This is a genomic window from Micromonospora sp. NPDC093277, assembly GCF_044765245.1.
Taxonomy (GTDB): domain Bacteria; phylum Actinomycetota; class Actinomycetes; order Mycobacteriales; family Micromonosporaceae; genus Micromonospora.
Genome location: NZ_JBIWJO010000007.1, coordinates 113,046 through 224,164, shown reverse-complemented (window position 1 = coordinate 224,164; position 111,119 = coordinate 113,046). Strand labels below are relative to the sequence as shown.

The following is a 111,119-nucleotide window of genomic DNA, read 5'->3' as shown; positions in this document are numbered from 1 at the left end:
GAGACCACCGCCGCCCGCAAGGCCGCGGCCCCCGCGGCACGTCCGGCTCCTTCCCGCGTACGCCCCGAGCCCGGCGCGGAGCAGGGCGGAGGCACGGCCTCATGACCGGTGCGGACGTGCTGCTGCTCGCCCTGGGCGCGGTGGCGGTGGGCGCCGGCGCGCTGGTGGTGGGCACCCGGCACCTGGTCCGGGCGGGCCTCTGGCTGGTGGTCTGCCTGGGCGCGCTGGCCGGCGACTATCTGGTGCTGACCGCCGAGCTGGTGGCCTGGGTGCAGGTGCTGATCTACGTCGGCGCGGTGGTGGTGCTGTTGCTGTTCGCGGTGATGCTGACCCGGGCCCCGATCGGTGCCTCGGACGACCTGGACCGGCCCGGCTGGCCGGCCGCGCTGATCGGTGGCGGCAGCGGGCTGGGCCTGGCCGTGCTGCTGGTCGACGCGTTCCGCTGGTCCCGGGTCGAGCTGCCCGCCGCCGGCACCGCCGAGCGCCTCGGAGAACAGGTGTTCCGCTCCTGGGTGTTGCCGTTCGAGCTGCTCTCGGTGCTGCTGCTCGCCGCGCTGGTCGGCGCGATCGTGCTCTCCCGTACCGACATCGGCCGGACCGCGCCGAGCCGGCCGGGCCCGTCCGGTGTGACGGTCCCGGCCGTCGACGAGGGCGGGCGCCCGTGAGGCCGGTCGTCCCGTACGTCACCGCCGCGCTGCTGTTCGGTCTCGGTGTCTACGGCGTGCTGCGGCGCCGCAACGCCGTCCTGGTGCTGATGGCCGTCGAGCTGATGCTGAACGCGGTCAACCTGATCCTGGTCACCGCGGACACCACGGTCCGAGCCCAGCTGCCGCACGCCGGCCAGGTGTTCGCGCTCTTCGTGATCGTGCTCGCCGCCGCCGAGATCGGCGTCGGGCTGGCCATCGTGCTCCAGCTCTACCGGCTGCGGGCCAGCGTCGTGGTGGACGACGTGCCGCTGACCGAGCCGTCGCCGCAGCCGGCCACGACGGAGACGGGTGACGAGGTGTCGCGGTGAGTGACGGGACGATGGTGACCGGCGCGACCACCTGGCTCGCGCCGCTGCTGCCGGCCGTGCCGCTGGCCGCCGGCCTGCTCGGTCTGCTGCTGCCGCCGTCCCCGCGCGACCACGCCCTCGGCGAGACCCGGGCCCGGCGGTCGGCGATCACCCTCGGTGTCACCGGTGCCGCCGCGACGCTGCTGATCGCGATCCTGCTGCTGGCCAGGACCGACCACCTGGTCGAGGCCGGGACGACCTGGGTCGACCTCGGCGGGCTCCGGGTCACCCTCGGCTACCGGCTGGACGGGGTGGCGGTGCTGGTCGCCACCGCGGTGGCCGTGGTGGCCCTGGCCGTGCAGGTCTACTCGATCGGCTACCTGAAGCGCGGCCCGCACGACGACGTCGACGTGGATCACCGCTACCCGCCGTACGCGGCGCAGATCAGCCTCTTCACCGCCGCGATGCTGACCGTGGTGGTCTCCGGCGACCTGATCCTGCTGCTGGTCGGCTGGGAGGTGATGGGCATCTGCTCGTATCTGCTCATCGCCCATGACCGGCGGCTGCCCGAGGCGCCGGGGGCCGCGGTGAAGGCGTTCCTGGTGACCCGGGTCGGTGACGTCGGCTTCCTGTTGGGCATCGCGCTGCTCGGCGCCGGCGCCGGCAGCTTCCGGATCGCGGACGTGCTGGCCCACGACTACTCGACCGGTACGCTCACCGCTGCCTGCCTGCTGCTGCTCGCCGGGGTGGCCGGCAAGAGCGCCCAGTTCCCGCTGCACACCTGGCTGCCGGACGCGATGGCCGGCCCCACGCCGATCTCCGCGCTGATCCACGCCGCCACCATGGTCGCCGCCGGGGTGTACGCGGTGGCCCGGCTCTACCCGCTCTTCGAGCGTGCCCCGGTCGCGCTGGCCGTGCTCGGGGTGATGGCCGCGATCACCCTGCTGCTCGGCGCGTTCGCGGCCACCGTGCAGGACGACATCAAGCGGGTGCTGGCCTGGTCGACGGTCTCCCAGATCGGCTACATGACCGGGGCGCTCGCCGTCGGCGCGCCCACGGCGGCGCTGTTCCACCTGCTCACCCACGCCGCGTTCAAGGCGCTGCTCTTCCTCGCGGCCGGTGCGGTGATCCACGCCGTCGGCACCACCCTGATGTCCCGGATGGGTGGCCTCCGGTCCGGCATGCCGGTCACCTTCTGGTGCATGGTCGTCGGCCTGGGCGCGCTTGCCGGGGTGCCGCCGTTGTCCGGTTTCTGGAGCAAGGACGGAGTGCTCGCCGCCGCCGAGGTCGCCGCGCTGGACGGCGCCGGCCCGGGCTATGCCTGGGTGGGTTGGCTGGTGTGGCTGGCCGGGCTGCTCGGCGTCGCGATCACCGCCTGGTACGCCACCCGACTGCTGCTGCGTACCTTCTTCGGCGCCGCGCGCAGCCCACTGGTCCGCCCGCACGATCCACCGGGGGTGATGCGCTGGCCGGTGCTGCTGCTGGCGGTGCCGGCCGCACTGCTCGGCCTGGCCGCCTTCTGGACGCCCTTCACCGATCGGATCTTCGCGCCGATCACCGAGGCGGAGCTGACCGACTTCGGCACCTCGCTGGTCCACGTCGGCACCGCGCTGGTGCTGGCGTTGGCGCTGCTGCTGGTCGGGATGGGCGTGGCGTGGTTCGGCTGGCGCCGTGACCCAGCCGCCGACCCGGCCCGCTTCCTGGGCCCGCTGCGGCCGGTCTTCGCCCGGGCGTTCCGGCTCGACGACGCCCAGCACACCCTCGTGGTACGCCCGACCACCGCGCTGGCCCGAGCCGTACGGGCGGGCGACGAGCGGGGGGTCGACGGCCTGGTGGAGGGGAGCGGTCACGCCGCCGTGGGGCTGGGCGGCGGGCTGGCCGCGCTGCACCGGGCGGCCCTGCCCCGCGCGGCGGCCGGCGTGCTGGCCGGCGCGCTGCTGATCGGCCTCGCCGTCGCCCTGATCGGAGTGGCCTCATGACGTTCGGGGAGTTCCTGCTGGTCGCGGTCCTGGCGGTGCCCGCCGTGGGCGCGGTCGCGGTGGCCGCCACCCCGGGCGACCGGGCCGGCCGCCTGGTCGGCACCGTCGCCGCGGCACTGACCCTGCTCGCCAGCCTGCCGCTGTTCGCCGGCGCCGACGGCTGGGTAGGCCACGGGCCGGCTCCCGCCGTGCGCCCCTGGTACGAGCTCGACCTGCCGTGGGTGCCCGGCCTGAACCTGCGTTTCCACCTCGGGGTGGACGGCATCTCCTGGCCGCTGGTGGTGCTCACCGCCCTGCTCACCCTGCTCTGCTGCGGGTACACGCTGTGGCGGGTGCCCGAAGGTGGCGGCAGCGGGCGGGCGCTGGTCGCGCTGCTGCTGGTGGTCGAGGTGGGCATCCTGGGCACCTTCCTCGCCCTCGACCTGGTGCTCTTCTTCCTGTTCTTCGAGGTCGTGCTGCTCCCGATGTACGCGGTGATTGCCGGTTGGGGTGGCGACGACCGGCGGCGGGCGGCCCGCAAGTTCGTTCTCTACACCCTGTTCGGCTCGGTGCTGCTGCTGGTCGGCGTCTATCTGGTGGTCGCCGCGGCGGGCACCGCCGATCTGGTCGCGTTGACCGGTGGGTCCGGGCTGTCCCGGGGCACCCAACTCGCCGCGTTCACCCTGCTGGCGCTCGCCTTCGCGGTGAAGAGCCCGCTCTGGCCGCTGCACTCCTGGCTGCCCGACGCGCACACCCAGGCGCCCACCGTGGGCAGTGTGATCCTCGCCGGGGTGCTGCTCAAGATGGGCACGTACGGCCTGATCCGGGTGGCGGTCGGGGTGGCTCCGGAGGGCGCCCGCTGGGCCGCCCCGGTGCTCGGGGTGCTGGCCGTCGCGGCGATCCTGGTCGGCGGCCTGGTCTGCCTCGCGCAGGACGAGCTGAAGCGGCTGATCGCATACTCCAGCGTCGGGCACATGGGCTTCGTGCTGCTGGGCATCGCCACGCTCACCACCACCGGGCTGCAGGCCGCGCTGATCGGCAACATCGCGCACGGTGTGATCACCGGCCTGCTCTTCTTCCTGGCCGGGGCGATCAAGGACCGGACCCGCACCGGAGCGCTCGCCGAACTGTCCGGGCTGCGGGAGAGCGCCCCCCGGCTGGCCGGGTTGCTCGGCTTCGCGGCAATCGCCTCGCTCGGGCTGCCCGGGCTGGCCGGCTTCTGGGGCGAGGCGTTCGCCGTGGTCGCCGCCGTACGGCGGGGCGGCCCGCTCTGGACCACGCTCGCGGTGCTGGCCGCGCTCGGCGGGGCGCTGGCCGCCGCGTACCTGCTGCGGCTGCTGCGCCAGGTGACTCACGGCCGGCCCAGCCCCGCGGTCGGGCGGGTCGCGCCGGGGTTGGCCGGGGCGGAGTTGACCGCCTGGGCGCCGCTGGTGCTGCTCGCCCTCGCTGTCGGTCTGGCCCCCGGGCTCGTCCTTTCGTACGCCTCCGGACCGGTCGCCGCCCTGGTGGGAGCCCTCAGATGAGCCCCGCGGTCGCGAACGAAGGTGAGCCCGGATGAGCCTGGTGCAGAGCGTGGACCATGTGGCGCTGCTGCCGGTGTACCTGGCCGCCGGCACCGCCGTACTCGTGCTCCTGGCCGACCTCCTGGTGGCCCGCGCCGCCGTCACCGTGGCGGTGGCCGCGACCGGCGCGGCGGCCACCGCGCTCGGCGCGGCCCTGGTCGGTACGGGCGGCGAGCGGCGCACCTTCTGCGTCGGCGCCGACTGCTCATACCTCTACGGCGGCCGGGCCGCCCTGGTCGGGGCGGTATTCGCCCTGCTCACCCTCGGTGTGCTGGCGCTCTCCGGCCCGCTGCTGCGGGCCGGTCGGGTCCCGGTGGGGGAATACTGCTTCCTGCTCGCCTGTGCGATGACCGGCGGCGTGGTGCTCGGCGCGGCCGGCGACCTGATCACCCTGGTCGTGGCACTGGAGACGCTCACCCTGCCGCTCTACGTGCTGGTCGGGCTGCGCCGGGGCAGCCTGGCCGGCGCCGAGGCGGCGGTCACCTTCTTCGTGGTCAGTGTGGTGGCCACCGCGCTGACCCTGCTCGGCGCGGCGCTGCTCTACGCGGTGACCGGCGCCCTGCACCTGGACCGGCTCGGCACCACCCTGGCCGCCGACGCGGGGCTGCGCGACCTGCCGCTCACCACGGTCGCCGTGGCGCTGGTGGTGGCCGGGCTGGCGTTCAAGGTCGCCGCCGTGCCGTTCCACGCCTGGGCCCCGGCGACGTACGACGGTGCGCCGCTGCCGGTGGCCGCGTACCTGTCGACGGCGTCGAAGCTGGGCGGGGTGGTGGCCCTGCTCGCGGTGGTGCAGCGGGCGCTGCCGGCCACCGTGACCGGGCCGGTGCTGGCCGGGCTGGCGGTGCTCACCATGACCGTCGGCAACCTGGTGGCGTTGCGCCAGCGCCGTACCGTCCGGCTGCTCGCCTGGTCCTCGGTGGCCCAGGCCGGCTACATTCTCGCCCCGCTGGGCGCGCTCGCGCTGGCCGCCGGCCGCACCGCCGACGCCCGTGCCGGGGCGTACGCGGCAGCCGTCGCGTACGCCGTCTTCTTCGTGCTGCTGGAGCTGGCCGCCTTCGCGGCGGTGGTGGCGCTGCGCCCGGCGGACGGCGACGGCGGCATTCTGGCCGACCTGCGCGGCGCGGCCCGGCGGCACCCATGGGTGGGTGGTGCGTTCGCGCTCGCGCTGGTCGGGCTGGCCGGCCTGCCGCCCGGCCTGGCCGGACTCTTCGCCAAGGTGACCGTGGTCCGCGCGCTGCTGGCCGGGCACGCGGGCTGGCTCGCCCTGGTGGTGGCGCTGAACGCGGTCATCGGCCTGGCCTACTACCTGCGCCTGGCCGCCACCCTGTACGAGGCGCCCGGCCCGGCCACGGCCCGCCCGGCGCGGATGGTGGTCGTGGCCCTCGGGGCCGCCACCGCCCTGGCCGTGGTGGTCGGTTTCGCCCCGCAACTCGTCCTGGACCTGGCCGCCCGCTGACCGCCGTTTTGTCCCTCTGCGCGCAGACGGCACAGCGGGCTCACAGAAATTCCCAGCCAACTTTCAGCCATGGGCAGGATGGTTGACGGGTACCGGTGTTGTTGAACCGGTCAGCGGCCCCCGCGGGTCCGCGCACCGAAGGAGCGATCGTGCATCACAACCGTCTGAAGACCGCAGCGCTGCTCGGCCTGTTGACCTCGCTGATCCTCGCGGTCGGCTACTGGTTCGGTGGGAGCGGCGGCCTCGTCATCGCCGTCGTCATCTCGTTGCTGATGAACGGCGTCACCTACTTCTACTCCGACAAGCTCGCGCTGCGCTCGATGGGGGCGCAACCGGTCAGCGAGGCAGAGTTCCCCGAGCTGTACCGGATGGTCCGTGAGCTGTCCACCCAGGCAGGCCAGCCGATGCCCCGCCTCTACGTCAGCCCCACGGCGCAGCCCAACGCGTTCGCCACCGGGCGTAACCCGCAGCACGCGGCGGTCTGCGTCACCCAGGGCATCGTGGAGATCCTCGACTACCGCGAGCTGCGCGGCGTGATCGGGCACGAGCTGTCCCACGTCTACAACCGGGACATCCTCATCTCCAGCGTGGCGGCCGGGCTGGCCGGCATCATCACCATGTTGGCGAACCTCGCCTGGTTCATCCCGCTGGGCTCCTCCGACGACGAGGACGGCCCGAACCCGGCGGTGCTGCTGCTCACCCTGATCCTCGGCCCGATCGCGGCCACCATGATCCAGCTGGCGATCAGCCGCAGCCGCGAGTACCAGGCCGACCAGTCCGGCGCCGAGCTGAGCCGGGACCCGCTGGCCCTGGCCAGTGCCCTGCGGAAGATCCACATGGGTACCCAGATGCGTCCGCTGCCCGCGCAGGGCCAGCTCACCAGCACCGCCCACCTGATGATCGACAACCCGTTCAAGCGGGGTGGTGGCATCGCGGCCATGTTCGCCACCCACCCGCCGATGGAGCAGCGGGTGGCCCGGCTGGAGCAGATGGCCCGCAACTCCGGCCCGGTGCAGTTCCAGCGCTGACCGACCCCATCTCCGCCCGCGTCCGACAGCACGGACGCGGGCGGAGCCGTCTTCGGCCCGCTGCCGCCCGGTGACCGGGTCAGTCCGCTGCCTCGGGCAACCGGTCGGGGCGGGCGAGCAGAACCACGCCGAGCAGCACCACCCCCGCCGCCAGGTACGCGGCCGCCGGGCCCAGCAGCGTGGCGGTGCCGCCGAGCAGGAAGATGCCGCAGCCGGAGACGGCGATGTTCGCGGCCACGATGGTCACCTCCACCTGCCCCATCCGCTCCTTCGGCGCCAGCCGGGCGAAGGTGGCCTGGGCCCCGATCAGCCAACCGCCTCCCGCGCCGATCAGCGCGTTCGCGCCCGCCAGCGCCCAGGCCGGTGCGTCGACGGCGACCAGCACCCCGGCCAGCAGCAGCGCTCCGGCGAGCGCCGCGGAGACCGCCACCTGCCCGGCCACCCGGGCCAGCCAGGCCCGCCGTCCGGCCAGCAGCACGAATACGGCGCCGCCGAGCGCCGACGCGGCCAGCACCACCGGACGCCACGCGCCCCGGGCCAGGTCCGGGGCGAGGGCCTCCGGCAGCGCGCCGGAGAGCACCGTGCCGAGGGTGAGCACGGCGACGCCGCGCAGCACCGGGTGCCCGGCGATGGTGCGTACGCCGGCGGTGGCCGGCGGCCGTGGCCCCCGACGTTCCTGCCGGTTGACCGGCAGGCCGGCCAGCACGACCGCGGCGAGCAGGAACGAAACGAGGTCGATCACGAGCGCCGTCCGGGGCCCGAGCGCCACGGTCACGCTGGCCCCGGCGAGCAGGCCGGTCACCTGGCCCGCCTGGTTGGCGAAGGCGGAGAGCCCGAACAGTGGCAGCCGCAGCGGGATGTCCACCGCCTCCGCGACGATCGCCACGTTGACGCTGGAGTATGCGGCCCGGACCCCGCCGAGCAGGCCGGCCGCGACGATCGCCGGCACCGGCTGGGGGACCGCGGCCGGTACGGCGATCAGCACCGCGCCGGCCACCGAGAGCCAGATCAGCATGGTGCGCCGGGCCGGCACGTCCAGCCAGCCGCTGAACACGGTCGCGACCAGCAGGGCGGGCAACATGCGAGCGGCGTACACGGCGGCTGGACCGAGCACCGAGCGCGTCTGGTCGTACGCCAGCAGCAGCAGGGCGGCCAGCCCGACGAAGTCGCCCAGTTCGGAGATGGCCCGCGCGGTGACCAGCCGTGAGGCGACCGGGTGGCGGAACAGGGCCCGGTAGCCGGGCGGCGGCGGTGCGAGACGTTCCTGCGCGTCCGTCATCAGCTCGGCTGGTCCGCTTCCTCAACCCCGACGGGCTGATGGTTGGCAGGATCGCGCAGCCGGCGGACCTGCTCCTGCCGGAGCCGTGGTTCGATGGCGGTGCCGGTCACCGGACCTCCGTGCGTCGTCGGGGCGGAGTCTGTGCGACAAATGGACATAGGTTGATCAGAAACTACCCGTTCGGTCCGCTGACGGCAGCCCCGCATCGGGCGCGAGGTGTGAGCGAGCCGACCATCCCCGCGACGAGCTGCGGCGTTAGGGTCAGAAGGGATTCCACTCGTTACCTGTCTCCTCGGAGGTGCACCCGTGGGCGCTCTGCGCCAGTATCTGGGCGTCTGGCGGATCCCCGGCGCGCCGATGCTGCTGATCCTCGGCATCATCGGCCGGCTCGGGATCGGCATGACCCCGCTGGCGCTGCTGCTCGTGGTGCAGTCGGTGACCAACCGGTACTCCCTCGCCGCGGTCGCCGGCGGCATCTACGCGCTCTCCGGCGCCGCGCTCAGCCCGATCGCCGGGCGGATCGCCGACCGGGTCGGCCCCACCCCGGTGCTGCTGGTCACCGCCGCCGCCCACCCGCTCGCCCTCTTCGGGCTGCTCTGGGCCAGCCAGTCCGGGGCCGGCAACCTCGCCCTGATCTACCTGGCCGCCGGGGTCGCCGGGGCCACCTACCCGCCGCTGACCGCCGCCATCCGGGGTGCCTGGAACGACCTGACCACCGCCGCCGCCGGCCGGGCCCACCTGCGCAACACCGCGCTCGCCGCGGAAACCTCGCTCTTCGAAGTCGTCTTCGTGCTCGGCCCGCTGCTGGTGGCCGGGTTCGTCCTGTTCGCCGACGCCGCCGCCGCGCTGGTCGGGTCGGCGGTGGTCACCCTGGTCGGGACCACCGCTGTCGCGCTCGGCCAGGTGATGCGGAGCTGGCGCCCGCACCCGCACGAGCACCACGCCAAGGGGCTCGGCCCGCTGCGGGTCGGCGGCTTCCCGGCCCTGCTGCTCTGCGTGGCCAGCCTCGGCATCGCGTTCGGGGCTGCCGGGGTGACCGTCCCGGCCTTCGCCGGGAAAGCCGCCGCCGACGACCCGGAGAGCCTCGCCGGCGTGCTGCTCGCCGTCTGGGGCATCGGCAGCGCCGTCGGCGGCTTCTGGTTCGGCGTACGCCGCCCGGCCGCCAACATGACCCGCCAGTTCGCCTGGCTGCTCGGCGCCGTCGCGGCCAGCTTCGCCGTGTACGCGGTGATGCCGACCCCGTCGGCGCTCGGCGTGGCGCTGATCCTCGGCGGGGCCACCATCGCCCCCGCGCTGACCCTGGAGAACACCCTGGTCGGCCGGATCGCCCCGGCCGGCATGCTGAACGAGGCGTACACCTGGGTGGTCACCATGTCGGTGGCGGCGAGCGCCGCCGGCGGCGCGGTGGCCGGGCTGATCGTCGACAACGCCGGCGGCGTGCCCTGGGCCTTCCTCTTCGCCGGGTCGGCCGTCGCCGTCGGTGCCGTGGTCGCCGCGCTGCCCGCCGGCCCCATCGCCCGCGCCGAGGCCACGGCGGTACTTGTCGAACAGCCGGTCACCGCCTGACCGCTGCGCCGCCCAGCGTCCGGGCATCCCGAGGATCAAAGGCGGTCGGGACGGGTACGCCGCCCGACATGTTCCTCTTCTTCTCGAACCGGATCGGCTGCGTCGGGTCTATCCTGGCCAGCGCCATCCTGACGGTGATCCTGCTGCTGATCTTCGCGCGCTGACTCGGGCCGCCGGAGGCTCCCTCTCCGGGCCTCCGCGCCTCGGCCGCACCTTGATCGACTCCATCTGCGGGATGTGGTGGTCTCGGCAAGTGCCGGTTACCGCCGTTTGCGCGGCACGGAGTGGATCAACCGAGTTACGTGATCAACCTCGCGCAGCTCACCCTTGCCGCGGGCCGTCGCATGGCCGTCGATCGTCAGACGGTGGTGACGAACGACGGCCATCAGCGACGATGCCCGCCCAGGCCGCAGGCGGATGACGATCTGCTGACCGGCGAGGCTTACCGGTAGTTGGTGAACTGAAGGGCGACGCCGAAGTCCTCGGCCTTCAGCAGCGCGATGACGGCCTGGAGATCGTCTTTCTTCTTGCCGGTGACCCGCAGCTGGTCGCCCTGGATCTGGGCCTGGACGCCCTTCGGGCCCTCCTCACGAATCTTCTTGCTGATCGCCTTGGCCTTGTCCGAGTCGATCCCCTGGACCACCTTGGCGTCGATCTTGAAGATCTTGCCCGAGGGGCGCGGCTCGCCGGCGTCCAGCGACTTGAGCGAGATGTTCCGCTTGATCAGCTTCTCCTTGAAGACCTCCAGAGCGGCGCGGACCCGCTCCTCGGTCTCGGCCTGGAGGCTGATCGCCTCCTCGCCCGACCAGGAGATCTCCGCGCCGGTTCCGCGGAAGTCGAACCGCGTCGCGAGCTCCTTCTCCGCCTGGCGGAGGGCGTTGTCGACCTCCTGCCGGTCGACCTTGCTCACGATGTCGAACGACGGGTTCGCTGCCATGCTCATGCTCCTGCTGTCCGGCGGTCTGTCCTGTTCCGTCCCCCACTGACCAGCGGTGGGACCCCCTGACGGTACCCGCTTGCGAAAGTCCCGGGGGCAACCGCTATCCTTGCTTCCGCTGCCGCGTTCCGCGCGGTGGCACGCCCTGGCGGGTTGCCCGAGCGGCCAATGGGAGCGGACTGTAAATCCGTCGCGAAAGCTACAGAGGTTCGAATCCTCTACCCGCCACCAGGCGAGAGAACGGCCCCTGACCAGCAGAGATGCTGATCGGGGGCCGTAGTCGTTGGTCTCGCTCAGAGCCCACCAAAAATCGCTTCGTCTCGCTGGCTGTGTCGCATACGTGTCGCCGATCCGATGGCCGCTCGGGTCGCCGCCGAACGCGTGTGAGCCGCGGCACGGCGACCTTGGGCCGCCGGGGGAGGCTGGCAGCCCCTGCGGTGCCCGGGCGAGGGAAATTCGCGGCCGACCTCTGAGAAGGGGCGGGGTTCGGGCGGAGCCGAGGTCCTCGGCGTCCTGGTCGCCTTCAGCGCGGCCGGCCGACCGACCCGCTTGCGAGCCCCCTTGATCCCGGAGGGCAATACGGCAACACAGAGCGTCCGGAGCCTGGGTTAAGGAGAGCACGGAGATGAAACGAGGCTTCGCGCGTTCGATGGCAGCTGGTCTCACCGGCGTGGCACTGTCGGCGTGCGGGCTCATCGGCGGAGCCGCAGCCGACTACCCCCACCTCTACGCTGGCGACGACGCCCGAGCCGGGGTGATCTATGACGATGTCGCCCCGAACCAGTCGACCACGGTGAGTGATCTTGTGGTATGCGTCGACCGGCCCGGGAAGGTGGAAGTAACTCGCGTCGAGTCGCGCGAGGCGTTCGGCGGCCTCGAGCTGGAGCAGTTCGCGGCCATGCCGACGCACGAGGCTCGCGCGTCCGGGTTTGGGGAGGGCCACAAGGCCATCACCGAATACGGCGCCCAAATCACCAAACCATTGGTTCTGAACGGGCGGTGCCCCGACCCGGACAAGCCCGACGATTCTCCGATCACGCGTTACTACTCACTCCTCCTGCAGTACGCCAGGCCCGGCACCCAGACGGCGGGCAACCACGGCATCGTGATCTGGTACACCTCGGCCGGCCGTGAACACTCACTCTTCGTGGAGTGGGAGGTCCTCCTGTGCGACAAGTCCGACACGACGACCGAGGATTGCCCGGCGTCCGGCGCGGCCGTCGCTGGCTAGCCCTGGTCGGTGGCGTAGGGCCGGACCGTAGCGAGCCACGGAGAGGCCAAGATCGAGGGCGCCCTGGTGCGATGGAGAAAGGGCGGCCGATCCGCTGATGTCTCTGTAACAGGCCGCCTTTTACCCGAAGGACACGATGCGGTGACGTATGCCAATGCCGTGACGCCGCGATTGCCGGGAACGGGCTACAACTGATCCGGATGTGCGCCTGCGTCGATCTCTGCGGGCCGACTCGATCGGGGGAGGTGGCGGTGGGGCGACAAGTCGAGCGGGTGTCTGTTTGGCCGGCGGTGTTGGTGGTGGTGCTGCTGGTCTGTGGTGCCGGTGCGCTCGCCGGGTGGCAGATGATGTGGTGGCAGTTCCGGAAGAACACTGAGGCTCGCGCGCTGGCGGAGGCGGCGGAGTTGGATCGACGGCTCCGGCTCTATGCCGACGCGGTGATCGCCGACGGGGAGATCGTGCCGAGCGACGAGCACCTCGTCGCCCTCGGGCAGTCAATGGGCGTGGCAGTGCGGGAGATCCACCGGGTTCCGTCGCTTACCGTGGTCGTCTACAGGGTTTGGTACGGCTCGTCCGCCAACCGGTGTGACCAGATCACCTTCCTGGATCTGGGGCGGCCGAGCGCCGCCGCGCGGATCGAGACGCTGCCGGCCTGCCCGGCCGCCACCGGGCTGCCGAACCCCGCGAGTACGGCTCCGGCCCGGCCGACGGTCCCGGCCATTCGAAATCTGGTTCGGCTGCCCTTGGGTGGCGGGTGGTCGAGGAAGGGTCTTCCCCGTAGCGGCGGTCTGCCTGATTGAGATGGAGCGCAGAGCGGGACAAGGTGGACGGATGTTGGACAACCCAGAGCCTGACTGCTGGCTGCACCCAGATGTTGAGGTGCGTCCCTCTTCGATCGCGGGCGAAGGGCTGTTCGCCCGAGCCCCGATCGCGGCGGGCATGGTGGTATCACGCCTCGGTGGCCACCTGGTCACCTGGCCGGTCTTGAAGGACCTGCTCGACAGCGCCGCGCGGCAGCCTGACCGTCCGTACATCGACACCATCGCGGTGACCGAGACGCTGCACCTTGTGCTGCCGCCTGGCCGCCCGAACGGCAAAGGCAACCACAGTTGCGAGCCGAATCTCTGGTGGGTCGACGCTTACATCCTGGCCGCGCGCCGTGACATCAAGCGGGGTGAAGAGCTGACGAACGACTACGGTACGAGTACCGCCGGCAGCGACTTCAGGATGCCTTGTCGATGTCGCTCAGCTTTGTGTCGTGGCGTGGTGACCGGCGGGGACTGGCAATTGGCCGAACTCCGCCGCCGCTACGGCATGCACTGGGTGCCCGCCCTCCTCGAACTGATCAGCAGGCACGAACCACCGTGCCAGACCGATCACCATCGGTGAGGCGTGGTCCACCTGCGCCGGGCCGACGTGGTGCGCACGCGACGGCACCCAGGTTCTCCGTACGCCGTTGCGGGCTTCGGAGATTCGGCATCTTGTCGATCAAAACTAGACTCACCGCATGAAGCGTCCACGCCTCCGGACGACGCAGCTCGTGGGGTTCCTGTTCGCGCTCGCGTCGGGCGTTGGGTTGTGGTTGGACTGATCCGACAAGGTCACATCGCGACTCCTCGCAGCCGGACTGTTCCTGTTTCATGGGCAAGGACCCCCGGAGGGCCTGATGATCGGTTTGCGGGTTAGGTCGGAATCCGCAGTGGACGAAGATCCTCGTCGGGCCATCACTGTCCTGATCTGGCCGGGCGGGCCGAGAATCGTGGGCCAAACGGCGGAACCTGCCCACCTTCCCGTCGTCGGCGCTGACTTGACGCCGGAGCAGGCAACTGCACGGCTTGACCAGCTGCATCGGACTCTTGAGCGCTACGTGAGCTGGGCGAACCCCGATACGAATGGGTTCAACCCCCACGCCGCAGGACCTGGTTCAATGCGGGGTGACGGATCGAAAGTGGCGCTTGGACGCCGTGGCGAGCCTTGACGCCGCGCTTGATATCCCGATAACCCCGGCCGGGAACTGGGGCCCGTCTGGACTGCTGTGCTCTCAGAGTGATGCCTCGCTGCGATCCACCGGGCGCGCGCTGACTCGTCAGAACGCTCCAGCCAGGCTGGCTCGCGCCGGACCTCACTGTCGGTGACGGCCATCGTCGGGATCTGGCGCGGCGCGGCTCAAGGGGGCATGCTGGTGTCGATGAAATCCTCGCATCCGTCTGGTGGAGCGGCATTCGCGCCTGGGTCGCCGCGAGGTTTCCGCACCGGGCGCCTCCGCATGTGTTCCGCGAGCCGCGCCAGCGCGCTCCGGTTGACCGGTCCGCGTGCAACGTCCCGTGTGGTGCGCCCTTTGGCAATGATCCCGCCTCGGGGCTAAGGTTGGAAATGCGGGTAAAGGCCGAACCCGCGGGATATGAACGTCGGGCGTGCCCCCTGCCGCCGCCGGCTGCTGAATTGCCGCAGCCGACCGCTCGGCCTGTGGGGCCGAGGCCCGATCAGCCGTCCGTCCGCTTTGCGGGTCCCCACTGTTGTGGCACGATCGTGGAACCTCCACCATCCTTGTGGCACTTCCCCGACAGGAGCAAACATGTCTGGTCGAAGGCTGGGCCGGCTGCTTGGCTCATTCCTGGCGCTCGCGGCCGCGCTGAGCGGCGTCGTTCTCGGCGGCAGCGCAGAGCTGGGTAGAACACATACCTCGGACATCATCTGGAACATGCCCGCCCCTCGCTGACGGATCACCGTTCGCTCTGAGGCAGTCGAGGGGTCGACGAAGGGGAACGGCCATGGCGGGACCGGGCACCAAGCGTTCCCGCTCGGACGACCATGCCTGGCTGATCACCGGCCCGCTGTTCCTGTTCGCTGTCGTCTGCTCCACGATCACGAGCCTGGTTGCTCGCCCCCCGTTCGGCGACTGGCTGCTGGGTGGGTTGTTACTGGTCGCGATGGTGGCCGCAGGGCTGCCGGTACTCAACTTCACCGTCCGGCGCCAGTCGGTCGGGGTGACTCTCACCGAGATTCCGCTCGTCCTCGCCTTCTACCTCATCCGACCGCTCACCGTCGTCGTCATCTACACGCTGGCCGCAGTCGTCACCCATCTCTGGCATCGGATGGACACCACCAAGCTGTGGTTCAACGTTGCCCGCGCGGCTGCAGGGTCGTCGCTCGCCGTCTTGATTCTGCAGGCGTTTCCCCCGATGGAGGGGATCGGGCCGCGAATCTGGCTCACGCTCCTCGTGGCCGCCATCGTGGTGAACGTGGTCAGTATCAGCTCGGTGGCGGCCGTGTACACGCTTCTGCAGGGCTGGCAGACAGGCCGGGATGCCTTCCGGAAGTCGCCGTCGTTGTTTCTCGCCCCCGGAATCAACGTCGTCGCTGGTCTGATCATCCTGATCCTGATCACCGCAACCTGGTGGTCGTTGCTCCTGCTGGCGGCGCTGACCACCGCGCTGACCCTCGTCTACCGTGCCTACGCGCAGTTCTTCCGGCAGCATCGCACCCTTTCCGACATGTACGAGTTGAGCCGGGCGATCAGCGCTAGTGGGCAGGACGGAACCCTCGCCGACGCCCTGCTCGTTCGGGTCCGGGCCCTGATGCAGGCGGAGTACGCCACCCTCTGGCTGCCCGCCCAGGGCCGGCACCCGGAGGTCCTGCTGACCTCCCGGATCGCGGACTCCGGGCTGCTCGACGTGGCGCCGACCTCGCCGGCGCTACGCGAACGGGCCCGGCGGGAGGGCCGTGCGGTCATCCTGACGCGTGGCTCGGTGCCCGACCCCATGCTGCGGGACGATCTGTCCGATCTGCGGGTCAAGGACGTGATCGCCGTTCCGCTGCGCTCGGGTCAGGCGGTGGTCGGCACGCTGGAGGTGGCCAACCGCCTCGGTGCCAGCAACTCGTTCGTCCGCACGGACGTGCCGCTGCTGGAGACGGTCGCCGCGCACGTTGCGGTTGCTCTGGAAAACTCCCGCCTGGTCGACCGGCTACGGCACGACGCGACCCACGACGCGCTGACCAAGCTGCCCAACCGGCGGCGGGTCACCGCTTCGGTGGCCGAGGCGGTGAAGATCGCCGCGCCGGGCGAGGTGGTGGCGCTGCTGCTGTTCGACGTCGACCGGCTGCGCCAGGTGAACGAGACGCTCGGCCACGCCGCCGGTGACAAGGTTCTCGTCGAGGTCGCCGAACGGCTGCGCGTCTGCGCACCCTCCTCGGCGCTGGTCGGCCGGGCCGGCGGCGACGAGTTCCTGGTGACGCTGCGGCTGGAGAGCGCCGAGGCGGCGCTGGAGTTGGCCGGGCGGCTCCGTGAGCAGATCCGCGACGTGATGGTCTTCGACGCGCTCACCCTGGACGTGGACACCGCCGTCGGGGTGGCCGTGCACCCGGAACACGGCAGCGATGCGGTGGCCCTCCTCCAGCGGGTGGACCTGGCCGCGACGGCCGCCAAATCGGTCCCGGGCAGCGTCCAGCTCTACAGCCCGGCGCTGGAGTCCCGCTCGCTGCGCCGGCTGGGCCTGGCCGGCGATCTTCGCCGCGCGCTCGACGACGGCGAGCTGGAGGTGTACTTCCAGCCCAAGGTGACGCTGCGCGACCGTTGTCTGGTCGGAGTGGAGTGCCTGGCTCGCTGGGAGCACCCGGCGCACGGCGCGGTTGCCCCGGACGACTTCGTCGCGGTGGCCGAGCACACCGGCCAGCTGGGGCGGCTCACCGAGTTCGTGCTTCGGGAGAGCCTGCGCCGCAGCCGGGACTGGAGCCATGGCGAGCAACCGCTGGCCGTGTCGGTCAACCTCGCCGCTCGTACCCTCACCGATCAGCACTTCCCCACCCTGGTGCGAGAGCTTCTCGACGAGTACGGTGTGGCGCCGCAGCGGCTCACCCTGGAGATCACCGAGTCCGGCGTGCTGGACGGCACCGAACGTCCGATACCCACCCTGCGGCGCCTGCGTGACCTCGGTGTCCGGCTCTCGGTGGACGACTTCGGCACCGGCAACTCGTCGCTGGCCCAGCTGCGCCGGCTGCCGGTGAACGAGGTGAAGGTCGACCGGTCGTTCGTGCAGGGGATGGCGACCGATCCGGGTGACCTGGCCATCGTGAACGCCGTGGTGACGCTCTCCCAGCAGTTCGGGCTGGCCGTGGTGGCCGAGGGTGTGGAGAGCGAGCTGACCCTGGAGCTGCTCCAGGACATCGGCTGCGAGATCGGCCAGGGCTTCCTGTTCAGCCGGCCGCTGCCGTATGAGCGGCTGGAGACCTGGTTCGGTGCCCAGGCCGACCCGGAGGCGATCCCCGCCGGCGAGCTGCCCCGCCTGCGCGTGGTGCCCTGAGCTGCCCGTACCCGGTATGGGGGATCCGATTTCACCTCGGCGGCGAGGTCGTGTACTGTTTCCCCTGCGCGACACCCCACGGGGTGATCGGGTAGGCCCCCTTAGCTCAGTCGGCAGAGCGTCTCCATGGTAAGGAGAAGGTCTACGGTTCGATTCCGTAAGGGGGCTCAGAGGGTCCGGCTGGGCCCGTCACGGCGGTGTAGCTCAGATGGCAGAGCAAGCGGCTCATAATCGCTGTGTCGCCGGTTCAAGTCCGGCCACCGCTACTCTCGTCCTCCGGGTTACCCGGTGGTCGGTGGGTTGGGCGCCGTAGGCGCCCACTTTGCATGTCTGCGCAGTAACGGCGTAGTCTCATGCGCTGTAGTTGTTACCCGTTAGCGAGGAAGGCACTCCGCCGTGGCGAAGGCGACCGATGTCCGGCCGAAGATCACTTTGGCGTGTGTGGAGTGCAAGGAGCGCAACTACATCACGCGCAAGAACCGTCGTAACGACCCGGACCGCATCGAGCTGAAGAAGTTCTGCCCGCGCGACGGTCGGCACACGGTCCACCGCGAGACCCGCTGACCCTCGGCCGGCCCCGCCGGCCCGGTTCCGCACACTTTCGAACGCCGATCCGCACGGACGGTGGCCCAGTGCCGCCAGCCCGTACGGGTCGGCGTTTGTGCGTTCCGTGTAGGTTCGCGGCATGTCCCTGGACCCGTCCTTCGTCGGCCGGACCTATCCGCCGACCGCCCCCTACCAGGTGGGCCGAGAAAAGATCCGCGAGTTCGCCACCGCCATCGGCGCCACCGACCCGGCCCACCACGACCCGGCGGCCGCCCGGGCGCTCGGTCACTCCGACGTGGTCGCCCCGCCGACCTTCCCGGTGATCGTGACCATGGCCGCCAGCCGGCAGATCGTCGAGGACCCGGCGCTCGGCGTCGACTACAGCCGGGTCGTCCACGGCGACCAGCGGTTCGCGTACACCCGGCCGGTGGTGGCCGGTGACGAGCTGGTCTGCGTCAACACCATCGAGGAGATCACCAACCGGGGCGGACACGGCTTCCTGACCACCCGCACGGACGTGATCACCGCCGCCGGCGAGCCGGTGGTGGCCGTCTGGTCCAAGATCGTCGTACGCGGGGAGGCCTGACCGTGGAACTGCCCACCCAGACGTTCCAGGTGACCCGTGCGGACCTGGTCCGCTACGCGGGTGCCTCGGGCGACTTCAACCCGATCCACTGGAGTGACCGCACCGCCACCAAGGTCGGCCTGCCCGGGGTCATCGCCCACGGCATGTTCACCATGGCGCTGGTCGGCCGGGCGGTCGCCGCCTGGGCCGGCGCGCCGGACGCGGTGGTCGACTTCGGCGTGCGGTTCACCCGCCCGGTGGTCGTGCCGGACACCGACGAGGGCACCGAGATCGAGGTCAACGCGGTGGTCAAGGAGGTCACCGAGGCGGGTCTGACCAGGCTCGATGTCACCGCGACGTGCCACGGGGAGAAGGTCCTGTCGCAGGCCCGGGCGACGGTCCGGATGCCCCGCTGACCGGTCGGTCGACGCGCGAGGGGTAGACCGGTTGGGAAAGTGGGCCGACTACCCGTACACTGGTCCGCCGTGGGGTAAGTGACCCCGCCCGGCACTGCGTGTTCGGGTTGGGGTGAGTTGCCGCACAGGGGTGTAGCTCAATTGGCAGAGCAGCGGTCTCCAAAACCGCAGGCTGCAGGTTCAAGTCCTGTCACCCCTGCGCCTCAGGCCTGACCGTTCCCGTGGGTCGCGCCGCCGTATGGCGGCGTCCGGCCCGTGGTGGTGGCACCGGCGGGGTGGTTCCGAGGCATTCGGGCCCTCCCGGTCGGTCCGCCGGCCGCGGCCCGTCGCGGGACGGTTGGTCCGGCCGGCGTGACCACACGCTGCGCACGCTCATCGGCGTGCGACCCCGAGATCCCGCACGGAGGGCGAAGTGGCCGAGAACAAGCGGCGCGGCGAGGACGCCGGCGACGAGCGTCTGCCTGAGGACGCGGTCGTCGACGACACGGCCGAAGACGACGCCACGAGCGAGGAGGAGCCGGTCTCGCGGGGCGGTACCGCCACCCGTAAGCGGGCCCGTGCCGAGTCGACCGAGGGCCGGAAGACCCGTAAGGACACCGATCGGATCGGGCTCTTCGCCCGTATCGTGCGGTTCTTCCGCGAGGTCGTAGCCGAACTGCGTAAGGTCATCTGGCCGACCCGCAAGGAGCTGCTGACCTACACGGGCGTGGTGGTCACCTTCGTCGCGGTGATGCTGGCGATCGTGGCCGGCCTGGACTACGGCTTCGCGAAGGCGGTGCTGTGGGTCTTCGGCAACCCCAGCTGACCGGCGACCAGCCATAGTTACGGAAGTGAGCGAGCGTGCCTGAGTACGACGAGACCGCCGAGACCCCGGACGAGCAGTCCACGGTGGCGACGGCGGCCAACAACGAGTCGGTCGAGGCCGCCAGCGAGCCGGAATTCCCGACCACTGAGCCCGCCCCGGACGAGGACTTCGACCCGGTCGCCGAGCTGCGCCAGAAGCTGCGCTACGCGCCCGGCGACTGGTACGTGGTGCACTCGTACGCCGGCTACGAGAACAAGGTCAAGACCAACCTCGAGACCCGGATCACCTCCCTCGACATGGAGGACTTCATCTACCAGGTCGAGGTGCCGACCCGGGAAGAGGTCGAGGTCAAGAACGGCAAGCGGTCGCAGGTCCAGGCGAAGGTCTTTCCGGGCTACATCCTGGTCCGGATGGAGCTGACCGCCGAGTCCTACTCCTGCGTCCGGAACACCCCCGGGGTGACCGGCTTCGTCGGGGCGACCGACCGGGCCGACCGCCCGGCGCCGCTGAGCCTCGACGAGGTGCTGAAGTGGCTGGCTCCGGCGGTCGAGACCGTGGAGAAGAAGGCCAAGCCCGAGGTCAAGGTCCTCGACTTCGAGGTCGGTGACTCGGTCACCGTCACCGACGGCGCCTTCGCCTCGCTGCCGGCGACGATCAGCGAGATCAACGCCGACCAGCAGAAGCTCAAGGTGCTGGTGTCGATCTTCGGCCGGGAGACGCCGGTCGAGCTCAACTTCAACCAGGTCGCCAAGATCTGACGTACGCCTCGCACCGGCGGTGGGCTTCCGGCCCGCCGCCGGTGTGTCGTTTCCCGTCCCGTGGACCTCGGCCGAGGGGCGGCGTGACGGTTGCGCTACCCTAGAACGTCGGCTGTCCGCAGCGCGCTGACCGTGTGCGCCCGCGGACCGGCGAAAATCCCAGTTCCAAGCCCCAGGAAGAGACATGCCTCCGAAGAAGAAGCTCGTCAAGACGTTCACGCTTCAGCTGCCGGCGGGCCAGGCCACCCCGGCGCCGCCGGTCGGCCCCGCGCTCGGCCAGCACGGCGTGAACATCATGGAGTTCTGCAAGTCCTACAACGCACAGACCGAGTCGCAGCGGGGCGACATCGTCCCCGCCGAGATCAGCGTCTACGAGGACCGCACCTTCACCTTCGTGTTGAAGACCCCGCCCGCCGCCCGGCTGCTGATCAAGGCCGCCGGTGTGCAGAAGGGCTCGGGCGTCCCGGACAAGGAGAAGGTCGGCTCGGTGACCCGCGCCCAGGTGCGTGAGATCGCCGAGAAGAAGATGGCGGACCTCAACGCCAACGACCTCGACCAGGCTGAGAAGATCATCGCCGGCACCGCCCGGTCGATGGGCCTGAACGTCGCCGACTGACCTCGGTCACCGCTTCACTCGATCAGTTCGTGGGAGGGCCGCGGACGTCGCGCGCCCGCCAAAGACCACAGGAGTAACAAGACATGCAGCGCAGCAAGAGCTACCGCAAGGCCGCCGAGGTCATCGACCGGTCGAAGCTCTACTCTCCCGCCGAGGCCGTCAAGCTGGCCAAGGAGACCACCAACGTCAAGTTCGACGCCACGGTCGAGGTCGCCATGCGCCTCGGCGTCGACCCCCGCAAGGCGGACCAGATGGTCCGCGGCACGGTCAACCTGCCGCACGGCACCGGTAAGACCGCCCGCGTGATCGTCTTCGCCGCCGGCGCGAAGGCCGAGGAGGCCGCCGCCGCGGGTGCGGACGAGGTGGGCACCGACGAGCTGGTCGCCCGCATCCAGGGTGGTTGGCTCGACTTCGACGCGGCGATCGCCACCCCGGACCAGATGGCCAAGATCGGCCGGATCGCGCGGATCCTGGGCCCGCGCGGCCTGATGCCGAACCCGAAGACCGGCACGGTGACCATGGACGTCGCCAAGGCCGTCTCGGACATCAAGGGCGGTAAGATCACCTTCCGGGTGGACAAGCACTCCAACCTCCACCTGATCATCGGCAAGGCCTCGTTCTCCGAGACCCAGCTGGTCGACAACTACGCGGCGGTGCTGGACGAGGTGCTGCGCTCGAAGCCGTCCGCGGCGAAGGGCAAGTACCTGAAGAAGGTCACCCTCACCACCACCATGGGCCCGGGTGTCCCGGTCGACCCGAACGCGGTGAAGAACCTGCAGGAGTCCTCGACCGAGGCCTGAGCACGACTGCCCTGACGGGGCCCCGCCACCCACGTGGCGGGGCCCCGTTCGTCTGCCCGCTGTGGCAGGCTCGTCGCATGCGGCTGGAGGACGTCTGGTTGCGCTACCACCGGCGCGGCCCGTGGGTGCTGCGGGAGACCGAGGTGCGGATCGGCCCGGGTGAGGCGGCGGTGGTGCTCGGGCGCAACGGCGCGGGCAAGTCGACGCTGCTCCAGCTCGCCGCGGGCGGGCTCCGGCCGACCCGCGGCCGGGTGGTCGACCGGCCCGCCGCCGTCGGCTGGGTGCCGGAGCGTTTCCCCGCCGACCAGCCGTTCACCGTGGCGGACTACCTCACCGCGATGGGCCGGGTCGCCGGCCTCTCCGGGCCGGAGGCCGACCGGGCGGTGCGGCACTGGGTCGACCGGCTCGGCCTGGCCCGGTTCCACGGGGTCCGGCTGCCACAGTTGTCGAAGGGCACCGCCCAGAAGGTCGGCCTGGCCCAGGCGTTGCTGCGGCCGCCCGGCCTGCTCGTCCTCGACGAGCCCTGGGAGGGGCTGGACGCCGCCGCCCGCGAGCTGGTGCCGGTGTTCATCGACGAGGTGCTGGCCGGCGGCGGCACGGTGCTGGTCAGCGACCACCGTGGTGAGACGGTCCGGCTGCCCGGCGCCCGGCAGTGGACGGTCGCCGACGGCACGGTCACCGAGCGGGCGTCGTCGGAGGAGCCGGCCATGGCCGTGGTCGAGCTGGCGGTCCCGGCCGCCCGGGTCGCCGCCACCGTCGCCCGGTTGCGCGCCGACGGCCATCACGTCCTCCGGGTACGCGACCACGCCGTACCGCCCGACGCTGGGGTGGTGGCGGGGCAGGACCTGACCGGTCCAGCCCGGGAGGTGGCCCGGTGACCGCGCTGGTGCGGCTGCGGCTGGCGGGCTTCCTGCGTACCGGACGCGCGCTGGCACCGGTGCTGGCCGGCCTGCTGGCGCTGGGCGTCCTCTACGGCGGTGGCCGGGCCCAGCCGGCGGAGGCATACGGCGTCTCGGCGGTGGTGCTGTTCCCGGTGCTGGCGTGGCAGACGAAGATCCTGCTGGACGTGGAGCCGGACGTGCAGCGCCGGCTGGCCCGGGTGGTGGTCGGCCCGGTCCGGGAGCAGGTCGCCGGTCTGGTCGCGGCGGCGGTTGCCGGGCTCGGCACGGTGGCCCTGGCGCTGGTCTTCCCGTGGCTGGTCGGCGGGGTGACCGGGCAGGTCCCGCCCGGCGGTCGGCCGGTGCCCGCCGGGATCGCCCTCGGCATCTGGGCCCATCTGCTGGCCCTGCCGGCGGCGGTGGCACTGGGCGCGCTGGCCAGCCGGGTGATCACCCGCAGCGCCGGCTACGGTGTCGCGGTGCTGACGGTCGGTGCGGTCGGCGCCCTGGTGCTGGGACTGAGCGGTTCGGTGGCGCCGTGGCTGGCGCCGCCGGTGATGCCGACCGCCCGGGCGCTGACCGGCGCGCTGGCGGCCCCCACCGGCCTGCTGCTGACCGGCTGGGCGCTCGCCTGGGCGGCGGTGGCGCTCGCCGGCTACGCCCGGGGCCGCCGCACCCGCGCCTGAGGCCGAGACGGCCGAAAAGGTGGCCTGGAGCACTCCGGCGGCGTCGATTTGCCGCTGACCGGACCCGTCACGTACCCTTGCCGGGTAGTTCCACCCAGAGACCGCTGGTCACCGTGCCCCGGCACGGTCGAAGGTCCCGCGATGACGGGCGACCCGCGCAGGGCGGCAAGCGAAAATCGGTGCTGTGCGTGGTCCGCCGACCGCGTCCGTGGTGCCGGCCCTCGCCCCGTGCGCCCTGCGCCGGGGCTTTTCTCGTTGTCGTGATGCCTCCGCGCCGTCGCGAGCGTCCGCTCGTCGCCGGCGTACCAGCTCCGAGCAACGAGAGAGGAGGGACATGGCGGACAAGCCGATCCGGGCCGACAAGGCCACGGCCGTCGCCGAGCTGACCGAGAGCTTCCGCAACGCGGGGGCCACCGTGCTGACCGAGTACCGCGGACTCACGGTTACCCAGCTCACCCAGCTGCGGCGCTCGCTCGGCAAGGAGACCAGCTACACGGTCGCGAAGAACACGCTGGCCAAGCGTGCCGCGACCGATGCGGGCATCTCCGGCCTCGACGAGCTGTTCACCGGTCCTACCGCGCTGACTTTCGTTTCGGGCGACGTCGTCGAGGCGGCGAAGGGGCTTCGCGACTTCGCGAAGGCCAACCCGAAGCTCGTCATCAAGGGCGGTGTCTTCGAGGGCAAGGCCATTTCCGCGGCCGAGGTCACGAAGCTCGCCGACCTGGAGTCCCGCGAGGTGCTGCTGGCGAAGCTGGCCGGCGCCATGAAGGGCAACCTGAGCAAGGCTGCGGCCCTGTTCCAGGCTCCGCTCGCCAAGACCGCGCGTCTGGCGGCCGCCCTGCAGGACAAGCGCGAGAAGGAGGGCGCCGAGGCGGCCTGAGGCCCCGCGGCGCACCCACGTTCTTAGTTAACCATTCAGGAAAGGACGCCAGACATGGCGAAGCTCAGCACCGACGAGCTGCTCGACGCGTTCAAGGAGATGACGCTGATCGAGCTCTCCGAGTTCGTGAAGCAGTTCGAGGAGACCTTCGAGGTCACCGCCGCCGCTCCGGTCGCCGTCGCCGGGGCCCCGGCCGCCGGCGGTGCCGCCGCCCCGGTCGAGGAGGAGAAGGACGAGTTCGACGTCATCCTCGACGCCGACGGTGGCAAGAAGATCCAGGTCATCAAGGTCGTGCGTGAGCTGACCGGCCTGGGCCTGAAGGAGGCCAAGGACCTGGTCGAGGCCGCGCCGAAGGCGGTCCTGGAGAAGGCCAACAAGGAGACCGCCGAGAAGGCCAAGGCCAAGCTCGAGGGCGAGGGCGCCAAGGTCACCCTCAAGTGACCTTGAGGTCGACCTGACGCGCGTCCGGCTCACGTGAGTCGGGGCACACCGCGTCGCGGCGGGCGGTGATCCGGGAACGGATCGCCGCCCGCCGCGGTTGGTGGTGCACCCGGCGGAAGCGGCGTGAGCAGGGCGTTCGGCGTGCGGCGCGGGGCCTGGGAGCGGCGCCTGTCGGTAGTCCGTCGGGGGGAAAGCCACTTCGACCTGTAACCGGCCCTTGACGCGACACCGGGCTGACAGGCACGCTGGCACCAGCAAGACCTTCCGCGCTTGCAACGGCCACCTCTCGGGTATGGCAACGGCAGCACCACCGCCGCGGCACCCGAGCGGCCCGGCAGGAACGTCGCGTTCCGAGCGGCCCGGTAGACCCCGGATTTCCAGGGTCCCGAGGCAAGTTCCGCGACGACCTGCGGGGTGGGCTGGACAGCGGTTAGCCTCTCGGCTACACTGCTAGTTTGCGCTGCCTTCCGAATCGACCCCTGCTCGGAAATGTCCGATTACGGCTATTTCTGGTGGGGTCATTGGAGTGCACGCGTACCAGCCGTTATGCAGCACCGGTCCTCGGAAGGACGCATCTTGGCAGCTTCCCGCCCTGCGAAGACCAGTCGTACGTCGAGCGCTTTCGCGCCCCGCCGAGTTTCTTTCGGCAGGATCACCGAACACCTCGAGGTCCCCAACCTCCTTGCCATCCAGAACGAGTCCTTCGACTGGCTCGTCGGCAACGAGGCTTGGCAGGGCCGGTCGGCGGACGACCCGCACGCACGCTCGGGTCTCGCGGAGATCCTCGACGAGATCAGTCCCATTGAGGACTTCTCCGGCACCATGTCGCTCTCCTTCTCGGCTCCGCGCTTCGACGAGGTCAAGGCCTCGATCGAGGAGTGCAAGGAGAAGGACCTGACCTACTGCGCCCCGCTGTTCGTGACGGCGGAGTTCACCAACAACACCACCGGCGAGATCAAGAGCCAGACGGTGTTCATGGGTGACTTCCCGATGATGACGCCGAAGGGCACCTTCATCATCAACGGCACCGAGCGCGTCGTGGTCAGCCAGCTCGTCCGCTCGCCGGGCGTCTACTTCGACAAGCAGCCGGACAAGACCTCCGACCGCGACCTCTCCAGCGTCAAGGTCATCCCGAGCCGGGGTGCCTGGCTGGAGTTCGACATCGACAAACGCGACACGGTCGGCGTCCGCATCGACCGCAAGCGCCGGCAGGCCGTCACCGTCCTGCTCAAGGCCATCGGGTGGTCGGCGGAGCAGATCCGCGAGAAGTTCGGCTGGTCCGAACTGATGATGACCACGCTCGAGAAGGACCACATCGCCGGGCAGGACGAGGCGCTGTTGGACATCTACCGCAAGCTCCGTCCGGGCGAGCCGCCGACCCGCGAGAACGCCCAGACCCTGCTGGACAACCTCTTCTTCAACCCGAAGAGGTACGACCTGGCCAAGGTCGGGCGGTACAAGTTCAACAAGAAGCTCGAGATCGACGTCCCGATCACCACCGGGACGCTGACCGAGGACGACATCGTCGCCACCGTGGAATACCTCTGCCGGCTGCACGCCGGTGAGGAGGGCTACGAGGCCGACGACATCGACCACTTCGGCAACCGTCGCCTGCGTACCGTGGGCGAGCTGATCCAGAACCAGGTCCGGGTCGGCCTGTCCCGGATGGAGCGCGTCGTCCGCGAGCGGATGACCACCCAGGACGTCGAGGCGATCACGCCGCAGACTCTGATCAACATCCGCCCGGTGGTGGCGGCGATCAAGGAGTTCTTCGGCACCTCGCAGCTGTCCCAGTTCATGGACCAGACCAACCCGCTGGCGGGCCTGACCCACCGGCGCCGGCTGAGCGCGCTCGGCCCGGGTGGTCTGTCCCGGGAGCGGGCCGGCTTCGAGGTCCGCGACGTGCACCCGTCCCACTACGGCCGGATGTGCCCGATCGAGACGCCGGAAGGCCCGAACATCGGTCTGATCGGCGCGCTCTCCACCTTCGCCCGGGTCAACCCGTTCGGCTTCATCGAGACGCCGTACCGGAAGGTCGTCAACGGCCGGGTCACCGACCAGATCGACTACCTGACCGCGGACGAGGAGGACCGCTTCGTCAAGGCGCAAGCCAACGCCCCGCTGAAGTCCGACGGGTCGTTCGCCGAGGATCGCGTCCTGGTCCGCCGTAAGGGCGGTGAGACCGAGGACGTACCGCCCGAGGCCGTGGACTACATGGACGTCTCGCCGCGGCAGATGACCTCCGTCGCGACCGCGATGATCCCGTTCCTCGAGCACGACGACGCCAACCGTGCGCTCATGGGCGCCAACATGCAGCGCCAGGCGGTGCCGCTGGTCAAGGCCGAGTCCCCGCTCGTCGGCACGGGCATGGAGTACCGGGCGGCGGTGGACGCCGGTGACGTCGTCGTCGCCGAGGTCGGCGGCGTGGTCGAGGACCTCTGCGCCGACTACATCACCGTCCACCAGGACGACGGCCACCGTCGGACGTACCTGCTGCACAAGTTCCGCCGCTCCAACGCGGGCTCCTGCGTCAACCAGAAGCCGGTCGTCTTCGAGGGCGACCGCGTCGAGGCCGGCCAGGTCGTCGCCGACGGTCCGTGCACCGACGAGGGCGAGATGGCGCTCGGGCGCAACCTGCTCGTGGCGTTCATGACCTGGGAGGGCCACAACTACGAGGACGCGATCATCCTGTCGCAGCGCCTCGTGCAGCAGGACGTGCTCACCTCGATCCACATCGAGGAGCACGAGGTCGACGCCCGGGACACCAAGCTCGGCCCGGAGGAGATCACCCGCGACATCCCGAACGTCAGCGAGGAGATGCTCGCCGACCTCGACGAGCGCGGCATCATCCGGATCGGCGCCGAGGTCGTCCCCGGCGACATCCTGGTCGGCAAGGTCACCCCGAAGGGTGAGACCGAGCTGACCCCCGAGGAGCGGCTGCTCCGCGCGATCTTCGGGGAGAAGGCGCGTGAGGTCCGGGACACCTCGCTGAAGGTGCCGCACGGTGAGACCGGCACGGTCATCGGCGTGCGTACCTTCTCCCGTGAGGACGGCGACGAGCTGCCCCCGGGTGTGAACGAGCTGGTCCGGGTCTACGTGGCCCAGAAGCGCAAGATCCAGGACGGTGACAAGCTCGCGGGCCGCCACGGCAACAAGGGCGTCATCTCCAAGATCCTGCCGATCGAGGACATGCCGTTCCTGGAGGACGGCACCCCGGTCGACATCGTGCTGAACCCGCTCGGTGTGCCGTCCCGGATGAACATCGGCCAGGTCCTGGAGACCCACCTCGGGTGGGTGGCCAAGACCGGTTGGAGCGTCGAGGGTGACGACACCGAGTGGAAGCGCCAGCTCCGCTCGATCGAGGCGCACGAGTCCGTGCCGGACACCAACGTGGCCACCCCGGTCTTCGACGGTGCCCGGGAGGAGGAGATCTCCGGTCTGCTCGCGTCGACCCTGCCCAACCGGGACGGCAAGCAGCTGATCGGCTCCTCGGGCAAGGCGCGGCTGTTCGACGGTCGCTCGGGTGAGCCGCTGCCCGACCCGATCGCGGTCGGCTACATCTACATCCTGAAGCTCAACCACCTGGTCGACGACAAGATCCACGCCCGGTCGACCGGCCCGTACTCGATGATCACGCAGCAGCCGCTGGGTGGTAAGGCGCAGTTCGGCGGCCAGCGCTTCGGCGAGATGGAGTGCTGGGCGATGCAGGCGTACGGCGCCGCGTACGCCCTGCAGGAGCTGCTGACCATCAAGTCCGACGACGTCCTGGGCCGGGTGAAGGTCTACGAGGCGATCGTCAAGGGCGAGAACATTCCCGAGCCGGGCATCCCGGAGTCGTTCAAGGTGCTGCTCAAGGAGCTGCAGTCGCTGTGCCTCAATGTCGAGGTGCTCTCCAGCGACGGCGTGGCCCTGGAGATGCGCGAGACCGACGACGAGGTGTTCCGGGCCGCGGAGGAGCTGGGCATCGACCTGTCCCGGCGCGAGCCGAGCTCGGTCGAAGAGGTCTGAGGTGAGCGGTCGGGGGCCGGTTCGCCGGCTCCCGACCCCACCGGTTAGCTAAGCAGTACAGACGACGACATAGGGGACATAGTGCTCGACGTCAACTTCTTCGACGAGCTGCGCATCGGCCTCGCCACCGCCGACGACATCCGTCAGTGGTCCCACGGCGAGGTCAAGAAGCCCGAGACCATCAACTACCGCACCCTGAAGCCGGAGAAGGACGGGCTCTTCTGCGAGAAGATCTTCGGTCCGCAGCGGGACTGGGAGTGCTACTGCGGTAAGTACAAGCGGGTCCGCTTCAAGGGCATCATCTGCGAGCGCTGCGGCGTCGAGGTGACCCGCTCCAAGGTTCGCCGGGAGCGGATGGGCCACATCGAGCTTGCCGCTCCGGTGACCCACATCTGGTACTTCAAGGGCGTGCCGAGCCGGCTGGGCTACCTGCTGGACCTCGCCCCGAAGGACCTCGAAAAGATCATCTACTTCGCCTCGTACGTCGTGACGAGCGTGGACGCCGAAGCGCGTCACCGTGACCTCTCGACCATCGAGAACGAGATCCTGGCCGAGAAGCGGCAGGCCGAGAACAGCCGCGACTCGGAGATCGAGAAGCGGGCCGCCAAGCTCGAGGCCGACCTGGCCGAGCTGGAGGCCGAGGGCGCGAAGGCGGACGTCCGGCGCAAGGTCAAGGAGGGCGGAGAGCGCGAGATGCGCCAGATCCGCGACCGGGCCCAGCGCGAGATCGACCGCCTCGACGAGGTCCTCGACACCTTCCGCAAGCTGGACTCGAAGCAGCTGGTCACCGACGAGCTGCTCTACCGCGAGCTGCGGGACCGCTTCGGCGAGTACTTCACCGGTGGCATGGGCGCCGAGGCGATCAAGGCGCTGGTGCAGAACATGGACCTCGAGGCCGAGGCCGAGAACCTGCGCGAGACCATCCGCTCCGGCAAGGGCCAGCGGAAGATCCGGGCGCTCAAGCGGCTGAAGGTCGTCGCGGCGTTCCAGAACACCCGCAACTCGCCGCTCGGCATGGTGCTGGACTGCGTCCCGGTCATCCCGCCGGACCTGCGTCCGATGGTGCAGCTGGACGGTGGCCGCTTCGCGACCTCCGACCTGAACGACCTGTACCGCCGGGTGATCAACCGGAACAACCGCCTCAAGCGACTGATCGACCTCGGCGCGCCCGAGATCATCGTCAACAACGAGAAGCGGATGCTCCAGGAGGCCGTCGACGCGCTGTTCGACAACGGCCGTCGTGGCCGGCCGGTCACCGGTCCGGGTAACCGCCCGCTGAAGTCGCTCTCCGACATGCTCAAGGGCAAGCAGGGCCGGTTCCGCCAGAACCTGCTGGGCAAGCGCGTCGACTACTCCGGCCGTTCGGTCATCGTGGTCGGGCCGAAGCTCAAGCTGCACCAGTGCGGCCTGCCCAAGCAGATGGCGCTGGAGCTGTTCAAGCCGTTCGTGATGAAGCGGCTGGTCGACCTCAACCACGCGCAGAACATCAAGTCCGCCAAGCGGATGGTCGAGCGGCAGCGGCCGGTCGTGTGGGACGTGCTGGAAGAGGTCATCGGCGAGCACCCGGTCCTGCTGAACCGCGCGCCGACCCTGCACCGGCTGGGCATCCAGGCCTTCGAGCCGCAGCTGGTCGAGGGCAAGGCCATCCAGATCCACCCGCTGGTCTGCACCGCGTTCAACGCCGACTTCGACGGTGACCAGATGGCGGTCCACGTGCCGCTGTCCGCCGAGGCCCAGGCCGAGGCGCGGATCCTGATGCTGTCGTCGAACAACATCCTCAAGCCGGCCGACGGCAAGCCGGTCACCATGCCCACCCAGGACATGGTCATCGGTCTCTACCACCTCACCCACCTCACCCCGGGTGGGACGGGCGAGGGCCGGGCGTTCAGCTCGGACGCCGAGGCGCGGATGGCGTACGACAACGGCGAGCTGCACCTGCAGACGCCGGTCAAGATCCGGCTGCGGGACATCGTCGGGGTCGACAACGGTGCCGGCGCCGAGCCGTGGGTCGCGCCCGAGGGCTGGGTCGAGGGCGAGACGGTGACGGTGGAGACCACCCTGGGCCGGGTCCTGTTCAACGAGACGCTGCCGCCGGGCTACCGCTTCGTGAACTACGAGATCCGCAAGGGGCAGCTCTCCGCGATCGTCAACGACCTCGCCGAGCGCTTCCCGAAGGTGGCCCTCGCGGCCACCCTGGACGGGCTCAAGGAGGCCGGTTTCCACTGGGCCACCTGGTCCGGCGTCACCATCGGCATGGAGGACGTCATCGCTCCGCCGCGCAAGCGGGAGATCCTGGAGCGGTACGAGAAGGAAGCCGACCGGATCGACAAGCAGTACCAGCGTGGTCTGATGACCGCCGAGGAGCGCCGCGGCGAGCTCATCGAGATCTGGACCAAGGCGACCAACGAGGTCGCCAAGGAGATGGACACCGCACTGCCGCAGGAGAACCCGCTGTGGAAGATGATCAACTCGGGTGCCCGCGGTAACCTGCTCCAGCTCCGGCAGATCGCGGCGATCCGTGGTCTGGTGGCCAACCCGAAGGGTGAGATCATCCCGCGGCCCATCAAGGCCTCGTACCGGGAGGGTCTGTCCGTGCTGGAGTACTTCATCTCCACGCACGGTGCCCGCAAGGGTCTCGCGGACACCGCCCTGCGTACCGCCGACTCGGGTTACCTGACCCGGCGTCTGGTGGACGTCTCGCAGGACGTCATCATCCGCGAGGTGGACTGCGGCACCGACCGGGCCATCCCGATGCAGATCGGCGAGCGGCTCGACGGCAAGCTGGTCGTGCACGAGCACGCCGAGACCAGCGTGCACGCCCGTACCCTGGCCGACGACATCAAGGGGCCGGACGGCAACCTGGTGGCCGAGCGGGGTCAGGACCTCAACTCGATCCTGGTCGACCGGATCGTCGCGGCCGGGGTGGAGAACGTCCGGGTGCGCAGCGTGCTCACCTGCGAGTCGAAGCTGGGCGTCTGCGGTGCGTGCTACGGCCGCTCGCTGCCGACCGGCAAGACCGTGGACGTCGGCGAGGCGGTCGGCATCATCGCCGCCCAGTCGATCGGTGAGCCGGGTACGCAGCTGACGATGCGTACCTTCCACACTGGTGGCGTCGCCGGTGAGGACATCACCCAGGGTCTGCCCCGTGTCCAGGAGATCTTCGAGGCCCGGATCCCGAAGGGTAAGGCGCCCATCGCCGATACCCCGGGCCGGATCCGGATCGAGGACGGCGAGCGGTCGCGGAAGATCATCGTGGTGCCGGACGACGGCAGCGACGAGATCGTCTACGACAAGATCTCCAAGCGGGTCCGGCTGCGGGCCCAGGACGGCGAGCACGTCGAGGTCGGCGAGAAGCTCACCGAGGGCACCATCGACCCGCACGAGCTGCTGCGCATCCTCGGCCCGCGCGCGGTCCAGGTCCACCTGACCCAGGAGGTCCAGGAGGTCTACCGCTCGCAGGGTGTGCTCATCCACGACAAGCACATCGAGATCATCATCCGCCAGATGCTGAAGCGGGTGACGGTCATCGACTCCGGCTCGACCGAGTTCCTGCCGGGCGTGCTGGTCGACCGGGCGCTCTTCGAGTCGGAGAACCGCCGACTCGTCTCCGAGGGCGGCGAGCCCGCCGCGGGTCGCCCGGTGCTGATGGGTATCACCAAGGCCTCGCTGGCCACGGACTCCTGGCTGTCGGCGGCCTCCTTCCAGGAGACCACCCGGGTGCTGACGGACGCGGCGATCCACGCCCGCAGCGACTCGCTGATCGGCCTCAAGGAGAACGTGATCATCGGTAAGCTCATCCCGGCCGGTACGGGCATCAGCAAGTACCGCAACATCCGGGTCGAGCCGACCGAGGAGGCGAAGGCCAAGGTCTACTCGATGACCGGCTACCCGGAGACCGACTACGGCTTCGGGCCGGCCAGCGGCCAGGCGGTGCCGCTGGACGACTTCGACTTCGGGTCGTACCGCTAAGCAACAGCAACGAGGAGGCCCCCGGCACCCGCCGGGGGCCTCGTCGTGTCACGGACGGCGGCCGGGACCGTCGGTGCCGGCCCTCCGGGGGCACCGCATGCCCGAGGACCCACTGCGCGCCGTCCGACACGTCCGTCAAGGTCGACGGTGCCGGGGCATGATGGACGGCATGACGACCGCGCCCGGGCAGGTGCCCGTCGCCCAGCAGGGGCCGCGCCATCCGTTCGACCCCGAGCCGGTGCGCTCGACGAAGGCCCGCGCGGTCTTCGCCCTGGGGTTGATCGGGGCGTTCACCGGGCTCTTCGTCGGCGGAGTGGTGCCGTCGACCATCGCCCTGTGGCTCGCCCGGCAGGCCCGCCGGGAGGCGTACGCCTCGGGCGGATTCCTGACCGGCGGGGACTGGCTGCGACGCGGGGAGCGACTGGCCTGGATCGGCCTGATCCTGGTCGCCGTCGCGGTGGTCGCGGCCGTGGTGATCGGGGTGGTCCGGCTCGCCGACGCTCCCTTCGGGCACGACTACGCTCCTAACGTCGACTGACCGCGCGGGGGAAGCCGCCCGCGCCCGGCCTCGCCGTCGAGACCCGCGACGGTAGCCTGGCCGGTGTCCGCCGTGCGGCGGGCGAGCCACGTCGAGGAGGCGCTCGTGACGGAACCGGCCCCGCCGCCGGGGGACGACCCGACCCGCTCCGTCACCGGCCCGGACCCCGCCGCGTCAACGCCGGGCAGCGAGTCCGGCGGCTCGTGGGCCGCGCCGGTGGCCGAGCCGGGCGAGAGGCCGAGCGCGCCGTCGGAGACCGTCGGCCCGGGGTACGCCCCGCCACCGGTCACCGCGCCGCCCGTGCCGTCCGGGCAGCCCTGGCCACCAGCCGGCCCGTACCCGCCCGCGCCAGGCTTTCCGGGCTTCTCGCCGGGCCAGCCGCCGCCCGGCGTCCCGGCCGGTTACCCGGGCCATCCCGGACCGGCCCAGCAGGGGCCGTTCCCCGGACCTCAGCCGGCGTCCGGGGCGTACCCGGGGGGTCCGCCCGCGCCCGGCGGTGGCTGGGCGGCTCCGGGGAGTGCGCCAACGGCTGGTGGCTGGGCGGCTCCGGGGAGTGCGCCAACGGCTGGTGGCTGGGTGCCGGCGGCCGGTGCCCGACCGGGGCCGGTACCACCGCCCCCGCGCGAGGCGTCGCGCCCGCCGCGGCGGGTCGACCCGGTGCCGGGCACCCCGTTCGGCGTGGTCCACCTCGACGTGCCCCCGGTGGCCTCGGGGCTCGCCGTCGGCTCGCTGGTGAGCGGGATCGCCTCGATCCTGGTGTCGGTGCTGGTCTTCTGCTTCGGCCTGTCGGGGCCGAGTCTCGGCGGCGCCTGGGCGGCCGGGGCGTTCACCGTGCTCGGCGGGCTCGCCGGCACCGCCGCGATCGTGGCTGGCCTGCTGGCCCGCCGGCAGATCCGGCGGCCGGCACCGCCGCCGGCGGTCCGGTTCACCGGGAACGGCCTGGCCGTCGCGGGGCTCAGTTGCGGGGGAGTCGGGCTGCTGCTCAGCCTGGTCGGGCTCGTGCTGGCGTTGGTGCTTCAGCTCGGGTGACCGAGATCACCCGAGCGGTTCGTGCGGCGTGAGATGTGCGACCCCGAACCCCTGGTTCGGCGACCGGGGCCGCCGGGCCGGCCGGTGGAGAACCCGGTATATTGGTAGCTGAGGTGCCCATCAGGGGCGGGTGGACATGATGCGATCGGCCGGTGGACCGCGAGGCGGTTTTCCCGGACCGCTCGGTTTTGACCTGCGCGGCTGTGGTAGGTACCCTTTCCCCTTGTGCCCGGGCGCGCCCGGGCAATGCGTGCGTGCGTTGGAGCCGGTTCGCCGGTGATCGCGCGGCGGCACGACCAAAGCCAAAGATCCGGCACTCGGAGCGTCGCGTGCCGGTGAACAAACCCGGTACGACGCGCCAGCGGCGGATCGGAACCGCGATCCGGGCGACACGCCCGACCGCGGGTGCTGGGACCGCCGTCAGGTGGTGCCGGTTGGAATGTAGGAGAGCCGTCCATCAGGCCGGCTAGGGAGCAGACGGCGCGGTCGCTTCGCGGCGGCCGAAGGGAGCAGGAAACCCGGTGCCCACGATTCAGCAGCTGGTCCGCAAGGGCCGACAGGCAAAGACGAGTAAGACCAAGACTCCGGCGCTGAAGGGTTCCCCTCAGCGGCGCGGCGTGTGCACCCGTGTGTACACCACCACCCCCAAGAAGCCGAACTCGGCGCTGCGCAAGGTCGCTCGCGTCAAGCTCAGCAGCCAGATCGAGGTGACCGCGTACATCCCGGGTGTCGGCCACAACCTGCAGGAGCACTCGATCGTGCTCGTCCGCGGCGGCCGGGTGAAGGACCTCCCCGGCGTGCGGTACAAGATCGTCCGCGGTTCGCTGGACACCCAGGGTGTCCGCAACCGCAAGCAGGCGCGCAGCCGCTACGGCGCCAAGAAGGAGAAGAGCTGACATGCCGCGTAAGGGACCCGCTCCGCGGAAGCCGCTGGTCGCTGACCCGGTGTACAACTCGCCGTTGGTCACCCAGTTGGTGAACAAGATCCTCCTGCGTGGCAAGCGTCAGCTCGCCGAGCGCATCGTCTACGCCGCGCTTGAGGGCTGCCGCGAGAAGTCCGGCACCGACCCGGTCGTCACCCTGAAGCGGGCGATGGACAACGTCAAGCCGACCCTCGAGGTGCGCAGCCGCCGCGTCGGTGGCGCCACCTACCAGGTCCCGGTCGAGGTCCGTCCGGCTCGCGCGACCACCCTGGGCCTGCGCTGGCTGGTCACCTACTCCCGCGCCCGGCGCGAGAAGACCATGGTCGAGCGGCTGATGAACGAGCTGCTGGACGCGAGCAACGGCCTCGGTGCCGCCGTCAAGCGGCGTGAGGACACCCACAAGATGGCCGAGTCCAACAAGGCCTTCGCGCACTACCGCTGGTAACACCCTGGTTCCGGCACCCACAAGGTGCCGGAACCACCACCAGTTGTGTCGATACGACGATAAGTAGGGAATGAAGTGGCCGCCGCAGACGCGCTCGCCAACGTACGCAACATCGGCATCATGGCGCACATCGATGCCGGTAAGACCACTACCACCGAGCGGATCCTGTTCTACACCGGCATCACGTACAAGATCGGTGAAGTCCACGAGGGCGCTGCCGTCATGGACTGGATGGAACAGGAGCAGGAGCGCGGTATCACGATCACTTCCGCCGCCACGAAGTGCGAGTGGAAGGGCCACACGATCCAGATCATCGACACGCCCGGCCACGTCGACTTCACGGTCGAGGTGGAGCGGTCGCTGCGGGTGCTGGACGGTGCGGTCGCGGTCTACGACGGTGTCGCCGGCGTGGAGCCGCAGACGGAGAACGTGTGGCGCCAGGCGGACAAGTACAACGTCCCCCGGATGTGCTTCGTCAACAAGCTCGACCGGACCGGTGCCGATTTCTTCCGCTGCGTGCAGATGATGATCGACCGGCTCAACGCCACCCCGCTGGTCCTCCAGATCCCGATCGGCGCCGAGGCCAACTTCATCGGTGTGGTCGACCTGGTCGAGATGCGGGCCCTCACCTGGCGTGGCGAGACCCAGAAGGGTGAGGACTACGCGGTCGAGGAGATCCCGGCCGACCTTGCCGACTCCGCCGCCGAGTGGCGCGAGAAGCTGATGGAGACCCTCGCCGATGTCGACGACGCGGTGATGGAGAAGTACCTGGAGGGCGAGGAGATCTCCGTCGAGGAGATCAGGGCCGCCATCCGCCGGGCCACCATCGCCGGTAAGGCCAACCCCGTCTTCACTGGCACCGCCTTCAAGAACAAGGGCATCCAGCCCATGCTCGACGCGGTCGTCGCCTACCTGCCGTCGCCGCTGGACATCCCGGCGATCGAGGGCACCGCGACCGACGGCGAGACCCCGATGCAGCGGAAGCCGTCAGTCTCGGAGCCGTTCTCGGCGCTGGCCTTCAAGATCCAGACCGACAAGCACCTGGGCAAGCTCACCTACGTCCGGGTCTACTCGGGCACGGTCGAGTCCGGCATGCAGGTGGTCAACTCCACCAAGGACCGCAAGGAACGGATCGGCAAGATCTACCAGATGCACGCCAACAAGCGGGAGGAGCGCGGCTCCGCCAAGGCTGGCGACATCATCGCGGTTCAGGGTCTGAAGCAGACCACCACCGGTGACACCCTGTGCGACACGGCGAACCCGGTCATCCTGGAGTCGATGACCTTCCCGGAGCCGGTCATCGAGGTGGCCATCGAGCCGAAGACCAAGGCCGACCAGGAGAAGCTCAGCACCGCCATCCAGCGGCTGGCCGAGGAGGACCCGACCTTCCGCGTCAAGCTGGACGAGGAGACCGGCCAGACGGTCATCTCCGGCATGGGCGAGCTCCACCTGGACATCCTGGTCGACCGGATGCGCCGCGAGTTCAACGTCGAGGCGAACATCGGTAAGCCGCAGGTGGCGTACCGCGAGACCATCCGCCGTACGGTGGAGAAGATCGAGTACACCCACAAGAAGCAGACCGGTGGTTCCGGCCAGTACGCCCGCGTGATCGTGAGCATCGCGCCGCTGCCGCTGGACAACGACTCGCCGACCTACGAGTTTGCGAACGCCGTCACCGGTGGCCGCATCCCCCGGGAGTTCATCCCCTCGGTGGACGCGGGCGCCCAGGACGCCATGCAGTACGGCATTCTCGCCGGGTTCCCGCTGGTTGGTGTCAAGCTGACGCTGCTGGACGGTCAGTACCACGAGGTCGACTCGTCCGAGATGGCGTTCAAGATCGCCGGCTCGATGGTGATGAAGGAGGCGGCCCGCAAGGCCGACCCCGCGCTGCTCGAGCCGATGATGGCTGTTGAGGTCACCACTCCTGAGGAGAACATGGGTGACGTCATCGGCGACCTCAACTCCCGGCGCGGCATCATCCAGGCGATGGAGGAGCGTCACGGCGCCCGCATCGTTCGGGCCCTGGTGCCGTTGTCGGAGATGTTCGGCTACGTCGGCGACCTGCGGTCGAAGACCCAGGGCCGGGCTAGCTACAGCATGCAGTTCGACTCCTACGCCGAGGTTCCGGCCTCGGTGGCCAAGGAGATCATCGCCAAGGCGACCGGTGAGTGACGCTCACCTGAGCTGATCCGATGAGCCGGGGTCGGCCGCGGGAGGAATCTCCCGCCCGCGGCCGCCTCGGTCGGGTTGTGTGAATCCGGGCCTGTAGGCTTCATCGCCGCAGAACCCACAAAGGCTCTCCGGCCGTCTGGCCGGAAAGGCTGTCGACAGAGTCCTAAGCGCCGACCTGGCGCGCCGGGGCGAACGAACCAAGAAAGTCCACAGGAGGACACCAGTGGCGAAGGCGAAGTTCGAGCGGACTAAGCCGCACGTCAACATCGGCACCATTGGTCACATCGACCACGGTAAGACGACGCTGACGGCGGCCATCACCAAGGTCCTGCACGACCAGTACCCGGAACTGAACCCGTACACGCCGTTCGACGAGATCGACAAGGCGCCGGAGGAGAAGGCTCGTGGTATCACGATCTCCATCTCCCACGTCGAGTACCAGACGCAGAACCGGCACTACGCGCACGTCGACTGCCCCGGTCACGCCGACTACATCAAGAACATGATCACCGGTGCCGCCCAGATGGACGGCGCGATCCTGGTGGTGGCGGCGACCGACGGCCCGATGCCGCAGACCCGCGAGCACGTGCTGCTGGCCCGTCAGGTCGGTGTGCCGTACATCGTCGTGGCGCTCAACAAGAGCGACATGGTCGACGACGAGGAGCTCCTGGAGCTCGTCGAGCTCGAGGTCCGCGAGCTGCTCTCCTCGCAGGAGTACCCGGGTGACGACCTGCCGGTCGTCCGGGTCTCGGCGCTGAAGGCCCTCGAGGGCGACCCGGAGTGGACCGGCAAGCTCCTCGACCTGATGAACGCCGTCGACTCCGCGATCCCGCAGCCGGAGCGCGAGACCGAGAAGCCGTTCCTCATGCCCATCGAGGACGTCTTCACGATCACCGGCCGCGGCACCGTGGTCACCGGCCGTGCCGAGCGTGGCATCCTCAAGCCGAACGAGGAGGTGGAGATCGTCGGCATCCGCGAGAAGTCGATGAAGACCACCTGCACCGGCATCGAGATGTTCCGCAAGCTGCTGGACGAGGCCCGGGCCGGTGAGAACGTCGGTCTGCTCCTGCGCGGTATCAAGCGCGAGGACGTCGAGCGCGGCATGGTCGTCGTCAAGCCGGGCACCACGACCCCGCACACGGAGTTCGAGGCGACGGTCTACATCCTCTCCAAGGAGGAGGGTGGCCGCCACACCCCGTTCTTCCAGAACTACCGTCCGCAGTTCTACTTCCGGACCACGGACGTCACCGGTGTCGTCACGCTGCCCGAGGGCACCGAGATGGTCATGCCGGGCGACAACACCACGATGACCGTGAAGCTGATCCAGCCCATCGCGATGGAGGACAACCTCAAGTTCGCGATCCGGGAGGGTGGCCGTACGGTCGGCGCGGGTCGCGTCACCAAGATCATCAAGTGAGTTGGGTAACCCCGATTAGCGTCGCCGCCGGTCGTGCGGCATACTAGTCAGGTTGCGTAACGACGGTTAGTCGTCCGTGTCCGGCGCATGCTGGACCTCCGGATGACCAACGGTCTCGCGTAGGGTGGTTGGCTGCCCCTGGCGGTCAACCACCCTCGCGCGGCGTTCAGGTCGCGGTGACGCGATCGGCGCCATGACCCACCGCGTGGTCTGAGAACCGCTTCGGAGTCCCGGGGCGGAGTCTGACCCGAGGGCGCGACACGCCCGACCGCGGGGGTCGGCGGAAGTGGGCCTGTGCCAGCCGGTGCAGGCGCCCGCAACACAGCGGCATCGAGAGAAGGAACAGAAGCCACCATGGCGGGACAGAAGATCCGCATCCGGCTCAAGGCCTATGACCACGAGGTCGTCGACTCCTCGGCTCGGAAGATCGTCGAGACGGTGACGCGTACCGGGGCGCAGGTCGCTGGCCCGGTGCCGCTGCCCACGGAGATCAACCGTTTCTGCGTTATCCGCTCGCCGCACAAGTACAAGGACTCGCGCGAGCACTTCGAGATGCGCACGCACAAGCGTCTGATCGACATCATCGACCCGACCCCGAAGACGGTCGACTCGCTCATGCGCCTCGACCTGCCGGCTGGCGTCGACATCGAGATCAAGCTGTAGGGACCGGACAAATGGACAGGCAAGTCAAGGGGATCCTGGGCGCAAAGCTCGGCATGACCCAGGTCTGGGACAACAACCGCGTTGTCCCGGTGACCGTGGTTCAGGCCGGCCCGTGCGTCGTGAGCCAGGTTCGTAGCGCCGACAAGGACGGTTACTCCGCGGTCCAGCTGGCGTACGGGGCCATCGACCCGCGCAAGGTCAAGAAGCCGATCGCCGGGCACTACGCCAAGGCGGAGGTCGCGCCGCGCCGGCACATCGTCGAGCTGCGCACCAGTGACGCCGCGGACTACTCGCCGGGCCAGGAGGTCACGGTCGAGGAGTTCCCCGCCGGCATCACCATCGACGTCACGGGCAAGACCAAGGGCAAGGGCTTCGCCGGCGGCATGAAGCGGCACGGCTTCCACGGTCTGCGCGCCAGCCACGGTGTCGAGCGCAAGCACCGCTCGCCGGGCTCCATCGGCGCGTGCGCGACCCCGGGCCGCGTCTTCAAGGGCACCCGGATGGCGGGTCGGATGGGTGGCGTTCGCTACACCGTCCAGAACCTGACCGTCCAGGCGGTCGACACCGAGAACAACCTCCTGCTCGTCCGTGGTGCCATTCCCGGCCCCAAGGGCGCGCTGGTTCTGGTCCGCACCGCGGCCAAGACCAAGGTGAAGAAGGGCGGTGTGGCCAAGTGACCACCGTTGACGTCCTCAGCGTCGAAGGCACCAAGAGCGGCTCCGTCGAGCTGCCGGCCGACATCTTCGACGCCCAGGCCAACATCGCGCTGATGCACCAGGTCGTCGTGGCTCAGCTCGCGGCGGCCCGGCAGGGCACGCACAAGGCCAAGACCCGCGGCGAGGTCTCCGGTGGAGGCAAGAAGCCGTACAAGCAGAAGGGCACCGGTCGTGCCCGCCAGGGCTCGACCCGCGCGCCGCAGTTCGCCGGCGGTGGCGTGGTCCACGGTCCGGTGCCGCGCGACTACAGCCAGCGGACCCCGAAGAAGATGAAGGCCGCCGCCCTGCGTGGGGCCCTCTCCGACCGGGCCCGCGCCGGCCAGGTGCACATCGTCGAGACGTTCGTCTCCGGCGAGAAGCCGTCGACCAAGGCCGCGCTGGCCACGCTGGCGAAGCTGACCGAGGTCCGTCGCGTCCTGGTCGTGCTGAGCAGCACCGACGAGCTGAACTGGGTGTCGCTGCGCAACGAGCCGCGGGTGCACCTGATCGAGGCCGGCCAGCTCAACACGTACGACGTGCTGGTGGCCGACGACGTGGTCTTCACCAAGGAGGCCCTGGACGAGTTCCTGGGCGTTCCCGCCGAGACCACCGAGGAGGGTGGCAAGTGAGCACGATCGCCGATCCGCGCGACATCATCGTCGCGCCGGTCGTCTCGGAGAAGAGCTACAGCGAGCTGAACCGCAACTGGTACACGTTCCTGGTGCACCCGGACGCGAACAAGACCGCGATCAAGATCGCCATCGAGCAGATCTTCAACGTCCGCGTCCTGACGGTGAACACGCTCAACCGCGAGGGCAAGCGCAAGCGGACCCGCACCGGGTTCGGGAAGCGTAAGGACACCAAGCGGGCGATGGTGAAGCTGGCTGACGGTGACCGTATCGAGGCCTTCGGCGGCCCGGTCAGCTGAGGGGTGTAGACAATGGCTATCCGTAAGTACAAGCCGACGACGCCAGGCCGGCGTGGCTCGAGCGTCGCTGACTTCGCCGAGATCACCCGGTCGACGCCTGAGAAGTCGCTGCTGGCTCCGCTGCCGAAGAAGGGCGGGCGCAACGCCCACGGCCGGATCACCACGCGGCACCACGGTGGCGGTCACAAGCGCCAGTACCGTCTGATCGACTTCAAGCGGGTCGACAAGGACGGCGTGCCGGCGAAGGTCGCCCACATCGAGTACGACCCGAACCGCACCGCGCGGATCGCGCTGCTGCACTACGCCGACGGCGAGAAGCGCTACATCATCGCGCCGAAGGACCTGAAGCAGGGCGACGCGGTGGAGTCGGGCCCGGGCGCCGACATCAAGCCGGGTAACAACCTGCCGCTGCGCAACATCCCGGTCGGTACCACGATCCACAACGTGGAGCTGCGTCCGGGCGGCGGCGCCAAGCTGGCCCGTTCGGCCGGCGTCGGCATCCAGCTGCTCGGCCGTGAGGGCGCGTACGCGACCCTCCGCATGCCGTCCGGTGAGATCCGGCGGGTCGACGTGCGCTGCCGCGCCAGCATCGGCGAGATCGGCAACGCCGACCAGTCGAACATCAACTGGGGTAAGGCCGGCCGGATGCGGTGGAAGGGCAAGCGCCCGACCGTCCGCGGTGTCGCGATGAACCCGGTCGACCACCCGCACGGTGGTGGTGAGGGTAAGACCTCCGGCGGTCGCCACCCGGTCAACCCGCAGGGTAAGCCCGAGGGCCGCACCCGTCGTAAGGGCCAGCCGAGCGACCGGCTGATCGTCCGCCGCCGCTACGCCACCCGCAAGCGCGGCTAACAGGAGAGCTGACAGATGCCTCGCAGCCTGAAGAAGGGCCCGTTCGTCGACGACCACCTGCTCAAGAAGGTGGAAACGCAGAACGACAAGGGCACGAAGAACGTCATCAAGACCTGGTCGCGGCGCTCGACGATCATTCCCGACATGCTCGGGCACACGATCGCCGTGCACGACGGACGCAAGCACGTCCCCGTGTTCGTGACCGAGGCCATGGTCGGGCACAAGCTCGGCGAGTTCGCGCTGACCCGCACGTTCAAGGGTCACGAGAAGGACGACCGGAAGAGCCGCCGGCGCTGACGCCGCGGGCATACGGATAGAGGAACAAGGGGTTACAGCGATGCCAGGAAAGGGCGACGCTCCGGTGCTTCCGGGCGCGCGGGCGGTTGCGCGGCACGTGCGCATCTCGCCGATGAAGGCGCGCCGGGTGGTCAACCTCGTCCGCGGCCTGCCCGCGAAGGAGGCGCTCACGGTGCTGCAGTTCGCGCCGCAGGCTGCGAGCGAGCAGGTGTACAAGGTGCTCGCGAGCGCGATCGCCAACGCGGAGAACAACGAGCGGCTGGACCCCGATGCGCTGCTCGTCAGCGAGGCGTTCGTCGACGAGGGCCCGACGATGAAGCGGTTCCAGCCGCGGGCGCAGGGCCGCGCGTACCGGATCCGCAAGCGGACCTGCCACATCACCGTGGCGGTCGAGGCGGTGGCGCCGGCCGCGCCGAAGAAGTCGGCGAAGAAGGCCGCCCCGGCCACGCAGGCCGAGGCCGCTGAGGGGCAGAGCACGACGGAGGGTGCCGAGTAATGGGTCAGAAGGTTCACCCCACTGGGTTCCGGCTCGGCATCTCGACCGACTGGAAGTCCCGCTGGTTCGCGGACAAGCTCTACAAGGACTACATCGGCGAGGACGTCAAGATCCGCCGGATGATGTCCAAGGGCCTGGAGCGTGCCGGCATCTCCAAGGTCGACATCGAGCGCACCCGGGACCGGGTCCGCGTCGACATCCACACCGCCCGGCCGGGCATCGTCATCGGCCGTAAGGGTGCGGAGGCCGACCGGATCCGGGGCGAGCTGGAGAAGCTCACCGGCAAGCAGGTCCAGCTGAACATCATCGAGGTGAAGAGCCCCGAGTCGGACGCGCAGCTGGTCGCCCAGGGCGTCGCCGAGCAGCTGTCCAGCCGGGTCAGCTTCCGTCGGGCCATGCGCAAGGCGATGCAGTCGGCGATGAAGAACCCGGTCTGCAAGGGCATCCGGGTGCAGGTCTCGGGCCGTCTCGGCGGTGCCGAGATGAGCCGGACCGAGTTCTACCGGGAAGGCCGGGTTCCGCTGCACACGCTGCGGGCCAACATCGAGTACGGCTTCTTCGAGGCTCGTACCACCTTCGGCCGGATCGGCGTGAAGGTCTGGATCTACAAGGGCGACGCCGTCCCGGGCCGGGAGGCCCCGGCCGAGGCCGGCCCGTCCCGCCCGCGCCGTGACCGTGGCGACCGCCCCGAGCGGCCGCGCCGTGGCCGGTCGGGCTCGTCCGGCACGACCGCCGGCGGCACCGAGGCCGGCCGGGCTGCCGCGACCACCATCGCGCAGCAGGCCGAGACGCCGAGCGGAGAGCCGGTCGACAGCGGTGCTGTCGCCGCGGCCGCCACTCAGCCGGCAGAAACGCAGCAGGAGGGCTGACAGATGCTGATGCCGCGCAAGCCCCCGAAGGGCTTCCGCAAGCCGCACCACCCGGACCGCCACGGCGCGTCCAAGGGTGGTAACCGGGTGGTGTTCGGCGAGTTCGGGATCCAGGCTCTCGAGCCGGCGTACGTGACCAACCGCCAGATCGAGTCGGCGCGTATCGCGATGACCCGCCACATCAAGCGTGGTGGCAAGGTCTGGATCACGATCTTCCCGGACCAGGCTCTCACCAAGAAGCCGGCGGAAACCCGGATGGGTTCCGGTAAGGGTTCGCCCGAGTGGTGGGTCGCCAACGTCAAGCCCGGGCGGGTTCTCTTCGAGATGTCCTTCCCGAACGAGCAGATCGCGCGAGAGGCGATGCGTCGCGCGATCCACAAGCTCCCGATGAAGTGCCGCATTGTTACGCGCGAAGTGGGTGAATCCTGATGGCAGCGGGCGTCAATGCCTCCGAGCTGCGTGAGCTCTCCGAGGAGGAGCTGGTCACGAAGCTGCGTGAGGCGAAGGCGGAGCTGTTCAACCTCCGCGTGCAGGCCGCAACCGGGCAGCTGGACAACAACCGGCGGCTGCAGGTCATCCGTCGGGAGATCGCCCGGATCTACACGATCATGCGTGAGCGTGAGCTGGGTCTCTCGGCCGCGCCGACTGAGGTGACTGCATCATGAGTGAGAACACCACCACCACCGCCACCGCGCGGGCCCGCCGCAAGGTGCGTGAGGGCCTCGTGGTCAGCGACAAGATGGAAAAGACCGTCGTGGTCGAGGTCGAGGACCGGGTCAAGCACGCGCTGTACGGCAAGATCATGCGCCGGACCAGCAAGCTGAAGGTGCACGACGAGCAGAACTCGGCCGGCATCGGCGACCGGGTCCTGATCATGGAGACCCGGCCGCTCTCCGCCACCAAGCGGTGGCGGCTCGTGGAGATCCTCGAGAAGGCCAAGTAGCGAAGGCTCGAGCTCGGCCGGTATCGGTCGGGCGCAGGTTCCGCCAGGCTCCGGCCGCCCGCGCGGCGGCCGGAGAACCGGCAGACATAGGAGATAGACGTGATTCAGCAGGAGTCGCGACTGCGCGTCGCCGACAACACGGGTGCCCGGGAGATCCTGTGCATCCGGGTTCTCGGTGGCTCCGGTCGGCGCTACGCGAGCATCGGCGACGTCATCGTGGCCACGGTCAAGGACGCGATCCCCGGTGCCGGTGTGAAGAAGGGCGACGTCGTCAAGGCCGTCGTTGTTCGCACCGCCAAGGAGAAGCGGCGGCCGGACGGCTCGTACATCCGCTTCGACGAGAACGCCGCCGTCATCATCAAGGACGGTGGGGACCCGCGCGGTACCCGTATCTTCGGCCCGGTCGGTCGGGAGCTGCGGGACAAGCGGTTCATGAAGATCATTTCCCTCGCGCCGGAGGTGTTGTGACCGTGAAGGTCAAGAAGGGCGACTCGGTCGTCGTCATCGCCGGCAAGGACAAGGGTGCCAAGGGCAAGGTCATCGCGGCCTACCCGCGGCAGGACAAGGTCCTGGTCGAGGGCGTGAACCGGGTCAAGAAGCACACCCGCATCAGCACCACCCAGCGTGGCGCCAAGACCGGTGGCATCGTCACCCAGGAGGCCCCGATCCACGTCTCGAACGTGATGGTCCTGGACTCCGACGGCAAGCCGACCCGCGTCGGTTACCGGATCGACGACAACGGCCAGAAGGTCCGCATCGCGCGTAGCACCGGTAAGGACCTGTGATGACCACGGCTACCGAAACCAAGACCATGCCGCGCCTCAAGGAGCGGTACCGCAGCGAGATCGCGGCCGAGCTGCAGAAGCAGTACAACTACGGCAACCCGATGCAGGTGCCGCGGCTGGTCAAGATTGTCGTCAACATGGGTGTCGGCGAGGCCGCCCGGGACGCCAAGCTGATCGACGGCGCGGTCCGCGACCTGGCCACCATCACCGGCCAGAAGCCGCAGGTGCGGCGGGCGACCAAGTCCATCGCGCAGTTCAAGCTCCGTGAGGGCATGCCGATCGGCGCGAAGGTCACCCTGCGGGGCGACCGGATGTGGGAGTTCCTGGACCGGCTGCTGTCCATCGCGCTGCCGCGTATCCGCGACTTCCGCGGCCTGGACGGGCGCAAGCTCGACGGGCACGGCAACTACACGTTCGGTCTGACCGAGCAGTCGGTGTTCCACGAGATCGATCAGGACAAGATCGATCGCCAGCGGGGCATGGACATCACGGTGGTCACGACCGCCACGACCGACGACGAGGGCCGGGCGCTGCTCAAGCTCCTGGGCTTCCCGTTCAAGGAGAACTGAGATGGCCAAGAAGGCGCTGATCATCAAGGCGGCCGCGAAGCCGAAGTTCTCGGTTCGCGCCTACACCCGCTGCCAGCGGTGCGGGCGTCCGAAGGCGGTCTACCGCAAGTTCGGTCTCTGCCGGGTGTGCATCCGGGAGATGGCCCACCGCGGTGAGCTGCCCGGCGTGTCCAAGGCTTCCTGGTAATAGCCCGGCGCGCTTCGCGCGTCAGCTGAACTGTCTCTTCGCCGTAGGCCCCGGGCCTGGCTCGGGGAACCGCGGCGAGAAAGGTTGACGAATTTCATGACGATGACCGACCCGATCGCAGACATGCTCACGCGTCTGCGTAACGCCAACCAGGCGTACCACGACCGGGTGACGATGCCCTACTCGAAGATCAAGGCGAACATCGCCGAGGTCCTCAAGGCCGAGGGTTACATCGCCACCTGGTTGGTCGAGGAGCCCGAGGAGGGCGCCGTCGGCAAGCGACTGGTCGTCGAGCTGAAGTACGGCCAGAACCGCGAGCGGAGCCTGGCCGGCATCAAGCGCGTGTCCAAGCCCGGTCTCCGGGTTTACGCCAAGTCGGACGGGCTCCCGCGGGTGCTCGGCGGGCTGGGCGTGGCGATCATTTCGACGTCCCAGGGGCTGCTCACCGACCGGCAGGCCCGCAAGCGGAGCGTTGGCGGGGAAGTCCTCGCCTTCGTCTGGTAACGGGAGACAGGTAGAAATGTCGCGTATTGGACGTAAGTCGATCCCGGTGCCAGCCGGCGTCGATGTCACGATCGACGGCCAGACCGTCAAGGTCAAGGGCCCGAAGGGCGAGCTGCGCCACGTGCTGGCTGAGCCGATCACGGCGGAGCGGGGCGAGGACGGTGCGGTGCACGTCAACCGGCCGAACGACGAGCGCAAGGCCAAGGAGCTGCACGGCCTGAGCCGTACGCTGGTGGCCAACATGATCGTCGGGGTGACCGAGGGCTACCGCAAGAGCCTGGAGATCGCCGGTACCGGTTACCGCGTGACCGCCAAGGGCAAGGACCTGGAGTTCGCTCTCGGGTTCTCGCACCCGGTGGTCGTCGTGGCGCCGGAGGGCATCACCTTCACGGTCGAGAGGCCGACGCTGTTCCACGTGGCCGGCATCGACAAGCAGCAGGTCGGCGAGATTGCCGCCAACATCCGGAAGATCCGCCCGCCGGAGCCCTACAAGGGCAAGGGCGTGAAGTACCAGGGCGAGGTCATCCGCCGCAAGGCTGGAAAGGCAGGTAAGAAGTGAGCGCCACGCTGCTCAAGCGCCGCCGCGGCGTCGCCGCCAAGCGTGCCGTCGGGCGTGCGCGTCGGCACTTCCGGGTCCGCAAGAACATCAGCGGCACCACCGAGCGTCCCCGCTTGGTCGTCACCCGCTCGCTGCGGCACATCGTCGCCCAGATCGTGGACGACACCAAGGGGCACACCCTGGCGTCGGCCTCGACCATGGACGCCTCGCTGCGCGGTGCCGAGGGCGACAAGAGCGCCCTGGCCGGCAAGGTCGGCGCCCTGCTCGCCGAGCGGGCCAAGGCCGCCGGCGTCTCGAAGGTCGTCTTCGACCGCGGTGGCAACCGGTACGCGGGGCGGGTCGCCGCGCTTGCCGACGCCGCCCGCGAAGCCGGGCTCGAGTTCTAGAAACCCCGTCACGAGAGAGAAGGAAGGCTGCTGATGCCAGGTCAACAGCGCCGTGGCGGCGGGTCCGGTGGCAACGAGGGTGGTCGCCGCGACAACCGCCGTGAGGGCGGCCGCGGAAACGCGCCCGTCGAGAAGACCCCGCACCTTGAGCGGGTCGTCGCGATCAACCGCGTCGCCAAGGTCGTGAAGGGTGGTCGTCGCTTCAGCTTCACCGCCCTGGTGATCGTGGGCGACGGCGACGGCACCGTCGGCGTGGGCTACGGAAAGGCCAAGGAGGTGCCCGCGGCGATCGCCAAGGGCGTCGAGGAGGCCAAGAAGCACTTCTTCAAGGTGCCGCGGATCGGCGCCTCGATCCCGCACCCGGTGCAGGGCGAGGACGCGGCCGGCGTGGTGCTGCTCAAGCCGGCCTCGGCCGGTACGGGCGTCATCGCCGGTGGTCCGGTGCGTGCCGTCCTGGAGTGCGCGGGCATCCACGACGTGCTCTCCAAGAGCCTCGGCTCGTCCAACCCGATCAACATCGTGCACGCCACGGTGGCGGCCCTGAAGGCGCTGGAGTCGCCGGAGGCGGTCGCGGCCCGTCGTGGCCTGCCGGTCGAGGACGTGGCGCCGGCCGCGATGCTGGCGTCCCGGGCGGGGGTGGCGTCCTGATGGCACGCCTGAAGGTCACCCAGATCCGTTCCGAGATCGGGGGCAAGAAGAACCAGCGTGACTCGCTGCGTTCGCTCGGTCTCAAGCGGATCAACGACGTGGTGGTCAAGGAGGACCGGCCGGAGATCCGTGGCATGATCTTCACGGTCAACCACCTCGTGAAGGTCGAGGAGGTCGAGTAATGACGATCAAGGTCCACCACCTGCGCCCGGCGCCGGGGGCCAAGACCGACAAGACCCGTGTGGGTCGCGGTGAGGGCTCCAAGGGCAAGACCGCCGGTCGCGGTACCAAGGGTTCGAAGGCCCGGAAGAACATCTCTCCGGCGTTCGAGGGTGGGCAGATGCCCATCCACATGCGCCTGCCGAAGATGAAGGGCTTCCGGAACAAGTTCAAGGTCGTCTTCCAGGTTGTCAACCTGGACCGGCTCGCCGAGCTCTTCCCGAACGGCGGCCAGGTCGGCCCGATCGAGCTGGTCGAGGCCGGCGCGGTCCGCAAGGGCCAGCCGATCAAGGTGCTCGGCACCGGCGACCTCGGCGGCGTGGCTCTCCAGGTGTCGGCGCACGCGTTCAGCGCGTCGGCCAAGGAGAAGATCACCGCTGCCGGTGGCTCCGTCACCGAGCTGTAGGGCACGGTCCGCGGCGCCCGCTCAGTCGTCAGAGGCTGGGCGGGCGCCGCGGTATCCCCGGCGGATGTGCGCCGGGTAACATCGGATTCGTTTTATGTAGCCGGGCACATCTGCCCGGACCGGGATCGGGCTGTTAGAGTCCCTTCCCAGCTATGGATATCGGGCATCCGGCCCGGCACCCACCCACCCCGCCAGGGATCATCACCGGCGGCCGCCTCGCGCAGGAGGAAGAAGTTGCTGTCCGCCTTTCTCAGTGCGTTCCGAACGCCTGACCTGCGCAAGAAGCTGCTGTTCACAGTAGGCATCATCGCGGTCTACCGACTGGGCGCCACGCTGCCCAGCCCGGGTGTGTCGTACGGCAACGTGCAGAAGTGTCTCGACGCCATCCAGGGCGGCGGGACCGGTGTGCTGAACCTGCTGGATCTCTTCTCCGGCGGTGCGCTGCTGCAGCTCTCGGTCTTCGCGCTGGGCATCATGCCCTACATCACCGCGTCGATCATCCTGCAGCTGCTGACGGTGGTCATCCCGCGGCTGGAGCAGCTCCGCAAGGAGGGCCAGGCCGGCCAGGCGAAGATCACCCAGTACACCCGGTACCTGACCCTGGGTCTCGGCATCCTGCAGTCCTCCGCGTTCGTGGCGCTGGCCCGCTCCGGGCAGCTCTTCCAGAACCGCTGCGACCAGTGGCCGATCGTCCCCCGGGGCACCGGCATCCCGGACTGGCTGACCCTGGGCATCCTGGTCATGACCATGACCGCCGGTACCGGTATGGTGATGTGGCTCGGTGAGCTGATCACCGACCGCGGCGTCGGCAACGGCATGTCCGTCCTGATCTTCACCTCCATCGCGGCTCGGCTCCCCAGCGAGGGCTGGAAGATCAAGACCACCAAGGGCTGGGGGATGTTCCTCCTCGTCATCGCCCTGGTCCTGCTGGTCATCACCGCGGTCACCTTCATCGAGCAGGCCCAGCGCCGGATTCCGGTGCAATACGCCAAGCGCATGATCGGCCGGCGGATGTACGGCGGCACCTCCACCTACATCCCGCTGAAGGTCAACCAGGCCGGTGTGATCCCGGTCATCTTCGCCTCGTCGCTGCTCTACCTGCCGCAGCTCGCGCTCCAGTTCTTCGACCAGAACAACCCGGGCAAGACCCAGGCCTGGATCCAGAACCACATCGTGAAGGCGAGCGCGCCGGAGCACATCGCGGTCTACTTCCTGCTGATCATCTTCTTCACGTACTTCTACGTGTCGATCACGTTCAACCCGACCGAGGTCGCGGACAACATGAAGAAGTACGGCGGCTTCGTGCCGGGCATCCGCCCCGGCAAGCCGACCGCCGAGTACCTCGACTTCATCCTCAGCCGGATCACCCTGCCGGGTGCGCTCTACCTGGGCATCATCGCGATCCTGCCGAACTTCTTCTTCATCTGGCTCGACAACCAGCAGTTCCAGAACTTCCCGTTCGGCGGCACCGCCGTGCTGATCATGGTCGGCGTCGGTCTGGAGACCGTGAAGCAGATCGAGAGCCAGCTCATGCAGCGGAACTACGAAGGGTTCCTGCGGTAGATGCGACTCGTTCTGGTTGGCCCGCCGGGCGCGGGCAAGGGCACACAGGCGGAGTTCATCGCGGCCCACCTGTCGGTGCCGAAGATCTCGACCGGAGACATCTTCCGGGCGAACGTCTCCCAGGGCACGCCGCTGGGGGTCGAGGCCAAGCGATACATGGACGCCGGCAAGCTGGTCCCGGACGAGGTCACCATCAACATGGTGCGGGACCGGCTCGCCGAGCCGGACGCCGGTGAGGGCTTCCTCCTCGACGGCTTCCCGCGTACCACGCCGCAGGCCGTCGCGCTGGACAAGCTCCTCGCCGACCTCGGCACCGCCCTGGACCTGGTGCTGGAGCTGGTCGTCGACGACGACGAGGTGATCCGGCGGCTCTCCGGCCGGCGGACCTGCCGGGGCTGCGGCAAGATCTGGCACGTCGAGTTCGACGCCACCACCCGGGACGGCGTCTGCGACCGCTGTGGTGGCGAGCTGTTCCAGCGGGACGACGACAAGCCGGAGACCATCGCGGCGCGGCTCCGGGAGTACGCCGAGAAGACCGCGCCGCTGGTCGACTACTACGGCGCCCAGGGCAAGCTCGTCGGCATCGACGCGACCGGGCCGGTGGAGGACGTCACCGTCCGCGCCATCGACGCCCTGCGGTCGTACGGCGGCTGACGTCGCGCCGGGCCTCCGGCGGATAGAGTGCGAACAGCGGGGTACGTCCGACGTGCCCCGCTGGTCCGTGCGACGAAAGGTAACGCCTCCATGCGTCGTCCCCAGCTGGACATCCAGCTGAAGACCCCCGACCAGATCGAGCTGATGCGAGCTGCCGGTCTGGTGGTCGCCCGTGCGCTGCGGCTGATGCGGGAGGCGGTCGCCCCCGGTGTGAGCACCGCTGACCTGGACGCGATCGCCGAGGCCACCATCCGCGAGGCGGGCGCGGTCCCGTCGTTCAAGGGCTACCACGGCTACCCGGCGTCGATCTGCTCCTCCGTGAACGAGCAGGTGGTGCACGCCATCCCGTCGCCGAAGCAGGTGCTCCAGGAGGGTGACCTGATCTCGATCGACTGCGGGGCGGTGCTGAACGGGTGGCACGGGGACGCCGCCATCACCGTCGGCGTCGGCGAGACCGACCCCGCCCTGCTCAAGATGGCCTCGGCCGCCGAGGACGCGATGTGGGCCGGGATCGCCGCCGCCGCCCGCGGTGGGGCCAGTCGGAAGGGCCGGCTCACCGACATCTCGCACGCGGTGGAGCACGCGGTCCGCAAGGCGGGCCGGTACGGCATCGTCGACGGGTACGGCGGGCACGGCATCGGCACCGAGATGCACCAGGACCCGCACGTGCTCAACCACGGCCGCCCGGGCAAGGGGCCCCGGCTGGTGCCGGGCATGGCGCTGGCCATCGAGCCGATGATCACGATGGGTTCGCCGCGTACCGTCGAGTTGGCCGACGGTTGGACGGTGGTGACCCGGGACGGGTCGATGGCGGTGCACGTCGAGCACTCGATGGCGCTGCTGGACGACGGCGTGTGGGTGCTGACCGCCGAGGACGGCGGCCGGGCGCGCCTCGGCGAGCTGGTCACCTCCCGGCAGCCGGCGGACTCTCCGGCGGTCTGACGGTGGGGAACCGGCCCCTTGGCGGCCGGTGGCGTGCCGGTGGCATGCTGGCCCCCATGGAAGGGCGGGACAGTATGCGGGCGGCCGACGTCGACCGGCAGGCGACGGCGGACCGGCTCCGGGTGGCCCTGGAGGAGGGCCGACTCGATCTGCACGAGTACGACGAGCGGCTGGGCCGGGCGTACGGCGCGAAGACGTACGCCGAGCTGGACGAGGTCGTGGCGGACCTGCCCGGAGTGGCGGCGGCCGAGCGCTCGGCCGTGGTGCCCGCACCGGCGGCGCCCGGCCCGGTCCGGGACGGCGAGGCGGATGTCGTCGAGCCCGAGCGCCGGTCCTCGCTGCTCGGGATCTGGTCGCCGTGGCTGCGGGTCGCCGGGATCCTCACCGCGATCTGGCTGATCTCGTCGATCGGCTACGGGCATGTCATCTACTACTGGCCGGCTTGGGCGATCGGGCCGTGGGGAGTGCTCCTGCTGCTGCGGACGGTGGGCGTGCACGACGGCGAGGAGCGGCGGCGCCGGGACCGGCGGGAGCGGCGGGAGCGGCGGCGCGGCCACTGATCGCCGCGCTGTGGCCAGCATCACAGCGCCTCGGCCGGGCGTGGCGGGTTTTCCCCCGGCCGGGGATCGCATGGGTGGTCGGTTTGGCGACCGCGTGCGGGCGGGCGTACACTTTCTGATCGGCGCACAGCGTCCACTCCTGCATGCCCACCCAGCGCTTCGGTGGGACTGGGAGCCGCGGCTGGCGCGGGTTTCCTGATCTTGATCAGTTCTCCCGTGTAAGGCGTTGTGGGCCGTCCGGAGCAACCGACGTCAGGACAGCGGAGGACATGCCGAAAAAAGACGGAGCCATCGAAATCGAGGGTCGGGTCATCGAGCCTCTGCCGAACGCCATGTTCCGGGTGGAACTCGCGAACGGCCACAAGGTGCTGGCTCACATCAGCGGCAAGATGCGGCAGCACTACATCCGCATCCTGCCGGAGGACCGGGTCGTCGTCGAACTCTCGCCGTACGACCTGACCCGCGGGCGCATCGTCTACCGCTACAAGTAAGCCTGACGGCGGCCGGGGCATCCCGTGTCCGTCTTCGACGTCCGGCGTCGCGCACCGTCGCGTCTCCGGGCCCAGATGGGAAAGTAAGGCAACCGTGAAGGTCAAGCCGAGCGTCAAGAGGATCTGCAACAAGTGCCGGGTGATCCGCCGGCACGGCCGGGTCATGGTTATCTGTTCGGACCCGCGCCACAAGCAGCGCCAGGGCTGAACCAGTCCCACCGGTCGTGACGGCCGGTCGGATCGGCCCGGGTCGCAGATCCCGACAGCACTGCATCAGCTCGTCCCAGCCGCGAACGGTACGCATCGCGTACTCCCTCGTGGTTGACCCCCGGTCGGAGGCCGGGGCCCGCTCGGGCAGCGACCGATCCCGGTCGCCGGCGCGGAACGCGTCGGAAGGACGGGACGGTCGGTAGCGGGGTGGGATGGGTCCACACCTCCGCCACAACATCACGAGGAGTACGCCCGCACATGGCACGTCTAGTCGGCGTGGATCTCCCCCGCGAGAAGCGGATGGAGATCGCGCTCACCTACATCTTCGGGCTCGGTCGCACCCGCGCCCTGGAGACGCTCGCCGCCACCGGCATCTCGCCGGACAAGCGCGCTCGGGACCTCACGGATGAGGAGCTGGTCCAGCTCCGTAATCACATCGAGGCCAACTACAAGGTTGAAGGCGACCTGCGCCGCGAGGTCGCCGCTGACATCCGCCGCAAGGTCGAGATCGGCTGCTACGCCGGCATCCGGCACCGCCGGGGCCTGCCCGTGCGTGGCCAGCGGACCAAGACCAACGCGCGGACCCGGAAGGGCCCGAAGCGGACCGTCGCCGGCAAGAAGAAGCCCGGCAAGAAGTAGTTCTTAAACCGGAATTCTGGTCGTTCTCCGCCCAGGTGGGCCGGGCTCCAGTCGGAGTCGGTGTCCACGGAGGCAGCGGGGTGACGGGCCGGAACCGATCGAGAACCGAAACAGGAGCGCGAAAGACTTATGCCACCGAAGGCTCGTGCCGGAGCCGCAGTCAAGAAGGTCCGGCGCAAGGAACGCAAGAACGTCGCCCACGGGCAGGCGCACATCAAGAGCACCTTCAACAACACCATCGTGTCCATCACGGACCCGACCGGTGCGGTCATCTCCTGGGCCTCCGCGGGCCAGGTCGGCTTCAAGGGCTCGCGCAAGTCGACCCCGTTCGCCGCGCAGCTGGCCGCCGAGGCCGCCGCGCGCCGGGCCATGGATCACGGCATGCGCAAGGTCGACGTGTTCGTCAAGGGCCCCGGCTCCGGCCGGGAGACCGCCATCCGTTCGCTGCAGGCCGTCGGGCTGGAGGTCGGGCAGATCTCCGACGTCACCCCGCAGCCGCACAACGGATGCCGTCCGCCGAAGCGTCGCCGGGTCTGAGAGGTTAGAGAGAGATGGCTCGTTACACCGGTGCTGACTGCCGCCGTTGCCGGCGGGAGAAGATGAAGCTGTTCCTCAAGGGCAGCAAGTGCGATGGCCCGAAGTGCCCGTTCGAGTCCCGGCCGTTCCCGCCCGGACAGCACGGCCGCGGCCGCACCAAGGAGACGGAGTACCTGCTCCAGCTCCGTGAGAAGCAGAAGGCTCGCCGGGTCTACGGCGTGCTGGAGAAGCAGTTCCGCGGTTACTACGAGGAGGCCGTGGGCAAGCCGGGTAAGACCGGTGAGGTCCTCCTGCAGATCCTCGAGTCTCGGCTGGACAACGTGGTCTACCGGGCTGGCTACGCCAAGTCCCGGGACATGGCCCGTCAGCTGGTCAAGCACGGTCACCTCACGGTGAACGGCAAGAAGGTCGACATCCCGTCGTACCGGGTCAAGGAGCACGACATCGTCGAGGTGCGTGCGAAGAGCAAGGAACTCACCCCGTTCCTGGTGGCGCAGGGTGAGGCCGGCTCGCGGACCGTCCCGGCGTGGCTGGAGGCCATCCCGAGCCAGCTGAAGATCCTCGTGCACTCGCTCCCGGCCCGTCAGGTGATCGACACCCAGGTCCAGGAGCAGCTGATCGTCGAGCTTTACTCGAAGTAAGGCTCGTTGCGGTGGCCCGCCCTCCGGGGCGGGTCACCGGAACAGTTTGTGTCGTGGGCGTCATATAGCGGGCGCCCCGGAAGAAAAGAGAAAAGATGCTCATCAGCCAGCGACCGTCCCTCTCCGAAGAGTCGATCAACGAGACCCGGTCCCGGTTCACCATCGAGCCGCTGGAGCCGGGCTTCGGCTACACCCTGGGCAACTCGCTGCGGCGTACGCTGCTGTCGTCCATCCCGGGTGCGGCTGTCACCTCGATCAAGATCGACGGCGTGCTGCACGAGTTCACCACGATCCCCGGCGTCAAGGAGGACGTGGTCGAGCTCGTCATGAACATCAAGGAGCTGTGCGTCAGCTCCGAGCACGATGAGCCGGTCAGCATGTACCTGCGTAAGCAGGGCCCGGGCGACGTGACCGCCGGTGACATCCAGCCCCCGGCCGGTGTCTCGGTGCACAACCCGGACCTGAAGCTCGCCACCCTGAACGGCAAGGGCCGGCTCGACATGGAGCTGACCGTCGAGCGGGGCCGGGGCTACGTCACGGCGGCGCAGAACAAGCAGGCGGGCGCGGAGATCGGCCGGATCCCGGTCGACTCGATCTACTCGCCGGTGCTCAAGGTGACGTACCGCGTCGAGGCGACCCGCGTCGAGCAGCGGACCGACTTCGACCGGCTGATCATCGACGTCGAGACCAAGCCGTCGATGGGCCCGCGTACCGCGCTGGCCTCGGCCGGTTCGACGCTGGTGGAGCTGTTCGGGCTGGCCCGGGAGCTGGACGAGACCGCCGAGGGCATCGACATCGGGCCGTCCCCGCAGGACGCCCAGCTGGCGGCGGACCTGGCTCTGCCGATCGAGGAGCTGGACCTCACCGTCCGCTCCTACAACTGCCTCAAGCGCGAGGGCATCAACTCCGTTGGTGAGCTGATCGGGCGTACCGAGGCGGACCTCCTCGACATCCGGAACTTCGGTCAGAAGTCGATCGACGAGGTCAAGATGAAGCTCGCCGGGATGGGCCTGGGGCTGAAGGACTCGGCTCCGAACTTCGACCCGGCGCACGTCGTGGACGCCTTCGGCGAAGCCGACTACGACACCGACGACTACCGCGAGACCGAGCAGCTCTAAGTCCGGCTGCCGCCACATCTGAGGAGCACCAACAATGCCCACGCCCACCAAGGGCCCCCGCCTCGGCGGCAGCCCCGCGCACGAGCGGCTGATGCTGGCCAACCTGGCCACCTCGCTGTTCCAGCACGGCAAGATCCAGACCACCGAGACGAAGGCCCGGCGGCTGCGTCCGCTGGCCGAGCAGCTGATCACCAAGGCCAAGCGCGGCGACCTCGCCTCGCGTCGGCGGGTGCTGGCCGTCGTCAAGGACAAGGACGTGGTCTACAGCCTGTTCGACCAGATCGCGCCCCGGTACGCCAACCGCAACGGTGGCTACACCCGGATCGTGAAGACCGGCCCGCGCAAGGGTGACGCCGCTCCGATGGCGATCATCGAGCTGGTGGAGGAGCTTCAGGTCGCCGAGCCGAAGGCGAACAAGAAGACCGCCGCCCGCAAGGCCGCGCAGCAGGACAAGGTCGAGGCCCTGGCCCCGGCCGAGGAGACCCCGGCCCCGGCCGACCAGGACTCCGAGGCGCCGATCTCCGCCGCCGGCGACACCGCCCAGGCGCGCGAGGACGACGACGAGGCCAACGAGAACAAGGCCTGAGCTGAGGCAGATCGTCGGGCCCGGTACCCCTTCGTGGGGTGCCGGGCCCGACGGCGTGAACGGGAGGTACGAGGTGGACGAGCGAATCCGGCTGCGGCTGGACGTCTCGTACGACGGCACCGACTTCTCCGGCTGGGCGGCCCAGCCCACCCGGCGTACCGTCGCCGGGGTGCTCGTCGAGGCGCTGGACCTGGTCCTCGGCGCGGGCACCGCGAGCGGGCTGACCGTGGCCGGCCGGACCGACGCCGGCGTGCACGCCACCGGTCAGGTCTGTCACCTCGACCTGCCGACCGAGGTCTGGCGGCAGCACGACGGGAGGCTGCTGCGCCGCCTGGCCCGGCTGCTCCCGCCCGACGTGCGGGTACGCGCGATGACCGAGGTGCCGGGCGACTTCGATGCTCGCTTCTCGGCCACCTTCCGCCGCTACGAGTACCGGGTCACCGACGCCCCCTGGGGCGCCGAGCCGCTGCGCCGGACGGACACCCTGGCCTGGCCGAGGCCGCTCGACCTGGCGGCGCTGAACGCCGCGGCGGCCGGCCTGGTGGGGGAGCACGACTTCGCCGCGTACTGCCGGCGCAAGGAGAACGCCACCACGCTGCGCGAGGTGACCCGGCTGGACTGGCGGCGGGACGCGGACGGCATCCTGGTCGCCACGGTGCAGGCCGACGCGTTCTGCCAGAACATGGTGCGCAGCCTGGTCGGCGCGATGCTGGCCGCCGGGGAGGGCCGCCGGCCCGCCACCTGGCCGGCCGGCCTGCTGAGCCGGCGGGAACGGTCCAGTGAGGTCACCGTAGCCCCGGCGCACGGGCTGGCCCTGGTCGAGGTCGGCTACCCGGCGGACCCCGCGGAGTACGCCCGCCGGGCGGCGCTCACCCGCCAGCTGCGCGTGCCGGTCGCGGAGGGCTGACCGCGACCGGCACCGGTCTCCTCCGCGTGGGACGGTCGGAGCGCCGGTGCCGGTCGACGGGCCAGCAGAGTGCCTCGCGCCGTCCGCCGTGGACGACGTGGACCGCGTCTCGTCGTCAGTTTCCGGACGAGTTCCGGCCGTTGGTGGCGGACTGGCTGGCGGTGCTCTCCGTCGGGCTCGCGGTGGGCTGGCTGGCCACCCCACCGTTCGCCCGGCGTTCCAGCACGCCACGGTTCAGGTAGGACTCGATCATGTCGTACAGGATCTCGCGGGTCTTGGCGTCGGAGGAGCTGATCTGTTCCCCGTCGGCGCGGGTGACCAGGCAGTAGGCGATGTAGTGGCCGCGTACCTGCCAGCCGACCCGGGCGGCGGCCGTGGTCACCGCGTCGGTGCCGTCGCCGGCGGACAGGCCCTGGAACCGGCCCTGTCGGTCGTCGAGCAGCTGCCGGATCCGGTCCCGGGCCCGCTGGGCGCTGGCCGCGTCGGTGAGGTTGAACAACCCGGCGGTGAGCAGGTGATCCCCGTCGGGGGAGCGGAGGGTGGCCCGGACCACCTGGTTGCAGCCGAGCCGGGCCAGCAGGTCGCCGATCTCGCCGGTCGCCGCAGCCGTGCAGTCGGTGCCGGCCTGGGTCTTCAGCACCTGGTAGGCCGGCCTGCCGTCGTCGGCCACCAGCTGCTTGTTGGGGAAGACCTCCTTGACGGTGAGCGCCGACTGGTCGGTGTCCCGGGAGTCGATGTCGTGCCCGTTGGCCGCGGCGGACTGCTCGACCACGGGCTGGTCGCTCGGCAGCGCGGCCGGCGGGGTACTGGTCTTGTCTTCGAGCAGGGTGGCGACGGCCAACCCGCCGAGCGCGAGCAGCACCAGTACGGCGGTGCCGCCGATCAGCACCTGCCAGGCCCGACCGCCGCTGCGTCTGCGTCCGGCACGGCCCGGTTCGAAGTCGTCCGGCGGGTCGGTCGCCCGCAGGAGTGGATTCGGGGACTCCGACACGGGGGGCACCGAAACCGGAGGCGGCTCGGTGGCGGCCGGGGGTGTCGGGGCCGGCGCGGACATCGGAGGCGGCGGCGGGACGTCCGACCGGGGCCTGGCCGGGGCGACTGCCGGTCGGGGCGGCTCCGGGGTGACCTCGACGGGTCGGGTGTGCCGGACCGGTGGCGGCAGCGACGGTGTGGGGAAGCGGGACGGCGAGGGCCCCGCGGGCGGTGCCGCCGGTGTGCCGGGCGCGGACGGGTACGACCCGGGCCTCGGATGATCCAGGAAGGCGTCCTCATCGGACTCGTACCGATACACCATGTGGGTTACAGTAGGGCCGATTGTCCCTTTAGGGGGTAATATCGGGAAATTCCAGCGGAGTGGCGTCGCGCATTTTTGAGTGCGCCGACGTCGGCCCCGTGCCGCTCGCCGCGGCGACGCCCCGCTTCCGGCTCGGTGCGGCGAAGCCCGACCTCCGGGCCGGTGCGACAATTCCGGGCGTGACCGGCGACCACTACTTCACCGCTGAACCCGCGACCGCCGCCCAGCCGCGCGAGGTCGAGTTCTCCGTCGCCGGGCGGGACTTCACCCTCGCCTCGGCCGCCGGCGTCTTCTCCGCCGACCGCCTCGATTCCGGCACGGCGGTGCTGCTGCGCAAGGGCGAGCTGCCGACAGCCGACGCCACCGGCCCGATGCTCGACGTCGGCTGCGGCTTCGGGCCGATCACCTGCGTACTCGCCACCTGCGCGCCGTCCGCCACCGTCTGGGCGGTCGACGTCAACGAACGGGCCCGCGACCTCACCGCCGGGAACGCCGCCCGGGTGGGGGCCGCCGACCGGGTCCGGGTGGTCGCGCCGGACGACGTACCGGCCGATGTTCGCTTCGCGCAGATCTGGTCGAACCCGCCCATCCGGATCGGCAAGGCCGAGCTGCACGAGCTGCTGCTGCGTTGGCTGCCCCGGCTCGCCCCGGCCGGGGTGGCCTGGCTGGTCGTGGCCCGGCACCTCGGCGGGGACTCGCTGCACCGCTGGCTGGTCGAGCAGGGCTGGCAGGTGGAACGGCACGCCAGCCAGAAGGGGTACCGAGTGCTGCGGGTCACCCGGTAATCGAGTGTCGCCCGCCCCGGCCCCTCGGGCAGGATGCCCGCGTGGGTTACGTGGACGTGGCAGCGGTCGGGCACATCCTCCCGGACGGCCGGGAGCTCTTCACGGAGGTGTCGTTCCGGGTCGGCGAGGGCGCCAAGGTGGCGTTGGTCGGGCCGAACGGCGCCGGCAAGACCACGCTGCTGCGGATGGTCGCCGGTGACCTGGCGGTGAAGACCGGAGCGATCGCCCGCGCCGGCGGACTCGGCGTGATGCGGCAGTTCATCGGCATGATCGGGGACGACTCCACGCTCGCCGACCTGGCGCTCGAGCTCGCCCCACCGGCGCTGCGCGACGCCGGCCGCCGCCTCGCCGAGACCGAGGCGGCCATGCGGGCGGCCGAGGTCCGCGGCAAGTACAGCACCGCCGCCGGCAAGGCCCAGCTCGCGTACGCGGACGCGCTGGCCGCCTGGGGCGAGATCGGCGGGTACGACGCCGAGGTGCTCTTCGACACCGTCGCCACCATCGTCCTCGACCTGCCCTGGGACGCCGCCCGGGAACGACCGGTCCGGACCCTCTCCGGCGGCCAGCAGAAGCGCTTCGCCCTCGAACTGCTGCTCCGCGGGCCCGACGAGGTGCTCCTCCTCGACGAGCCGGACAACTTCCTCGACGTGCCCGGCAAGCGCTGGCTGGAGGCCCGGCTGCGCGAGTCCGGCAAGTCGGTGCTCTACGTGTCGCACGACCGGGAGCTGCTGGCCCAGACCGCCGACCGGGTGGTCGCCGTCGAGGGCGGCAGCGCCTGGGTGCATCCGGGCGGCTTCGCGAGCTGGCACGAGGCGCGGGTGGCCCGGCACGCCCGCCTCGACGAGCTGCGCAAACGCTGGGACGAGGAACACCAGAAGCTGCGCGAGCTGATGCTGATGTACAAGCAGAAGGCCGCGTACAACTCCGACATGGCGTCGCGGTACCAGTCGGCGCAGACCCGGTTACGCAAGTTCGAGGAGGCCGGGCCGCCGCCCGTACCCCCGAAGGACCAGGACATCCGGATGCGGCTGACCGGCGGGCGGACCGGCAAGCGCGCGGTCATCGCCGAGCAGCTCGAGCTCGACGGCCTGACCTATCCCTTCGACCTGGAACTCTGGTACGGCGACCGGGTCGCCGTGCTCGGCGCGAACGGGACCGGCAAGTCGCACTTCCTCCGCCTGCTGGCCCGCGGCGGCACCGACCCGGAGCCGGCCAACACCCCGGTCGACGGCGCGGCGGCCCTCGCACCCGTCGCCCACGACGGGGTGGTACGCCTCGGCGCCCGGGTCCGGCCCGGCCACTTCTCGCAGACCCACGACCGTCCGGAGCTGATGGAGAAGGCGCTGGTCGACATCCTGTGGCGGGGCGACGAGCACCGGGCCGGCATGGACCGGCACGCGGCGATGGCGGCGCTGTCCCGGTACGAGCTGGCCGGGCAGGGCGATCAGCGCTTCGGTACCCTCTCCGGCGGGCAGCAGGCGCGTTTCCTGGTGCTGCTGCTGGAGCTCTCCGGCGCGACCCTGCTGCTGCTCGACGAGCCGACCGACAACCTCGACCTGGCCTCCGCCGAGGCGCTCGAGACGGGGTTGGCCGCGTTCGACGGGACGGTGATCGCGGTCACCCACGACCGGTGGTTCACCCGGTCCTTCGACCGGTTCGTGCTGTTCGGAGGCGACGGCGAGGTGGTCGAGACCCCCGAGCCGGTCTGGGACGTCGGGTGATCGAGGACGCTCTGGTCCGGCGGCTCCGCGCGGTCGACGGGGTGGTCGCGGTGCGCTCGGCGGCAGCCGTCGGGAACGATTCACCGCGCCGGTCCGTCGGCGTTCCAGCCCGACCGGTGGTGGGGCGCTGCGCCGCATAGGGTGATCTCGTGACTGAGATGACCTACCGCCGGCTGGGCGACTCCGGGCTCGTGGTGTCCGTGGTCGGCATCGGCTGCAACAACTTCGGCCGCAAGCTCGACCTCGACGGCACCCGGGCGGTGGTCGACACCGCGCTCGACGCCGGGATCAACTTCTTCGACACCGCCGACATCTACGGTGAACCGCAGGGCAGCTCCGAGGAGCTGCTCGGGCAGGCGCTCAAGGGTCGCCGGGACGACGTGGTGGTCGCCACCAAGTTCGGCATGGACATGCACGGCCTGAACGGGCCGGACCACGGTGCCCGGGGCGCCCGACGGTACATCGCCCGGGCGGTCGAGGCGTCGCTGCGCCGGCTCGGCACCGACCACATCGACCTGTACCAGCTGCACGAACCGGACCCGGGCACTCCGATCGACGAGACGCTCGCCGCACTGGACGACCTGGTCACCGCCGGAAAGGTCCGTTACCTCGGCAACTCGAACTTCGCCGGCTGGCAGATCGCCGACGCCGACTGGACCGCCTCCTCCCAGGGCCGCACCCGGTTCATCTCCGCGCAGAACCACTACAGCCTGCTGGAACGGTCCGTGGAGGCCGAGGTCATCCCCGCCTGCGAGCGGTTCGGCCTGGGCATGCTGCCGTTCTTCCCGCTGGCCAACGGCCTGCTCACCGGCAAGTACCACCGGGACGAGGCGCCGCCCGCCGGCAGCCGACTCTCCGGCGGTGGCCGCTACGCCGAACGGCTCGCCGCCGCGGACTGGGACACCATCGAGAAGATCGAGGGGTACGCGGCCGAGCGGGGGCTCACCATGCTCCAGGTGGCCATCGGCGGGCTCGCCGCCCGGCTGGCGGTGACCTCGGTGATCGCGGGTGCCACCACGCCCGAGCAGGTACGCGCCAACGCCGAGGCGGGCACCTGGCAGCCCACCGACGAGGACCTCGACGCCATCGACGCCATCCTCTGACCGCACCCAGCCTCGCCGCCCCGGCCCTCCGTGCGCCGGGCTCTCGCTGCCCCGGCACCGTCTCGACGGGTGCCGGGGCAGCGTGCTTTCCGTGGCGCTGCTCCGACGGCTCCGGGCGGGGCCCGCAACATGGCCCAGGTGAGCTGTCCGCCGACGGCGGCGCTGCCCGGGAACGGCAGGGAGGACAGCCGGCGGGGGACGCGGGGCTGAGGGCATCCAGACAGCATGGCGTGACCGGAGCGGTGCCCGCTGCCAGCGCCCTCCACAGGTGACGGTGGGTGGGAGAAGTGTCACCCCGCCCTTGGCGGATCCGCGGCGCGCGTCGTACGGTTGGCCGCAAGTGACCCACGGGAGCCCGGTGTACCGGGCTGAGAGGGGGGCTGCAGCCCCCGACCGTCGAACCTGATCCGGGTAATGCCGGCGCAGGGAGGAGTGTTGCCGTGCCGTCCCTGGGACGACTGCATCTGATCACCGACACCCGGCCGGGATGCGACCCGCTCGCCGTGCTGCGCGCCGCCCTGCCGGTCGCCCGCGCCGAACTGGTCGTCCAGGTCCGGGTCGCGGACGACGCGACCGACCGCGAGGCGTACGACCTGGCCCACCGGGTGGTCGCGCTGTGCCGGCCGTACGGGGCGACCTGCCTGGTCAACGACCGGCTGCACGTGGCGCTCGCGGTGGACGCGGCCGGCGGCCACGTCGGCGCCGAGGACCTGCCCGTGCCGGCCGCCCGCCGGGTGCTCGGCCGCGCCGCCGTGCTCGGCGTCACCGCGCGGGAGCCGCTCGGCGCCGCCGAGGCGGTCGCCGCCGGGGCCAGTTACCTGGGCGTGGGTCCCTGCCACGCCACCGCCACCAAGGCCGGGCTGCCCGACCCGATCGGCCCCGACGGGGTACGCGCCGTCGTCGAGGCGGTGGACGTGCCGGTGATTGCGATCGGCGGGGTGACCGCCGCGCGCGTGCCGGCGCTGCGGGCCGCCGGGGCGTACGGGGTGGCGGTGGTCGGCGCGCTTTCCCAAACCGCCGACCCGGCCCGGGCCACCGCCGAGCTGCTCGGGGCGCTGACGTGTTAACAGGGAGCCCTTCCTCTACCGGAGGCGTTAACGGGGGGCCCTTCCTTGCTGACGTCGGCGTGGTGGGGGCGGGACCGGTCGGGCTGGCGATCGCGTGGCGGTGCGCGCAGCGCGGGCTGCGGGTGATCGTCCACGATCCGGCGCCGGGTTCCGGGGCGTCCCACGTGGCGGCCGGGATGCTGGCGCCGGTGGCCGAGGCGTACTTCGGGGAACACGAGCTGACCGGGCTGCTCACCGAGTCCGCCGCCCGCTGGCCGGCCTTCGCCGCCGAGCTGACCGAGGCCGCCGGCACCGATGTCGGGTATCGCACCGAGGGCACGCTGGTGGTCGGGCTGACCGCCGACGACCTGGCCGAGGCGCGCCGGCTCTGGGCGTACCAGCAGGGGTTGGGGTTGCCGATCACGCCGCTGCGCCCGTCGGCGCTGCGGGACCGGGAGCCGGCGCTGGCGACCCGGGTGCGCGGCGGCGCGGTCGCCCCCGGCGACCACCAGGTCGACCCGCGCCGGCTGCTGCCCGCGCTGCGGACGGCGGCCGAGCGGGCCGGCGTCGTGCTGCGCCCCGCCCCGGTCGCCCGGCTCTCCGACGTGGACGCCCAGGTCATCGTGATCGCCGCGGGCTGCGGCGCGGCGGCGCTCACCGGGCTGCCGGTTCGGCCGGTGAAGGGGCAGGCGCTGCGGCTCCGCGCGCCCGGTTGCGGCACACCGGGCTTCCGGCACGTGATCCGGGGGTACGCCGACGGCGAGTCGGTCTACCTGGTGCCCCGGGACGGCGGCGAGGTGGTGGTCGGGGCGACCGTCGAGGAGCGCGCCGACACCGAGGTGACCGCCGGTGCGGTGCTCCGACTGCTGCGCGCCGCCGTCGAGCTGGTCCCCGAGCTGGCCGAGTACGACCTGGTGGAGGCGTCCGCCGGGCTGCGCCCCGGTACGCCGGACAACGCGCCGATCATCGGGCCGCTGCCCGGCCGGCCGGGCGTGCTCGCCGCCACCGGCCACCACCGGCACGGCATCGTGCTCACCCCGGTCACCGCCGACCTGGTCACCGAGCTGATCGTCACCGGTGAGCCGGACCGGCTGCTCGCCCCGTTCTGCCCGGCCCGGTTCGCCGCCGTCGACCCGTCGTCCGCCCCCGACCGGGATCAGGCCCGCCCCGACCGGGAGCGGCCCCGCCCCGACCGGGACCAGATCGGACCGACTCGGGACCGGGCGGCCCGGGCCGGGAGTTGACCGCACCCACCATCGAGGAGGCGACGTGGAACTGATCGTCAACGGCGCCGGGCGGACCGTGCCCGGCGGAGCGACTGTGGCCGACATGGTCCGGGAGGTCACCGACCAACGGCGCGGTCTCGCGGTCGCGGTCAACGGCGAGGTCGTGCCGCGCGGCGGCTGGGCGGCGACCACGTTGCGCGACGGCGACCGGGTCGAGGTGCTCAGCGCCGCGCAGGGCGGGTGAACGACGTGTCCCTCGAGATCGGCGGCACCGCGTTCGGCTCCCGGCTCATCCTCGGCACCGGCGGCGCCGCCAACTTGCACGTGCTGGAGCAGGCGATCCGCGCTTCCGGCACCGAGCTGGTCACGCTCGCGCTGCGCCGGGTGGACACCGCGCCGGGCAGCGCCGGCGGCCTGCTCGACCTGCTCGACCGGTGCGGCGTACGGGTGCTGCCGAACACGGCCGGCTGCCGGACCGCGTCCGAGGCGGTGAAGGTGGCCCACCTGGCCCGGGAGGCGTTCGACACGGACTGGGTGAAGCTGGAGGTGATCGGCGACGAGCGCACGCTGCTGCCCGACGGGGTGGAGCTGTTGCGCGCCGCCGAGGAGCTGGTGGCGGACGGGTTCACCGTGCTGCCGTACACCTCGGACGATCCGGTCCTGGCCCGGCGACTGGCCGACGCGGGCTGCGCGGCGGTGATGCCGGCCGGCGCCCCGATCGGCTCCGGCCTGGGAGTGAACAACCCGCACCACATCCGGCTGATCCGGCAGGGCGTGGACGTGCCGGTGATCCTCGACGCCGGCATCGGCACCGCCTCGGACGCCGCGCTCGCCATGGAGCTGGGCTGCGACGCGGTGCTGCTGGCCAGCGCGGTCACCCGGGCCGCCGACCCGGAGGCGATGGCCACGGCGATGCGTCACGCGGTGGCGGCCGGCCGGCTCGCGTACCGGGCGGGCCGCATCCCCCACCGTCTCCACGCCCTCCCCTCCACCCCCCACGAGGGAAGGCCGGACCTGTGACCGTGGTTCCTGCACTGGATCTTGAGGGGACATGGCCCCTGGAGGGGTCGCGTTCTTCCAAGATCTCCGTCGTGCCGTCGGGCGTGGTGGTGCTGACGGATCGGCGGGTGGCCCGGAATCCGCTGGTCGAGGTGGTCGCGGCGGCTGTGGGCGGGGGAGTGCGGTGGGTGGTGCTGCGGGAGAAGGACCTGCCACGCGCCGAGCGGGCCGCGCTCGCCGCCGAACTGCGGGCGGTCCTCGCCGAGGTGGGCGGCGCCCTGGTCGTCGCCGGGCCCGACCGGCTCGACGGTGACGCCGTCCACCTGCCCGCCGCCGGCCCGTACCCGCCGCCACGCGTCGGGCTGGTCGGGCGCTCCTGCCACAACGCCACCGAGCTGGCCCGGCTCACCACAGAGGACTACGCCACCCTCTCTCCCGTCTACCTCACGAAAACCAAACCCGGCTACGGCCCACCCCTTGACCCGAGCGGGCTGGCCGCGTTGACCCAGGCCAGTCCGGTGCCGATCCTGGCCCTCGGCGGAATCGAGACCCCAGCACAGGTAAAGGCCTGTGTAGAGGCAGGAGCCGTCGGAGTGGCGGTGCTAGGCGCCATCATGCGCGCCAAGGACCCGACCGCGGTAGCGATCACCCTCACGGCAGCCCACGAAGCAGCAACCCAGGCCGCTCAAGGCTGGCCCCGATCAACAACGACCACTCCGTTGGGCAGCGCCTTGGAACAGGCGGTCACCCACGTGCCGCGAAGCTGGCACACCCCGACGGAGGTCCCGCAGCCCTCAACGGCAACCACAGAGGAGGAGAGGTGACACCAAAAACCATCCTCACGATCGCCGGATCCGACTCCGGCGCGGGCGCGGGAATCCAGGCCGACCTCAAGGTCTTCGCCGCCCTCGGCGCGTACGGCACCAGCGTGCTCACCGCCATCACCGCACAGAACACCCGGGGTGTCGACGCCATCCTGCCGCTGCCCCCGCGAACCGTCCGGGAGCAGCTCGACAGCGTGCTCGGCGACTTCGCCGTACGCGCGGTGAAGACCGGCATGCTCGGCACCCCGGCGGTCGCCGACGTGATCGCCGAGGCGGCGGAGGCGGGGCGGCTGCCCCGGCTCGTCGTCGACCCGGTGCTGGTCGCCACCAGCGGGCACCGGCTCGGCGGGGTGGAGGCGGTCCGGCGGCTGCTGCCGTACGCGGAGGTGGCGACGCCGAACCGCGCGGAGGCGGCGGCCCTCACCGGGCGCCCGGTGACGACGGTGGAGGAGGCGGTCGCGGCGGCCGAGGCCCTGGCGGCCGCCGGCCCGCCGCACGTGGTGGTGACCGGCGGCGACGCGGACGTGGCGGGCGAGTCGGTGGACGTGCTGGTGGGCGATGGGGCGACCACGCTGCTACGCGCGCCCCGGGTGCCGACCCGGCACAACCACGGGACCGGCTGTTCGTTCTCGGCGGCCATCGCCGTCCGGTTGGCGGCCGGCGACCCGGTGCCGGTCGCGGTCGCCGCCGCCAAGGAGTACGTCACCCGCGCGCTGGCCGGTGCGCGGGACTGGGAGCTGGGCGGGGGACCCGGCCCGCTGGACCACTTCGGCTGGTCCGCTTGAGCCGACAGGAGGCTGTCATGCAGGCACGACGCAAGGCTTACGTCGAGGGGTCACGGCCGGACATCCGGGTGCCGTTCGCCGAGGTGGCGCTGACCGGGGACAACCCGCCGGTACGGCTCTACGACACCTCCGGCCCCGGCTCCGACCCGGTGGTGGGGCTGCCGCCGCTGCGTGGAGCGTGGATCGCCGACCGGGGTGATGTCGTGCCCGTGCGGGGTGCGGGCACGCCGCTGGCGGGCGCGGACGGGAAGCGCCCGACCCAGCTCGCGTACGCGCGGGCCGGACTGGTCACGCCGGAGATGGAGTTCGTGGCGATCCGGGAGGGCGTGCCGCCGGAGCTCGTCCGGGACGAGATCGGCGCCGGGCGGGCGGTGCTGCCGCTCAACGTCAACCACCCCGAGTGCGAACCGGCGATCATCGGCCGGGCGTTCCTGGTAAAGGTCAACGCCAACATCGGCACCTCGGCGGTCAGCTCCTCCATCAACGAGGAGGTGGAGAAGCTGACCTGGGCGACCCGCTGGGGCGCGGACACGGTGATGGACCTGTCGACGGGGAAGCGGATCCACGAGACCCGCGAGGCGATCGTGCGGAACTCGCCGGTGCCGATTGGCACCGTGCCGATCTACCAGGCGCTGGAGAAGGTCGGCGGCGACCCGGTGAAGCTGAGCTGGGAGGTGTTCCGGGAGACGGTCGTCGAGCAGGCCGAGCAGGGCGTCGACTACATGACCGTGCACGCGGGGGTGCGGCTGCCGTACGTGCCCCTCGCGGTGGACCGGGTGACCGGCATCGTCTCCCGGGGCGGCTCGATCATGGCGGCCTGGTGTCTGGCGCACCACCAGGAGAACTTCCTCTACACCCACTTCCGGGAGCTGTGCTCGCTGTTGGCGAGGTACGACGTGACGTTCTCGCTCGGCGACGGGTTGCGTCCCGGGTCGATCGCGGACGCCAACGACGAGGCACAGTTCGCGGAGCTGCGTACCCTCGGCGAGCTGACGAAGATCGCCTGGGAGTACGACGTCCAGGTGATGATCGAGGGCCCCGGGCACGTGCCGATGCACAAGATCAAGGAGAACGTGGACCTCCAGCAGGAGTGGTGCCACGAGGCGCCCTTCTACACGCTCGGGCCGCTGACCACGGACATCGCGCCCGCGTACGACCACATCACCTCGGCGATCGGCGCCGCGATGATCGGCATGTTCGGCACCGCGATGCTCTGCTACGTCCCCCCGAAGGAGCACCTCGGGCTGCCGGACCGGGACGACGTGAAGGCGGGTGTGATCGCGTACAAGATCGCGGCGCACGCGGCGGACCTGGCCAAGGGGCACCCGGGGGCGCAGGCCTGGGACGACGCGCTGTCCAAGGCCCGGTTCGAGTTCCGCTGGGAGGATCAGTTCAACCTCGCGCTCGACCCGGAGACCGCGCGGTCGTACCACGACGCCACGCTCCCGGCCGAGCCGGCGAAGACCGCGCACTTCTGCTCGATGTGCGGGCCGAAGTTCTGCTCCATGAAGATCACTCAGGACCTGAAGGAGTACGCGGCGCGCGGCATGGCGGACAAGTCCGACGAGTTCCGGTCCGCCGGTTCCCGGGTTTATCTGCCGCTGGCCTGAGCCGCACCGGGCCGGGTCGGCCACCTGGTCGGCCCGGCCGGCGGATCAGTCGCGGTGGTGGCGGCCGGTGCGCAGCGTACGGGTCCCCTCCCGGTCGGCATCCGAGGCGAGTCCGGCGACCCAGTCGACGTACTCCTCGTCCTGCGACGCCAGCGGCTCCGACCCGTCGTCGGACCGGCCGGCGTCGTCCAGCTCGTCGTCCTTCGCCCGGTTGCGCCGGAACAGGCCACGCCGGAGCTTTGGCTTCCCGTTGCCCGGCTCCTCCTCCGCCGGGTCGGCCACGACAGGCTCGCCGGGGGTGGCGTGCTGACCGGCCGCGTGCGGGGTGTTCGGGACCGGTGACACCCGCCGAGCGTTGGCGAAGGCCTCCCAGCGGGCCTCCCGGCCCAGGTCGGGCAGGGCACGGTGCCGGGGATGCGGTGCCGGCTCGACCCGGGTCTCCGCCGTCGGTGCGCCGTTCCGGTCCGGGGTACCCGTCGGGTCACTCGTGGTGCCGCCGGCCGCTCCGGTGTTCCCGAACGGCGAGTGCGACTGGCTCGGCGCGGGCACGGCCGGTTCGTTCCGCACCGCTGCCGCCGGACGGGGTGCCGGCAGCGCCGACCGTTCCGCGGCCTCGACGGCGGGCACCTTGGTGTGCGTCTCGGCCGGGACCGTCCGGGCCGTGGTCATCTGGGCGGGGACCGGTTCGACGGGAGTTGTCTCGGCCGGTGCTGCTTCGGCCGGCGGCATCGTGGCAGCCGAGCTGGTGTGAACCTTGCGACCGCGCTTGGACCGGCCCTCCGGGCGCGGGTCGGTCGAGGTGGGCTCGGGTGCCGAGGGGGACTGCCGGCGGGACCGGCGCTCGGCGGCCGGTCGCGCGGCGGAGGCCGGCATCGTCGACGCAACGCCTTCCGGTTGCGGTGACGGTACGGCGGCCGATGCCGGGGCGGAGGTTCCGCCGTCCGGCCCGGCCAGCGGTTGCGGGATCGGGCGGCCGGCGGCGAGCACGTCGATGGCGGAGGTACGCCGTCCTGAGGGCGCCAGCCCCCGCATCGACAGGTTCCGCGCCAACTCGTCGGTCTCCCGCCCGGTGACCGGCTTGTCAGTGTCCCGCCCGGCGACCGGCTCGCGGACGTCGGCCGCGCCGGCCGTACTCGCTGGAGCATCCGGTGCGGCGGGGGTGGCGGACCGGGCCACCGGCTCCGGCTCTTCGGCGCGGGCGTGTGCCACAGCGGCGCGCTCACCGGAGGCGGGCCCGCTGGCGGCGTACCCACCGGAGGTGCGTTCGGTGGCGGCGGGCGCACCGAAGACGGGACCGGCGGAGGAGGTGGGTTCGGCGGCGGTCGGGCGCGCGTCGGCGGCGGTGTGGTCGGGGGCCGCCCGGACGGCCCGGGACTGGCGGGCCGGCACGGGCGCCGGCGTGAGATTCGAGGGGGCCGGCCAGTCCCAGTGGGCGGGGACCATGGCCGTGGCCCCCGGGGGGCTCGCCTCCGGCGCGGCCCGGGGGCGGCTCGGTTCGCCGGCCGTGCCGCGGGCCTCCGGCACCGGGCCGGCGGTCCGGCCCGGCTCGCCGGGGGTGGCGGGTGACGGCGGCAGGGGCTGGAGGATGTCGGTGGGTTCGAGCGCGGCGGTCCCCGTCTCCGTGACCGGCCGGCGCAGCACCGTGGTGGCCGCCGAGCCGAGCGCGCCAGCGGCGACCGCGATCAGTGCCGCGTAGTAGGGCGCGAGCTGGTAGCGGTCGGCCGCGTTGCCCGGGCCTGCGGTCAGGTACGCGAAGGCCAGCAGCACCGGCCCGGCGGCCCCGGCCGCCCCGCCGACCAGCGGAAGGTGACCGCGTCGGCGGGCCAGCGCGCCGACCGCCGCGCCGGCGAGCAGGGCGACCAGGGGCAGGAGCAGCATGGCCAGCCGCTGTGCGGTCTCCGCATCCACCCAGGACGGTTCGAGGACCCCGAGGCGTACGGTGACCAGCGGCCCGGCCGAGGAGACCGACGGCGCGGCGGAGATCAGCGCGAGCAGCCAGACGGCTGCCGCGGTGAGCGCGATGTTCCACCCGAAGGGTGGGTTGATCAGGACGACGATCGCGGCGCCCGCTCCGATGAGCGCGCCGAGGATCGCGCAGATGCCGACCGCCCACACCGGATCGACGGTGCCGCCGAGTTCGGCGGTCCGCGCCGGTTGCATGCACAGCGGTGCGACCACGATCGCGCCCAGCGCGGCGGCGCCGGCGAGGCTGAGCTGTTCGGTGGTGCCGCCCAGGACCCCGTCCCGGCGGGCGAGGCGTTCGGTGCCGACGGCACCGGCCACCGCGGCGACCGCCGCGAACCAGCCGACCCAGGCGAGCTGGGCGGGCCACCGGTTGACCGCGCCGTCGGTGAACGCGCCGTCGAGCCGTACGACGCCGAACCCGTACGCGATGCCGAGCTGGCCGGCCCCGGCCAGCATGCTCACCCCGAGCGCCGTGAGCAGCAGTCTGCTCCACGTCCGAAAGGCCATGTCGGGCACGTTACGGCCCGGTGACCCCGATCGCCACCAATGCCAGCGCGGCGCGTCGGTTTGATTACCGCGGGTGGCTACTTCAGCTCGACCAGGCGGGCCAGGTAGGTCGTGTCCCCGACGTTGGTCAGCATGTGCACCGCGCCCGGGTCGCGGTAGACCACGCCGCCGGTCGGTTCGTCGGCGTCGATCGTGGTGCCGTCGATGGTCTGCACGACATTCTTGGCGCCCTGGATCGCGATCACCAGGTAGGGGTGGTCGTGCCGGTGCAGCGGCTGCCGCTCGCCCGGCTCCAGGCGGATGTGCCAGACACGTACCTTGTCGTTCTCGTAGACGATCTCCTGGCCCACGGGGCCGAGTTCGAGGTCGGCGGAGAGGTCGGTCATCGGGTCCCGTCCAGTTGAGGGAGCACCTCGGTGGCGATGAGCTCCAGGTGGTCGAGGTCGGCGAAGTCGATCAGCCGCAGGTGGGCCCGGGTGGCACCGATCGCGGCGAACTCGCCGAGCCGGTCGACGAGCTGCGCGGGGGAGCCGACCACCGGATCCTCCGGCGGGAGAGCGCTCTTGACGTGTAGCGGCGCGGCCCGCCGCTGCGCCTCCGCGTCGGTACGCCCGATGGCCACCACGATCCCGGCGGAGAACACCAGCGGCGCCCGCCCCGACGCGGTACGCCCGACGCGATCGCACGCCTCCCGCACCCGCTGGTACGAGTCGGCGGTCTCGGCGATGCCCTTGAACGGCACGTTGAACTCGTCGGCGTACCGGGCGGCCAGCTCGGGGGTGCGCTTCGGGCCCCGCCCGCCGATGATCAACGGCGGCCCGGGCCGCTGCACCGGCTTGGGCAGCGCGGGCGCGTCGACGAGCTGGTAGTGCTCACCCTTGAAGCTGTACGTCTCGCCCGGCGGGGTGCCCCACAGCCCGGTGATGACCTGCAACTGCTCGGTCAGCCGGTCGAACCGTTCACCGACCGCCGGGAAGGGGATGCCGTACGCGGTGTGCTCCCGCTCGTACCAGCCGGCGCCGATGCCCAGCTCGACCCGGCCACCGCTCATCTGGTCCACCTGGGCCACCTGCACGGCCAGCGGACCGGGCCACCGGAAAGTGGCCGAGGTGACCAGGGTGCCGAGCCGGATCCGGGAGGTCTCCCGGGCCAGCGCGGCGAGCGTCAGCCAGGCGTCGGTGGGGCCGGGCAGCCCCGGGTCGTCGCCCATCGAGCGGTAGTGGTCGGCCCGGAAGAAGCCCTCGAAGCCGGTCTCCTCGACCCGCCGGGCGAACCGGAGCTGGTCGTCGTAGCTGGCCCCGCGGTGCGGCTCGGTGAAGACCGTCACCCGCATGGTCAGTGCCCCCCGGTCCCGGCCGGCGTCGCCGCCGGGTCGGGCCGCGCGGGTACGGCGTCGGGGGCGTCCCGTTCCATCAGCAGCTCGTGCAGGTCGGCGCTGATCCGGGCCACGTCGGCCAGGTGCGCGTTGCGGCCCAGGGTGCGCGGCCGGGGTACGTCGACCTCGACCACCTTGCGGATCCGGCCGGGCCGCGGGCTGAGCACGACCACCCGGTCGGCGAGCAGCACCGCCTCGTCGATCGAGTGGGTGACGAAGACGATGGTCGCCTTCGTCTCCATGTGCACCCGCTGGAGCTCGCCGGAGAGTTCTTCCCGGGTGAGCGCGTCGAGCGCGGAGAAGGGCTCGTCCATCAGCATCACGCGCGGTGTGCCGATCAGCGACCGGCAGAGCGAGACGCGTTGTTGCATGCCGCCGGAGAGCTCGTGCGGCAGGCGCTTCTCGAAGCCGCCCAGCCCGGCCATCGCCAGCAGCTGGCGGGCCCGGTCGCGGTGCTTCGCCCGGCTCCAGCCGAAGATCTCGACCGGAAGCAGGACGTTGTCCAGCACCGAGCGCCAGGGCAGCAACGCCGGCCGCTGGAACAGCATGGCGATGTCGCGGCGCGGCTTCGTGACCGGAGTGCCGCCGACGGTGATCTCACCGCCGGTGACCGGGAGCAGGCCGGCGATCATGCGGAGCAGGGTCGACTTGCCGCAGCCGGAACGGCCGAGGACGGCGACGAATTCGCCCTCCGCGACGTCGAGGTCGAGGTTGCGTACCGCCTCGACCCGCCCGGAGCGGCCGTCGAAGGTGCGGGACACCCCGGACAGTCGGATCATCGCCCGCGGCTCCTTCCACGTCGTGAACGTGAGCCGGGCTAGCGTAGCGGGCCCCTCCAGGTTGCACCGTCAGGGGTGGAGTCTCCGCTTTACGTCGGACAAGTTCGTTTCCTTTCCGCAACCCGTACGCCCGACGGTGTCCACAGAGCTTCTCGTACGCTGTTGCGCGCGAAGAGTCCCCTCACGACGAACCTGTCGGCGTTCCCTCGTGCCGACACGTCGGACCCACGACCCGACCGGGCGAATACGCCCTGGTCGGAAAGGACATGGTGCACAGATGAGAAGGCTGACCCGTACGGTCGCCGCCGCCGCGCTGGCCGCCACCCTCGCCCTGGTCTCCGGTTGCAGCAGCGACTCGGACAAGACCGAGGACGCCAAGAGCACGAGTGGTGCGCTGGAGAAGGTGACCTACCTCACCTCGTTCGGTAACTTCGGCCGTGACTCGTACGCCTGGGTGGCGAAGGAGAAGGGCTTCTTCAAGGAGGCCGGCTTCGACGTCGACATCAAGCCCGGCGAGGGCACCGGCAACGTCATCCAGACGATCACCGGTGGCAAGGCCGACTTCGGTCCGATCGACCTGACCGGTGGCATCCTCCAGATGGGCAACGGCGAGGCCACGGACTTCGTCGCGGTGGCCGCGATCCAGCAGCGCACCATGGCCGCCATCGTCACCGTCGAGGGCAACAACATCGCCACGCCGAAGGACCTGGAGGGCAAGCGGCTCGCCGACACCAAGTTCTCCGTCGTCTACAACCTCTTCCCGACGTACGCCCGGCTGGCCGGCATCGACGAGAGCAAGGTGACCTGGGTCAACGGTGAGTCGCAGGCCCTGATGGGCATGCTCGCCTCCGGCTCGGTCGACGGCATCGGCCAGTTCGTGGTCGGTCAGCCCACGGTCCAGGCGGTGACGAAGAAGACGCCGGTGGTGCTGCCCTACAGCAACGTCATGCAGGACCTCTACGGCAACGCGCTGATCACCTCCGCGAAGATCGCGAAGGAGAAGCCGGAGATGGTGAAGAAGTTCACCGCCGCGCTCCTCAAGGGCCTGGAGTACGCCCTGGCCCACCCGCAGGAGGCGGGGGAGATCCTGAAGAAGAACGAGCCCACGGCCAACCCGGCCGCGGCCGCCGCCGAGCTTGAGCTGATGGCCGCGTACGTCCGGTCCAGCAACTCCGGCACCGCGATCGGCACCCTGGACAGCGGGCGGGTCGCCAAGAGCATCGCCCTGCTCAAGGGCGCGGGTTCGCTCAAGAACGACCTCACCCCCGACCAGATCATCAACTTCGACCTCGCGCCGAAGGCCTGACCGGTCGGCTCGAAATCGGGGGTGCGGCCCGCCCGTTGTGGTGGGGCGCACCCCCTTCGCGTGCCGGTCGTCTGGCCGGCCGAGAGGAGGACATGTTGACGCAGCTGAGCGATGCTCCCGCCGACAGGTCGGCCACGGCTGCACCGCGGACCGCGCCGATCCGGCCCAGGGTGAATCCGACCGCCGTGCTGCTGCCGGCGCTCGGGCTGGTGATAACGGTGACGGCCTGGTGGCTGGTCACCTCGGGCCTGCACCTGATCCACCCGGCGGTGCTGCCCGCGCCGCAGTCGGTGTGGCGTGCGCTGACCGAGGCGTGGGACGTGCTGCTGCCGGCGCTGGGGCTCACCATTTGGTCGACCCTGCTCGGCTTTCTGCTCTCGTCGGCCGCCGGCGTGCTGATCGGGATGGCCCTGGCCGCCTCCCGCCGGGTGGAGCGGATGTTCGCGCCGCTGCTGGTGGCGGTCAACGCGGTGCCGAAGATCGCCTTCGGGCCGCTGCTCGTGGTCGCCGTGGGCTGGGGGCAGAAACCCATCCTGACCATGGTGTTCCTGCTCTGCTTCTTCCCGATCGTGCTCTCCACCGCGACCGGTCTGACCACCACCCCGGCCGACCTGGCCGAGCTGGCCCGGTCGCTGAACGCGTCGTGGTGGCAGGCGTTCCGCAAGGTGCGGTTCCCGGCCGCGCTGCCGCAGATCTTCGTCGGGTTGAAGGTGGCGATGCCGCTGGCCGCGATCGGTGCCGTGATCGGGGAGTTCTACTCCGATCAGCGGGGACTGGGTCAGCAGATCATCCAGTACAACGGCGTCGGCGATTTCTCGACGGCGTGGTCGGCGATCGTCCTGGTCGCCCTGATGAGCATCCTGCTCTACGCGGCCCTCGGCCTGGTCGAACGCCTCGCCCTGCCCTGGGTCAAGGCCACCACCTCGGCCAGGTGACCGGCACGACGGCGAGGTGGCCACGTCGACCGTAGGCCCGACCTCGACCGTGGACCCGCGAGGTCCACAGCAGCGGACGGACGGCGAGGGACCACTGAAGGGTGTGGCCCCACCGCAACCGGCGAAGGGATCAGGCCTGACGCCCGGAGCCGGTTGCGGTGGGGCCACACCACCACCGCAAGCAGAAACCTCAGCCGGCGAGTCGCCAGCGACCCCCGCGCGCCACCAGCGGAGTCAGCGCCTGCGGCATCAGGCCGGAGTGGTTGTCCGGGGTCATCCGGATCGGGCCGGAGAGCCCGTCGAGCTGTGACGTCTCCAGAACGTCGCGCAGGGCGTCCCGGTTCATCTTGCCGGGTGCGCTGCCGGAGCGCAGCTCGGCGTCCACGATGAGCTGGACCGCGTCGGCGGCGAACGACGAGGAGCCGTGGTAGCCGCCGAAGCGTGCGGTGTAGTCCTGGAACCACTGCCGGCGCGCGGCCTTGGCCGGGGTGGTGGCGATGACGTCGTCGATCACCATGGTCTGCGTGAAGATCAGGGTGGCCTTCTCGGTCGAGCGGGCCGAGGCGCCGAGGAACAGCTCACCGGCCGCCGCCGCGTCGAAGAAGAGCGAGCCGGCGTAGCGGCCCTGCCGGGCGCTGGCGGCCGCCAGCGAGGCCTGCTCGGGCGAGGTCCACATGACCAGCGCGTCGGGCTTCTTCGCGACCAGCGAGGCGACCTGGCCGCTGACCTCGGTGTCGGTCGGGCGTACCGCCTCGGCGCGAAGCAGCTTGACGTTGGCCTTGTCCAGCTCGCGGCTCAGTGCGGCGCGCCCCTCCTTGCCGTAGCTGTCGTCGCTGTACAGCAGGCCGACCTTGCGGATCTGGTTTCGGCCCAGTTCGGCGGTGAGGGCGGCGGCGCTGTCGGTCGCGTTCGGAGCCAGCTTGAACATGTAGCGATGCTCGGCGATCGGCTCGGTGACGGCGCTGGAGGCGGCGAGCGCGATGGTCGGAACCTTCTTCTCGCCGATCGTCCGGCCGGCCTGGACCGCGCATTCGTTGCAGCCGCCCATGATGACGGCACTCACGCTGGAGTCGCCGCTGAAATCGTTGATGTTGCGCAAGGACTCGGCGGCGTCGGATCGGTTGTCCTTCACCCTGAGTTCGATCTTCCGGGCGCCTAGTGCTCCGGAAGAGTTCAACTGCTCGACCTTCAGTTCCAGCGCCCGTTGGTACACCTTGCCGACGGGAGCGGAGGCGCCGGAGAGTTCGAGGTCCGCGGCGATCACGATGGGGCTCGTGTCCTCCTGCTCGCCGCCGAACTGACATCCGGTGAGTGTGGCGGCCAGCACGGCCGATGCGAGCACCGCGATGCTCGCGGAGCGGATGGGGCTCAACTCAGTCCTCCAGGTGCGGCGCGGGCCTGCGCCCGGTCACCGCCGCTTGTCCGTCCTCATTGGAGTGACGGGATTGGTATGCCGTACGGTGTGCGCGAAGCCTGCAAAACCTTGCCAATGCCGGGCGCTGTGGTCAAGCGCGGATGTGGGTAGTAGTTTTCGGGACGCTCATCCCACATATTGGGGATGCGGAATATCGATACAACATCACTGCACAGATGCGACCGGCCACGCTGGGGTGACATGCCCAGTTCAGGAGCCTGGGGAAAAGAAGGTATTAGTTGACCGGATCGCGGGATGAACGGCCACGCACCGTTTCCAGTCCCACTGCGGCTTCCCAAACGGGATCTTCTCTGATGAAATCGCGGCCGTGCCGCGCGTGGCGCCGGCCGCCATACCAGGCACGGGTAGGCGGGGCGGGCGTGGAAGATACGACGGAGGCGATGTCGTGAGCACCGGACCTACGACCCTGCCCGAGCGTCCCAATGCCGATCAGCGAAAGCGGCGACGGGGACTGCCTCGGCTTCGTGATGCGCGCATCCGGTCCAAGCTTGCCCTCATCCTGGTGGTTCCGGTCGCGGCTGTCATCGCGCTGGCGGGTATCCGACTCGTCTCGGTCGGCCAGGGCGCGTACGAGGCGAGCCAGATCCGGTCGCTGACCGCGTTGTCGATCGACATCTCGGCGCTGACCCAGGACCTGCACAAGGAGCGGATGGCGGCGGCCACCTACCTGGCCACGCGGGATAACCGGGACAACAAAGAGGCCTTCAACCTGCGGGTACGGGCCACCGACGAGCGGGTCGCCGCGTACCGGAGCGAGCGGGAGCAGCTCGGCAGCGTGCCGGCCTCGGTCCGGGACCGACTCAAGGTGATCGACGACCACCTGGCCACGCTGAACGGCACCCGGCAGGAGGTGCTGGACCGGCAGCAGATGCCGGTGGCCGAGGTGAGCCTGCGTTACGGCATCGTCCTCGACGACCTCGTCGCGTACGGCGACACGCTGGCCCAGCAGCCCGGCGCGGAGAGCATCGCCGACGCCCGCCGCGCGGTGGCCGCGTTCGCCCACGCCAAGGCGCAGGTCGCCGAGGAGCAGGCGGTCGTCTTCACCGCGCTCAGCGGCGGACGGATCGAGGAGGAGCAGTTCTCCTCGATCCTGGCCACGCTGACCGCCCAGCAGGAGGCGCTGCTCTCCTTCTCCCGGTCCGCCGACCCGACCCAGCGGTCCCTGGTGGACAGCACGGTCTCCGGTGACGCGGTGCAGCTCTCCGACCGGGTGGCGAACGACCTGTCCCGCTCGATCGGGAAGCCCTCGCTGGTCGGCCGCGACCCCGCGGCCACCGCCATCGGCGCGGTCAACGACCTGATGCGGTGGGCCGAGATCCGGCTCCAGGAGCGGCTGCTCAGCCAGGCCGACGCGGTTCGCGCCGACGTCATCCGGCAGGCCGTCGTGGAGAGCCTGCTCGTCCTGCTCACGCTCGCCATCGCCGTGACGCTGGCCGTGGTGCTCGCCCGCTCGCTGAACGAGTCGCTGCGCCGGCTGCGTGAGGGCGCTCTGTCGGTGGCGAACCACGACCTGCCGGACGCGGTGAGCCGGCTGCAGAACGTCAACGCGATCGGCGACGGCGGAGTGGACGAGATCGTCCAGCAGGTCCGGGACCCGATCAAGCTGAACAACCGCGACGAGGTCGGCCAGGTGGCCGCGGCCTTCAACGTGGTTCACCGGGAGGCCGTCCGGGTGGCGGCCGAGCAGGCCGCGCTGCGGACCAGCGTCTCGGCGATGTTCCTCAACCTGGCGCGGCGCTCGCAGAACCTGGTCGACCGGATGATCGGCGAGCTGGACGCGATCGAGCGTGGCGAGGAGGACCCGAAGCGGCTCGCCCAGCTCTTCGAGCTGGACCACCTGGCCACCCGAATGCGCCGCAACGACGAGAACCTGCTGGTCTTGGCCGGCGCCGACTCGGCCGTGCCGCGCCGCGACGACGCGCTCCTGGTCGACGTGCTGCGCGCCGCTCAGTCCGAGGTGGAGCTCTACAACCGGATCGAGTTCGGCACCGTCGACACCGACATCTCGGTCGCCTCGCACGCGGTCAACGACGTGGTCCGCCTGGTCGCCGAGCTGCTCGACAACGCCACCCGGTTCTCGCCGCCGAACACGACGGTGGTCGCCGACGGCCGACGGATCCGGGACTACGTGCTGATCCAGGTCGAGGACCGCGGCCTCGGCCTGAGCGACGAGCAGCTCGACTCGCTGAACCGGCGTCTGGCCGCCCCGCCCACGGTCGACGTGGCCGCGTTCCGGCTGATGGGTCTCGCTGTGGTCAGCCGGCTCGCCTCCCGCTACGGCATTCGAGTGGAGTTGCGGCGCAACGTCGAGGGCGGAACGGTCGCCCAGGTGACCCTGCCGAACTCCGCCGTGGTGCTGCCGGCGAACCGGGGCCAGGCCTCGCTGCCCCCGGCACGCCAGCCGCTCGCCGTCGAGCAGGCCCCACTGAGCCAGCTTGGCTCCGCCGCCGACCCGCTGGCCGGCGCGGAGCGGGGCGGCACCGCGACCCTCACCACCGACCAGTGGCGCACCTCCGCCACGCCGCCGCCCGCCCGCTGGCAGGCCGAGGCCCGGGACACCGGCCCGGCCGTGCAGCTCGGGGGCGTGACCGGTGCGCTGCCGAGCGCGCCGCCGCCCGCCCCGGCCGCGCCCGCGCCGTCCACCCCCGTCTCCGGCACCGGCTGGTCGGCGGGTGGACCGACCGTCTCGTACCCCGCGCTCGACCCGCTGCCGAGGCGGACTGCGGACACCGAGGCGATCGCACCGGCCGCCCCGGTGGCCGCGCCCGCGTACCCGGTCACGCCGACGTACCAGCAGGTCTCGGCGGCGCCGTCCGCCGCGCCGGTCGTGGCCACGCCGGAACAGCCGGCCGAGGCGCCGATCTTCCGGGAGATGGAAGCGGTCTGGTTCCGGTCACACGGCAACGACGAGACGACGATCTTCACCCGACCGAAGTTCGACGAGGAGCCGGCGCCCCGCGCGACGCAGCCGGTCGCCTCGGCTTCGCCGGGACCGCGGCTACCGACCCGTACCCCGGGCGCCCAGGCGTCGGGGTTGAGCACGCCTCCGCCGTACACGCCGCCGGCGGCGGTGCCCGCGGCCGCCGTGCCCCCCGCCGCCGTGCCCCCGCCGCCGCGACCGGCGATCGACCCGAGCGCCTGGCGGACCGCGGCCGACGAAGGCTGGTCACGGGCCAGCCAGGCCGCGGAGCCCAACGACGGCGGCACCACCCGCTCAGGGCTGCCGAAGCGAGTGCCGCAGGCCCAGCTGGTGCCCGGTGGCATCGAGCCCAAGGGCGGCCGGTCCCGGGCCCGACGCACCCCGGACGAAGTACGCGGCCTGCTGTCGGCCTACCACCGCGGTGTTCAGCGGGGCCGGACGGCCGGCGCGGACATCAACAGCACCTCGACCAAGGAGACGAACCGATGAACAGGCCGGCGGCCATGCAGGACATGGGTTGGCTGCTCACCAACTTCGCCGACAGCGTGGCGGGCATCGCCCACGTGGTGGCGGTGTCCGCGGACGGGCTGCTGCTCGCCTCCTCCCGGGACCTGCCGGCGGACCGGGCCGACCAGCTCGCCGCGATCACCTCGGGCGTGGTGAGCCTGACCGAGGGCGCCGCACGGATGTTCAGTGCCGGCGGGGTGCTCCAGACGGTCATCGAGATGGACAGCGGATACCTCTTCCTCATGTCCATCAGCGACGGTTCGTCGATGGCGGTGCTGGCCGCCCGCAGCTGCGACGTCGGCCAGGTGGGTTACGAGATGGCACTGCTGGTGGAGCGGGTCGGCCAGGCCCTGGTTCCGCTGCCCAGGGATGCCGTCCGGTCCTGACCGGGGGCGTGACGTGGTGACCCGGAGCCGGCCCGGCTCCATACGGAAGGGGAGGTGATCGCGAGATGGAACCACGGCGGGATCCACGTGGGGCGCTGGTGCGACCGTATGCGGTCACCCGTGGCCGCACCGAGCCGTTGCAGAACATCGCGCTCGAGGCGGTGCTGTCGTGCACTTTCACCCAGTCGGCCGAGGCGCGGTTCGCCGGGCACGACAAGTACCGCATTGCCACGGTCTGCGAGGGCCGGGCGCAGTCGCTGGCGGAGATCGCCGCGTATACCCGGATGCCGCTGGGTGTCACCCGGGTGCTGGTCGCCGACATGGTGGCCGAGGGCCTGCTGACGCTACACACTGCCGCTCCCGCGACGGGGTTCCAGGAGCGGATGAACCTGCTTGGAAGGGTGCTAAGTGGACTTCGCGAACTATGACCCCGCGGGGGCGAGCCGCAGCCGGGAGATCATCTCCGCGAAGATCGTGGTCGCGGGTGGCTTCGGGGTGGGCAAAACCACCCTGGTCGGTGCGATCTCCGAGATCACTCCGCTGACCACCGAGGCGCTGATGACCGCGGCCGGCGTGGGCATCGACGACCCGTCGAAGGTGCCCGGCAAAGAGACCACCACGGTCGCCATGGACTTCGGCCGTATCACCATGGCCCAGGATCTGATCCTCTACCTGTTCGGTACGCCGGGCCAGACCCGCTTCTGGTTCATGTGGGACGAGATCATCCGGGGTGCGGTGGGCGCGGCCGTGCTGGTGGACACCCGGCGGATCACCGACGCGTTCGCCCCGCTGGACTACTTCGAGAACCGCAAGCTGCCGTACGTGGTGGCGCTGAACCGGTTCGACGGCGCCGCGATGTACGAGGTGGAGGAGGTCCGCGAGTCGCTGGCGATCTCGCCGGACGTGCCGCTGGTGTGGTGTGACGCCCGCAACCGCGAGTCGGTCAAGCAGGTGTTGGTGACGGTCGTCGAGCACGCCATGCTCCGCCTCCAGGCCGAGCACGAGCACGGCTACCCGGCCTCGGTCGGCTGAGGCTCCGGCGCGGGCGGTCCCGCGCGGGGCCAGTTCGGTCCACGCGGAGCCGGTAGCCGCGCCGGAGCACGGTCTGCACCACCCGCGGGGCCCGCAGCGCGGCCATCGGGGTCGCCCCGAGTGGCCGTGGCTCCCCGTCCACCACCGCCGCGTGCCCGCGCAGGGCATGCAGGTGCCCGCCGGCCGTCACGGTCACGGTCCGGCGGGGCAGCGGGTCGACGATCGTCCGGACCAGCGCGTCCAGCCGCGCCCGGCGTGGGGCGCTGACCGGTACTCCCAGCTGACCGGCGGCTCGGCCGTCGCGCACCCCCGATGCCGGTGTTGGCCACCAGGACGTCCGATGGCCTTTCCAGGCAGGCCCGGGTGGCCTCGCCTCACTCCTCCAGCCGTGGGTGGCATCCACCGGCGTGCCATGCTCGGCGGTGGTTCCGGTCCGGGTCCCGCCTGTTTCGGTCCGGTCAGGGGTGCGCCCTCGCGGCTGGTGACGGACCGCGCGAGACGGGTTAGAATATGAGACAACAATCCTGAATGCTGGGAGCCGCGATGAGTGTGGCGGACGCGTTCGATGCCGTGGCCGGCAGCTACGACGAGGCCCGGCGAAGGCTGGTGCCCTGCTTCGACGCCTTCTACGGCACGGCGGTCGAGGTGGCCGCGCCGCCACTGCGGGCGGCGCTCGCATCGGGGCGTACCCCGGAGGTGCTGGACCTGGGCGCGGGCACCGGCCTGCTCTCCCTGTTGCTGGCGGCGGCCGTACCGGGCATCCGGCTGACCCTGGTCGACGCCGCGCCGGGCATGCTCGCGGTGGCCGCCGGCCACCTGGCCGCCCGGGGCGTGCCGCACCGGACGGTGCTCGCCGACCTGGTCGACCCGCTGCCCGCCGGCCGGTACGACGCGGTGGTCTCCGCCCTGGCCATCCATCACCTGACCGACGACGGCAAGCGGGCGCTCTACCGGCGGGCGGCCGAGGCGCTGGCACCCGACGGGGTGTTCGTCAACGCCGAGCAGGTGGCCGGCCCCACCCCGGCCCTGGACCGGCGTTACGACGAGGCCTGGACGGCTCGGATCACCGAGTTGGGCTCGGACGCCGAGGAGATCGCCGCCGCCCGGGAGCGGATGCGACACGACCGGCCCGCGACCGTCGCCGACCAGTGCCGCTGGCTCTCCGAGGCCGGCCTGGCCGACGTGGACTGCTTCTTCAAGGAATGGCGCTTCGCCGTCCTCGGGGGTCGCCGCCGCTGATTTCTCAGCGCACCCTCGGCTCGACCGTAGCGGTGAAGCCGGCCAGCTCGGTCGGTACGCGCTGCCGGCCGTGGTTCGCGCGTACCTCCGTGCGGGTGTCCGCCCGCAGTTGCAGCCGGGTGAGCTGCCCGGCGGCCACCCGAACCCGGACCGCTACGCGGCTGACCTCCGGCCGGTCCGGTGCGGGGGAGTGAACGGCCACCACGACCTCGTGCTCGCCGGCCGGCAGCCGGTACGCCCAGGTACGCCAGGAGAACGGGCGAAGGGCTCCGTCGATGGTGAGCGTCGGCCACGGCACCCAGGAGTTCGGGTCGAGGGTCGCCGGCGTGCCCACCCGCATGCCGTTCCAGCGGTAGTCGAGCCGGGCCGTGCCGGTCACCACGAGGGCGCCGTGCGCGCCGTCGGTGAGCCCGGCCGGCGGTGCCCCGTCGGCGAGGAACATCCCGGTGTCGGCGGCCCGGACGTCCTCGACCGCCTCCCGGGACGACCGCACCCGGTAGGCCAGGTCGAGGTGGCGCTTGACGAGGCTGACCACGGCCACGGCCAGCAGGGGGCTGAGCAGGAGCGCGACCGCCAGCGGCGGGGTCACCGGCAGGCCCGCCCGGGTGGCCCCCAGGGCGAACGCGGCCAGCGCCGCGATGGGCGCGAGCACCACCCACGCGCCAGCGCCCGGCCGCCGGCCGCCGGGCGTGGGCACCAGCACCGACTCCGGCTGGCCGAACGACGCTGGTGCCCAGCAGTCCAGCTCGACGATCTCCCCGGCCGCCACCCGTACCCGGCGGACGGTCTCCGCCGAGAAGCGTCCGCGTACCTCGACCAGATGCTCGCCCGGGGCGGTCACCACCACCATCCGGCCCAGCCCCTGCCACATCGGGCGGTCGTCCACCCCGACCGCCTTGTACGCGTCCCAGGTGACGGGGTCCGTGCCGCGGGACCGCACGTGCACCGAGATCCCGGCCGTGCCGGCCGGGAGCGTCGGCGGTGGCTGCCCCGCCGACCAGGGCAGCACGGGCGCCTCCGGATACCCGGTCGCCGGGATCGATCGTTCCTTGCGGTTCACCTCTCCACGTCCAGGGCGTCGTCGATCTGCTGGTCGGTCATGCCGGGGCCGTCGGACGTCACAGCCCCGGCGATGCCGGTGCTGGCGGCGGAGAGCGGGCTGACCCAGTTGCGCCAGTCCGCGAGGACGCCGATGCCGATCTTGCCGACGGTGGAGAGGGTCGCGCTGCTGCCGATGTCGATGACGCTCGAGGCGACCTTCGCCTGGAGGGCGGCGGGCAGCACCCGCTCCAGCAGCCGGCCGATCTTGAGGAGCAGGGACACCACCTTGTCGATGATCCGGACGGCCCGGCTGGTCGCGACCGTGGCCTGCACCCCCGTGGCCGCGCCCGCCGCGGCGACGGAGCCGCCGAAGGTCGGCGCGGCGGCCGCCATCGCCACCGCCCACTCGATGATCATCCACTCGATCAGGGTGGCGATGATCGCGATGACGAGCTGCTGCGCGGCGGTCATGATCTTCGAGAAGAGGGTCAGCAGGCCGGCGATCGAGGCCGCCTCGCCGCCGGTGGCCTCGACGGCGTCGGCGAACTCCAGCAGCCGGGTCTTCGCGGCGGTCGCGTCCCGTCCCGCCCACTCGATCAGGTCGTCGGTGGCCGCCTGCCGGATCGCCGCGGCGAGCGGCACCAGCGCCCGGCCGAGCTGTTCCCACTGCCCGCCGTACGGCTCGATCCGTTCCGCGTTGCCGGTGACCAGGCTGAGCAGGTCCTCCAGCGGCTGCACGAAATCGATGAGGAAGGAGAGACCGGCCGTGATGAGCCAGTTCAACGGGTCCGCGGCGAACGTCACGGCGTTGCCGATCAGGTCGGTCGCCCCGGCCCACACGTCCGTCATCTCGCCCTCGGAGATGCCGGTGTAGAGGCTCTTGACCGATCCGGCGAGGGGCACCACCGAGTCCCACCGGTAGTCGATCGCGTCGGTGATACCGAGATTGCCGGCGTACTGGCCGTCGGCGGGGGAGTTGTTGCTCAGGTAGGCGTCGTCATCGTTGCTCGTCACGAGTGCTGCTCCCGGTGCCGATCGATGCGGTGCGGATCACTTGCCGCCGGAGAGTTTGTCCTGGAACCGCTGGAACGCCTGCTGCAACGCCTCGTCCAACTGCTGGTAGCGGTCGGCGGTGGCCTTGACCGCGCCGCCCTGCGAGGTCAGCGCCTTCGAGATCGCCCGGACGTGGTCCCGTGCCTGGTCGGCCTTGGCGTCGTACGACCCCTTCATGAACACCGCCCCGAGGGCACCCCAGAGCACGTCCGGCGGGTCGGCCTGCGCGAGGCCGTCGGCGATCTGGTCGGCGCTCGTGGCGAGCGCCTTCAGCACCTCGGCGGTGCTGGTCAGCTTGTCGGACGGGACGACGACGCCGTCACCACCACCCATGCCGGCCTCCTCTCCTCTCGGTCACCAGCGCCGCTCGTCGCGCTGGTCGATGGTGTCCCGGATGTGCTCGGGGATCGCCTCGCGGACCAGCTCGACGGTGGAGACCCCGCCGAACTCGGCGCCGAGCTCCGCGAGCTTGACCGCGCGGGCCGCCTGGGCTTCCCGGATCGCGCCGAGGATCATCCCGGCGAGGCGACCGCCGTGCCGCAGCGCCGCGTCCGCGATGTCCACGGTGGCCACCTGGCCGTTCTCGTCGACCTCGACCCGCACCGTGCCGTCGGCGGAGAAGCCCTCACCGGTCAACCCGCCGGCCTGCTCGGCGAACCGCTCGTAGCGCTCGACCATCTCGCGGTTGTGCTGCCGGATCCCGTCCAGGAACGCCAGCACCTCGTCCGGGTGCCGGAACTCGCGCGGTTGCCCGGTCACCGGTCCGCACCTGGGTCCCGGTCCAGCTCCGCCCGCAGCTGCGCGGGCGTGGGCAGCGGGGCGAAGGGCTCCCGGGTGTGCCCGTCGGTCAGCTCGCCGAGTGTCTCCGTCAGGTCCCGCTGGAGCAGCCCGCTCGCCTCGCGGATGGTGCGGACCACCAGGTCGCCCAGCTCGGCCCCGGAGTAGCGGAAGGCGCGCGAGCTGAGGTGCAGCTCGCGGACGGAGCCGCCCGGGCCGACGACGACCGTCACTGCGTGGTCCTCGCTGGTCAGCTCCGTCGACGCCGCGGCGACCGCCGCCCGTATCCGGCGCGCCCGTTCGGTGATGGCCTGCGGGTCCACGGTGGGACACCTCCTCCGATCCGGGATGCAACGATGCGGATCACTGAGCACCCTAGGGGTGGGCGGGCTCTCCTGTCCGCCCCCAGCCGGTCGGATGACGGACAGGACCGCCCGCTCGGCCGATGGGTCACCCTCCTGCCGGATCGCGGCGCGGTGTCCGGTTCGCCGACCGATGCGAGTGGGGATGACTGACGGTCATACCAATGGGTAGTCTCACGGGCATGACCGCAAAGGTGACGCTGTCGTTCTCCGACGAGACGATCGAGGAGGCGCGCCGGTTCGCCAAGCGGGAGGGGCTCTCCCTCTCCGCCTGGATGGACCAGGCCGCGCGGGAAAAGGCGCTGCGCGAGGTCTTCACCGCGCACGCCGCCGCCGTCGGTCGCGCCGGACTGGATCTGGAGTCCGCCGCCCTGGCCGACGCCCAGGAGGCCGCGATGATCGACGACGCCCTCTTCGGCGGCGGGCCGCGTGCTGCGTAGGGGCGAGGTCTGGCGCATCTCGGGCGCCCGGGAACGGCTCGGGCTGGTGATCAGCTCCGACGTCTACAACTCCACCGACGTGCCGATCGTGATGGTGGCGGAAGTGGTCGAGGAGTCGCTGCTGCGCGACTCGCCCCTGGCCGTGCCGATGGACGGCTACGTCGTAATGCCCGACCGGCTCTCCTCACCGATGAAGAAGTGGTTCACCGAGTGCGTGGACGTGGCCGACACCGAGACCATGCAGCGGGTCGGTCGGGCGCTGCGCATTCTCCAGGAGCTCTGACCGGCCCGGCCGGGTGGTGGTCGGGCCGACGGGTCCGCGTAGGCTGTCCGCCGAGTGACCTCCGTCATGCCGAAATCGCTGGCCATGCGGGGTGACACCCCGTTTTGACCTGCCACCGGACGGCCGGGTATCGTTGCCTGCTGTTGTACGACATTCAGAGGCGTGCCGCATCAGGTACGCTTGGTCGTTCGTGCGCGCTGGTTCGGCTGGGACGCCCCGGTCACCTCGGCGCGCGACCCCAGACCGACGACGAGACAAGGTAGACCTGTGCGTACGTACAGCCCGAAGCCGGGTGAGATCGAGCGTCAGTGGCACGTCATCGACGCCTCTGATGTCGTGCTGGGCCGCCTGGCGACCCACGCCGCCACGCTGCTGCGTGGCAAGCACAAGCCGACTTTCGCGCCGCACGTCGACACGGGCGACTTCGTCGTCATCGTGAACGCGGGCAAGGTCGCGCTGACCGGCAACAAGCGCCAGCAGAAGATCGCCTACCGCCACTCCGGTTACCCGGGTGGTCTGAAGCAGGTCGGCTACGACGAGCTGCTCACCAAGCGTCCCGAGCGGGCCATCGAGCTGGCCGTGAAGGGGATGCTCCCGCACAACAAGCTCGGCCGTCAGCTGATCAAGAAGCTGAAGGTCTACGCCGGCGCCGAGCACCCGCACGGCGCGCAGCAGCCGGTGCCGTTCGAGATCAAGCAGATCGCGCAGTGAGCGCGGGCGAAGGAAGCAGCATGACCGACATCACCGTCACCGAGGTTGCCCCCGAGGCCACCGAGGCGCCGGCGCCCGTCGCCCGCGCGCCCCGTGGCGACCGCCCGATCCAGACCGTGGGTCGGCGCAAGGAGGCCATCGTCCGGGTCCGCATCGTCCCCGGCAGCGGCAAGATCACCTGCAACGGCCGCGACCTCGAGGCCTACTTCCCGAGCAAGGTGCACCAGCAGCTCATCAAGGACCCGCTGGTGACCGCCGAGAAGGCCGAGGCGTTCGACGTGATCGCCAACCTCCGTGGCGGCGGCACCACCGGCCAGGCCGGTGCGCTGCGTCTCGCCATCGCGCGGGCGCTGATCGTGAGCGAGCCGGACGACCGCCCGGCCCTGAAGAAGGCCGGCTTCCTGACCCGTGACGCCCGGGTCAAGGAAAGCAAGAAGTACGGCCTCAAGAAGGCCCGTAAGGCTCCCCAGTACTCGAAGCGCTGATCATCAGCAGCGCCTTGTACTTCTGACGGACGGCTGGGTCCGCCTCCCTTTCCGGGAGGTGGGCCCGGCCGTTTTGCTTTCTCTCAACGGCACTTCCATCGGAGGTTGGCGGGTATGGGCCGATTGTTCGGCACGGACGGCGTACGCGGGCGGGCGAACGCGGATCTCACCCCGGAGTTGGCGCTCGCGGTAGCGGTCGCCGCCGCCCACACGCTGGCCGAGTCGGACAAGAGCCATCCGCCGCTCGCCGTGGTCGGCCGGGACACCCGGGCGAGCGGCGAGATGCTGGAGGCCGCCGTGGTGGCCGGGCTCACCAGCGCCGGCGCCAACGTGGTACGGGTCGGCGTGCTGCCCACGCCCGCGGTGGCGTTCCTCACCGCCGAGGCCAAGGCCGATCTGGGCGTCATGCTCTCCGCCTCGCACAACCCGATGCCGGACAACGGGATCAAGCTCTTCGCCGCCGGCGGGCACAAGCTGCCCGACGAGATCGAGATGCGGATCGAGGCGGCCGTGGAGGCGAACGCCACCACCGCCTGGAACCGTCCGGTCGGCGCCGGTGTCGGTCGGGTGCACGACCTGCTCGACGGTGCCGACCACTACGTCCAGCACCTGGTCGGCACCGTGCCGCACCGGCTGGACGGGATCAAGGTGGTGGTCGACTGCGCCAACGGCGCGGCCGCCGAGGTCGCCCCGGCCGCCTACCAGGAGGCCGGCGCCGAGGTGATCGCGATCTGCGCCGAGCCGGACGGGCTCAACATCAACGACGACTGTGGCTCCAACCACCTCGACGCGCTGCGAGCCGCCGTGGTGGAGCACGGGGCGCACCTCGGCATCGCCCACGACGGGGACGCCGACCGCTGCGTCGCGGTGACCGCCGACGGCGTCGAGGTCGACGGCGACCAGGTGATGGCGATCCTCGCCCTGGCCATGCGCGAGGCCGGCGAGCTGACCGAGGACACCCTGGTCGCCACGGTGATGAGCAACCTCGGCCTGCGCCTGGCCATGTCCGCGCAGGGCATCCGGCTGGTCGAGACCAAGGTCGGCGACCGGTACGTGCTGGAGGAACTGCGCGCGTCCGGCCTCGCCCTCGGCGGCGAGCAGAGCGGACACATCGTGATGCCGGCGTTCGCCACCACCGGTGACGGGGTGCTCACCGGACTGCACCTGATGTCCCGGATGGCGGCCACCGGCAAGTCGCTCGCCGAGCTGGCCTCCGTCGTGACCAAGCTGCCCCAGGTGCTGATCAACGTGCCGGTGGGCGACCGGACCGTCGGCTCCGCCGCGCCGGCCGTCCGGGCCGAGGTGGAGCGGGCCGAGGCCGAGCTGGGCGAGACGGGCCGGGTGCTGTTGCGCCCCTCCGGCACCGAGCCGCTGGTACGGGTCATGGTCGAGGCGGCCACCGAGGCCACCGCCCGTTCCGTCGCGGAGCGGATCGCCGAGCAGGTACGCACCGCCAGCCCGGCCGGTTGACGACTGTTCCGGCACGGCACGACCCGTCGGGGTCAGGCCGTGCCGGCCTGCTGCCCAGCCCACCCCCGCGTGCCCACCGCCGCTGACCGGCCCTCGCTCCGGCCGGCGTATCAGCGCTCCCGCTTCAGCTGGCGCAGCCGAATCACCGCCTCGGTCAGCACCTCGGGCCGCTTGCAGAAGGCGAACCGGACCAGCCGTTGCCCCGCCTCCGCGTGGTCGTAGAAGACCTGGGTCGGCACCGCCACCACGCCGCAGCGTTCCGGCAGCGACCGGCAGAACTCCACCCCGTCCCGGCCACCGAGCGGGGTGACGTCGGCGGTGACGAAGTACGTGCCCTCCGGCGCGAGCACGTCGAACCCGGCGTCGGTGAGCCCGGCGACCAATTGGTCCCGCCGGCGTTGCATGCCGTCGGCGAAGTCGGCGAAGTACGCGTCCGGCAGCCCGAGCGCCACCGCGACGGCCGGTTGCAGCGGCCCGGCGTTGACGAAGGTGAGGAACTGCTTCACCCGCAGCACCGCGGAGACCAGCGGCGCGGGGCCGCTCACCCAGCCGACCTTCCAGCCGGTGCAGGAGAAGGTCTTGCCGGCCGAGGAGATCCGTAGCGTCCGCTCCCACATGCCGGGAAGCGTCGCCAGCGGCACGTGCGCCGCGGCGGCGTCGGTGAAGACCAGGTGCTCGTACACCTCGTCGGCGACCGCGTACGCGTCGTGCTCCTGGCACAGCTCGGCGACCAGGGCCAGCTCGTCGGGGGTGAAGACCTTCCCGGTCGGGTTGTGCGGAGAGTTCAGCAGCACCAGCCGGGTACGCGGCCCGAACGCGGCGCGCAGCTCGGCCGGGTCGACGGCGTACCGGCCGTCGGCGGCGGGCCGCAGGGTTACGGGCCGGCGGACCGCACCGGCCAGCGCGATCGAGGCGGCGTACGAGTCGTAGTACGGCTCGAAGCAGACCACCTCGTCGCCCGGCTCGCAGAGAGCGAGGATGCTGGCGGCGATCGCCTCGGTGGCGCCCGCGGTCACCACGATCTCGCCGTCCGGGTCGTACTCGAGGCCCCAGAACCGGCGCTGGTGGGCCGCGACGGCCGCGCGCAGCGCCGGGAGGCCCGGCCCCGGCGGGTACTGGTTGTGCCCGGAGCGCAGCGCGTCGGCGGCCGCCGCGAGCATCTCCGGCGGGCCGTCGGTGTCCGGGAAGCCCTGCCCGAGGTTGACCGCGCCGGTGCGTACGGCGAGCGCGGACATCTCGGCGAAGATCGTGGTGCCGAACGGTCGCATCCGGGCCACGAGCGCATCGGTCATCGTCACGCGGTCAGCCTACGGTCCGCCACGGCAGCCGCAAGACCGCCGCCGGACCCGTTTCCCTGTGCTACCAGCCGAAGCAGACCACCCGCCATCCGCCCGATTCCTCGGAGACGACCTTCCCGTTGATGGTGATCCGGCAGGTCACCTCGCCCGAGCCGATGGGCTCCGCAAGGACCTGCACCCGCTCGCGGTCGTCGGCGGTGAACGTCATCCGCCACGGCGTCCGCACCTCGTCAATTTGGAAGAAGTCCGCGTTGGCGTCGTAGAACTGGATGTCCACGGTTTCGGTGCCGGACACCTCGTAGACGACCGTCAGCTCGCCGGGTCCGTCCGACGGCGTGGTGGCCGGGTCGCCGTGCGGCGGAAGCGCATCGTCGTCGGGTGTGCCGTAACCGGGTTCGTACGGCTCGCTGGACCCCACCCCCTCCTCCTCGAAGAAGCTGCCCAGCGCGCTGAGGCCGAGACAAGCGCAGCAGACGAGCGCCACGACGGCGGCCACGACGCCCACCACGATCGCCGCGATCCGCCCGCCGTTCGTCCGGGACGGCGGCGTCTGCCCGGGGTACGCGTACGGCGGCGGGTAGCCGGCCGGAGGCCAGGCCGGCGCGGGGTGGCCGGGCCAGGGGTGCCCGGGTGGCGGGGTGGCACCACCCGGTGCTGCCGGCGACGGCCCGCCGGACGGATCCGCCGGTCCGATCGGGGCGGGGTGTGCGGCGGCGGCGGGCGGGTACCCGGCCGGGGCGGGCGGGTCCGGCTGGCCCGCAGCACCCGGCAGGTTGGTGGAGCCGGGCCGGCCCGCAGCGCCGGGCAGGCCCGTGGCGGCCGTCTCGTCGGCGGGCGACCAGGGCGTCGGCGAGGCCCAGGGCGTCGGGGCGGCCAGCGGGTCCGGCGGCGCCCAGGACGTGGACGCCGGGACTTCCGCCGGTGGCGCGGTGGGATCGGTCGGGTTCCCGCCGGGCTGCGGATCGGGGGACGGCGTTGCCTCGGACATCACTTCAGCTCGCAGGGGACGGGCGCGGACACGTCCGCGAGAGGGATGGGACGTCCGGGGCCGGGCGGCCGGCCGGACCAGGGACTTCAATGTAGGTGACGGTGGCTCGCCCCGCGCTCGGTGCTCCACCCCATCGTGCCCGGCCTGGGCGGCTTGTCTGATCCGTGACCTCCGTCCACCCGTTCGCTCAAAGTCAGTGATCGTTTACCCGGCTTCCGAGCACACGTGGTGAGCGAAACTGGGTTAGGCTGGAGACCATGTGTGGAATCGTGGGTTACGCCGGCGCCCGCCCGGCGCTCGGCATCGTGCTCGACGGACTGCGGCGGCTGGAGTACCGGGGCTACGACTCGGCCGGCGTGGCTGTCGTCTGCGACGACGAGCTGCTGATCGAGAAGAAGGCCGGCAAGCTGGCCAACCTGGAGAAGGTCCTCGCCGAGCGGGCCGCCCGCGACCCGGAGTCCTGCGCCGCCAGCCCGATCGGCATCGGCGACGGCACCACCAGCATCGGCCACACCCGGTGGGCCACCCACGGCGGCCCGACCGACCGCAACGCCCACCCGCACCTGTCCCCCGACGGCCGGGTCGCGGTGATCCACAACGGCATCATCGAGAACTTCGCCAAGCTCCGCACCGAGCTGGAGGACGACGGCGTCGAGTTCGCCAGCGACACCGACACGGAGTGCGCCGCGCACCTGCTCGCCCGCGCGCTCTCCGGTCTGCGTGCGGCCGGCGAGGTCGACAGCCCGCAGCTGCTCGCCTCCGCCATGCGGCTGGTCTGCCAGCGGCTGGAGGGCGCCTTCACCCTGCTCGCGGTTGACGCCGGCATCCCCGGCGCGGTGGTCGGCGCCCGGCGTAACTCGCCCCTGGTGGTCGGCCGTGGCGACGGCGAGAACTACCTGGCCAGCGACGTGGCCGCGTTCATCGAGCACACCCGTGACGCGGTCGAGCTGGGTCAGGACCAGATCGTCCTGATCACACCGGACGACATCGAGATCACCGATTTCGCCGGCCAGCCCGCCACCGGCAAGGACTTCCACATCGACTGGGACTCCTCCGCCGCCGAGAAGGGCGGCTACGACTATTTCATGCTCAAGGAGATCGAGGAGCAGCCGCAGGCGATCGCCGACACCCTGCTCGGCCGGCTCACCGAGACCGGTGAGATCGCCCTCGACGAGGTCCGCCTCAGCGAGCAGGACCTGCGCGACGTCGACAAGATCTTCATCATCGCCTGCGGCACCTCCTATCACGCCGGGATGGTGGCGAAGTACGCCATCGAGCACTGGACCCGGATCCCCTGCGAGGTCGAGCTGGCCAGCGAGTTCCGTTACCGCGACCCGGTGCTGGACCGCTCCACCCTGATCGTGGTGATCTCGCAGTCCGGCGAGACCATGGACACCCTGATGGCCCTGCGCCACGCCAAGGAGCAGAAGGCCCGGGTGCTGGCCATCTGCAACACCAACGGCTCCACCATCCCCCGCGAGTCCGACGCCGTCCTGTACACCCACGGCGGCCCGGAGATCGCGGTGGCCTCCACCAAGGCGTTCCTCACCCAGATCGTCGCCTGCTATCTGATCGGCCTGCACCTGGCCCAGGTGCGCGGGATCAAGTTCGCCGACGAGGTGGGCGCGGTCGTCGCCCAGCTGCAGGAGATGCCGGGCAAGCTGCGCGAGCTGCTCGACCGGATCGAGCCGGTCCGTGAGCTCGCCCGCGAGCTGAAGTCCGAGCCGACGGTGCTCTTCATCGGCCGGCACGTGGGCTACCCGGTGGCGCTGGAGGGCGCGCTGAAGCTCAAGGAACTGGCGTACATGCACGCCGAGGGCTTCGCCGCCGGCGAGCTGAAGCACGGCCCGATCTCGCTCATCGACACCGGCACCCCGGTGATCTGCATCGTGCCGTCGCCGATCGGCCGGGGCATGCTGCACGACAAGGTCGTCTCCAACATCCAGGAGGTGCGGGCCCGGGGCGCCCGCACCATCGTGATCGCGGAGGAGGGGGACGAGGCCGTCGTCCGCTACGCCGACCACCTGATCTACGTGCCGCGTACGCCCACGCTGCTGGCGCCGCTGGTGACCACCGTGCCGCTCCAGGTGCTGGCCGCCGAGATCGCCGCCGGCCGCGGGCACGACGTCGACCAGCCGCGCAACCTGGCCAAGTCGGTCACCGTCGAGTAGTCCACCCCGACCAGGCCCCTCCGCCCCACGGTGGAGGGGCCGCGTCGTCTCGCCACCCGCGGCGCTCACCGGCCCAGCACGATCCGGGCCATGCCGTCCAGCGCAGGGTTACCGGGTTCCCAATAGCCGGTGTGGCCGTACCGGCCGCTGGGGAAGCGCCGCCCGCCGAAGCCCGGGTCGCTCGGGTCGCGCCCGAACCACAGCTCGTGGTCGCGCCCGTCGAGCATCGCCGCCGCCGGGCCGAGCGGTGTCCCGGCCAGGATCGCCCGGCGGGCCAGCTCGTCCGGCGGCCGGGCCAGCCGGATCACGTCGTCCGGTGCGGTGCTCGCCCATACCTGCCCGGGCGGCACCCGCAGCTCGCCAGCGTGCTCGACGCCCACCCCGGGAGAGCCGACGAAGACCAGCGCGTCGGCGCTCAGCCCGTGATCGCGGGCCGCGGTGCCGACCACCAGCGAGCCGTAGCTGTGGCCGAGCACGGTCTGTCGGGCGGGCAGACCCTCGTGCGAGGCCCGCAGCCCCTCCTGGAAGCGGTGCAGCGTCGGCCCGGCGTCCTCGGCCTGCCGGGTGCGGGACGCCTCGGGCAGGAAGTCCGGCGCGTCGTAGTCCAGCCAGAGCACCGCCGCCGTCTCCTCGCCCGGCCCGAGCGCCGCGCAGCGGTCCAGCACCCGGGCGGCCCGACCCAACTCTCCGGGGGCGCTGGCGAGGTCCGAGGTCATCCCTGGGACGTACGTCAGCACCGCCCCGGCCCGGTCCGGGTTGCCCAGCGCCACCACCGCGCGCCCGTCCCCACCCGGATCCAGCCCGAGCAGATAGGCCCGGGGCGCACCCGGAGCGGCCAGCCGCCGGTCCAGCGCGTCGAGGTCGCGCAGCGCCGCCCGCACCCGGGCGAGCCGGACCACCCGGGCCAGCTCGAGCGGCCCCGGCGGCAGCGGCTTCGACAACCGCCGGAGCCGGGCCGCCAGCTCCTCGCGCCGCGCGGCCAGCAGCAGCCGGTTGGCCTGGTCCCGGGCCGCCACCGGCACCCCGTCGAGCCGGCCGACCCGGGCCGGTTCGTGCCCGATCAGCCAGCGGCGCTCCGCCGGGGTGAGCCCGGCCCACCAGCGGCTGACCTCGACCGGGCCGGCTCCGGGCGACGGCCGCCAGCCGGGCGGGACGCTCACCCAGCCGGTGACCGCCGCCGTGGTCAACTCGCCGAGTCTGGCGGCGGCCTCCCGGTCCGCCGCGCCGGCCAGCGCCAGCGCGCCGCGTACCTCGGCCGCCACCTCCGTCAGCGCCGGCCCGAGCCGGTCGACGGAACGGGGGCGGGCCGGATCGGGCCGAACCGCCCCCGCCCGGTCCACCAGCAGGCCGCCCGCGTCGGCGTGTGCCACCGCCGCGGTCAGCCGGGCCTTCGCCGTGCCCAACCGGGCGGCGAACTCGGCGAGCACCTGGTCGACCTCGATCAGCGCGGGCAGGACGTCGGTCAGCGCGTCGCGCAGCCCCCCGACCTGCGCGCCTGCCGCGGTGGCCGCGGCACCGGACCAGCCGGGACGAAGGGCGGCGACCCGGGTGTCCAGCCCCTCGGCCCGCCGCCGGACCGGACCGGCGAGCCCGCGCCAGCCCACCCCGGCCGCGACCCAGGCACCCGGGTCAGCCCTCCAGAGCTGGGCGTAGCCGGCCGGCGAAGGCGCCTTCGAAGCCGCGAGCGGGTCGGCGCCGCGCCCGGCCGGCGCGTCGGGGGTGGAGGAAGTCAACGGGGAATCCCGGTGAGCCGGCGGGCGGCCCGCTCGTCCGCCGCCTCGTAGCCGTCGGCGGCGGCCCGGACCGCCTCGGCGGTGGTGGCCACCCGGGCGGCGAGCGCTCCGCACCAGCGGTGCGTCGCCGCCTCCAGCTCGGCCAGCGCCACCCCGGCCCGCCAGCCGTCGGCCGGCACCACCAGCCCGGGAGCGCCGGACAGCGACCGTGCCAGCTGGTACGCGTCGTCGCCCAGCCCTCTCGCGACCCCGCGCAGCAGCTCCGGCTCGACGGCGAACGGCTCCTCGGTCATCGACGCCTCCCCGTGGCGCGGGCCGCCGACGATTGACGCCGGCAGCGGACGGACGCCCGCGCCGGAGCGGCGGGCGGATCGGGCAACGGGGACGCTAGGGGACAGCCGGCCGCCGGCACCGCCCCTGTGGACAACCGGCGGTCGTCGTACCCGTGGGTTGTCCACAGGCGTTGTCCACGGCGCGGCCGGCGGCTAATCTGCGGCCGGAGCCGCCGGTAGGGTGAGATGCGTGATCGTGGCTGTCGGCATCGATGTCGTGCTGGTGGATCGGTTCGCCCGAGCCCTGGCGCGGACGCCGCTGCTCGCCGACCGCCTCTTCAGCGAGCCCGAGCGGTACACCCGCTCGGGCAGTCCGCGCTCGCCCGAATCCCTCGCCGCCCGCTTCGCGGCGAAGGAGGCGGTGGCCAAGGCGCTCGGCGCGCCGGCCGGGTTGAGCTGGCACGACTGCGAGGTCGTGCCGGATCCGGACGGCCGGCCCTGGCTGGCCGTCTCCGGCACGGTGGCCGCCGCCGCGGCCAAACGCGGGATCAACCGCTGGCACCTGTCGTTGTCGCACGACGGCGGTATCGCGTCGGCGATGGTGGTCGCGGAGAGCTGAGCCGGCCGGGCGGGCCGCCCGGGGATCAACGGACGGGGACGGGGTGGCATGAGAGCGGTGTGGCGGGTCGCGGACGTACGCGCGGCGGAGGCCGGCCTGATGGCCACCCTCCCGCCCGGGGAGCTGATGCGGCGGGCCGCCGCCGGCCTGGCCCGCCGCTGCGCGCTGCTGCTCGCCGATCGGGGCGGCGTCTACGGCGCCCGGGTGCTGCTGCTGGTCGGCTCCGGCGACAACGGCGGCGACACCCTGTACGCGGGCGAGCGGCTGGCCCGCCGGGGCGCTGCGGTCTCCGCCCTGCTGCTCACCCCCGGCCGGGCGCACGCCGAAGGGCTGGCCGCGCTGCGGGCCGCCGGCGGAGCCCTCGTCGACCGGCCCCCGGCCCTGGTGGACCTGGTGCTCGACGGCATCGTCGGGATCGGCGGCACCGGCGGGCTTCGGGAGACCGCCGACCAGCTCGCCGCGAGCCTCGCGGAGCGCTGCGGGCAGGACGGTGCCCGGGCCACCGTGGTGGCGGTGGACGTGCCGAGCGGCGTCGCGGTGGACACCGGGCACGTGCCGCTCACCGCCGCCGGCCGGCCCTGCGCGGTACGCGCCGACGTGACGGTCGCCTTCGGCGCGCTGAAGCCGGCCCTGGTGGTCGGCCCGGCCGCCGTGCTCGCCGGGCATGTCGAGCTGGTCGACATCGGGCTGGAACCGTGGCTGCGCGGCACCCCGGCGCTGCGGGTCACCGAGTGGTCGGACGTGGTCGACTGGTGGCCCCGACCGGGTCCGGCCGCCCAGAAGTACAGCCGGGGCGTGGTCGGGGTGGCGACCGGCTCGGCCACGTACCCGGGTGCCGCGGTGCTCTCCGTGGGTGGCGCGCTGGCCGGCCCGACCGGCATGGTCCGGTACGCGGGCAGCGCCCGCGCCGAGGTGCTGCACCAACACCCGTCGGTGATCGCCACCGGCCGGGTCGCCGACGCCGGCCGGGTGCAGGCCTGGGTCTGCGGCTCGGGGCTGGGCACCGGCGAGGAGTCCGTCGCGGAACTGCGCACGGTGCTCAGTGCCCCGGTGCCGGTGGTGCTCGACGCCGACGCGCTCACCCTGCTGGTCGACGGTTCGATGGCCGAGCGGCTGCGCGGCCGGGACGCGCCGATCGTGGTGACCCCGCACGATCGGGAGTACGCCCGGCTCTGCGGGGAGACCCCGGGCGCGGACCGGGTGGGGGCCGCGCTGCGGCTGGCCGCCTGGATGAACGCGGTGGTGCTGCTCAAGGGCGACCGCACGATCATCGGCACCCCGGACGGCCGGGCGTACGCCAACCCGACCGGCACCCCGGTGCTGGCGACCGGGGGCACCGGTGACGTGCTGGCCGGGCTGCTCGGCTCGCTGCTCGCCGCCGGGCTGCCGGCCGAGCGGGCGGCCGCCGCGGCGGCGTACCTGCACGGGCTGGCCGGCCGGGAGGCGGCCCGGAGCGGTCCGGTGACCGCGCCCGACGTGGCGGCCGCGCTCCGCCCGGTGCTCGCCCGCCTGGGCTGACCAGGGCGGCCGGGCCCGTCGCCCCGGGTCCGGGCCGGGCCGACCGTCCGGCTCTCGGCCGCGGTGATCAGCGGCGGAAGTAGGCTGGGGGCATGTGGCAGTCGGAGGTGCGCGTCGACCTGGACGCGATCCGGGAGAATGTGGCCCAGCTCAAGACGGGCACCAGCGCCGAGCTGATGGCGGTCGTGAAGGCCGACGGGTACGGCCATGGCATGGTTCCGGCCGCCCGCGCCGCGCTCGACGCCGGCGCGGACTGGCTCGGGGTCTGCACCCTCGACGAGGCGCTCACCCTGCGCCGGGAGGGGATCACCGCGCCGGTGCTGGCCTGGCTGCTCGCCCCCGGGTTGCCGCTGCACGACGGCGTCGCGGTCGGCATCGACCTGGGCTGCGCCAGCCTCACCCAGCTGGACGAGCTGGTCGAGGCGGGACGCCGGGCGGACCGCCCGGCCCGGGTGCATCTGAAGATCGACACCGGCCTGTCGCGCGGCGGGGCGACCGTCGCCGACTGGCCCGCCCTGCTGGAGGCCGCGGCCAAGTCCCAGGCCGACGGCCTGGTCGAGGTGGTCGGGGTGTGGAGCCATTTCGCGTACGCGGACTCGCCCGGCCACTCCACCATCGACCGGCAGCTCGCCGTCTTCGAGGAGGGGGTGGCCATGGCCGAGAAGGCGGGGCTGCACCCCCGCTACCGGCACCTGGCCAACTCGGCCGCCACGCTGACCCGCCCGGACGCCCACTTCGACCTGGTCCGCCCCGGTCTGGCCATCTACGGCCTCTCCCCGGTGGCCGGCGAGCGGTTCGGCCTGCGCCCGGCGATGACCGCCCGGGCCCGGGTGATGCTGACCAAGCGGGTTCCGGCCGACACCGGCGTGTCGTACGGCCACACCTACGTCACCGAGCAGGAGGCCAACCTGGCCGTCGTCCCCCTCGGGTACGCTGACGGGGTGCCCCGGCACGCCTCCAGCACCGGTCCGGTGCAGCTCGGTGGCAAGCGGCGGACCATCGCCGGCCGGGTCTGCATGGACCAGTTCGTGCTGGACTGCGGCGACGACGAGGTGGCGGCCGGGGACGTGGCGACGCTCTTCGGCAGCGGCGCGAACGGCGAGCCCACCGCCGACGACTGGGCCGAGGCGGTCGGTACGATCAACTACGAGATCGTGACCCGGTTCGGTGGGGTCCGGGTGCCCCGCGTCTACGACGGCGAAAGGCAGGCGGCGTCGCCGGTCCGGGGCACGCAGCCGTGAATCGCCGCTTCGGCGTCCCCCGGCCGCGCACGGCCGCCGGCCGGGTCGCCGGGGTGGTCGGTGCCGCCGCCGGGCTTGCCGCCGCCGGGCTCGCCGCGGGTGTGGTGGGCGAGCGGATCCTGGTCCGCCGCCTGAAGAACGACCCCGCGGACCCGTACGCCCACGAGCTCTTCGGCGAGCAGCGGCACGACGAGGCGTTCCGGCTGGAGATGCCGGACGGCACCGACATCCACGTCGAGGTGGTCGAGCCGACCCGGCCGGTCGAGGGGCACCCGACCGTGGTGCTGGTGCACGGCTTCTGCCTGGACATGGGGACCTTCCACTTCCAGCGCGAGATGCTCGCCGCGCGCGGCGACTACCGGATCGTCGCGTACGACCAGCCCGGGCACGGCCGCTCCGGAAGGCTGGAGGCCGGCGACTATGACCTAGCCGCGCTGGGTCGGACCCTGCGCCGGGTGATCGACGAGGTGGCTCCGGAGGGGCCGCTGGTGCTGGTCGGTCACTCCATGGGCGGCATGACGATCATGGCGCTGGCCGAGTTGTATCCGGAGCTGTTCGGTGAACGGGTGGTCGGCACCGTGCTGATGGCCACCTCGGGCGGCGTGCTCTCCGAGACCAAGCTGGTGGCGCCCGCGCTGCTCGGCCGGGTCGGTGGGCCGGTGCTCTACATGATGAGCAACGCCGCCCGGTACGGCGGCACGGTGATCGACAAGGCCCGGAAGTCGACGTCCAACGTCGCCTGGCTGCTGACCCGCAGGTACGGCTTCGGCACCCCGAAGCCCAGCCCGGCCCTGGTGTCGTACGTCGAGATGATGAACTCGCGGACCTCCGCCGACACGGTCACCCGCTACCTGCGCACACTGGCCACTCACTCCCGGTTCCCGGCGTTGGCCGCGTTGGCCGGCACGCCGGTGTTGGTGATCGTCGGGGACAAGGACATGATCACTCCGGTGACCCACTCCGAGGAGATCGTCCGGCGGCTGCCGCACGCCGAGTTCGTGAAGATCCACGACAGCGGGCACGTGGTGATGCTGGAACACGCCGACGAGGTGAACGCGGCGGTCAAGGCGTTCCTGGAGGAGTTGTGACCGTCGTCGTGGAGCTGAAGACGATCGACGACACCCACGAGTTCGGCCGCCGGCTGGCCCGGGTGCTGCACGCCGGTGACCTGCTGCTGCTCAGCGGTCCGTTGGGGGCCGGGAAGACCGCGCTGACCCAGGGCATCGGCGCCGGCCTCGGCGTACGCGGCGACATCACCTCGCCGACCTTCGTGATCGCCCGGGTGCACCGCCCCGATCCGGCCCGGGGCGGGCGGGTCACCCTGGTGCACGCCGACGCGTACCGGCTGGGGGAGTCGGCCGACCCGCGGGCCGAGATCGACGACCTGGACCTGGACGCCTCGGTGGACGAGGCGGTCACCGTGGTCGAGTGGGGCGAGGGGATGGTCGAGCAGTTGGTCGACGCGCACCTGCGGGTCCGCATCGACCGCCGCGACGACGACACCCGGGTGGTCACGTGCGAGCCGGTCGGCGGCGACTGGGCGCGACGCCTGGCCACCCTCGACTGACGACTGTCGTACCCGATGCCTACAGTGCCCGAGACCGATCAGACCGGCGGAAGGTTGCCGATGCCCGACGACGCCCCCACCCTCGACCTGCTGACGCTCCTGCCCGACGCGTGGCAGTCCGTGCTCACCGCGCACCTCGACCCGGCCCGCACCGCGGCGCTGGCCGAGTTCGTCGCCGGGGAGTACGCGACCCAGACCGTCTACCCGCCGGTCGAGGACCTCTTCTCCGCCTACCGGCTGTGCGGGCCGGCGGACTGCCGGGTGCTGATCCTCGGGCAGGATCCCTACCACAAGGCGGGGCAGGCGCACGGGTTGAGCTTCAGCGTGCGCGAGGGCGTGTCGGTGCCGCCGTCGCTGCGTAACGTCTTCAAGGAGCTGGGTGAGGATCTGGGCGTGCCGAAGCCGCGCAGCGGCAACCTGACCGGTTGGGCGGCGCAGGGCGTGCTGCTGCTCAACTCGGTGCTCACCGTCCGGGAGGCCAAGCCGGGCTCGCACGCCAAGCAGGGCTGGGAGGAGTTCACCGACGCCACCATCCGGGCGCTGGACGCCCTCGACCAGCGGGTGGTCTTCCTGCTCTGGGGTGGTTACGCCCGTAAGAAGGCCGCTCTGGTCAGCAACCCGCGGCACGTGGTACTGGAGGCCGGTCACCCCAGTCCGATGAACCCGCAGGGCTTCCTCGGCAGCCGACCGTTCAGCGCGGCGAACAAGGCTCTCGCCGACGCCGGGCTGCCCACCATCGACTGGGAGCGTTCAGCCGGCTGACGCGAGCCGTTGCCGGTGCCGGCGCAACAGGTCGGCGGCGCGCGGGTCGGTCACCTCGACCCGTACCAGCGGCTCGACCGGGTAGGTGCGGCCACCGTGCCGCACCTCGACCGGTTCGGGCAGTTCGTCGCACATCCGTGCCCGCAGTTCTCCGTACCGGGTACGCCAGCGGTGCTCGCCCGGCTCCTCGGGTTCGAGCCGCAGGCTGCCCCATTCCGCCCAGCGGGCGTTCCACCTTTGCGCGTACGCCTGCTCCAGCCAGGCGGTCAGCCGGGCCGAGTCCCGCCAGCACACCGCGACGTCCACGCCGTCCCCGGGTAGCGGCGCGCCCTGGAGCAGCGCCGCCGTGCTCCCCGTCAACACGTACGGCAGGTCGCCCAGCGCGGCGAGCATCCGGTCCAGCCCGAGCTCGTCGATCAGCTTCAGCACCGGCTCCTCGGCCAACTCGTCGAGCGCCGCGTCGAGGTGGCTGTCCAACGGCTCCAACTCCACCCGGAGTTGCCGCCCGAGTGCGGTGAGCAGCCGCTCGACCATCGGCAGGCTCGGCAGCCGGTCACCCCGTTCGATGTGGGCGAGCGTGCCCTGGCGGAGCCCGACCAGGTCGGCCAGTGCCTGTTGGGTCAACTCCTGTCGCTCCCGTTCGTGGCGGATCGCGGTGGCGATCTGGCGGGCCAGGCGGCTGCTCTCGGTCACCTCCGGATGATGACGGAAGTCTTGAAAGCGCCATGTCTCTCAGACATATTTACGTCTCAGCGACATGTCACTCGTCGGCGATGCGCCGACCGTCGGCATCGCAGTGGGTATCGCCGTGGTCGCATAGCGATCCAACAGGAACCGGGCAAAGATCTTCGTGGTCCTGGTTCTGGTCGTGGTGGCTGGCCGCCGTCGTGGTGGCTGGCCGCACAGTGGCCGCCGTCACGGTGGCTGGCTCGCCGCTGTCGGGGGTGCGGTGGTCGCCGGCTGCTGCGGCGCCGGGACGGGCCGAGACCGGGTGTGACCCCAGTGCGGCTAGGCTGGCATACCGTGCTCGTACTCGTGGTGGACTCGTCGACGCCCGCGGTGACCGCGGCCCTGGTCGAGGTCTCGGCGGACGGTGTCGTGGCCCGCGCGCAGCGGTGCGCGGTCGACGCCCGAGCCCACGGCGAGCTGCTCGCCCCGCAGGTCGACGCGGTGCTGGCCGACGCCGCGGCCCGCCCCCGCGATCTCGACGCGATCGTCGCCGGGCTGGGCCCGGGGCCGTTCACCGGGCTGCGAGTCGGCCTGGTTACCGCCGCCACCATGGGGCAGGTGCTGGGCATCCCCACGTACGGGGTCTGCTCGCTGGACGGGATGGGCCACCCGGCGGCCGCCGGCGAGACGGTCCTGGCCGCCAGCGACGCGCGGCGCCGGGAGATCTACTGGGCGGTTTACGACGGCGCCGGCCAGCGGATCGCCGGCCCGAACGTGGACGTCCCCGCGGTCGCCGCGGAGCGCGCCCGCGACCTGGCCGCCACCGTCGCGGTCGGCGACGGCGCGCACCGGTACGCAGACGTCCTCGGCCTGCCGCTGCGGGTCGAGCCGCGCTACCCGGACCCGATGGCGCTGGCCCGGCTCGCGGCCGAGCGGATCCGCGCGGGCGCCCCCGGCGAGCCGCTCACCCCGCTCTACCTGCGTCGCCCGGACGCCGTCGCGGCCACCGGTCACAAGCCGGTCCTGCCGTGACGGGCGCGCGACTGGAGCGCTTCCGCTGGTGGCACATCGACCAGGTACTGCCCATCGAGGCGGACCTCTTCGGCGCCGAGCAGTGGTCGCCGGCGATGTTCTGGAACGAGCTGGCCAACGGGCACTTCTACCTGGTCGCCATCGACGACGGGAGCGTGCTCGGCTACGCAGGGCTGCTGGTGTCGCCGCCCGACGAGGGCTGGGTGCAGAACATCGCGGTCCGCCGCGACGCCCAGCGCCGGGGGATCGGCCGCACGCTGCTGGAGGCGCTGCTCGCCGAGGCGGCCCGACGAGGCGTACGCAGCACGCTGCTGGAGGTCGCCGCGGACAACGCCCCGGCCCAGCGGCTCTACGCCACGTACGACTTCGAGCCGATCGGCGTGCGCCGTGGCTACTACCAACCGAGCAACACCGACGCGCTGGTCATGCAGCGCAACGAGGACTGACGAGCATGGCTGACGAACCACTGATCCTCGGCATCGAAACCTCCTGCGACGAGACCGGGGTCGGCATCGTGCGTGGGCACACCCTGCTCGCCGACGCGCTGGCCTCCAGCGTCGAGGAGCACGCCCGGTTCGGTGGCGTGGTGCCCGAGGTGGCCAGCCGAGCCCACCTGGAGGCCATCGTGCCGACCATGGACCGGGCGCTCAAGCAGGCCGGGGTGACGCTCGCGGACATCGACGCGATCGCCGTCACCTCCGGCCCCGGCCTGGCCGGCGCGCTGCTCGTCGGGGTCGCCGCCGCCAAGGGGTACGCGGTCGCCGCCGAGAAGCCGGTGTACGGGGTGAACCACCTCGCCGCGCACGTCGCCGTGGACACCCTGGAACACGGCCCGCTGCCCGAGCCGGCGATCGCCCTGCTGGTCTCCGGCGGGCACTCGTCCCTGTTGCGCGTGGACGACCTTGCCCGAGGCGTCACCCCGCTCGGCTCGACCATCGACGACGCCGCCGGTGAGGCGTTCGACAAGGTGGCCCGACTGCTCGGGCTGCCGTTCCCCGGCGGCCCCTGGATCGACCGGGAGGCGCGGGCCGGCGATCCTTCGGCCATCGCCTTCCCGCGCGGGCTGACCGCGCCCAAGGACCTGGCCGCCCACCGCTACGACTTCTCGTTCTCGGGGCTGAAGACCGCGGTGGCGCGCTGGGTGGAGGCCCGGCAGCGGGCCGGCGAGCAGGTCCCGGCCGCCGACGTGGCCGCGTCCTTCCAGGAGGCGGTCTGTGACGTGCTGGTCGGCAAGGCGCTGGACGCCTGCCGCAGCAGCGGGATCGAGACGCTGGTGATCGGCGGTGGGGTGGCGGCCAACTCGCGGCTGCGGGCGATGGCCGAGCAACGGGCGGCGAAGCACGGCATCCGGGTGCGTACGCCCCGGCCGGGGCTCTGCACCGACAACGGCGCGATGGTGGCCGCGCTGGGTTCGCACCTGGTCGCCGCGGGCGTCGCGCCGAGCCGCCTCGACCTGCCCGCCGACTCGGCGATGCCGCTGACCGTGGTCAGCGTCTGAGGGGAAGGAAATCGACGTGATCGTCCGGATGTGGGAGGCGAAGGCCGAGCCGTACGGCCTCGCCGACCTGGTCACCTGGGTCTGCGAGACGGTGCTGCCCGAGTTCGACCACGACCCGCTGCACGTGTCCAGCGAGGTGTTCTCCTCCACCGAACACCGCGTCGTGGTGATCTCCAAGTGGCGGAGCAACCCGCGTCCGTTGCCGGACCCGCCGCCGACCCTGGTCGCCCGTCCGGCGTACACCTGGGATTTCACCCCGGTCGACCGCTGACCCGGTACCGCCGGCCGGCCGGAATTCGTTGGCGTGGCCCGCTGCCGTCGACCTAGCGTCGGGGCGACATGCGTTTCTCACCGGCCGGCGATCCCGGCACCCCTGATGCCCGGTCCGCCACCCGTTACCTGGTCTGGCTGGCCGGTCGGCATCCGCTGATCTTCGGCGCGGGCCTCGCGCTCGGCGTCGTCTGGATGGTGGCGCAGGCGCTGATGCCGGCTGCCGTCGGGCGGGCGGTCGACGCCGGCCTCGCCCACCGTGACCCGGACGCCCTGCTGCGCTGGGGGTTGGTGCTGCTGGGGCTGGGTGTCCTCCAGGCCACCGCCGGCATCCTCCGGCACCGCTGCGCGGTGCACAACTGGCTCGGTGCCGCGTATCGGACCGTGCAGGTCGCGGTGGACGCCACCAACCGCCTCGGCGCCGCGCTGCCCCGGCGGGTCGCCGCGGGCGAGGTGGTCAGCATCGGTACGGCCGACATCGAGCACATCGGCGGCGCCCTCGACATCACCGCCCGGGCCACCGGATCGGTGGTGGCGATCGTCGCCGTGGCGATGATCCTGCTCACCGCCTCGCTGCCGCTCGGGCTGGTCGTGGTGCTCGGCGTGCCGCTGCTGATGGGGCTGGTGGCGCTGCTGATTCGGCCGCTGCACCGGCAGCAGGCGGCGTACCGGGAATCGACCGGCCGAATCACCGCCCGTGCCGCCGACATCGTCTCCGGGCTGCGGGTGCTGCGCGGCGTGGGCGGGGAACCGGTGCTGGGCGCTCGCTACCGGGAGCAGTCCCAGGTGCTACGCGCCGACGGCCTGCGGGTGGCCCGGGTGGAGTCGCTGCTTCAGGCGGCGCAGATCCTGCTACCCGGCGTTTTCCTGGTGCTGGTGACCTGGCTGGGGGCCCGGTTCGCGCTGGCCGGTGAGATCAGCGCCGGTCAGCTCGTCGCGTTCTACGGCTACACCGCCTTCCTGGTCAGCCCGCTACGCACCCTCACCGAGGCGGCCGACAAGCTGACCCGGGGGCACGTCGCCGCCCGCCGGGTGGTCCGGCTGCTCCGACTCGCCCCGGAGTTCACCGACCCGGCCCGCCCGGTGCCGCTGCCCGACGGGCCGGGCGAGCTGGTCGACGTCCGGTCGGGGCTGGTGCTGCGGCCGGGCCGGCTCACCGCGCTGGCGGCCACCGCCCCCGAGGAGGCGGCCGAGATCGCCGACCGGCTCGGCCGGTACGTCGACGGGGACGTGACGCTGCACGGCGTACCGCTGCGCGACGTGGCACTGGCGGCGGTGCGCGAGCGGATCCTGGTGGTCGACAACGACGCGCAGCTCTTCACCGGTCCGCTGCGCACGGAGCTGGACCCGCACGACCGGGGCGGCCGGGCCTCGGTCGAGGCGGCGCTGGTCGCGTCCGGCGCGACCGACATCGTCGACGCGCTGCCCGACGGGCTGGACAGCCGGGTGGCCGAACGCGGCCGGGAGTTCTCCGGCGGGCAGCGGCAGCGGCTCCGGCTGGCGCGGGCCCTGGTAGCGGCCCCGGAGACGCTGATCCTGGTCGAGCCGACCAGCGCGGTGGACGCGCACACCGAGGCGCGGATCGCCGACCGGCTGGGTGCCGCGCGCGGCGGCCGGACCACGCTCGTCTGCACCACCAGTCCGCTGATGCTCGGCCGCGCCGAGCACGTGGTGTTCGTGGAGGACGGCAAGGTGGTGGCGGAGGGTCGCCACGAGGACCTGCTCGCCGCCGAGCCGCGTTACGCGGCGACGGTGAGCCGGGAGGAGGACCGGTGAGCGTCGCCCTGCCCGTCGCCGATGCCGGCCAGGTCCGCCGGTACGCGCGCACCCTGATCCGCCGGCACCCACGCGGTCTGGCCGCCGCGCTCGGCCTGCACGCGCTCGCCGCGGCGGCCGGACTGGTCGCGCCCCGGCTCCTCGGCGACCTGGTGGAGGGGATCTCGCGAGGTGCCGGCAGCGTCACCGTCGATCGGATCGCGCTGGCCATCGCCGGTTTCGTGGTCGTCCAGTCGGTGCTGGTCCGCTTCGCTCACCTGGCCTCGGCCCGGCTCGGCGAGCGGGTCCTCGCCGAGCTGCGCGAGGAGTTCGTCGACCGGGTGCTCGCCCTGCCGCTGGCCACGGTGGAGCGCGCCGGCACCGGGGACCTGCTCACCCGGACCTCCCGGGATGTCTCCGCGCTCTCCCGGACGGTGCGGTTCGCCGCGCCGGAGACGCTGATCTCGGCGGTCACCGTGCTGCTGATCCTCGGCGCGTTGCTGCTGACCGGCCCGCTGCTGGTGCTGCCCGCGCTGCTCGCGGTCCCGGTGCTGGTCGTCGGAACCCGCTGGTACCTGCGTCGCGCGCCCGAGGGCTACCTACGGGAGAACGCCGCGTACTCGGACATCACCGACGGGATCAGCGAGGTGGTGGAGGGGTCGCGGACCACGGAGGCGCTGCGGCAGCAGGCCCGCCGCCGGGCCCGCACCGACGCCGACATCCGCCGGTCCTACGCGGCCGAGCGGTACACCCTCCACCTGCGTACGGTCTTCTGGCCGGTGGCCGAGTTCGGGTACGTCGTACCGGTGGTGGCCACCCTGCTCATCGGTGGCTGGTTCCACCTCAAGGGCTGGGCGAGCCTGGGGCAGGTGACCGCCGCCACCCTCTACGCGCAGCAACTGGTGGACCCGGTCGACCGGCTCCTCGCCTGGCTGGACGAGCTGCAGGTGGGCGGTGCCTCGCTGGCCCGGCTGCTCGGGGTGGCGGCCGACCCCGCCGCCGACGCGGACGACGCCCCGGCGGCGCCCGCCGGTCGGGGGCCGGGGCGGGGCGACGGCCGGCTGGCCGCCCACGACGTCCGGTACGCCTACCGGGACGGGCAGGACGTGCTGCACGGCGTGACCCTGGTGCCCCGGCCGGGGGAGAAGCTGGCCATGGTGGGCCCGTCCGGCGCGGGGAAGTCCACGCTGGGGCGGCTGCTGGCCGGGGTGCACCCGCCCCGCTCCGGCTCGGTCACCGTGGACGGCCGCCCGCTCACCGGGCTGCCCCTGGCCGAGCTGCGCGGCCACGTCGCGCTGGTCAGCCAGGAGCACCACGTCTTCATCGGCACCCTGGCCGAGAACGTGGCGATGGTCCGCCTCGACGCGGAACCGGCCGAGGTGCGCGCCGCGCTGGTCGCCGTCGATGCGCTGAGCTGGGCGGAGGCGTTGCCGGATGGGCTGGACACCCGGGTCGGGGCGGGCGGGCATCCACTGTCCCCGGCCCAGGCGCAGCAGCTCGCGCTGGCCCGACTGGTGCTAGCCGACCCGCACACGCTGGTGCTGGACGAGGCCACCTCCCTGATCGATCCGCGCGCCGCCCGGGCGCTGGAACGCTCCCTGGCCGCCGTGCTGGCGGGGCGGACCGTCATCGCCATCGCGCACCGGCTCTTCTCCGCGCACGACGCCGACCGGGTGGCGGTGGTGGAGGATGGCCGGATCACCGAGCTGGGCTCGCACGACGAACTGGTCGCCGCCGGTGGCTCGTACGCCGCGCTCTGGCGCTCCTGGCACGGCTGACCGGCCGCACCCGGCCGGACGGCGAGCCGTCAGCCGACGTCGAGGGGGTCGGCGAGCAGACGCTCGAAGGCCAGTTCGGCGGCCCCGACCAGCGCCCCGTCCTCGCCGAGCGTCGGGGTACGCAACCGGACGTGTTCCAGGCAGGCGGGCAGCCCGTTGGAGTTGAGCCGGCTGCGGACCTGGGCGGCGGCGGCCAGGTAGAGGTCGCGCATGGTGCCACCGAAGATGATCATCTCCGGGTTGAAGATGTTGACCAGGTTGGCCACGCCGAAGCCGAGCCAGTCGCCGGCCTGCCGGACGGCCGTCTGGGCGCGGGCGTCGCCCCGGTCGGCGGCGTCGAAGACGGCCAGCAGCGCGTCCCGGCCCCGAGCGTCGGAGCGGCCGGCGGCCCGCAGCAGCCCGTTCTCGCCGATCTCGGTCTCCCAGCAGCCTCGGCGTCCGCAGTCGCAGGGCCGGCCGTCGCGGACCACCACCATGTGGCCGACCTCGCCGCTGTACCCGCCGTGCCCGGTGAGCCGCCGCCCGCCGGCGATGATGCCGGCCCCGACGCCGACGTCCCCGTACAGGTAGATGACGTTGTCGCAGCCGGCCGCGACGCCCCGGGCGTGTTCGGCGAAGGCCGCGACGTCCGCCACGTTGCCGACCGTGATCGGTACGTCGGTGCCCAGCTCGGCGGCGAGCGCCGCGCCGATCGGCTCGTCCACCCAGCCGGTGGTCGGGCTCAGCCGGACCAGGCCGTCCTCGCGGCGGACCATGCCGCAGACCGCGAGGCCGGCGCCGACGCAGATGGCGTCCGGTGGCACCGACGGGTGCATCTTCTTGACCGCGCCGGCCAGCAACGGCGCGGCTTCCTCGGCGACCAGGTTCCGTGGCCGGTCCAGCTCCCAGCGGTCGAGCACCTCACCGCCGAGGCCGACCCGCGCGGCCCGCAGCCGGTCCACCTCCACGCTGTACGCGTACGCGTAGATCCGCTCCGACTCGGGCCGGACGACCAGCGACGGCCGCCCGGCCCGGCCGGTCTCCTTCGGCGTCCCCTCGCTGACCAGGCCGGCGCCGGCCAGGTCAGCGGTGAGCGCGCCGATGGTGCTGCGGTTGAGCCCGAGGGCGGTGGTCAGCTCGGCGCGGGTGGTGGCGCCGTGCACGTGTACGTACCGCAGCAGTGCGCCCAGGTTCTGCCGGCGGATCTCGTCCTGGCTCGGTCCTGCGCGCATTGCCACAGCCATTTCCGTAAGCGGGGTCAGCGGGTGCCCGTGGCGGCGGCCCGCCGCCGGGACAGCGCGTCGATGGCGGCGGCCCCGAGCAGGACGATGCCGGTGACCACGTATTTGACGCCCGAGCTGTATCCCATCAGGCCCATCCCGTTGTCAATGACGGCGATCACCGCACCGCCGAGCACCGCGTCGAGGACCCGGCCCTTGCCGCCGAAGAGACTGGTGCCGCCGATGACCGCCGCGCCGACGGCGTAGAGCAGGACGCTGCTGCCGCCGGTG

Annotated in this window: 121 protein-coding genes, 4 tRNA genes, 2 pseudogenes and 1 riboswitch (2 of these 128 cut by a window edge); of the genes and pseudogenes, 106 read left to right on the top strand and 21 right to left on the bottom strand. The window is 71.5% G+C overall.

Annotated elements, in window-relative coordinates; all coding sequences use genetic code 11:
* The 7 genes and pseudogenes from ACIRG9_RS17680 to htpX form a co-directional block, all read left to right on the top strand.
* On the top strand, positions 1-105 hold the 3' end of the coding sequence (locus ACIRG9_RS17680; RefSeq protein ID WP_402856659.1) for a NuoI/complex I 23 kDa subunit family protein. The gene continues 486 nt to the left of window position 1, outside the view; the window shows 105 of its 591 coding nt (coding positions 487-591); its start codon lies beyond the left edge, outside the window; the stop codon is at positions 103-105.
* A complete protein-coding gene (locus ACIRG9_RS17675; protein ID WP_402856656.1) occupies positions 102-665 on the top strand; it encodes an NADH-quinone oxidoreductase subunit J in 564 nt (187 codons plus the stop codon). The genes ACIRG9_RS17680 and ACIRG9_RS17675 overlap by 4 nt, the downstream gene beginning before the upstream one ends.
* On the top strand, positions 662-1,015 hold the full coding sequence (gene nuoK / locus ACIRG9_RS17670; RefSeq protein WP_402856653.1) for an NADH-quinone oxidoreductase subunit NuoK: 354 nt from the start codon (positions 662-664) through the stop codon (positions 1,013-1,015). The genes ACIRG9_RS17675 and nuoK overlap by 4 nt, the downstream gene beginning before the upstream one ends.
* 197 nt (positions 1,016-1,212) lie before the next feature.
* A pseudogene (locus ACIRG9_RS17665) lies at positions 1,213-2,973 on the top strand (NADH-quinone oxidoreductase subunit L); the annotation flags it as partial.
* Positions 2,970-4,475, top strand: coding sequence for a NuoM family protein (locus ACIRG9_RS17660; RefSeq protein WP_402856650.1), 1,506 nt, complete (start codon positions 2,970-2,972; stop codon positions 4,473-4,475). The pseudogene ACIRG9_RS17665 and the gene ACIRG9_RS17660, both read left to right, overlap by 4 nt.
* A 31-nt stretch (positions 4,476-4,506) precedes the next feature.
* Complete coding sequence (locus ACIRG9_RS17655; RefSeq protein ID WP_402856647.1) at positions 4,507-5,970, top strand: NADH-quinone oxidoreductase subunit N; 1,464 nt, start codon at positions 4,507-4,509, stop codon at positions 5,968-5,970.
* Between the two features lie 149 nt (positions 5,971-6,119).
* On the top strand, positions 6,120-6,998 hold the full coding sequence (htpX, locus tag ACIRG9_RS17650; RefSeq protein ID WP_402856644.1) for a zinc metalloprotease HtpX: 879 nt from the start codon (positions 6,120-6,122) through the stop codon (positions 6,996-6,998).
* 79 nt (positions 6,999-7,077) lie between these two features.
* Here the strand turns inward: htpX and ACIRG9_RS17645 are convergent, their stop codons facing one another.
* A complete protein-coding gene (locus ACIRG9_RS17645) occupies positions 7,078-8,277 on the bottom strand; it encodes an MFS transporter (RefSeq protein WP_402856641.1) in 1,200 nt (399 codons plus the stop codon).
* A gap of 306 nt (positions 8,278-8,583) precedes the next feature.
* Here ACIRG9_RS17645 and ACIRG9_RS17640 point away from each other — a divergent pair, with 306 nt between their 5' ends.
* Both ACIRG9_RS17640 and ACIRG9_RS17635 read left to right on the top strand, forming a co-directional pair.
* On the top strand, positions 8,584-9,843 hold the full coding sequence (locus ACIRG9_RS17640; RefSeq protein ID WP_402856638.1) for an MFS transporter: 1,260 nt from the start codon (positions 8,584-8,586) through the stop codon (positions 9,841-9,843).
* A 302-nt stretch (positions 9,844-10,145) separates the two neighbouring features.
* Positions 10,146-10,295 (top strand): hypothetical protein, encoded by a 150-nt coding sequence (locus ACIRG9_RS17635; protein ID WP_402856635.1) that lies wholly within the window; start codon positions 10,146-10,148, stop codon positions 10,293-10,295.
* Here ACIRG9_RS17635 and ACIRG9_RS17630 read toward each other — a convergent pair.
* A complete protein-coding gene (locus ACIRG9_RS17630) occupies positions 10,286-10,780 on the bottom strand; it encodes a YajQ family cyclic di-GMP-binding protein (RefSeq protein WP_402856633.1) in 495 nt (164 codons plus the stop codon). The genes ACIRG9_RS17635 and ACIRG9_RS17630 overlap by 10 nt on opposite strands.
* Positions 10,781-10,927: 147 nt before the next feature.
* Between ACIRG9_RS17630 and ACIRG9_RS17625 the strand changes: the two genes are divergently transcribed.
* The 61 genes from ACIRG9_RS17625 to truA all read left to right on the top strand — a co-directional run bounded on the left by ACIRG9_RS17625 (position 10,928) and on the right by truA (position 58,057).
* Positions 10,928-11,011 (top strand) — tRNA-Tyr (locus tag ACIRG9_RS17625).
* Positions 11,012-11,405: 394 nt separating this feature from the next.
* On the top strand, positions 11,406-12,011 hold the full coding sequence (locus ACIRG9_RS17620; RefSeq protein ID WP_402856630.1) for a hypothetical protein: 606 nt from the start codon (positions 11,406-11,408) through the stop codon (positions 12,009-12,011).
* Between the two features lie 251 nt (positions 12,012-12,262).
* Positions 12,263-12,811, top strand: coding sequence for a hypothetical protein (locus ACIRG9_RS17615; protein WP_402856627.1), 549 nt, complete (start codon positions 12,263-12,265; stop codon positions 12,809-12,811).
* A 31-nt stretch (positions 12,812-12,842) separates the two neighbouring features.
* Positions 12,843-13,400, top strand: coding sequence for an SET domain-containing protein (locus tag ACIRG9_RS17610; RefSeq protein ID WP_402856624.1), 558 nt, complete (start codon positions 12,843-12,845; stop codon positions 13,398-13,400).
* 1,186 nt (positions 13,401-14,586) lie between these two features.
* Positions 14,587-14,730, top strand: a complete 144-nt coding sequence (locus ACIRG9_RS17605) for a hypothetical protein (RefSeq protein WP_402856621.1) — start codon at positions 14,587-14,589, stop codon at positions 14,728-14,730.
* 52 nt (positions 14,731-14,782) lie between these two features.
* On the top strand, positions 14,783-17,311 hold the full coding sequence (locus tag ACIRG9_RS17600) for a putative bifunctional diguanylate cyclase/phosphodiesterase (RefSeq protein WP_402856618.1): 2,529 nt from the start codon (positions 14,783-14,785) through the stop codon (positions 17,309-17,311).
* A 95-nt stretch (positions 17,312-17,406) separates the two neighbouring features.
* Positions 17,407-17,479, top strand: a tRNA-Thr gene (locus ACIRG9_RS17595).
* 25 nt (positions 17,480-17,504) lie between these two features.
* Positions 17,505-17,577, top strand: a tRNA-Met gene (locus ACIRG9_RS17590).
* Positions 17,578-17,707: 130 nt separating this feature from the next.
* Positions 17,708-17,875, top strand: a complete 168-nt coding sequence (gene rpmG / locus ACIRG9_RS17585) for a 50S ribosomal protein L33 (RefSeq protein WP_007073056.1) — start codon at positions 17,708-17,710, stop codon at positions 17,873-17,875.
* Positions 17,876-17,996: 121 nt separating this feature from the next.
* Positions 17,997-18,443, top strand: coding sequence for a MaoC family dehydratase N-terminal domain-containing protein (locus tag ACIRG9_RS17580; protein WP_402856615.1), 447 nt, complete (start codon positions 17,997-17,999; stop codon positions 18,441-18,443).
* 2 nt (positions 18,444-18,445) lie between these two features.
* Entirely contained in the window at positions 18,446-18,838 is a 393-nt protein-coding gene (locus ACIRG9_RS17575) for a MaoC family dehydratase (RefSeq protein WP_402856612.1), read from the top strand.
* A 126-nt stretch (positions 18,839-18,964) separates the two neighbouring features.
* Positions 18,965-19,037, top strand: a tRNA-Trp gene (locus tag ACIRG9_RS17570).
* A gap of 213 nt (positions 19,038-19,250) precedes the next feature.
* Positions 19,251-19,643 (top strand): preprotein translocase subunit SecE, encoded by a 393-nt coding sequence (secE, locus tag ACIRG9_RS17565; RefSeq protein ID WP_402856609.1) that lies wholly within the window; start codon positions 19,251-19,253, stop codon positions 19,641-19,643.
* Positions 19,644-19,678: 35 nt separating this feature from the next.
* On the top strand, positions 19,679-20,401 hold the full coding sequence (gene nusG / locus ACIRG9_RS17560) for a transcription termination/antitermination protein NusG (RefSeq protein ID WP_402856607.1): 723 nt from the start codon (positions 19,679-19,681) through the stop codon (positions 20,399-20,401).
* 184 nt (positions 20,402-20,585) lie between these two features.
* Positions 20,586-21,017: a 50S ribosomal protein L11 gene (gene rplK, locus ACIRG9_RS17555; protein WP_402856604.1), complete on the top strand. Its 432-nt coding sequence runs from the start codon at positions 20,586-20,588 to the stop codon at positions 21,015-21,017.
* An 83-nt stretch (positions 21,018-21,100) separates the two neighbouring features.
* A complete protein-coding gene (gene rplA / locus ACIRG9_RS17550) occupies positions 21,101-21,817 on the top strand; it encodes a 50S ribosomal protein L1 (protein WP_402856601.1) in 717 nt (238 codons plus the stop codon).
* Between the two features lie 77 nt (positions 21,818-21,894).
* Positions 21,895-22,695, top strand: a complete 801-nt coding sequence (locus ACIRG9_RS17545; protein ID WP_402856598.1) for an ATP-binding cassette domain-containing protein — start codon at positions 21,895-21,897, stop codon at positions 22,693-22,695.
* Positions 22,692-23,381: a hypothetical protein gene (locus ACIRG9_RS17540; RefSeq protein ID WP_402856595.1), complete on the top strand. Its 690-nt coding sequence runs from the start codon at positions 22,692-22,694 to the stop codon at positions 23,379-23,381. The genes ACIRG9_RS17545 and ACIRG9_RS17540 overlap by 4 nt, the downstream gene beginning before the upstream one ends.
* 334 nt (positions 23,382-23,715) lie before the next feature.
* Complete coding sequence (rplJ, locus tag ACIRG9_RS17535; RefSeq protein ID WP_402856592.1) at positions 23,716-24,261, top strand: 50S ribosomal protein L10; 546 nt, start codon at positions 23,716-23,718, stop codon at positions 24,259-24,261.
* A 54-nt stretch (positions 24,262-24,315) separates the two neighbouring features.
* Entirely contained in the window at positions 24,316-24,702 is a 387-nt protein-coding gene (gene rplL, locus ACIRG9_RS17530) for a 50S ribosomal protein L7/L12 (RefSeq protein ID WP_402856589.1), read from the top strand.
* Positions 24,703-25,278: 576 nt separating this feature from the next.
* Positions 25,279-28,710 (top strand): DNA-directed RNA polymerase subunit beta, encoded by a 3,432-nt coding sequence (locus ACIRG9_RS17525; RefSeq protein ID WP_402856586.1) that lies wholly within the window; start codon positions 25,279-25,281, stop codon positions 28,708-28,710.
* An 81-nt stretch (positions 28,711-28,791) separates the two neighbouring features.
* Positions 28,792-32,679: a DNA-directed RNA polymerase subunit beta' gene (locus tag ACIRG9_RS17520; protein WP_402856583.1), complete on the top strand. Its 3,888-nt coding sequence runs from the start codon at positions 28,792-28,794 to the stop codon at positions 32,677-32,679.
* Between the two features lie 169 nt (positions 32,680-32,848).
* Positions 32,849-33,217, top strand: a complete 369-nt coding sequence (locus ACIRG9_RS17515; RefSeq protein ID WP_402856580.1) for a hypothetical protein — start codon at positions 32,849-32,851, stop codon at positions 33,215-33,217.
* 657 nt (positions 33,218-33,874) lie between these two features.
* Positions 33,875-34,246: a hypothetical protein gene (locus tag ACIRG9_RS17510; protein ID WP_402857108.1), complete on the top strand. Its 372-nt coding sequence runs from the start codon at positions 33,875-33,877 to the stop codon at positions 34,244-34,246.
* A gap of 521 nt (positions 34,247-34,767) precedes the next feature.
* A complete protein-coding gene (rpsL, locus tag ACIRG9_RS17505) occupies positions 34,768-35,142 on the top strand; it encodes a 30S ribosomal protein S12 (RefSeq protein WP_014440718.1) in 375 nt (124 codons plus the stop codon).
* 1 nt (position 35,143) lies between these two features.
* Positions 35,144-35,614 (top strand): 30S ribosomal protein S7, encoded by a 471-nt coding sequence (gene rpsG, locus ACIRG9_RS17500; RefSeq protein ID WP_013735957.1) that lies wholly within the window; start codon positions 35,144-35,146, stop codon positions 35,612-35,614.
* 75 nt (positions 35,615-35,689) lie between these two features.
* Positions 35,690-37,786, top strand: a complete 2,097-nt coding sequence (fusA, locus tag ACIRG9_RS17495; protein WP_402856575.1) for an elongation factor G — start codon at positions 35,690-35,692, stop codon at positions 37,784-37,786.
* A gap of 223 nt (positions 37,787-38,009) precedes the next feature.
* Positions 38,010-39,203, top strand: a complete 1,194-nt coding sequence (gene tuf / locus ACIRG9_RS17490; protein ID WP_402856572.1) for an elongation factor Tu — start codon at positions 38,010-38,012, stop codon at positions 39,201-39,203.
* Positions 39,204-39,557: 354 nt separating this feature from the next.
* Complete coding sequence (rpsJ, locus tag ACIRG9_RS17485; protein ID WP_007073037.1) at positions 39,558-39,866, top strand: 30S ribosomal protein S10; 309 nt, start codon at positions 39,558-39,560, stop codon at positions 39,864-39,866.
* 11 nt (positions 39,867-39,877) lie between these two features.
* Positions 39,878-40,543 carry a 50S ribosomal protein L3 gene (rplC, locus tag ACIRG9_RS17480; protein ID WP_402856570.1) on the top strand — a complete coding sequence of 222 codons (666 nt, stop codon included), beginning with the start codon at positions 39,878-39,880 and terminating at the stop codon, positions 40,541-40,543.
* A complete protein-coding gene (gene rplD, locus ACIRG9_RS17475; protein ID WP_402856567.1) occupies positions 40,540-41,190 on the top strand; it encodes a 50S ribosomal protein L4 in 651 nt (216 codons plus the stop codon). Before rplC ends, rplD begins: the two co-directional genes overlap by 4 nt.
* Positions 41,187-41,489: a 50S ribosomal protein L23 gene (rplW, locus tag ACIRG9_RS17470; protein ID WP_091125159.1), complete on the top strand. Its 303-nt coding sequence runs from the start codon at positions 41,187-41,189 to the stop codon at positions 41,487-41,489. The genes rplD and rplW overlap by 4 nt, the downstream gene beginning before the upstream one ends.
* 12 nt (positions 41,490-41,501) lie before the next feature.
* Complete coding sequence (gene rplB / locus ACIRG9_RS17465; RefSeq protein ID WP_046567215.1) at positions 41,502-42,341, top strand: 50S ribosomal protein L2; 840 nt, start codon at positions 41,502-41,504, stop codon at positions 42,339-42,341.
* A 15-nt stretch (positions 42,342-42,356) separates the two neighbouring features.
* On the top strand, positions 42,357-42,638 hold the full coding sequence (rpsS, locus tag ACIRG9_RS17460) for a 30S ribosomal protein S19 (RefSeq protein ID WP_358069119.1): 282 nt from the start codon (positions 42,357-42,359) through the stop codon (positions 42,636-42,638).
* A 40-nt stretch (positions 42,639-42,678) separates the two neighbouring features.
* A complete protein-coding gene (gene rplV / locus ACIRG9_RS17455) occupies positions 42,679-43,134 on the top strand; it encodes a 50S ribosomal protein L22 (protein WP_402856561.1) in 456 nt (151 codons plus the stop codon).
* Positions 43,134-44,003, top strand: coding sequence for a 30S ribosomal protein S3 (gene rpsC / locus ACIRG9_RS17450; RefSeq protein WP_402856558.1), 870 nt, complete (start codon positions 43,134-43,136; stop codon positions 44,001-44,003). The genes rplV and rpsC overlap by 1 nt, the downstream gene beginning before the upstream one ends.
* Before the next feature lie 3 nt (positions 44,004-44,006).
* Positions 44,007-44,432, top strand: coding sequence for a 50S ribosomal protein L16 (gene rplP / locus ACIRG9_RS17445; protein WP_073834927.1), 426 nt, complete (start codon positions 44,007-44,009; stop codon positions 44,430-44,432).
* Positions 44,432-44,668: a 50S ribosomal protein L29 gene (gene rpmC, locus ACIRG9_RS17440; RefSeq protein ID WP_357852547.1), complete on the top strand. Its 237-nt coding sequence runs from the start codon at positions 44,432-44,434 to the stop codon at positions 44,666-44,668. The genes rplP and rpmC overlap by 1 nt, the downstream gene beginning before the upstream one ends.
* Positions 44,665-44,946 (top strand): 30S ribosomal protein S17, encoded by a 282-nt coding sequence (gene rpsQ / locus ACIRG9_RS17435; RefSeq protein WP_402856553.1) that lies wholly within the window; start codon positions 44,665-44,667, stop codon positions 44,944-44,946. Before rpmC ends, rpsQ begins: the two co-directional genes overlap by 4 nt.
* Before the next feature lie 99 nt (positions 44,947-45,045).
* Positions 45,046-45,414, top strand: coding sequence for a 50S ribosomal protein L14 (gene rplN, locus ACIRG9_RS17430; protein ID WP_007073026.1), 369 nt, complete (start codon positions 45,046-45,048; stop codon positions 45,412-45,414).
* Positions 45,411-45,731, top strand: a complete 321-nt coding sequence (rplX, locus tag ACIRG9_RS17425; protein ID WP_402856550.1) for a 50S ribosomal protein L24 — start codon at positions 45,411-45,413, stop codon at positions 45,729-45,731. The genes rplN and rplX overlap by 4 nt, the downstream gene beginning before the upstream one ends.
* Positions 45,731-46,300, top strand: a complete 570-nt coding sequence (gene rplE, locus ACIRG9_RS17420; RefSeq protein WP_402856547.1) for a 50S ribosomal protein L5 — start codon at positions 45,731-45,733, stop codon at positions 46,298-46,300. Before rplX ends, rplE begins: the two co-directional genes overlap by 1 nt.
* A gap of 1 nt (position 46,301) precedes the next feature.
* Positions 46,302-46,487, top strand: coding sequence for a type Z 30S ribosomal protein S14 (locus ACIRG9_RS17415; protein ID WP_007465272.1), 186 nt, complete (start codon positions 46,302-46,304; stop codon positions 46,485-46,487).
* A gap of 96 nt (positions 46,488-46,583) precedes the next feature.
* On the top strand, positions 46,584-46,991 hold the full coding sequence (rpsH, locus tag ACIRG9_RS17410; protein ID WP_067301438.1) for a 30S ribosomal protein S8: 408 nt from the start codon (positions 46,584-46,586) through the stop codon (positions 46,989-46,991).
* 16 nt (positions 46,992-47,007) lie between these two features.
* Positions 47,008-47,550, top strand: a complete 543-nt coding sequence (rplF, locus tag ACIRG9_RS17405; RefSeq protein ID WP_402856543.1) for a 50S ribosomal protein L6 — start codon at positions 47,008-47,010, stop codon at positions 47,548-47,550.
* Positions 47,547-47,936 (top strand): 50S ribosomal protein L18, encoded by a 390-nt coding sequence (gene rplR / locus ACIRG9_RS17400; RefSeq protein ID WP_091198281.1) that lies wholly within the window; start codon positions 47,547-47,549, stop codon positions 47,934-47,936. Before rplF ends, rplR begins: the two co-directional genes overlap by 4 nt.
* A gap of 33 nt (positions 47,937-47,969) precedes the next feature.
* The gene (gene rpsE, locus ACIRG9_RS17395; protein WP_073834922.1) at positions 47,970-48,584 is read left to right on the top strand and encodes a 30S ribosomal protein S5; all 615 of its coding nucleotides are present in this window, start codon (positions 47,970-47,972) and stop codon (positions 48,582-48,584) included.
* Complete coding sequence (rpmD, locus tag ACIRG9_RS17390; RefSeq protein ID WP_402856540.1) at positions 48,584-48,766, top strand: 50S ribosomal protein L30; 183 nt, start codon at positions 48,584-48,586, stop codon at positions 48,764-48,766. Before rpsE ends, rpmD begins: the two co-directional genes overlap by 1 nt.
* Complete coding sequence (rplO, locus tag ACIRG9_RS17385) at positions 48,766-49,209, top strand: 50S ribosomal protein L15 (RefSeq protein WP_402856537.1); 444 nt, start codon at positions 48,766-48,768, stop codon at positions 49,207-49,209. The genes rpmD and rplO overlap by 1 nt, the downstream gene beginning before the upstream one ends.
* A 234-nt stretch (positions 49,210-49,443) precedes the next feature.
* Positions 49,444-50,772 (top strand): preprotein translocase subunit SecY, encoded by a 1,329-nt coding sequence (gene secY / locus ACIRG9_RS17380; RefSeq protein ID WP_402856534.1) that lies wholly within the window; start codon positions 49,444-49,446, stop codon positions 50,770-50,772.
* Entirely contained in the window at positions 50,773-51,426 is a 654-nt protein-coding gene (locus ACIRG9_RS17375; protein WP_402856531.1) for an adenylate kinase, read from the top strand.
* Positions 51,427-51,516: 90 nt separating this feature from the next.
* The gene (gene map, locus ACIRG9_RS17370) at positions 51,517-52,368 is read left to right on the top strand and encodes a type I methionyl aminopeptidase (protein WP_402856529.1); all 852 of its coding nucleotides are present in this window, start codon (positions 51,517-51,519) and stop codon (positions 52,366-52,368) included.
* Between the two features lie 56 nt (positions 52,369-52,424).
* Positions 52,425-52,928, top strand: a complete 504-nt coding sequence (locus ACIRG9_RS17365; protein ID WP_402856526.1) for a DUF1707 domain-containing protein — start codon at positions 52,425-52,427, stop codon at positions 52,926-52,928.
* 269 nt (positions 52,929-53,197) lie between these two features.
* Entirely contained in the window at positions 53,198-53,419 is a 222-nt protein-coding gene (gene infA / locus ACIRG9_RS17360) for a translation initiation factor IF-1 (protein ID WP_007073013.1), read from the top strand.
* A gap of 94 nt (positions 53,420-53,513) precedes the next feature.
* Positions 53,514-53,627: a 50S ribosomal protein L36 gene (gene rpmJ, locus ACIRG9_RS17355; RefSeq protein WP_043965539.1), complete on the top strand. Its 114-nt coding sequence runs from the start codon at positions 53,514-53,516 to the stop codon at positions 53,625-53,627.
* A gap of 260 nt (positions 53,628-53,887) precedes the next feature.
* Positions 53,888-54,268 (top strand): 30S ribosomal protein S13, encoded by a 381-nt coding sequence (gene rpsM, locus ACIRG9_RS17350; RefSeq protein WP_402856522.1) that lies wholly within the window; start codon positions 53,888-53,890, stop codon positions 54,266-54,268.
* Positions 54,269-54,397: 129 nt separating this feature from the next.
* Positions 54,398-54,805, top strand: coding sequence for a 30S ribosomal protein S11 (gene rpsK, locus ACIRG9_RS17345; RefSeq protein WP_076466649.1), 408 nt, complete (start codon positions 54,398-54,400; stop codon positions 54,803-54,805).
* Positions 54,806-54,819: 14 nt separating this feature from the next.
* Complete coding sequence (rpsD, locus tag ACIRG9_RS17340; RefSeq protein WP_402856519.1) at positions 54,820-55,446, top strand: 30S ribosomal protein S4; 627 nt, start codon at positions 54,820-54,822, stop codon at positions 55,444-55,446.
* 95 nt (positions 55,447-55,541) lie between these two features.
* Positions 55,542-56,564: a DNA-directed RNA polymerase subunit alpha gene (locus ACIRG9_RS17335; RefSeq protein ID WP_007073009.1), complete on the top strand. Its 1,023-nt coding sequence runs from the start codon at positions 55,542-55,544 to the stop codon at positions 56,562-56,564.
* 34 nt (positions 56,565-56,598) lie between these two features.
* Entirely contained in the window at positions 56,599-57,150 is a 552-nt protein-coding gene (gene rplQ, locus ACIRG9_RS17330; RefSeq protein ID WP_402856516.1) for a 50S ribosomal protein L17, read from the top strand.
* Positions 57,151-57,223: 73 nt separating this feature from the next.
* Entirely contained in the window at positions 57,224-58,057 is an 834-nt protein-coding gene (gene truA / locus ACIRG9_RS17325; RefSeq protein WP_402856513.1) for a tRNA pseudouridine(38-40) synthase TruA, read from the top strand.
* 115 nt (positions 58,058-58,172) lie between these two features.
* Here truA and ACIRG9_RS17320 read toward each other — a convergent pair whose 3' ends face one another.
* A complete protein-coding gene (locus tag ACIRG9_RS17320; protein WP_402856510.1) occupies positions 58,173-59,048 on the bottom strand; it encodes a hypothetical protein in 876 nt (291 codons plus the stop codon).
* A gap of 28 nt (positions 59,049-59,076) precedes the next feature.
* Between ACIRG9_RS17320 and ACIRG9_RS17315 the strand changes: the two genes are divergently transcribed.
* From ACIRG9_RS17315 to thiC, 11 genes are all read left to right on the top strand, one after another.
* Positions 59,077-59,310, top strand: coding sequence for a hypothetical protein (locus ACIRG9_RS17315; protein WP_402856507.1), 234 nt, complete (start codon positions 59,077-59,079; stop codon positions 59,308-59,310).
* Between the two features lie 220 nt (positions 59,311-59,530).
* On the top strand, positions 59,531-60,136 hold the full coding sequence (locus ACIRG9_RS17310) for a class I SAM-dependent methyltransferase (protein WP_402856504.1): 606 nt from the start codon (positions 59,531-59,533) through the stop codon (positions 60,134-60,136).
* 41 nt (positions 60,137-60,177) lie between these two features.
* On the top strand, positions 60,178-61,857 hold the full coding sequence (locus ACIRG9_RS17305; protein WP_402856501.1) for an ABC-F family ATP-binding cassette domain-containing protein: 1,680 nt from the start codon (positions 60,178-60,180) through the stop codon (positions 61,855-61,857).
* 158 nt (positions 61,858-62,015) lie between these two features.
* Complete coding sequence (locus tag ACIRG9_RS17300) at positions 62,016-62,960, top strand: aldo/keto reductase (RefSeq protein WP_402857107.1); 945 nt, start codon at positions 62,016-62,018, stop codon at positions 62,958-62,960.
* 338 nt (positions 62,961-63,298) lie between these two features.
* Positions 63,299-63,406: riboswitch (TPP riboswitch) on the top strand.
* Positions 63,401-64,027, top strand: a complete 627-nt coding sequence (gene thiE, locus ACIRG9_RS17295) for a thiamine phosphate synthase (protein ID WP_402856498.1) — start codon at positions 63,401-63,403, stop codon at positions 64,025-64,027. Its footprint overlaps the riboswitch before it by 6 nt.
* Complete coding sequence (gene thiO / locus ACIRG9_RS17290) at positions 64,021-65,250, top strand: glycine oxidase ThiO (RefSeq protein ID WP_402856495.1); 1,230 nt, start codon at positions 64,021-64,023, stop codon at positions 65,248-65,250. Before thiE ends, thiO begins: the two co-directional genes overlap by 7 nt.
* Positions 65,251-65,275: 25 nt before the next feature.
* Entirely contained in the window at positions 65,276-65,476 is a 201-nt protein-coding gene (gene thiS, locus ACIRG9_RS17285; protein ID WP_402856492.1) for a sulfur carrier protein ThiS, read from the top strand.
* Positions 65,477-65,481: 5 nt separating this feature from the next.
* Positions 65,482-66,252 (top strand): thiazole synthase, encoded by a 771-nt coding sequence (locus ACIRG9_RS17280; RefSeq protein WP_402856489.1) that lies wholly within the window; start codon positions 65,482-65,484, stop codon positions 66,250-66,252.
* A 71-nt stretch (positions 66,253-66,323) separates the two neighbouring features.
* Positions 66,324-67,055 carry a thiamine phosphate synthase gene (locus tag ACIRG9_RS17275; RefSeq protein WP_402856486.1) on the top strand — a complete coding sequence of 244 codons (732 nt, stop codon included), beginning with the start codon at positions 66,324-66,326 and terminating at the stop codon, positions 67,053-67,055.
* Positions 67,052-67,840, top strand: a complete 789-nt coding sequence (gene thiD / locus ACIRG9_RS17270) for a bifunctional hydroxymethylpyrimidine kinase/phosphomethylpyrimidine kinase (protein WP_402856483.1) — start codon at positions 67,052-67,054, stop codon at positions 67,838-67,840. The genes ACIRG9_RS17275 and thiD overlap by 4 nt, the downstream gene beginning before the upstream one ends.
* Before the next feature lie 17 nt (positions 67,841-67,857).
* On the top strand, positions 67,858-69,450 hold the full coding sequence (gene thiC / locus ACIRG9_RS17265) for a phosphomethylpyrimidine synthase ThiC (protein ID WP_402856480.1): 1,593 nt from the start codon (positions 67,858-67,860) through the stop codon (positions 69,448-69,450).
* A 45-nt stretch (positions 69,451-69,495) separates the two neighbouring features.
* On the opposite strand, the gene ACIRG9_RS17260 is transcribed toward thiC, so the two are convergent.
* The 4 genes from ACIRG9_RS17260 to ACIRG9_RS17245 all read right to left on the bottom strand — a co-directional run bounded on the left by ACIRG9_RS17260 (position 69,496) and on the right by ACIRG9_RS17245 (position 74,076).
* Positions 69,496-71,922 carry a hypothetical protein gene (locus tag ACIRG9_RS17260; RefSeq protein ID WP_402856477.1) on the bottom strand — a complete coding sequence of 809 codons (2,427 nt, stop codon included), beginning with the start codon at positions 71,920-71,922 and terminating at the stop codon, positions 69,496-69,498.
* Between the two features lie 77 nt (positions 71,923-71,999).
* The gene (locus tag ACIRG9_RS17255) at positions 72,000-72,308 is read right to left on the bottom strand and encodes a cupin (RefSeq protein ID WP_091198233.1); all 309 of its coding nucleotides are present in this window, start codon (positions 72,306-72,308) and stop codon (positions 72,000-72,002) included.
* Entirely contained in the window at positions 72,305-73,255 is a 951-nt protein-coding gene (locus ACIRG9_RS17250; RefSeq protein WP_402856473.1) for an LLM class F420-dependent oxidoreductase, read from the bottom strand. The genes ACIRG9_RS17255 and ACIRG9_RS17250 overlap by 4 nt, the downstream gene beginning before the upstream one ends.
* Positions 73,256-73,257: 2 nt before the next feature.
* A complete protein-coding gene (locus ACIRG9_RS17245; protein ID WP_402856470.1) occupies positions 73,258-74,076 on the bottom strand; it encodes an ABC transporter ATP-binding protein in 819 nt (272 codons plus the stop codon).
* 277 nt (positions 74,077-74,353) lie between these two features.
* Between ACIRG9_RS17245 and ACIRG9_RS17240 the strand changes: the two genes are divergently transcribed.
* On the top strand, positions 74,354-75,382 hold the full coding sequence (locus ACIRG9_RS17240; RefSeq protein ID WP_402856467.1) for an ABC transporter substrate-binding protein: 1,029 nt from the start codon (positions 74,354-74,356) through the stop codon (positions 75,380-75,382).
* A gap of 92 nt (positions 75,383-75,474) precedes the next feature.
* Positions 75,475-76,317 (top strand): ABC transporter permease, encoded by an 843-nt coding sequence (locus tag ACIRG9_RS17235; RefSeq protein WP_402856464.1) that lies wholly within the window; start codon positions 75,475-75,477, stop codon positions 76,315-76,317.
* Positions 76,318-76,507: 190 nt separating this feature from the next.
* Here the strand turns inward: ACIRG9_RS17235 and ACIRG9_RS17230 are convergent, their stop codons facing one another.
* On the bottom strand, positions 76,508-77,689 hold the full coding sequence (locus tag ACIRG9_RS17230) for an ABC transporter substrate-binding protein (protein ID WP_402856461.1): 1,182 nt from the start codon (positions 77,687-77,689) through the stop codon (positions 76,508-76,510).
* Between the two features lie 448 nt (positions 77,690-78,137).
* Here ACIRG9_RS17230 and ACIRG9_RS17225 point away from each other — a divergent pair, with 448 nt between their 5' ends.
* The 4 genes from ACIRG9_RS17225 (at position 78,138) to ACIRG9_RS17210 (ending at position 82,597) form a co-directional block, all read left to right on the top strand.
* Positions 78,138-81,161 (top strand): nitrate- and nitrite sensing domain-containing protein, encoded by a 3,024-nt coding sequence (locus tag ACIRG9_RS17225; protein ID WP_402856457.1) that lies wholly within the window; start codon positions 78,138-78,140, stop codon positions 81,159-81,161.
* Positions 81,158-81,565 (top strand): roadblock/LC7 domain-containing protein, encoded by a 408-nt coding sequence (locus ACIRG9_RS17220; protein WP_073834895.1) that lies wholly within the window; start codon positions 81,158-81,160, stop codon positions 81,563-81,565. The genes ACIRG9_RS17225 and ACIRG9_RS17220 overlap by 4 nt, the downstream gene beginning before the upstream one ends.
* A 65-nt stretch (positions 81,566-81,630) precedes the next feature.
* Positions 81,631-81,993 (top strand): DUF742 domain-containing protein, encoded by a 363-nt coding sequence (locus ACIRG9_RS17215; RefSeq protein ID WP_091125064.1) that lies wholly within the window; start codon positions 81,631-81,633, stop codon positions 81,991-81,993.
* Positions 81,974-82,597: a GTP-binding protein gene (locus tag ACIRG9_RS17210; protein WP_402856452.1), complete on the top strand. Its 624-nt coding sequence runs from the start codon at positions 81,974-81,976 to the stop codon at positions 82,595-82,597. Before ACIRG9_RS17215 ends, ACIRG9_RS17210 begins: the two co-directional genes overlap by 20 nt.
* Before the next feature lie 37 nt (positions 82,598-82,634).
* Here the strand turns inward: ACIRG9_RS17210 and ACIRG9_RS17205 are convergent.
* Positions 82,635-82,874: pseudogene (locus ACIRG9_RS17205) on the bottom strand (uroporphyrinogen-III synthase); the annotation flags it as partial.
* A 266-nt stretch (positions 82,875-83,140) separates the two neighbouring features.
* Between ACIRG9_RS17205 and ACIRG9_RS17200 the strand changes: the two are divergent.
* Positions 83,141-83,836, top strand: coding sequence for a class I SAM-dependent methyltransferase (locus ACIRG9_RS17200; protein WP_402856449.1), 696 nt, complete (start codon positions 83,141-83,143; stop codon positions 83,834-83,836).
* A 4-nt stretch (positions 83,837-83,840) separates the two neighbouring features.
* Here the strand turns inward: ACIRG9_RS17200 and ACIRG9_RS17195 are convergent, their stop codons facing one another.
* Genes ACIRG9_RS17195 through ACIRG9_RS17175 form a run of 5 tightly spaced genes read right to left on the bottom strand, consistent with a single transcriptional unit; the run spans position 83,841 to position 87,030 of the window.
* The gene (locus ACIRG9_RS17195; RefSeq protein WP_402856446.1) at positions 83,841-84,896 is read right to left on the bottom strand and encodes a hypothetical protein; all 1,056 of its coding nucleotides are present in this window, start codon (positions 84,894-84,896) and stop codon (positions 83,841-83,843) included.
* A complete protein-coding gene (locus ACIRG9_RS17190) occupies positions 84,893-85,891 on the bottom strand; it encodes a hypothetical protein (protein WP_402856443.1) in 999 nt (332 codons plus the stop codon). Before ACIRG9_RS17190 ends, ACIRG9_RS17195 begins: the two co-directional genes overlap by 4 nt.
* 36 nt (positions 85,892-85,927) lie before the next feature.
* Positions 85,928-86,263: a hypothetical protein gene (locus ACIRG9_RS17185; protein WP_402856440.1), complete on the bottom strand. Its 336-nt coding sequence runs from the start codon at positions 86,261-86,263 to the stop codon at positions 85,928-85,930.
* 21 nt (positions 86,264-86,284) lie between these two features.
* Positions 86,285-86,689 carry a YbaB/EbfC family nucleoid-associated protein gene (locus ACIRG9_RS17180; protein WP_402856437.1) on the bottom strand — a complete coding sequence of 135 codons (405 nt, stop codon included), beginning with the start codon at positions 86,687-86,689 and terminating at the stop codon, positions 86,285-86,287.
* Entirely contained in the window at positions 86,686-87,030 is a 345-nt protein-coding gene (locus ACIRG9_RS17175) for a YbaB/EbfC family nucleoid-associated protein (RefSeq protein WP_402856434.1), read from the bottom strand. Before ACIRG9_RS17175 ends, ACIRG9_RS17180 begins: the two co-directional genes overlap by 4 nt.
* A gap of 221 nt (positions 87,031-87,251) precedes the next feature.
* On the opposite strand from ACIRG9_RS17175, the gene ACIRG9_RS17170 reads away from it, so the two are divergent.
* The 5 genes from ACIRG9_RS17170 (at position 87,252) to glmM (ending at position 90,458) form a co-directional block, all read left to right on the top strand.
* On the top strand, positions 87,252-87,509 hold the full coding sequence (locus tag ACIRG9_RS17170) for a DUF6364 family protein (protein ID WP_402856431.1): 258 nt from the start codon (positions 87,252-87,254) through the stop codon (positions 87,507-87,509).
* Positions 87,499-87,792 (top strand): hypothetical protein, encoded by a 294-nt coding sequence (locus ACIRG9_RS17165; RefSeq protein ID WP_402856428.1) that lies wholly within the window; start codon positions 87,499-87,501, stop codon positions 87,790-87,792. The genes ACIRG9_RS17170 and ACIRG9_RS17165 overlap by 11 nt, the downstream gene beginning before the upstream one ends.
* A 267-nt stretch (positions 87,793-88,059) precedes the next feature.
* Positions 88,060-88,503, top strand: a complete 444-nt coding sequence (gene rplM / locus ACIRG9_RS17160; protein ID WP_089005245.1) for a 50S ribosomal protein L13 — start codon at positions 88,060-88,062, stop codon at positions 88,501-88,503.
* Positions 88,504-88,523: 20 nt separating this feature from the next.
* Positions 88,524-88,988: a 30S ribosomal protein S9 gene (gene rpsI / locus ACIRG9_RS17155; protein ID WP_089005246.1), complete on the top strand. Its 465-nt coding sequence runs from the start codon at positions 88,524-88,526 to the stop codon at positions 88,986-88,988.
* A gap of 114 nt (positions 88,989-89,102) precedes the next feature.
* On the top strand, positions 89,103-90,458 hold the full coding sequence (gene glmM / locus ACIRG9_RS17150; RefSeq protein WP_402856423.1) for a phosphoglucosamine mutase: 1,356 nt from the start codon (positions 89,103-89,105) through the stop codon (positions 90,456-90,458).
* Positions 90,459-90,568: 110 nt separating this feature from the next.
* Here glmM and ACIRG9_RS17145 read toward each other — a convergent pair whose 3' ends face one another.
* Together ACIRG9_RS17145 and ACIRG9_RS17140 are read right to left on the bottom strand one after the other, a co-directional pair.
* Positions 90,569-91,750, bottom strand: a complete 1,182-nt coding sequence (locus tag ACIRG9_RS17145; RefSeq protein WP_402857105.1) for a pyridoxal phosphate-dependent aminotransferase — start codon at positions 91,748-91,750, stop codon at positions 90,569-90,571.
* A 67-nt stretch (positions 91,751-91,817) separates the two neighbouring features.
* On the bottom strand, positions 91,818-92,744 hold the full coding sequence (locus tag ACIRG9_RS17140) for an MmpS family transport accessory protein (RefSeq protein WP_402856421.1): 927 nt from the start codon (positions 92,742-92,744) through the stop codon (positions 91,818-91,820).
* 257 nt (positions 92,745-93,001) lie between these two features.
* On the opposite strand from ACIRG9_RS17140, the gene glmS reads away from it, so the two are divergent.
* Positions 93,002-94,915, top strand: a complete 1,914-nt coding sequence (gene glmS, locus ACIRG9_RS17135) for a glutamine--fructose-6-phosphate transaminase (isomerizing) (RefSeq protein WP_402856418.1) — start codon at positions 93,002-93,004, stop codon at positions 94,913-94,915.
* 65 nt (positions 94,916-94,980) lie between these two features.
* Here the strand turns inward: glmS and ACIRG9_RS17130 are convergent, their stop codons facing one another.
* Complete coding sequence (locus ACIRG9_RS17130; RefSeq protein WP_402856415.1) at positions 94,981-96,648, bottom strand: alpha/beta hydrolase; 1,668 nt, start codon at positions 96,646-96,648, stop codon at positions 94,981-94,983.
* Positions 96,645-96,941: a type VII secretion target gene (locus tag ACIRG9_RS17125; RefSeq protein ID WP_402856412.1), complete on the bottom strand. Its 297-nt coding sequence runs from the start codon at positions 96,939-96,941 to the stop codon at positions 96,645-96,647. Before ACIRG9_RS17125 ends, ACIRG9_RS17130 begins: the two co-directional genes overlap by 4 nt.
* Positions 96,942-97,170: 229 nt before the next feature.
* Here ACIRG9_RS17125 and ACIRG9_RS17120 point away from each other — a divergent pair, with 229 nt between their 5' ends.
* From ACIRG9_RS17120 to ung, 6 genes are all read left to right on the top strand, one after another.
* The gene (locus tag ACIRG9_RS17120; protein ID WP_402856409.1) at positions 97,171-97,539 is read left to right on the top strand and encodes a holo-ACP synthase; all 369 of its coding nucleotides are present in this window, start codon (positions 97,171-97,173) and stop codon (positions 97,537-97,539) included.
* A 48-nt stretch (positions 97,540-97,587) separates the two neighbouring features.
* A complete protein-coding gene (locus ACIRG9_RS17115) occupies positions 97,588-99,057 on the top strand; it encodes an NAD(P)H-hydrate dehydratase (protein WP_402856406.1) in 1,470 nt (489 codons plus the stop codon).
* A gap of 92 nt (positions 99,058-99,149) precedes the next feature.
* The gene (gene alr / locus ACIRG9_RS17110) at positions 99,150-100,298 is read left to right on the top strand and encodes an alanine racemase (RefSeq protein WP_402856403.1); all 1,149 of its coding nucleotides are present in this window, start codon (positions 99,150-99,152) and stop codon (positions 100,296-100,298) included.
* Positions 100,295-101,386: an alpha/beta fold hydrolase gene (locus tag ACIRG9_RS17105; protein WP_402856401.1), complete on the top strand. Its 1,092-nt coding sequence runs from the start codon at positions 100,295-100,297 to the stop codon at positions 101,384-101,386. Before alr ends, ACIRG9_RS17105 begins: the two co-directional genes overlap by 4 nt.
* Positions 101,383-101,865 (top strand): tRNA (adenosine(37)-N6)-threonylcarbamoyltransferase complex ATPase subunit type 1 TsaE, encoded by a 483-nt coding sequence (gene tsaE, locus ACIRG9_RS17100; RefSeq protein WP_402856398.1) that lies wholly within the window; start codon positions 101,383-101,385, stop codon positions 101,863-101,865. The genes ACIRG9_RS17105 and tsaE overlap by 4 nt, the downstream gene beginning before the upstream one ends.
* A 60-nt stretch (positions 101,866-101,925) precedes the next feature.
* Entirely contained in the window at positions 101,926-102,627 is a 702-nt protein-coding gene (gene ung / locus ACIRG9_RS17095) for a uracil-DNA glycosylase (RefSeq protein WP_402856395.1), read from the top strand.
* Here ung and ACIRG9_RS17090 read toward each other — a convergent pair.
* Entirely contained in the window at positions 102,616-103,320 is a 705-nt protein-coding gene (locus tag ACIRG9_RS17090; RefSeq protein WP_402856389.1) for a helix-turn-helix transcriptional regulator, read from the bottom strand. The genes ung and ACIRG9_RS17090 overlap by 12 nt on opposite strands.
* Positions 103,321-103,650: 330 nt before the next feature.
* Between ACIRG9_RS17090 and tsaB the strand changes: the two genes are divergently transcribed.
* From tsaB to ACIRG9_RS17060, 6 genes are all read left to right on the top strand, one after another.
* Complete coding sequence (tsaB, locus tag ACIRG9_RS17085; RefSeq protein ID WP_402856386.1) at positions 103,651-104,328, top strand: tRNA (adenosine(37)-N6)-threonylcarbamoyltransferase complex dimerization subunit type 1 TsaB; 678 nt, start codon at positions 103,651-103,653, stop codon at positions 104,326-104,328.
* Positions 104,325-104,774: a ribosomal protein S18-alanine N-acetyltransferase gene (gene rimI, locus ACIRG9_RS17080; protein WP_402856383.1), complete on the top strand. Its 450-nt coding sequence runs from the start codon at positions 104,325-104,327 to the stop codon at positions 104,772-104,774. Before tsaB ends, rimI begins: the two co-directional genes overlap by 4 nt.
* A 5-nt stretch (positions 104,775-104,779) precedes the next feature.
* Positions 104,780-105,826, top strand: a complete 1,047-nt coding sequence (tsaD, locus tag ACIRG9_RS17075; RefSeq protein WP_402856380.1) for a tRNA (adenosine(37)-N6)-threonylcarbamoyltransferase complex transferase subunit TsaD — start codon at positions 104,780-104,782, stop codon at positions 105,824-105,826.
* A gap of 16 nt (positions 105,827-105,842) precedes the next feature.
* Positions 105,843-106,097, top strand: a complete 255-nt coding sequence (locus ACIRG9_RS17070; RefSeq protein ID WP_402856377.1) for a hypothetical protein — start codon at positions 105,843-105,845, stop codon at positions 106,095-106,097.
* Between the two features lie 68 nt (positions 106,098-106,165).
* Positions 106,166-107,872 carry an ABC transporter ATP-binding protein gene (locus ACIRG9_RS17065; RefSeq protein WP_402856374.1) on the top strand — a complete coding sequence of 569 codons (1,707 nt, stop codon included), beginning with the start codon at positions 106,166-106,168 and terminating at the stop codon, positions 107,870-107,872.
* The gene (locus ACIRG9_RS17060) at positions 107,869-109,629 is read left to right on the top strand and encodes an ABC transporter ATP-binding protein (RefSeq protein WP_402856371.1); all 1,761 of its coding nucleotides are present in this window, start codon (positions 107,869-107,871) and stop codon (positions 109,627-109,629) included. The genes ACIRG9_RS17065 and ACIRG9_RS17060 overlap by 4 nt, the downstream gene beginning before the upstream one ends.
* 29 nt (positions 109,630-109,658) lie before the next feature.
* Here the strand turns inward: ACIRG9_RS17060 and ACIRG9_RS17055 are convergent, their stop codons facing one another.
* Positions 109,659-110,840 (bottom strand): ROK family protein, encoded by a 1,182-nt coding sequence (locus ACIRG9_RS17055; RefSeq protein ID WP_402856368.1) that lies wholly within the window; start codon positions 110,838-110,840, stop codon positions 109,659-109,661.
* A gap of 26 nt (positions 110,841-110,866) precedes the next feature.
* Positions 110,867-111,119: the 3' end of a sugar ABC transporter permease gene (locus tag ACIRG9_RS17050; protein WP_402856365.1), read on the bottom strand. The gene runs 1,007 nt beyond the window's last position; the window shows 253 of its 1,260 coding nt (coding positions 1,008-1,260); its start codon lies off the right edge, out of view; its stop codon occupies positions 110,867-110,869.

What these genes read in the sequence shown, in the direction of transcription:
- ACIRG9_RS17675 (WP_402856656.1), top strand. Translation starts at nt 102, where the DNA reads ATGACCGGTGCGGACGTGCTGCTGCTCGCCCTGGGCGCGGTGGCGGTG.
- ACIRG9_RS17660 (WP_402856650.1), top strand. Translation starts at nt 2,970, where the DNA reads ATGACGTTCGGGGAGTTCCTGCTGGTCGCGGTCCTGGCGGTGCCCGCC.
- ACIRG9_RS17655 (WP_402856647.1), top strand. Translation starts at nt 4,507, where the DNA reads ATGAGCCTGGTGCAGAGCGTGGACCATGTGGCGCTGCTGCCGGTGTAC.
- ACIRG9_RS17645 (WP_402856641.1), bottom strand. Translation starts at nt 8,277, where the DNA reads ATGACGGACGCGCAGGAACGTCTCGCACCGCCGCCGCCCGGCTACCGG.
- ACIRG9_RS17630 (WP_402856633.1), bottom strand. Translation starts at nt 10,780, where the DNA reads ATGGCAGCGAACCCGTCGTTCGACATCGTGAGCAAGGTCGACCGGCAG.
- ACIRG9_RS17620 (WP_402856630.1), top strand. Translation starts at nt 11,406, where the DNA reads ATGAAACGAGGCTTCGCGCGTTCGATGGCAGCTGGTCTCACCGGCGTG.
- ACIRG9_RS17610 (WP_402856624.1), top strand. Translation starts at nt 12,843, where the DNA reads ATGTTGGACAACCCAGAGCCTGACTGCTGGCTGCACCCAGATGTTGAG.
- ACIRG9_RS17605 (WP_402856621.1), top strand. Translation starts at nt 14,587, where the DNA reads ATGTCTGGTCGAAGGCTGGGCCGGCTGCTTGGCTCATTCCTGGCGCTC.
- ACIRG9_RS17600 (WP_402856618.1), top strand. Translation starts at nt 14,783, where the DNA reads ATGGCGGGACCGGGCACCAAGCGTTCCCGCTCGGACGACCATGCCTGG.
- ACIRG9_RS17580 (WP_402856615.1), top strand. Translation starts at nt 17,997, where the DNA reads ATGTCCCTGGACCCGTCCTTCGTCGGCCGGACCTATCCGCCGACCGCC.
- rplK (WP_402856604.1), top strand. Translation starts at nt 20,586, where the DNA reads ATGCCTCCGAAGAAGAAGCTCGTCAAGACGTTCACGCTTCAGCTGCCG.
- rplA (WP_402856601.1), top strand. Translation starts at nt 21,101, where the DNA reads ATGCAGCGCAGCAAGAGCTACCGCAAGGCCGCCGAGGTCATCGACCGG.
- ACIRG9_RS17545 (WP_402856598.1), top strand. Translation starts at nt 21,895, where the DNA reads ATGCGGCTGGAGGACGTCTGGTTGCGCTACCACCGGCGCGGCCCGTGG.
- rplJ (WP_402856592.1), top strand. Translation starts at nt 23,716, where the DNA reads ATGGCGGACAAGCCGATCCGGGCCGACAAGGCCACGGCCGTCGCCGAG.
- rplL (WP_402856589.1), top strand. Translation starts at nt 24,316, where the DNA reads ATGGCGAAGCTCAGCACCGACGAGCTGCTCGACGCGTTCAAGGAGATG.
- ACIRG9_RS17515 (WP_402856580.1), top strand. Translation starts at nt 32,849, where the DNA reads ATGACGACCGCGCCCGGGCAGGTGCCCGTCGCCCAGCAGGGGCCGCGC.
- rpsG (WP_013735957.1), top strand. Translation starts at nt 35,144, where the DNA reads ATGCCGCGTAAGGGACCCGCTCCGCGGAAGCCGCTGGTCGCTGACCCG.
- rpsJ (WP_007073037.1), top strand. Translation starts at nt 39,558, where the DNA reads ATGGCGGGACAGAAGATCCGCATCCGGCTCAAGGCCTATGACCACGAG.
- rplC (WP_402856570.1), top strand. Translation starts at nt 39,878, where the DNA reads ATGGACAGGCAAGTCAAGGGGATCCTGGGCGCAAAGCTCGGCATGACC.
- rplB (WP_046567215.1), top strand. Translation starts at nt 41,502, where the DNA reads ATGGCTATCCGTAAGTACAAGCCGACGACGCCAGGCCGGCGTGGCTCG.
- rpsS (WP_358069119.1), top strand. Translation starts at nt 42,357, where the DNA reads ATGCCTCGCAGCCTGAAGAAGGGCCCGTTCGTCGACGACCACCTGCTC.
- rplV (WP_402856561.1), top strand. Translation starts at nt 42,679, where the DNA reads ATGCCAGGAAAGGGCGACGCTCCGGTGCTTCCGGGCGCGCGGGCGGTT.
- rpsC (WP_402856558.1), top strand. Translation starts at nt 43,134, where the DNA reads ATGGGTCAGAAGGTTCACCCCACTGGGTTCCGGCTCGGCATCTCGACC.
- rplP (WP_073834927.1), top strand. Translation starts at nt 44,007, where the DNA reads ATGCTGATGCCGCGCAAGCCCCCGAAGGGCTTCCGCAAGCCGCACCAC.
- rpmC (WP_357852547.1), top strand. Translation starts at nt 44,432, where the DNA reads ATGGCAGCGGGCGTCAATGCCTCCGAGCTGCGTGAGCTCTCCGAGGAG.
- rpsQ (WP_402856553.1), top strand. Translation starts at nt 44,665, where the DNA reads ATGAGTGAGAACACCACCACCACCGCCACCGCGCGGGCCCGCCGCAAG.
- rplE (WP_402856547.1), top strand. Translation starts at nt 45,731, where the DNA reads ATGACCACGGCTACCGAAACCAAGACCATGCCGCGCCTCAAGGAGCGG.
- ACIRG9_RS17415 (WP_007465272.1), top strand. Translation starts at nt 46,302, where the DNA reads ATGGCCAAGAAGGCGCTGATCATCAAGGCGGCCGCGAAGCCGAAGTTC.
- rpsH (WP_067301438.1), top strand. Translation starts at nt 46,584, where the DNA reads ATGACGATGACCGACCCGATCGCAGACATGCTCACGCGTCTGCGTAAC.
- rplF (WP_402856543.1), top strand. Translation starts at nt 47,008, where the DNA reads ATGTCGCGTATTGGACGTAAGTCGATCCCGGTGCCAGCCGGCGTCGAT.
- rpsE (WP_073834922.1), top strand. Translation starts at nt 47,970, where the DNA reads ATGCCAGGTCAACAGCGCCGTGGCGGCGGGTCCGGTGGCAACGAGGGT.
- rpmD (WP_402856540.1), top strand. Translation starts at nt 48,584, where the DNA reads ATGGCACGCCTGAAGGTCACCCAGATCCGTTCCGAGATCGGGGGCAAG.
- rplO (WP_402856537.1), top strand. Translation starts at nt 48,766, where the DNA reads ATGACGATCAAGGTCCACCACCTGCGCCCGGCGCCGGGGGCCAAGACC.
- ACIRG9_RS17375 (WP_402856531.1), top strand. Translation starts at nt 50,773, where the DNA reads ATGCGACTCGTTCTGGTTGGCCCGCCGGGCGCGGGCAAGGGCACACAG.
- map (WP_402856529.1), top strand. Translation starts at nt 51,517, where the DNA reads ATGCGTCGTCCCCAGCTGGACATCCAGCTGAAGACCCCCGACCAGATC.
- ACIRG9_RS17365 (WP_402856526.1), top strand. Translation starts at nt 52,425, where the DNA reads ATGGAAGGGCGGGACAGTATGCGGGCGGCCGACGTCGACCGGCAGGCG.
- infA (WP_007073013.1), top strand. Translation starts at nt 53,198, where the DNA reads ATGCCGAAAAAAGACGGAGCCATCGAAATCGAGGGTCGGGTCATCGAG.
- rpsM (WP_402856522.1), top strand. Translation starts at nt 53,888, where the DNA reads ATGGCACGTCTAGTCGGCGTGGATCTCCCCCGCGAGAAGCGGATGGAG.
- rpsK (WP_076466649.1), top strand. Translation starts at nt 54,398, where the DNA reads ATGCCACCGAAGGCTCGTGCCGGAGCCGCAGTCAAGAAGGTCCGGCGC.
- rpsD (WP_402856519.1), top strand. Translation starts at nt 54,820, where the DNA reads ATGGCTCGTTACACCGGTGCTGACTGCCGCCGTTGCCGGCGGGAGAAG.
- ACIRG9_RS17335 (WP_007073009.1), top strand. Translation starts at nt 55,542, where the DNA reads ATGCTCATCAGCCAGCGACCGTCCCTCTCCGAAGAGTCGATCAACGAG.
- rplQ (WP_402856516.1), top strand. Translation starts at nt 56,599, where the DNA reads ATGCCCACGCCCACCAAGGGCCCCCGCCTCGGCGGCAGCCCCGCGCAC.
- ACIRG9_RS17300 (WP_402857107.1), top strand. Translation starts at nt 62,016, where the DNA reads ATGACCTACCGCCGGCTGGGCGACTCCGGGCTCGTGGTGTCCGTGGTC.
- thiC (WP_402856480.1), top strand. Translation starts at nt 67,858, where the DNA reads ATGCAGGCACGACGCAAGGCTTACGTCGAGGGGTCACGGCCGGACATC.
- ACIRG9_RS17260 (WP_402856477.1), bottom strand. Translation starts at nt 71,922, where the DNA reads ATGGCCTTTCGGACGTGGAGCAGACTGCTGCTCACGGCGCTCGGGGTG.
- ACIRG9_RS17255 (WP_091198233.1), bottom strand. Translation starts at nt 72,308, where the DNA reads ATGACCGACCTCTCCGCCGACCTCGAACTCGGCCCCGTGGGCCAGGAG.
- ACIRG9_RS17250 (WP_402856473.1), bottom strand. Translation starts at nt 73,255, where the DNA reads ATGCGGGTGACGGTCTTCACCGAGCCGCACCGCGGGGCCAGCTACGAC.
- ACIRG9_RS17245 (WP_402856470.1), bottom strand. Translation starts at nt 74,076, where the DNA reads ATGATCCGACTGTCCGGGGTGTCCCGCACCTTCGACGGCCGCTCCGGG.
- ACIRG9_RS17240 (WP_402856467.1), top strand. Translation starts at nt 74,354, where the DNA reads ATGAGAAGGCTGACCCGTACGGTCGCCGCCGCCGCGCTGGCCGCCACC.
- ACIRG9_RS17235 (WP_402856464.1), top strand. Translation starts at nt 75,475, where the DNA reads ATGTTGACGCAGCTGAGCGATGCTCCCGCCGACAGGTCGGCCACGGCT.
- ACIRG9_RS17220 (WP_073834895.1), top strand. Translation starts at nt 81,158, where the DNA reads ATGAACAGGCCGGCGGCCATGCAGGACATGGGTTGGCTGCTCACCAAC.
- ACIRG9_RS17215 (WP_091125064.1), top strand. Translation starts at nt 81,631, where the DNA reads ATGGAACCACGGCGGGATCCACGTGGGGCGCTGGTGCGACCGTATGCG.
- ACIRG9_RS17200 (WP_402856449.1), top strand. Translation starts at nt 83,141, where the DNA reads ATGAGTGTGGCGGACGCGTTCGATGCCGTGGCCGGCAGCTACGACGAG.
- ACIRG9_RS17185 (WP_402856440.1), bottom strand. Translation starts at nt 86,263, where the DNA reads ATGGGTGGTGGTGACGGCGTCGTCGTCCCGTCCGACAAGCTGACCAGC.
- ACIRG9_RS17170 (WP_402856431.1), top strand. Translation starts at nt 87,252, where the DNA reads ATGACCGCAAAGGTGACGCTGTCGTTCTCCGACGAGACGATCGAGGAG.
- rpsI (WP_089005246.1), top strand. Translation starts at nt 88,524, where the DNA reads ATGACCGACATCACCGTCACCGAGGTTGCCCCCGAGGCCACCGAGGCG.
- glmM (WP_402856423.1), top strand. Translation starts at nt 89,103, where the DNA reads ATGGGCCGATTGTTCGGCACGGACGGCGTACGCGGGCGGGCGAACGCG.
- ACIRG9_RS17145 (WP_402857105.1), bottom strand. Translation starts at nt 91,750, where the DNA reads ATGACCGATGCGCTCGTGGCCCGGATGCGACCGTTCGGCACCACGATC.
- ACIRG9_RS17140 (WP_402856421.1), bottom strand. Translation starts at nt 92,744, where the DNA reads ATGTCCGAGGCAACGCCGTCCCCCGATCCGCAGCCCGGCGGGAACCCG.
- glmS (WP_402856418.1), top strand. Translation starts at nt 93,002, where the DNA reads ATGTGTGGAATCGTGGGTTACGCCGGCGCCCGCCCGGCGCTCGGCATC.
- ACIRG9_RS17125 (WP_402856412.1), bottom strand. Translation starts at nt 96,941, where the DNA reads ATGACCGAGGAGCCGTTCGCCGTCGAGCCGGAGCTGCTGCGCGGGGTC.
- ACIRG9_RS17115 (WP_402856406.1), top strand. Translation starts at nt 97,588, where the DNA reads ATGAGAGCGGTGTGGCGGGTCGCGGACGTACGCGCGGCGGAGGCCGGC.
- alr (WP_402856403.1), top strand. Translation starts at nt 99,150, where the DNA reads ATGTGGCAGTCGGAGGTGCGCGTCGACCTGGACGCGATCCGGGAGAAT.
- ung (WP_402856395.1), top strand. Translation starts at nt 101,926, where the DNA reads ATGCCCGACGACGCCCCCACCCTCGACCTGCTGACGCTCCTGCCCGAC.
- tsaD (WP_402856380.1), top strand. Translation starts at nt 104,780, where the DNA reads ATGGCTGACGAACCACTGATCCTCGGCATCGAAACCTCCTGCGACGAG.
- ACIRG9_RS17065 (WP_402856374.1), top strand. Translation starts at nt 106,166, where the DNA reads ATGCGTTTCTCACCGGCCGGCGATCCCGGCACCCCTGATGCCCGGTCC.
- ACIRG9_RS17055 (WP_402856368.1), bottom strand. Translation starts at nt 110,840, where the DNA reads ATGCGCGCAGGACCGAGCCAGGACGAGATCCGCCGGCAGAACCTGGGC.